Origin of the sequence: Chitinophaga sp. CF418 (genome assembly GCF_900142925.1) — a bacterium.
Classification (GTDB): domain Bacteria; phylum Bacteroidota; class Bacteroidia; order Chitinophagales; family Chitinophagaceae; genus Chitinophaga.
The window spans coordinates 1-115343 of record NZ_FRCN01000002.1; the positions used below are offsets into that span (position 1 = coordinate 1).

Sequence of the window (115343 nt, forward strand, 5' to 3'; positions counted from 1 at the left end):
CGGAGCCTATCGGCGTTTTGTTTCCCGGTTTATTGACGGCCCGGGGTTATCACCCCGCGCTACAAACACTGTGGCTCCTGACGGAGCCTATCGGCATTTTGTTTCCCGGTTTATTGCCATACAACAAAACACAATAGGACTCCGTCAGGAGTCCCGTGTTTGTAGCCCGGGGTTGCAAACCCCGGGGACGTGTGATATCCCCCCGGGGCCATGCGACAACCGGGGCACACGGAACGTGCAACACGGACATATTCACAAATATGCGGGCATGCGCAACACACGGAACGTGCAACACGGGGATATTCGCAAATATGCGGACACGGGCAACACAAGGAACGTCCGACACAACGATCCCCTTTCCATCCAACACGATAACAAAAAATATCCTTTATGGAATTTACTCCCTCCCGCATCTATATCCATGAAAGCGCTTTCAGTCATTTATTCTTATACACTCTAAACCTATTCACTATGGCTGAAATAAACACCGGCAGCTCCGATCGCGGCCACAAAAGAGGAACCCGTTCAAGGAAATTAAGTACGCGTGTAGATATGACACCTATGGTAGACCTGGGCTTTCTGCTCATTACTTTTTTCATGCTCACCACAGTATTGACAAACCCCAAAACGCTAGACCTGAAGATGCCCGCAGACGATAAGGAACATCCGCAATCACTGGCGGAAAGTAAGTCCCTCACTATTCTGCTCGGGGCTAATAACAGCGTCAGTTACTATGAAGGCATCGGTAATGATCCCCTGCATCCTCCGGTGGTAAAACATTCTTCCTTTGCCAATAACCATGGTATACGCGACGTCATTATCGACAAAAAGGAGCGGGTCATCAGACAACATAAGAAAGATGACCTGATGGTGCTGATCAAAGCAGATAAATCTGCCAATTATAAAAACGTGGTGGACATTATGGATGAGATGCTGATCAATCATGTGGGAAGCTATGCCATGGTTGATATTACGCCAGAAGATGAAGCTTACTTAAAATAAGTTAACTTAGTAAGGTAAAACTCATTACTATGGCACTAACTCAATCCATTCCTGTTGTGGACCTCGCCGCCTTTACTTCGGGCGACGCTGCCAGTAAAGCCGCTTTTGTGGAGCAGCTTGGTAAAGCTTACGAAGAAGTAGGTTTTGTAGCGGTAAAAAATCACGGTATTTCCGACGATCTCATTGCAAAGCTGTACAAGTACGTACAGCTGTTCTTCACGTTACCGTCGGACACCAAGCGTTCCTATGAGATCCCCGAACTGGCTGGCCAGCGCGGTTATACATCTTTCGGTAAAGAACATGCCAAAGGGTATGATGCACCTGACCTGAAGGAATTCTTCCAGTTTGGACAAACTGTTGAAGATGATGACCCGATCAGTAACGAATACCCGCCAAACGTTGTAGTAAAAGAGATCCCGGCTTTTTCACCGACCTTTTTTGATGCATACCGCGCATTCGAAAAATCAGGAAAGGCGCTGCTGCAGGCGATAGCTATCTACCTGGGACTGGATGAGCATTATTTTGACGAATATATACACAATGGTAATTCCATTCTGAGGGCCATCCACTATCCTCCTATTACGCAGGAACCTGCTTCCGCCATCCGTGCGGAACAACATGAGGACATTAACCTTATTACCCTGCTGGTGGGCGCTTCTGCTGATGGCCTACAGATACTGGACAAACAGGATAACTGGGTGCCTGTTACTTCGCTGCCTGAACAGATTGTAGTGAATGTGGGCGATATGTTGCAAAGGCTGACCAACAACCGTCTGAAATCAACCACACACCGTGTAGTGAACCCACCACGCGACATGTGGCATACCAGCCGCTTTTCCATTCCGTTCTTCCTGCATCCTAAATCAGAGATGCCATTGAATGCGCTGGAGAGCTGTGTAACGGATGATAATCCGCTGGTGTATGAACCCATCACCGCTGGTGAGTACCTGGATGAAAGATTGAGAGAAATAGGCCTGAAGAAATAATTGCCGCTCATAAATAACAACAGGGCTGAAAAGACAGATCATCTGCTTTTCAGCCCTGTTTATAGATACACACATTGTTTTAATTCACGCTTTCCTGCGCACCCGCCTGCTTTTTAGCCAATGTCTTTTCATCCTCCAGCACTGCGGTATTTCCGCCGAACAGTTGTGTAAAATAATCTTTCATCTCCTGCGTCATACGGTAATCATTCTGTGGGAAATTCAGGAAGTAACTATGTTGCCGGCCACCCTGGCCATGAAAGTTGACATAACTCGCATTGGCAGCCCGCTTGCGTTTCAGCTTTTCCCCCAGCTGCGGCGCAAGAGTAAGCAGGTGAGCCCCCTTCAACTGCCAGTCTGACCTGTTGTAATGGATGTAGATCTTATTCGCAAAGCGGATGCGCTCTACCCACTCCTTATGGCCTTTTGCTGGCACGCATGCTGCATTCAGTACAACATTGTCGATGAACGGATCTTTGTTCAACTGATCATAAGGCTGGTGTTTCATCATTTCCATGAAAATGATGTTTCCCATACTATGACAGAATGTAGTGACTTTTACATGCTCCACCCAGTCTTCCTTATCCCGGCGGGCCTGTTGGATGAGCTGGAGCAGCCGGAAATAATGCGGGGCTGACAGGCGGGCATTGCTACGGGCAAACTTAAAGTTCCGGGAGGGCTTGTAAGTGGTATTAATGCTGGCGTAATCAAACATCACCACATTCACATTATACTGTGAACGCATGAGTAATGCCCGTTCTACGTTGGTAGTAAAGATCTTTCCCATCCCTTCTGCATATACGACTATATCCCGTTTTTCCGGCATGAGGTCCATAGCATCTGTCAGGGTAGGCACCTGGAATACATTCCATTTCCAGGCCTGCTTTTGCAGAACGAAGTATTTTAGCCCTGCTGTATCCACAAATTCATCCACAAAGCGCAAACTATCCCTGTTCAGGTGCCTGTTGGTCACAAATACAAGACAGGTATCTGTAAGGGCAGGCTTTGTACAATTAGTCTGCAGGCAAAAGTTGGCCCAATAAGCATCACTGTTGTAATATGACAATTGTGCATGTGCGCTGACTGAAATCGTTATGCATAGGAGGATTAGGAATCTTCTCATAAACTACGTATATTATTAAACCATTCAATACCAACTCCTTAAACACTATCATACTAAGGTGGGAATATTGATTGACCCGAAAGTATTGCTTGTTTACAACAAGGATTATGCCTGTACGCTTTTGCTTAACAGAAGAAAATCAATAGTTTGTCGTTTTCCTGTTTGATATTGTCAGGAATTTATTGAAATTCGGGCAGCCGATTAATTGCCAAAACGTGTTTCTTCGTCACATTCCTTTCTTACGGGCTGTTTTTATGCACAGCATCACTGCGTACGGGGGGCCTCAGGGCCACCTGGCTATGATGTTGAAAACATTCGTACACCAGAGAAGGGATGTAACCGAGCAGGAGCTGATGGAATACAATGCATTCTGCCAGCTGTTACCAGGCGCATCTTCCTCCCAGACACTGACACTCATCGGTTACAAACGGGGCGGGGTAACACTGGCTGTAGCCACACTCCTGATATGGATAGCTCCCGCCTGCCTGTTAATGGGATCGCTCAGCTTCCTGTTGCAGTACTTCGATCAGAAGGCCCTCAATACCGATATCTTTAAGTACGTACAGCCAATGGCTGTTGGTTTTCTGATATATGGCAGCCTGCGGGCATTTAAGATCAGCATCCGCAACCTGGCTACTGCCATCATCATGGCTGTTTCCCTGCTGACGGCTTACTTTTTCAAATCTCCCTGGACCTTCCCGGCATTGATCATCCTGGGCGGGATCGTATCCAATTTCAGCGATAAGCGTATTCCTGACATTAAAGACAAGCCCAAAAAAATACAGTGGACGAACATCTGGCTGTTTGCCCTGCTGTTCATACTGGCGGGTTTCTTTTCCGAGCTGGCGCGTACGCACAACTGGATCACACGCCGTCCCTTCAACCTGTTTGAGAACTTCTACCGTTTCGGTAGCCTGGTGTTTGGCGGCGGGGATATCCTGATAGCGATGATGCTGGAACAGTATGTATCTCGTGCCAATACCCGCTTCATGAATGCTGAGGAGCTACTGACCGGAGCCGGTATTATGCGGGCTTTACCCGGCCCCACTTTTTCCATTACTGCGTATGTGGGCGGCATGGTGATGCGTAACCTGGGACCGGGTTATCAGTTACTGGGATGTATGTTGGCGCCTATTGCGGTTTTTCTACCCAGCCTGTTACTGGTCTTATTCTTCTTCCCCATCTGGCATAACCTGAAGAAATACGTGGTCATCTACCGGGCATTGGAAGGAATCAATGCCACTGTGGTGGGCATCATGTGGGCAGCCACGATCATATTGTTCCTGGCCATCCCACTTACCTGGTACAACGTTGCTATTACCATCGCTACCTTAATCATTCTCTCTGCATCACGTATACCATCCCCATTTATAGTACTGGCCTGCCTGCTCTTAGGCTGGCTGATGTAAGGTCTTATTCAGGTTTGGTCGTTGTCTGATTTTTCTTGAATGCCATTGCAGCCAGGGCCGCCGCCACCAAACCAACAATGCCATTGGTGAAAAACACATTACCGAACAGGTAGATCCAGAAGTTATCTTCTGTCTGCGCTCCTGAGATGAAGTGCAGGGCTATCGTACACAATGTGACAATAAACACCGCCCATATCGTAGTTCTGAATCCCATGGCAAATAATGCCATGGCGGAAGTTCTTTCATGATGCTGGCTATTATAGTGAATAACGGAGAACAATACGCCCAGGGCCATCAGCATATTCCCGAAATATCCCGTCCATAAGGCGCTTGCCATCTTGGTGAAGTAAAAGATAACAGTGAATACAAGGGACACAACTGCTATAATGATCCCGTAAACGGGAGCAAGATTGACATGATGACGATGATTTACTGTTTGCATAACGGTTCCGTTTTATGGTGAAAAAATCATTGTGCTGTTGCCTCAATATCCTGGATCACTTTACGCAGATCATTCTTTGTTTTATCAATATCTTTCCACAGATCGCCTACATCCCTGATCCTGTCTGCCATGTTCCCAATATTGAAATCGGCAATGGCAAGATCATCAGTCAGCTCATCCCAGTTCAAAGGTGCGGAAACGGTAGCTCCCGGCTTCGGACGTACGGAATATGGAGAAGCAATGGTCTGTCCGCGGCTGTTCTGCATATAGTCTATATATACTTTTTTATTTCGTTTGGATTTATTGCGGATCACGCTCGTAATGCGTGGTAGCTCCTGCTGTACCTGTTTCGCCACATACTCGGCAAATAAGCGGCAGGTTTCATAATTATATTTCGCCCCAGTAGGCACATAAATGTGCAGGCCTGAAGCGCCGGAAGTTTTACAAAATGCTGTTAGCCCCAGTTGATCCAGCAGTGCCTTAATGGCCAGGGCGGTTTCTACCACGTGTTTAAAGGCGATATTTTCAGGATCAAGGTCCAATACCAGGTAATCCGGATTATCCAGGTTCTTCACACGTGACAACCAGGGATTGATCTCTATACATCCCAGATTGACCATATATGCCAGTGTAGCTGCGTTGTTACACACCAGGTAATCCACATCGCGGGAAGCAGAAGCGGCATGCAGCTGTATTGTTTTCAGCCAGTCAGGAATCGTTGTAGTATCAACATCCTTCTGATAGAAGCCGGGGGCATTAATACCATTAGGAAAACGGTGCAGGCTTAAAGGGCGGTCTTTCAGGAAAGGCAGTACGTAATCGGCCATCTCCATGTAATAATCCAGCAGCATACCCTTTGTGATCTTTTCGTCCGGCCAGAATATCTTTTGCTGATTGGTCAATGTAACTTTTTTCCCATTCAGGGTTACCACACGTTCCTTTTCATGTGTACGCGCGGGAGCGGGAGCAGCATGCGCTGCAGCTTTCTTTGTGGCCATCTTTGTAGATTTTGCAGTCTCTTTGTAGACCTCTTTCGCCGGCTTGTCCTTTCTCAATCCCAGGAATATTGGCATACGCAGATGCCTGTCGCTCGTCCAGGCGGAAAACTTCACCTGGCATACCAGCTCGGGTTTTACCCAGGTGACGGGCGTATTCGTTTTCACCTTTTCTTTGAATGGAGAAGTCTTTTGCCGGTAAGGCTGCATCTTGTCATACAGCTCATTGATCAGCGCTCCATTCAATCCACCGCCACAGTTGCCGACATATTTCAGCTCATCATTATCATCATAAATTCCCAGCACCAACGAGCCTATTTTCTTCCTGCTTCCCTGTGGATCCGTATATCCACAGATGATGGCTTCCTGTTCGTCCACGATCTTAATCTTCAGCCAGGACATAGACCTGCGGCCTTCGGCGTACAGGCTTTCAGCCTCTTTGGCAATGATCCCCTCCCAGCCTTTCTGTTGCGCTGTTTCATACAACTTCTCACTATCATTCAATATATGTTCAGAATAGATCACCGTTTTGCTGCCTAGTTGTGCGATCACATCCTTCAGCAGCTCCTTCCGCTGAATAAGCGGCAATGCCTGTAGGTCCTGCCCGTCCAGCTGTAACATGTCAAAAACCACATATACCAGGTTGCCGGAGGCATCATTCTTATAGTTCTGCAGCGCTTGAAAATCGGAGGCACCATCCTTTTTCAGGATCACTACTTCACCATCCAGTACGGCATCATGCGACAATTCTTCCAGCGTTTTCACTACTTTCGGATAGTCCTTATTAAAGGACAAATGATTCCTTGAATACAATTCCACCTTTCCTTTCCGCACATCGGCAATGGCCCTGTAGCCATCCCATTTTGTTTCAAACAGCCAACCTTCCCTGCTAAAGGCTTTATCTACCAAAGTCGCCATCATTGGTGTAAAGAGCTCTCTCTTAGCTGACGCTGTTTTTACCTTTGCCGGTTGTACTTTTTTTTTAGCCGTCTTCATCTTTTCTTTCTCCTTCAGGCCTTTGTCCCTGACACGCTGCGGCGTATAGTTCTCACTATCGTAAGCTTCCTTTACCGCATAATTGTCTTTATGTTTCAGTAGCAGCCAGGCATTATCATCCGCGTTTTTCATTTTCACCAGGGCGAATTCACCTTTCACTTTCCTGCCCTTCAGACGTATTTTCAGATCGCCTCCCCGGATCTCTTTGTTCGCCTCTTTATCGAAATCCTTTCCGTCGTCATGCAGTAATTCATAATTCCCTTTGTCCCACACATAAACGTAGCCGGCGCCATAATTCCCTTCGGGGATGACACCTTCAAAATCTTTATAATCATAGGGGTGATCTTCCACCTGCATGGCCAGTCTTTTGTCGGACGGATTCATGGAAGGGCCTTTCGGCACTGCCCAGCTTTTCAGCACACCATCTACTTCCAGGCGGAAGTCGTAATGTAAACGGGAAGCATGATGCCGCTGGATCACGAAGATGTGCTGTTTCCCCGCATTCTTTTTCTTCGCGCCTTTAGGCTCGGAAGTGACCTTAAAATTGCGCTTCTCATCATATGTTCTCAGGCTCATGATGCACGTTTTTTATTACTGCGGCTACTGGTACCGCCGGTATTGCCAAGACTCGCCTTCAGCTGATCGAACAGATCAGTGCTTTTGGTGTGTACAATCTTCATCTTCTTTACTGTACGACGCTTGCCGCTTGCTTTGGCTTTGATGATATCAAGCAGTTGTTCATGATAAGTATCTTTAAACTGACTGATGTCAAATTCGGTAGTATAACTTTCCACGAGTTGCACTGCCATATCCAGTTCTTTCTTGCTGATCTTGCTATCGGAAGGCAGAGATAATTCCTCAGGCGAACGTATTTCCTGTTCAAACCTTAGTTGTTGCAACATCAGGTAATTATCACGTGGGCGTATAATGACCAGGTGTTCACTCGTTCTGAGTACAAAACGCCCCAGTCCGGCCCTTCCCGTTTTCTGCAATGTTTTCAACAACAGTTCGTATGCTTTCACACCTGCTTTGTCCGGCTCTATATAATACGGCGTTTCAAAATATATATCATCTATTTCTGCCTGATCTACAAAGGATTCGATCGAGATGATCTTACTTTTTTCGGGTGCTGCTTCCTGGAAATCTTCATCTTCCAGGATAACATATTCATCGTTTAATAAGTATCCTTTCACGATCTGTTCCCATGGCACTTCCTTTCCGGTGTCTTCATTCACACGTTTAAACCTTATATGGGCGTGATCTTTTTTATCCAGCATGTCCAGGTCCAGTCTGCTGTCCTGCACGGCGCTGTACAATTTGATGGGTATATTGACTAACCCAAAACCGATTGTTCCTGACCAAACAGCTCTCATAAAAAATAATTTAAGGGTGATATTGAATGAAAACCAAACTATATGCCATGGCACGCGATTTGGATTTTTATACTCTGTAACTAAAACCTTTGTTTATGGAAAAGCCAGGCGAAATGACCACCCTCAGCCGGGTGATGCAAAAATTGCATGAAAAAGGCCTTGATCATGAATTAAAGATGAGTGACCATGGCAGAATGCAGAATGTAGAAAAACAGAAAATATACAATCCGGAAGAATTGAAGATCATTAAAACCTACCGGTTTGAAGGGGAGTCAGATCCAGCCGATATGTCCGTGCTGTACCTCATAGAGGACGGGGAAGGTGAAATAGGCTATGTACTGGATGCTTATGGTGCTTATAGTACACATGAGGAATCCGGATTTGACGAATTTCTCCAGAAAATACCAGTGGAAGACAGGGAAGATCAGCTGATCTTCGCGTAACATAACTTATTAAAAGCAGGGACCAGGACAAGCAACAGGGTGATATTAGCTTAATTCCTGATCCCTGCTTTTGTTTTAACGGGTTTCTTCACCTGCACGAGTGATTTCATGAATTTCAACAGTACTTTTTCATCATTATGGAGACCTCCGGTGGATGCCTTATTCCTTCCTGCCCTCAATTCTTCCAGGTATAGCTCCAGATCGCATTGTTCATAGGCCTCGAGTATCTTCGGATGGATATAGTATTTCTTACAGACAGCCCTTGTATTGCCCAGTTTTCCGGCCACACTGTCGATAATATGCACCAGGTTCTGTTTACATTCTGTTGCCGAGGTAAAGGGGGCAAGATCTGCCAGCAGGTTGAGGGCATTTACGGTGCCCGACCACGTTCTGAAGTCCTTACAGGTATAGTCTTCTCCTGTCCATAGTTTCAGGTATTCGTTAATATCCCCCGAATCCAGGCTTTTATGTTCCTCCCCTTCGTAATATTGAAACAATTCCTGACCCGGGATATCCTTCACCCGCTGTAATAATTTGGCCAATTGGGCATGTTTTAGCGTAATTTTCTGCAGGACACCCTTTTTCCCCTTGAATTTAAAAAAGGCCGAATTTCCGTCTATTTTGACGTGTTGTGCGTGCAAAGTAGTGAGTCCGTAGGAACCATATAATTTTTCATAGGAAGCATTGCCCACACGGATCAGGGTTTCCTGCACAACGCTAAGTGCGATGGCTGTAACTTTCTCTTTATCAAGGCTTTTCTTCCGCAGTGCAGCTGCAATATGCCTGCGCAGTTGCGGTAGTTTCTCCCCAAAATGTAGCAGGCGGTCGTATTTGGTTTCATTACGCACTCTTGCCCAAGTGGAATGGTAGCGGTATTGCCTTCTTCCCAGGGCATCGGTACCGGTAGCCTGTAAATGCCCATTAGCATAGGAGCAGATCCATACGTTTTCCCAGGCAGGAGGCAGTACCAGGCCCCGGATCCTTGCCAGGACCTCTTCATCTGTAATAATCTCTCCATGCTGATCACGGTACTGAAAGCCGTCTTTCACTCTTTCCCGGCTATACCCTGTAGCACCAGACTTCACATATCGTAATTTCACCGCTTTGGCGGTAGCCATCGCTTCTGCAATCAGGTCTATCATCGTTCAGCATTTCTATGTGTTCACAATTTTTCTCTTTCCCAGGGCATGCCTGTCTGGTTCTACCACCAGCGTCACCTTATTTAAGAAAGGCCTCTTACATTGTCTTAATGCAGAGGCCCTTCGGGTTCCCATCTATAATTTTTCTTATTCGGCAGCAGCTTCTTCATTTATGGAAGATTCAGCCAGCTGAGTAAGCACAACGTCTGTTTCTTTTTCTTCGCTCAGGGTCTGGTCCAGCAGCCGCGCAGCATCTTCATGTCCCATTTTTTCTGCCAGTGTACGGAGGCTACCATAGGTGGCGATCTCATAATGTTCAATCTTCTGGCTACAGATGATCAGGCCAGCATCTCTTACGGCGCTGTGTTCTTCTGTATCATCCATCACGTCCTGGCCTTCCGCTATCAGGCCTTCCATGGCCGGGCATTTTTTTGCCTTCGGCGTCTGGCCAAGTGATTCGAATACCCTTTCAAGGCGGTTTACGTGTTCTCTTGTCTGGTCCTGGTGATGGGCGATGGCATCTACAAGTTCTTCTGAGGTGGCCGCCTTTTGCATTTTACCCAGGGCTTTCAGCAGATGTTTTTCTGCCCAGTAAATGTCCTTTAACTGATCCATGAACAGTTGATGAAACCTGGAGTTCATATCTCCATTCTTCCCCCTGCTGCTCATGGAACGGGATGAGTTGCTTGTTTTGGATGCTGTACGGGATGCAGACGTAGATTTGCTGCCCGCAGCGCTTCTACCGGTGGTCCGGGACTGGTTACCTGTTCGTGAAGTGGATTGGGTTCTTGTTGCCATATTATTTGGAGTTTAATAGTGATTGATTTATTCTTCCGGGATCACCCTGGAGTCTTCTTCATCGTAGCTATTGAAGCTTTCCATGATCGTTTTGTCGGGGAAAAGATCCGGCGATCTTTCCTGTACATCCTCCCTATCCTGTTCTGCTATGAGTTCCGCCCTTTCTTCTGTAGCCAGTTCCTTTTTCTTTGATTTCGGATTGGGAGGAGAACGTTTGATATCGTGATCCGGCACCTCGTTCGGCACAGGAGGTGGAGGTCCTGGCGGCGACGGAGGTGGTGTTATTTCCGGACCTGATGGTCTTGGCGGTTCCTCTTTGGGAGGGGGTTGCTTTTCAGGCACCCCACCCGGAGGAGGATCACCTGCTGACATATGATAATATTGCATAGTCTGATTTTTTACGTGAATGATTGTTTCTACAGTGCAGTAGTATCCGGATGTGTTTCAACCATGTGCTATTCTATATAAAAGACAAAGTTCATTCCATCATATATCAGCATACTTGCCAGGTACATATCAGACATAGCTCTATTATGTCACAATGCTTATCTGCAAAGCATTTCAGCAACACAATACTTACTGTAACGATTATATGAAGCTATTTAGCAGCCACGGCAGGAATGTCTGTAGAATATGCATTTCACTGTGTGGAAATTGTTGGATAGTTGTAAATTCGAAAACTTACTACAATCAGCGGGAAAAATGCACATACCAGTACAAAAGAAAATCAGATTAGGATTCTTCATCGCCTTTACTGTCATCATAGTCGCCTCCATATGTTCCTTTCTGGTAACAAAGAATCTGCTGGACAATGCCAGATGGCTGAATCACACCATTGAGATTTCCAAAAGTCTGGAGGTGATCACCAAACAGCTGAAGGATGCAGAATCCGCCATCCGGGGGTACAGCATTACCGGGGATACTGCCTTTCTGCGTCCTACCATGCAGCAACGCAGTATCAAGATAGAGGAGGAATATATGATGCTCCGCAGGATAACTGCAGATAACCGGCAGCAACAGCTGCATCTGGATACCCTGAAAAAACTGCTGGACAAGAAATATCAGCAACTTATGGCAGGAGAGGCAAAACTGACCTCTCCCCAGAAAGATACCTCGGCCGTATGGGAAGGAGAAAAGTCCATGGACAGGATAGACCACAAGGTCCAGGACATGTTAAACATAGAGAACATTAAGCTGCGGCAGAAATCGAGGTTACAGAGCTTCTTTTCAGCCATCTGGATACCGGTGATCTTTATTTCCTCGCTCATGGCGATCCTTATAGGTATTTACTCATACGTCACCCTTACACGGGAATTCCGGCTACAACTGCATATTGAATCCCGCCTGAAGTCTTATCAGCATGACCTGCAGCAGAACATCAAGCTGCTGAATAAATCCAACGAGGAGCTGGAGCAGTTTGCCTATGTGGCCTCGCACGACCTGCAGGAGCCTTTGCGGAAGATATCCACCTTCAGCGACCGTCTGCAGACTAAACACGGCGACCAGTTGCCCCCTGAGGCCACTGATCTGATAAACCGTATGGTGGGTGCCGTAGGAAGAATGCGGATATTAATCAATGATCTGCTACTGTTTTCAAGAGCGGGCCGTATTACCCCTGAGAATATCGTAAAAGTGGATATGACCCAGCTGATACAGGAGGTGGCCGGCGACCTGGAAGTAAGCCTGCAGGAAAAAAGGGCGGTGGTGAACATTGCTCCCATTCCAATGATAGAGGGGACGCCAACCTCCTTCCACCAGTTATTCCAGAACATTATTGCCAATGCGATCAAATTTGCCCATCCTGAGAGGCAGCTGGTCATCAACATCAGATCTGAGCAGGAAAATAACGAATGCAAGATCTATATAGAAGATAATGGTATAGGTTTTGACCCTGCATATGCCGAACGCATCTTTTTGTTATTTCAAAGGCTACATGGTATGAGCGAATATTCCGGCACTGGTATAGGACTGGCCATCTGTAAGAAAATAGTGGATAGTCATCATGGACATATTACCGCGTTGGGAACACCAGGCCGGGGCGCTACCTTTATTATTACATTACCACTAACACAGACCCTCTACAATGAAGAAAGTTAAAAATGCCAGAAAAGTTAGCATTCTTATTGCAGAGTTGAATTTACCCGTGTTGGGGAAGTATTGGTTCAAAATGACGGAACTGCCTAATGCTTAGAGAATGACAGATCAACCCGTACACATATTAATGATAGATGATGACGAGGACGACTTTTTCCTCGTCAACCAGTTATTGCAGGACATTTCCCCAGGACAATACCTGCTGGACTGGGCGCCTACTTATTCCAAAGCGGTAGAGGAAATAGACAGGAAGGTACATGACATTTACCTCGCCGACTATCGTCTTGGCCCATATACCGGTATAGACATCCTTCACCACTTTCAACAGCTGGACTACAAAGCGCCGGTGATTATGCTTACCGGTAAAGGTGACTACACTATTGATAAGGAAGCGATGCAGGCCGGGGCTTCTGACTACCTGGTAAAAGGGGAGATCAGTGCTGACCTGCTGGAACGCTCTATCCGTTATGCGCTGGATGAAGCACGCCATCTTCGTATCATAGAGGAAAATGAGAAGAAGTATTTCAGTGTGTTCGAAAAGGCGCATGACCTGATCATTCTTGCAGACTGCGAAAAGAATGTGATTGACGCCAATCCTGCTGCTATCAGGACATTACAATACAGCAAAGAGGAGATGTTAACACTGAACCTCAAACAGCTCTTCTTCCAGGAAGACCATTGCAAACATTTCTTCGAGCATATCTGCGGAGTAGAATCCAGTCTGCGCACAGAATATAACTTTGTCACCAAACATGGGAAGAAACTCGATGTGATGGTCAGTGCTGTAACGCTTGATGAACAGGAACAGATATTCCTGTGTGTAGTGCAGGATATTACAGAGAGGAAACGGGAGGAACTGGAGAAACAGCAACAACAGAAATTTGTTGTAACAGGCCGTATTGCCCGTGTGATAGCCCATGAAGTGCGCAATCCGCTGACCAATATCCTGCTGGCGGTCAGCCAGTTCAAGGGAGAACCTGTCAGTGTGGAGGACAGCCAGGTATATGTCGATATCATTGAACGAAATTGTACACGCATCAATCAGCTGATCACGGAACTACTGCATTCCACGAGAATGATAGAACTGAATATTCGTCTTCACGGCATCAATGAGCTAACAGACAAGGCGCTTGCGCTCGCACAGGACCGCTTGCAGCTCAATGAGATCAATGTGAAGAAAGAATACCTCAAGCAGGATATAATGATTCCTGCAGATGAAGACAAAGTGATCATTGCGTTGCTGAATATCATCATCAATGCAGTGGAAGCAATGACACCTGGAAAAGGATTGCTTACATTACAAACGGCTAAACAGCGGGATAAGGCAGTGATCATTATCAGTGACAATGGTCCCGGTATTCCGGAAGAAACCAGGTCCCGGTTGTTCGATCCATTCTTTACCAACAAGCCGAAAGGAACAGGTTTAGGATTGACGAGTACGCAGAATATCATCATGAATCATAAAGGCACCGTACATGTGGAGAGTGAGATCGGGGAAGGAAGTGTGTTTACAATTGTACTGCCGCTGAACTAAGAACATCAGTAGTCAGGAAATGACCATTGTATACATTTCAGTATTTGTATCCTGATTTCGTTATATCACAGGGCCTTCATCTTTTCATCCGTATTTTCAATCGCTTCTTCTACTGAGTGGGATTCCTTCATTGCCATTCTCTTCTTGGTCTCTTCTGCCAGCCTTGTGTAGTAGTTATGCAGCGTATCCAACTCCTCTTCTGTCAGATCTTCCACTACGATGAGGCGGTTGCTGGCTAGTTTATTGGCGGCGATCAACTCATTCAGTTTCAGTTGTACCGACTTTGAATCTTTATTCTGTGATTTCTGGATAATGAATACCATCAGGAAAGTGATAATTGTTGTACCGGTATTGATCACCAGCTGCCAGGTATCTGAATAGTCGAATAATGGGCCTGTAATACCCCATACAATAATAGCCGCCAGGGCAATAAAGAAGGCCCATTGCGATCCGGTAGCCTGCGCCACTTTCGAGGAATAACGCTCAAAGAAACCAGCGTTCTTCTTTTCCCCATTCTCCATTTGCTGCTGATTATTTTGCGGATCCATAAATGCAAGGTTTTATATTGTATAAAAGTGCAAATAGCATACCGGGCATAGAAAAGGCCCGTTGGATAACGGGCCTGTGTGTTGAGTATAAACAAACATTATATTGATATCGCTAATAATTAATATTGAGTAACCTTAGTTTATTGTATAAAGTTTTACGGTCTATGTTCAGCAGCTGCGCCGCCTTTGTCTTATTATATTTCACTTCTTTGAGTACATTAATGATCTTATTGTACTCTGCCTGCAGCGCCACTGTTTTGAGGTCATTCTCATTTGTGATGGAGATCAGTTCACCGGACATATTCACCTGGTGATCTTCCTCGAATGGTTGCTGTGCAAATGATTCTTTCATTTCCAGGGGCAATGTGGACAATGTGATATCTTCATGCTCGGGAGTGAGCAGGCATGCACGGCGTATCACGTTCTTCAGTTCACGGATATTACCTGGCCAGTTGTATCTGCTGAAACATTCCCATACTTCATTGGTGATCTTGCCACAGTTCTTTTGCAGTTCTCTTTCCACCTGGCGCATGAATGCATCTATAAACAGCGGGAGGTCTTCTACTCTTTCGCGCAATGGCGGAATATAGATGGTGAACTCATTGAACCTGTGGAAGAGGTCTTCACGGAAGCGTCCTTTTGCTACAGACTCAGAGAGTTTTTCATTGGATGCTACGATAATACGTACATCTATTGGTATCTCTTTCAGGCTGCCTACTCTGCGGATCACCTTTTCCTGGATCACGCGCAATAAGGCCACCTGTATGTCATAAGAGAGATTCGATACTTCGTCGAGGAACAGGGTACCACCGTGGGCCTGTTCGAAGGCGCCTATCTTGGTATTAATAGCGCCTGTGAAAGAGCCTTTCTCGTGACCGAACAGTTCACTTGCTGCGAGTTCTTTAGAAAGGCTACCGCAATCCAGCGCTACGAAAGGCTGGTTATGCCGTTTACTATGATGATGGATAAGATGTGCTACAGATTCCTTACCTGTACCAGTTTCTCCGAAGATGATCACGCTATAGTCGGTGGGCGCCACCAGTTTGATCTGGCGGAACAGTTCCTTTGCGCCATTGCTTTCACCATATACGTATTTATGGGTTTTATCCAGCATTTCACCGGCAGGCTCTCCATCCTGGGATTCCGCTGCAGATCCGTTACCGTTGGATGTACCATTCACTGCACGTATTGGCATAGATTCATCGCGTTCACGTTCTGCATCCATATGAGCAAATGCTTTGTGCACCAGGTTCAATATTTCGTCCGGATAAAGTGGTTTGGAAAGGTAGTCGTAGGCGCCGTTCTTCACCATATCCACAGCAACTCTGACATCGGTATACCCGGTAATGATGATCACGATAGTACGTGGGTTGATCTGAAGAATATCCTGCAGTAACTGCGCACCATCTGTATCTTTCAACCTGTAATCGCACAACACCAGGTCAAAAGTTTTTTCTTTCATCATTTTCAAAGCCGTTGCACCGCTCATGGTAGTATCCACCTTGAAGCCATGTTTACCTAGAAACTTGCTTAATAACGTACAAATATTGATCTCATCATCAATTATCAGAATATTTCTCATAATATTTATATGTGGTGTTTGACAACTGCTATTTAAATTTACAATTTAATCACCGATCTTATTTCCATCTTAACATATCGCTCATCAACTCATCCAGGTTTGTCACATTAAATGGTTTTGCCATAAAATAACTTGCTCCGGCATTTAATGCTTTCTGCTTTTCCATGCCGTTGTCGTACGCACTGATCGTTATCACAGGCAGGGCGGGGCATCTCTTTTTTATAGCTGGCAATGCTTCCAGGCCTGAGCCATCAGGTAAGTGTATATCCAGGAAAAGCAAATCCGGTTGTTGCTGCTGCAGATATTGCAGGCCTTCCGTCAGTGCGTGAACATATTTCACTTTATACCCATGTTTCACCAGGCTTAATTGCAATAGTCGACAGATATCAGGTTCATCGTCGATGATCAAAATAAATGACCCTTTTTTCCCCTCGGTAGTCAATACTTTATTGGACGGACAATCTACATCCGTTTTTATATGCTGTGCCATGCTTTCACTTGTTCCATTAAATTGGTTATCAAATGCTTGAAGATGTATTCGTACAAAAAACCGGTTCGATGTAATACTAGATCCACCCTGATCCGTCCAAAATACCCAGATACTATGCTTTCAAATATCAATCCATCACCAACCACATGATTTCCATAGGCTTTATATTTCACTTAACGATAAAATTGTAGAATTATTTCCACACTATTTGTAGAGACTCCACTAACTGCGATAAGATCTATATCAGTTCGCCCCAGGCATAGTTTGGTGGTATGGTAATTGAACCTTTTCTGTGAAATAGAGATTTTTCATTCATAGCTGTTGTTTTAGTTATTGTCCCGGGTAGTGATTCCCGGGACAATTTTTTTTCATTAACATCTCATTCACACTTTTCTTATTTCAAGCATCTACATTTGATCATCCAATGTTTAATCCAACGCATCTGCGGGGTGCAGATGTCAAATATTTAACAGGTTGTTTTCTTGTTTTAAGTGAAGAGCCAGGTTGTTTAGCCTGGCTCCTTTCATTTCTTAATAATTTCTTAACCTGTTTTATTTTGCTCTCCTTTTTATTACCGTTAATATTAATAGTCTATTAACCCGGATGTTGACCTAATGCTAAACTAGCTAAGATCCCTCAAAGTAAATTGTTACCTATATGAACGTGACTATCGAATATGGCATAGTCGGAATTCCAGAACACCATATTAAAATAACCCACCAGTTGCCACCACAGTATGCAGCTTACCGCTGTGATTTTGCGGACGCTGTACTTGTGACAAGTCCGCCTGTGGATATCATCTATCATACAACCATAGCTGATGGCTGCAGTCTGAGTAACAATATATTCATTGTGAGAGAACCGGTGCAGTTGCTACCGAAGGTCAAGGAAGGTTTGAGTCTTGTGTGCTGCATGATAGAAGGGAGTATCAACCTTTCTTATATAGATATGACCACTATTCCCCTCCTTCAGGGGCAGTATAATTGCTTCCACATCATCGGCCCGCAGCAACCAACGCTTTTTAGTCCCGGGATGTATGAAGTACAGTACTACGGCTTTAACCGGGAAATGCTGTCAGCATACACCCATCATTCCAAACTAGCTAAGAAATGGTTGTATAAAATAGACATGGGTATGCCGATGCTCCTCACTCCCACTCCGGGGATCATCTGGGAAGGCCTACATCATCTTAACCATGAACTGAAATTCTCTGTCGTAAATACAGGCCTGCGGAAGACGTGGCTGCTAGGAAAGCTACAGGAACTCTTGATCCTTATTCTTGAACAACAGGACAATAACACTGTCTCTTCTTCGCACGACGTTACCTTTAATACTATTAAAACATTCATCCGTAATAATATTGATAAGGAACTGACCATCTCTCAGCTTGCTTCCACGTACTTTGTCAGTGCATCTAAACTACGACAGAGTTTTGTCAAGTACTGCGGCATGTCGTTTAGTGAATACCAACTGAAAGTGCGCATGGATCGAGCGAGAGCACTGTGTATAGAGAATGAAGTGAGTATCGCACATATTGCGTATGTGCTTGGGTATAAGAACCCGTCAGCGTTGACAAAGGTGTACAAGAATTTTTTTGGAGAGACCCCGAGTGAGACGAGGAGGAACGGGGGGACATCAAACTAATTTCAATAATAAACGACTGCGAAAATCATTACTGAGGATAAGTAAATATGCCTCCACGGATAATTTATGAAACAATTATTAACCTAACTTTAATATTGCGACAGTAAAGAACTCAACCTATAGATGAATCCAGAGCCCAACTGAAGAGCATTTTAACCCTGTTATTACTACCATCGTATATTTCTAACCGGAATAAGTAACAGCTTATGACAATCATGCTAAGCCCACCGGGCGAGGAGTAGTATTTCCACCCGTTAGCCCACAACATAATCAGACGTTGTTACTTTTTGTTTAACCATACATTCTTTATATGGTAACCCAAATACCAGATCGCCTTTTAAGGAAGGACGATGCATTACAGCATGTGCATAATCATGTTCCAGCCAGCTATCCTATCACGTATGGGAATCTGCGTGAGGCGCTTTGTAATAATAAAAAAGAAGGAATAAAATTCATCGATTATCTGATACAGTTCGTAGAGGCAAATCGATATACTGATATCTCATTATTAGGGAGGTATATTCTTTATTCATGGACAGGAATATCTGCTGATAAATTCTCAGGCCAAACGGATACGAGAGTTTTTATTACTGATGATCATATAGCTCAGTTGATACAGTCTTGCCTTCATGCAGATGAAAATAGGCGGCCAGATGTTCAGATCATACTGAAAGCATTGTTATCATATAAACAAGATCTAATCAAAAGAACAAAAAGATTAAGCTCTACTCCTAATTTATTTACTAAAGATCATTTAGCCAGTTTCATTCAGGATGGCATTAATGAGCTGGCGAATCCGCCTATACAACTTCTTGCTGCGGCATGGAAAACGGGGATAACAATTTCTGATATTGAGATTAAAACAGTCAGTGCACTTTCTAATATAGAAAGTCAATTAGAAACAAGTTCGCCCGGTTTGTATGATGGCAGCCACGGTATTGCGCGCAATCTGGCAGAAGCTATAGAAATTGGATTTCTACCAGCTTATCCAATTTATACATCCTGGATAAATGAGCTACTCAGTAAAGAGTTGGACGACTATTCCCTCAGGCAAGGGCTAGCGGGTTATGGCATTGCCAATCTAACCTGTAGCAACTTTATATCTCCAGTGACTTTGGATGAAAGGCTTAAGAAATATACAACAAGACTCTCAGCAACAAGGCCTGACAATTCTGGATTTTCCACCGGCCTGGCCGGCATTACTTATTTTTTACTATCATATGCTCAGCATTCAGGCCACAAGAATGCGTTGCAAGCCGGTTTGAAAAATCTTATCAGTCTGACCGAAAGAGCTAGTCATAATGCCGGTACTACGTACTGGTTATCCCCAAATAATGAAATCACCAGCCCTTGGGATGAGAATAGTGCCGCTCACATAACATTAGTATTCATTAAAGCCTATGATCTAACAGGATCTATTGTATATAAGCGATATGTAGAGGCAGCACTTTATACGCATGACATATACGCTACTCATGACAACCTGAATCAGTACGCTGCGTTGGGCAACATTCTGCTCAATGCGCATCAATCGCTAAAAGAAAGAATGTGGCTGAGTCGAAGCAAATGGATCGCCCAGGTAATGTTACAACTAACAGGAAAAACGGAACTGGAAAAAGAGAACATGTTAGACTTTCTTCTGAATTACTACAACCGACTTTCATAAAAACCTATTCCATTATAATAATCTAATTAAGTATATGACAATCGACATTTTATATCGCCTTAAACATATAGATAATCTTATCCGCATTAAAGGAACAGGAACTCCTGATCAATTAGCGCACCGTTTGGGCATGTCAAGGAGGAGTCTGTTTGATTATCTGAATTTGATGAAGGAATACGGCGCCCCAATTAAATACTGCTCCCAACGACAGAGCTATTACTATGAAACGGAGGGCCGCTTTATGGCAATGTGTGTTTTTAAAGAAGAAGGAGAAGAAATCAACATTTAAAGCAAATAACATGCAGGAAGACAATAGCATTATTTCAAGCACCAATGGCTCTTCGGTAGAAAAGCATCATGGAAGAAAAGTTGTAAAAAAAAACGGGCAACGTATCGGATACTATTATATTATCACCAAAAGCCTGAAAGAGAGCCAGAAGAACGACGTAATGAAATGTATCTATATCAAAGGTCTGTTTAACTTTGGCACATGTGTGATCAAAGAAGGAACACGTGGTGATAGTAAAGATAAACATGGCAGAGACATTATTGACCGGCTGACATGGCAAAAGGAGTTACACAAATTATTGCAGAATAAAGTTAGGGTACCGCGCCTAATTGATACCTTTGAAGAAAACGGAAACTACTACCTCGTTATTGAGCGGATTAAGGGTCACTCTCTTATTGATCTGCAAAAAAAATACAGGAAGGACTTAAGGGAAGGACTAATTACACGCAATAAACTTGGCCTTAAATTCCTGGCTTACCTAACAAAGATTACCGCGCTGTTGAAAAATCTTCATACGGAACAGGTAGTGCACCGGGACGCGACTTCCAATAACTTTATGATCACACCAAGTGGTGATGTAGCACTTATTGACCTCGAGCTTAGTTATTCTTTAAGGCAGAAAGAACCTACACCACCATATCAGTTAGGCACGCATGGATTTATGTCGCCACAACAAATAACCACACAAGCGCCTACATTTGAAGAGGACATTTTTGCCTTGGGTGCTATTCTTTTCCAAATATGGACGAACATTTCACCCAGTAAAATCAGTGGTATCCAATTTGAAAAACTGGGCAACACGATAAACTTCTTCGTGCCGGACAAACAGATAGCAGAAATCATTACTCAGAGTTTACATCCTGAACCCGACAAAAGACCAGAGACAGACGAAATTCTTAAAGTCATACATCAATACAGGACCTCATTCAAATCAAAAGAGCAACGACTAACATCTCAGCCAATCAGTTATGAGAAGGCACACATAATAAATTTTATACAACAAGGGATCAACTCCCTAAGCAGCCCATTGCTCGCAGATCCAGAGAAGGGATGGTTTGCAGAAAAAAAAGAAAAAGGGAAGGTGGCGGAAAAGGGACAAATCGAAAAATCCTGGTATGCAAGCTATAGCAAAGGCGCTGCCGGCATCGTCTATATGCTAAGCCAGGCAAAGATCGCATCATTCGATATTAGCGCAACTATTCCCTATATACAAAAGGGATTAGACCTCATACATCAGAAATATATTGACAAAATTATAAGTTGTTCACCCGGACTTCACAACGGCTCAGCCGGCATTGCCGCTACACTGGCGCATGCCATAAATGCGGGGTTGATTCCCCTCAGTTATATAGACTACATTGACCCTCTTCTCGATAAGGGCAATGACCAATTTGATATCAGCCAGGGCACTGCGGGACAAGGTATTTCAAATTTGATTTGCCTCCCTTTAATCGATGCAGAAAAAGTGAAAGAACGCCTGTATAACTATGCGAAGAAACTACTGGATATCCAACAAAGGGACGGAAGCTGGCTTCGGAATAACGGAAAAGCGAGCGAGCGGGCGACGGTCGGTTTTGCCAATGGAGTGGCTGGAATCGTACACTTTCTTCTTGAATATGGAGAACGTTACAAAGATCAAGCAGCACTTGCCGGGGCCGAAGCAGGGTTAAACTGGCTTTTGAAAAAAGGTATACATAAAAACCGGGGAATCACCTGGCGATCGCCTACGGACAAAGAACTAGAACCCTGGTGGAGCCAGGGAGAAACAGGGATTGCACTAGCATTTATTAAAGCGCATACTGTGTTTTCGGATCCCAGGTATAAAGCCGGTGCAACCGGGGCGCTCCTTAGCAATCCTGTGAGGATAGTCAGCAACGCTCTCGGCCAGGAAGCCGGACTCAGCGGACTTGGAGAAGTATACCTGGAGGCCTATCGATCATTCAAAGAACCTATATGGCTTGAGCGAGCCGACTGGATCACTCAGCATATACTGCAACTTCACAATGAGCATCTCAGACATGGCATTTATTGGATCACTAATCATGAACGGCAACCTGTTCCCACCTTTATGAAAGGGATAAGCGGAATTCTCCATTTCCTGATCAGATACTGTCACCCAGATATGTTCAGCTTCCCCATGCTACCAAGGATGGCAATAAAAGCAAGATCCAACGAAACCCAATTTCCCATTCAACACACTCATTTTTCATGAAAATACTTAACGTCGTTGATTCGCTATCTACCCTTTTCCCTAAAAAAGTCAGGATACAGTTGATACATGCAGTATCCGGACTTAAGCTTTCCTTTCATACCTTTAACTCAGCAGAAATACCCCAGTTTTTTAACAAACCAACACTGCTGAATATCGATAATAAAATCTGGCGTGTAACTGAAATGCAGATTCTAAAAGAAGAAAGTTATTTCAGTTGCAAGAAAATAGTCCTTTATGTAGTAGAACCTGGCTCACATGACGTCGGCAATAAACATCTTGTTCCAACAAAGATGTCTGCACCACCTTTAACTCAAAGCCCGGCAATTCAAAGCGATATCACCCTAAACATTAGCAAGGACGAATGGCTGCAAATCGGGTTATTTCCAACGTCTGCCCTTCCCTTAATCCAGGCTATGACAGATTCGATCCTCTCTATTCTTGAGTCTTCAAATAACCAAAACATGCTACTTGGATATGCTGCTTGCTATGAACGGGAGTATACTACTATATGCAATCCTCAATTGGACTTTGCTCAGTTTACTCATTTTGTTGGCGCAAGTTCTATAGGCACTATTTCATTTGACGATGCAGGCTTTGTGAGGGACGGATTCTCATTTTCAGCGGGAAATCATACATACTATGGTCAAGTTGAAAACAACCAGATTACAACTCTAGCCTTGTACCAGTTTGAGTATATAGACGAAGAGTTATTCGACATAGTAAATCGTTACGATCTTCTCCTGGTAAACTGGTGCGGTGCAGCTATTCTTGCCTGATCACTTGTTTCCCATTCCAGACACCCGTTTGTTTGATCCTTACTAGTCGCCCTTCAAGGGTAAATCTGTAAAAGCGATCATATTTTACAAATAATGCTTCCGACCTATTGTCAACATGGTCGGCGCAAACATCAACAATCTTGTCATTATAGCGACTGTTTACACGCCGCGTATTTCCTCCCCCCGTTACAATCGTATGAACATTGAAATGCGCCAGCAGATTATCTGTTAATAACTCCTCCGATATTCCATTGTTGGACTTTTCAGATGTACATTGTACTTTCTCCTTATCCGACCACATAGTAATGAATGGCAAATCAGTAATTTTTCCCATTGAGCTATACTTATGTCGGGCAAGACTATTAATCTGCGATAATGACAATCCCGCCTGGACTACATGATGTGTAAGTTCAACATGCGTAAAAAGGCTATTGCCGATTTTTTCAACAATGTTTTTAGTTAGTAGCCAACGCTTAATCTCTCCATTTCCATCGAACAACACTGCTCTTTCATAAGACCGGTCATGCAATTTTGCATATCGCGGATGATCATAACACCAATCGCCATTCAAACAGGTCAGCTCATGATCACCTAATATAAGATGAACGTAGCCTCCGGCCTTCCTGGCTTTATTCTCCAATGAATAAATAAACCATAGCGATTCAACAGGATGGGCATTATGGGCTGTATAATCACCGAGAATTACCAAATGATTGTCCTGAAATATCCAACCTAGTGATGTATCCAGCACTTCACTTTTGATTAACAAATTGCAAAATGTCTGGAAGTTACCATTAATACCCGCTATGACGACCAACTTTTTAGGCTGTATATAATCGGTAGGCTCATTTGCCAAATGTTCATGTAATCTGAAAGAAAAATATTTCCCCCTATCATTGGGTATTCTTAGTGCTATTTTATATCTGGGTAACATAACTTATGCTATTTTTGATGAGACTGTAGGAATGCTTTTATACATCCGATAACTTCAGAAATGGAAGGCCGCAACGTTGATTGTTCATTCCTGCAATTCAGGATTATATTTATCAGGTCTTTTTCAATGCCCTTTTCCTTCAGGATGGAAACGGTTACCGTTGAAAACAGACCCGGGTGAACAGATGTCAGCAGATAGAGCAGCAATCCCCCGCAGGCATATATATCCTCTTTTATTGTAGGAATCGCATTATTTAGCTGTTCTGGTGGTTTATAACCTACATCCATAGCGACGAATGTGGGCTCCGGTTGTCTGTCTTTTGAGGACCAGGCTAATTCGAAATCCAGTAATACAGGACTTTCGTCAGCGGCGACCGTAAAATTCCCATGCTTAATATCCCTGTGCACGTATCCATTCTCATGTATCTTTTCGATAATGAACAACGCTCTCATATAGTATGTCAGTATCCTGAGTTTAGCTGAAACGGACAAGCCATTCCATACACTTTGCTGATATATTTTTTCCACCCACTTATCAAGCGGTACACCCTCCATGAATTCCATGACCAAGTAACAATCTCCATTTTCATCAACAAAATCAAGCACCATGGGCACAGGCAATATTTTATGGAGATCTGTCAGGACTTTTTTCTGCCACAGCAACCGGTCCCTAATAGTTCTTCCTGCATAGTCATCCACCATATTCAATCGACCCTGCTTGATTATACATCGTTCAAATCTAAATCCCTTTAAACTTATAGCCTTATAAATACTGCCTTTCGGAGAATTTTTTAATGTCTTAATCCTTACATAATATCCGCCAATTACCCATCGCGTCCTCGGCGAGAACTCAATTTCTTCACTCGCGCTAAATACCGGTAACTTGCGGCCTTTGTCCAACTGCCATAGCTTATGCCCATTCTTCCTCCTTACGACCTTGAAAAACGCAGTATATAATGACGGTCCAAGACAGTGAGTCCTCTCGACTCTCGGCCCCTTGTATTGAAGCAACAAAGGCTTCAATATAGTTATCAGCGTTGCTAACTGTTGCTCGGTGGCCGGATATAAAGTAAAAACACGGCCGATATAATCACGCCCATAACGCCCCATATTTAAATAATGATGCATCATTGGCTCACATACTACCCTGAATGGCACCTTCAAATTCACAAGTACCGGTAAAAGCTCCCGAAGCAGCCGCACTGTCTGAGCTTTAATGACACTTATGAACACCTGCCAACCACTAGTAACTGTACGTCGTCCAACCTCCAGCCATATGTCTCTCTTTACATATTGCAGGCCATGCTCCGCAAATATGTTTCGGTAACTCGCTGTAGTGGTATATATTGAATCAGACATGATCTATTATTGTAAATCACTGTTCCCGGAAAAAAACTGGTGTAAATCTTTTCTTACTGTTGCCGGCATACTTGATACCTTTTTATAGGCCTTTCCCCTATATGTGTAATACATCGTGGGTTTGTCTTCATATAGTTCATAGCGATGGGCCATGTTGGTACTATCCAGGAATAGCTTTCCTTCTATGACAGGTAACCGCTTATGCTCTTCTTTAAAAAAGCTATTGATTAGTTTACGGCCGCCATTTGCGGAGATAATAATAAAATGCTTATCCGGTAAATGATGCTGATATTTGACAATGCTATCCACAGTCTTTTCACGACAGCTAGGGCAAATAGCCTGGACAGGCAAGACCAGGAATGCCAGCGAATCCTGCAACATGCTCTCCGGAATCGAATTGAATGTCAATTTAACAAGCCCTTTAAACAAAGAATCTTTCTTCAGATCGGAAGTAATTAATTCAACGCTACTTATCCTCTCCTTATATTTGTCGCAGGCGAATAAGCTTACTAGCATTAACAAGACAAATGGTATTCTCATAATTGCAATTTCAAATGTTATTTACTTTGCCGCAGACTATCTTTGCTATCCTTATAAACCAGCCGCACAAAATGCAATGTATATTCGTCCTTGAAGTTGACCCGGCTATAAATACCTCCGTCAGGTGTAAAAAAAACAGATGAATAAGAGAGTGCTGCCGGGAACTTGCTTTCTCCTATTATCCGAAAGTTTTCGTCAAAAATTATGAAGCTGCTTTGACGTTCCCATTTATTCGTTTCGTATAACTTACTACTGATCTTTTGTCTGGCAACCCGCAGATATCTTTTTTTATAAGGATCATAATAAATCGGGCCATAGGAGTCGCGTAGGGCATATTGTTTAAATTTGTTCTGCTTCTTCGTTTCAGCCCCTTGAATAGCTGGTATAGCTTCTTGTTGAAACTTACTTTTGCCCAAATATGCCACATGGTATTTCTGTAAGTTAGTTTCATAGATGTTTGTGTCTGCAGGAAAACTAAATATAATGTTTCCTTTATCATTCTGACAATAACTCACATCTAGAAATTTGTCTCCAAAAATCTGTTTCATATATGTATCTGGCAACTGATAAACAAGTCGTTGTGAGTGCTCTTTCAAGTCAAATGAGTACATTGCTCTCCATTTTAAAAGCGACTTGAGTGACAAATAATCTACATTACACTTTACCCCGGTGTAAACTTTGTTACCTCTTACAATTAAGGGATTTGAATTGTCCACCACTGCAATTGCCTCTTTACCTCCTTCACACTCCACACTTTGCCTTATCGCACCCGAGCTGTCAAGCAAGTAAAGCCTTCCCATGTTTGAAATAAAAATACTGTCGAAATTTATTACATCTACAGATGTATATTTAATATGTGAGTCTGGCAACAATTTCTTCAGTTCCAGCCTTTTTATCAGCTGTCTAGAGCTAAAATTGTAGACGTTAACAGAATTTGATCTAACATCAAAAAAAGAGATAAAAGAGTTACTGTCCTGGTTAAAATAATTTATCGATCGAATTTGATTATATGAGTCCTCATCAAGCAAGAATTCGATACTGTCAACCAGAGGAATCAAGTTCACGCTATCATAGTCTGGCGGAATATAAGATCGTAAGCTCTGAACTATACTGATACGAGGAATGTCATGACAACCAAGAAAGAGGAGGTAATATATCACCAAGAACGATCGCTTGAGGCACAATTGTATTCTCATTGCAGTATCTTAAACTTTATCAATCGTAACATGAGCAGACCAGTCTACTAGACCAATGCCAACAGCGGCATCTAGTCTAGACTACAGAAAATTACTCATCTGCCAATATCTAAAACTTCAAACAAGTTATTAACACTTGAAGAAATGGCTTTTTCATTATCTAAATGAAAAAGTCATTTCTTCATGGTATTAACGTTTCTAACTGGATATTCAAAAAAACAGGAGATAGTCTGTTGATTATCCAATCAATTAAACAGTAGTTGTATTATTAACTGTTTGGAAACCTGAAACAAAGCTATTGGCAGCAGTACCAACTGTGGTTGCAGATCCGGAAGTAACAGTGCAAGGTGCTGTTATTACAGCAGTAATAGTACAAGAGAAAACAGCCACTCCGTCAAATGTACCGGCTAAAGTAAGTGAGCCTGTAACATCCAGGGGTTTGGAATCTGTTTTGTTCGGCAATACAGCTGCAGTTACAGCAGAAGCACCCATTAATACAATACCTAAAACCGAAAATCTACGCCATGATATATTTTTCATAATTAAATTAATTTAAATGTGAGTAATAATTGAACTTCGGCTATTACAATGGCCATTGGATAGCGATTCTAAGTTACCAGATCATAGTGCACTTTTCCTTCACCATACCGTCGAATTCTGCTACAGGCAAACAACAGTTTTCTTTTAGTCTTATTTCTCCATAAAATAAGTGAACACCTTTCAGGAATAGCGCAATTATTGTAAATCAAAAAGGCACACCTTCACAGATGTGCCTCCTTACTATCAAGAAAGAGAATATGATTGAAATGCTTTAATTGACCTTATTCGGTAAGATCCTGATTTATCATTCGCCGGCGATTATCAAATAACAAATATTTTAAGCCTGTCTTATCCACCCTAAAATAATTTCCATCTTCTATCAGTAATGCCTCACTTTTCCCTTTAGCGTGATCTGTATCGGTATTAAGAACTTTTCCATCATAGTGTACACTAACTGTATCCGCAACTATAGTATGCCCTGTTATTATTTTTCTAACACTCCACCTCTTTAAGATCTGATTGATTTGATCTCCTGATGGATGATGAACTACGAGTCTTATAGCAGTGTCTTTAGCACTAACCAAATACTCATCCTTGTCCTTATAGTACAAACGAAACCAGAAAGGAGAGTAAAATTGAGAAAACATAAAATCTGAATGGCCATTATCACTATCATAAACCTCATCAATGCGTCTTCTGAACATATTGTTTATCTCCGGAATAGATAGCTTAACAGAGTCAGAAAACTCTTTCCCAATACCACCATGAACGAATAATAAATCACCTATCTTCTCCATAATATTTTTTGTTCTTAACCATCTCCCCAGCTCACTATCTTCACCATATAGATCCTTGGTTGTCCTTTCAAGCAACCTGGCATTATAGATATACTTAGGCCTAACATACCCACTGTTTCCCTGCAAATTCATAACTTCATGATTACCGAGCACAAAATGCACATACCCCCCAGCCACTTTGGCTTTTTCTTCCAAAGAATAGATGAGCCACAGACACTCTGACACCTGGTCCCCCCGATCAAATATATCGCCATTAAGTACGAGATGACCATTTCCAAAAGCCCAGTTATAATCTTTATCAATAATGTGATTTGCCTGCAACAATTTTCTAAACGCATCGAAATTACCCTCAATATCAGATAACACAAGTAGCCGTTTCGCTTCTGCAAACACAGAAGGCTCAATTTTAAGTTCCCGTTTCAAAATTACATTGAAGTCGATGTTCTCATCTGTAGTAACAGGCAGAGGATTTTTATCTCTATCAATTATGTGCTCACTCAATACTGAGGCCCCATTTATAAAATAAGCTGTATAGACCTGACCATTTCGGAACACATATGGCCCATCTTTGGAGAACCGTTGCTGTTGCTCCAGAGCCGCTATAAACTTCCTTCCATCGTCTAGCCGGGGATCAAGCCTAGACAAAGAGTGAACCATAGTACCCCATGGATTCATCACCAAAACAAAAGGGAATCCCTTTATCCCGTACCTCTTTAGCATTTCATCGTCAGTGCCTCTACCGCCGGTATAGACATGCAAACCACCTCTACTAGTAAACTTATCCTCCTCAATGCTCTTTATCCATTTTCCTTTATTTTTATCCACGGAAACATTCACAAATATCATGTTAGTATCTGCCCTAAATCGTCCCCTTATTCGTTCCATAGCAGATTTCATTTGTATACAGCCAACACATCCAGTAAACCAGAAATCAAATATTACGACTTTCCCCCTTAATTGATCCTTAGTGAACGAATTACCATCAATATCGGTAAACTCAAAATTAAATGCGCTTTTTTCATTCAGGATATCTCTGCGCTGCAACTCAAATTCCTTTAACCATTGCTTATACTCAGGAAATCCCTTCTCAGCGTAATAACTCGCTAACAATTGCTCTGTTTCCGGAATAAACCCCACCTTTCGTATAAACTCCTTGGCTAATTGCTTTTGAATAAACAATTCCCTGATCCGGCCTTTATAAAAGGCTTTTCCCTCTTTATAATATAATATTTTCCTTTTTACAGCAGTATTTAAGGAATCTCTTGTATAGTCAAAAGAGAAACGCCTGTCGACCTGAAACAGGATAGGTTTCCATGTACCAAAAACATATCCAGAAGACATCGGAAAATACTTGCTTACAACCGGATAGTATGTTGTATCATAAATCGAACATAGATTTTCATTGGGCATGTTGTTTTGTTTGCTATAAACCCAAGCCAAAGAAGCAAATTTGTCCGATCTATCGTCTATGTTCTGATCTATAAATAATGCTCTTATTAAATTAAGTGCATAAGAAGACATGTTTTTCTTATAAGAGTCAATTAAAGGAAGAACAAGCTCTAGCTCCTTATTTAAATAGTCACACCAATCCAGATAATCTTGTAACGACAAAGTCAAATAGTCTTTGCGGTTTGATGGTAGAGCAATTGTTGCTATAACAGAGTCGATTGCCATTTGAAGCTCAGCCTTTTTACTGCATTTTCCTTTAAATGATAGGCGCCCCTGGTGATAAATTATTGTGATACTATCCCCGGGTTCTATAAGAAGAACTCTGGTTCTAAATTTGCCAAACGAAGGATTTATTGAAAGAAAGACTGGCATTTCTGCATATAACCTACATTGGCTCATGTTATTGTTAAACCCTTCCCGCTTAGACAACCATTCTCTTGATGACGCCGTAATAGATTCCACAGGTGAAAGTTTAAATTCTATCGCGTCCTTTTTCTCATCACTATTTAAATAGTTGATCAAAATATTAGGAGACTTATTATCAAATCGAAGCCCTTTAATGTCACCCTCGTCCTGTGCTGTCGCCAGTTTGTGCAACACAAACTGAGACATTAACAATAATAACAAATACTTACACTTCATATACTGTCTTTTTACCTCTTTTTACTTTAATATCCTTTGTTCTGTTCTATGCCCATCAAGTTGACGTCTTGCATCGGGATCGGTGCGATTGCTTTATCATTAGGGTACACCAGATCTCTGGCATAGGAAAAAATAAAATCATTCCGAACCACATTCTTTCTCCACCGTTGCAAATCGTACATCCTTAAACCTTCAAAGGCCAATTCCTTTCTCCGTTCCTTATAAATGGAATCAATTAGTGCATTTCCTGTAGCCGTCAATAGTTCAACAGTAGGATTGGCTCTTCTCCTGAGTTCATTTATATATCCTCTGGCTGTCTCCTCATCCCCCAGTTTTGCCGAAGCTTCCGCACTAATAAGAAACATTTCAGAAGATCTGATCTCAGCTGGATAGTATGCTCCAGCAAGGTCAGTTATCTGCGGAATTACTTCCGGAGCAGCATCCCGCGGAAATTTCGTCACATTCCACTGCCCCGGGCTTCCCTGCACCCACTTCGTCCGAACATCTGACGGATTTTCATTAAGCAACTCCGCAATATCATCTGTTGCCATAAATCCCCATGTTACCCCATTAAGTAATATTCCAAGAAACCCTGAATACGGATCATCACCGCCAGGCGGGCTTAATTGAAAAAGCGTCTCCGTTTCAGAGGCTACCACATGCTTAAATAATACCTCGGGATATCCTTTTGAAATACTCATCAGAGGAACCTTTGATGAAATTTCAACCGCTATTTCCTTTGCGCGTGAATAGTCATTTTTAAATAAGTATACTCTTGCTAATAGTGCTTTTGCAGCCATCTGGCTCATATATCGGATATCCAACCGTTCTTCGGGCATAAGTTGCGCTGCTCTTTGCAGATCATTTATCATTTCATCGTAAACTACCGCTACTGTCTGGCGCTGATAAGGAGCCAAGGCATCGGAAACCTTGATATATGGAATTCCCGGATGAGAAGCATTTGGTGTAAAGCCGTATGCTTGTGCAAATACATTCACCATTTTAAAATGCATCAAAGCCCTTATGGCATAAGCCTGTCCCTTTAAATCGTCCGCAAGGCCTGGGTTTTCTTCCCTATACCTATCTACATCCTCAATTACAAAACTGCAATTCCTGATAATCTGATACCCTATCCTCCAAAGCGGATTCATCGCTGTCCCACTAGGATCAACACCAACATAGTCCTGCTTATCTCCGATATCGGCTTGCTGCGTCCATGAATATTGTGATGTAAGAATAGCGCCGGCGCTTGAGAATGGTTTAAGATTATCAGCTACTAATTCAGGGTAAGCCTGGGTAGTGGCATATCCTATAGTCGCAGTATATTTCAGATAAATCCCATTTAAAAAATGCTTCATCGTCTCCAGATCGGATACATATCGTTGTCTGTAGAACTGCGTATTGTCATCAACGTCTAAAAAACTTTTTCTACAGGCCGTGGCGACCAGGAACAAAAGGACAATTAGGTAATAGTATCGTTGCTTCATAAGTAATAGTTTAGCTATTTTTGGCTTAAAAACTTACATTAATACCCGCAGTAAATGATCGTTGCAATGGATATATAGCACTTCCCAGTCCCGAAGCATTCGCATTTTCCGGATCCTGTCCCGAATACTTAGTCCAAGTGGCAAGATTATGTCCCTGCACGTACACTTTTAATGCACGTATAGACATCTTTTCCAAAAGTATTTTTGGTAAATTATAAGTCAATGAAATGTTAGAAAGCCGAATAAAATCACCATCATATAAGTAACGGGTCGAGATACTCGTACTTCTGTCTGAAATCCCATTAAGCCTACCAAATAATAATCTACGAGGATTAGCAGCTACATCTCCGGGCTTCGTCCAACGATCCAATGCAGCCGTGCTTTGATTTAAATAAGGATCAACTCCGTCATTAGCGACAAAACTGCCACCGTCGTTGTTATATATCTTAAATCCATACTGATAGTGTAACATCACTGATAAATCAAACCCACTGTAAGAAAAGGTATTGATAATTGTTCCGAAGCCATCAGGCTGAGGCTTTCCAACAAACCGATACTGTGATGCTTTGTATTCACTACTGATCTTTCCTGTTGTATCAATCCATTGAGGAGCACCGTTTTCTTTATTAACACCCGCCCAAACCGGCATATAAAATGAGTTGTAGTTTTTGCCCGTACCATTGGCAAGGAGGGTAGTAGTAACCTTCTCCACAGGATAGAATGAACGGACCAATAAATTGTCATTTTTGCTCCAATTCGCACTTAAATTCCAACTAAAACCGGTTGTTCTGACAACATCTGCTGAAATCGAAATCTCTATCCCTTTGTTTGTTAAATCTCCTATATTCCGTTGTATATCATAAAATCCGGTTGCATACGGTATTTGAACTAACGCAATTACCTGCGAAGTCTTCTTATTATAAATATCTGCAGTTACTGCAATTCGCTGCTTAAACAGTTGCAATTCCACACCAGCGTCCCAGCTAAAGGTTTTCTCCCATTGAATATCACGATTGCCGGGTCTGGAAGATGTAGGTGGTAGAACAGCAGGGCTATTAATATAGTGATACAATGCTAAAACATCATAACGCCAGGCATTTGAAATAGCGGATGAATTACCAGCCGAACCTATACTACCTCTCAGTTTAAAGTAATCAAGAAAACTTGCAGTTTTACTCATGAAGGGCTCGGCACTGACAATCCATCCGGCTGCAGCCGACCAATGATTTCCAAACCTTCTATTATCACCAAAAAGGGAAGATCCATCTGTTCTCAGACTTCCCGAAACAAAGTATTTATTCCTAAAATCATAATTGGCCTGGCTAAAGTAAGATAACAGTGTCTGCTTACTGCTCAATCCACCCGCATCTTTAATCGTTCCTATGTTTAGCTGGTCCGCCAGTGGATTCGAGGTTATCCCTTCTTTTATTGTATATAAGTTTCTGTTTGTTATCACCTGAGCCTCATGTCCCAACAGCAGGCGCAAATGATGATTTTGCCTTATTATTCGATCGTACCTTAAGATATTTGTATTAATGATGTTTGCGTTCCTGATATCTGTCTCGTTAATTCTACCGATACCAGGTTCAAGGTTGGACCCTGCCAATAATGGATGGATCTTTTCCTTAGCCTCCGTCAGCATAAAATTCACACCAAAGTTTGAACTGAAAGAAAAATACCTGAGAAAATTTGCGTTTATATAGAGATTGTTTAATCCCCTGTAAGAAGTATTTCTGTTGACATTCAAATCAGCGGCAACTAAAGGGTTCGCAAACTTCCTGGTGTTGGTCGCCAAGCTTGAAGAAGGCGCTAAACCCCAGGAATAATTATAAACAAAATTTCCATACTGGTCCCGCATTGCATTCAACGGTGAAATAGAAGAATACAGTCTCTCTGAAGCTCCGGAATAGCTATAATCCTGTATATTGTAAGAGAGTGTTGTATTGGCCCCAATCCTTAACCATTGTACGGGTGCATTCTCATAGTTAATACGAATAGACTTTCGGTTATACCCGGTATTCTTCTCTATTCCATTCTGTTTAGTGTACTCCAGATTGATATAGAAATTGCCTTTTTCATTGCCACCAGACATTGATAGTTCATGGCTAAGCGTTGTAGCAGCATTGTTATATAATTCGTTCAACCAGTCTGGTGCAGGATAGAAGCTTGTATCACCGGAAGCTTTTACATAATGGGGAAATTTATTAATCAAGTCTGTGTTTATGCGATTATCTGTCCAATATGCAGGGTCGGTATTCCTATACGTCTCATACAGCAGATCCATGTACTGCTGTTGGTTTAACAGTTTTGTTTGTGCTTTCAATCGTGAAGAGATATCTGTTTGATGACGAAAGTTAAATACAGTCTTTCCCTCTTTCCCCCGCTTAGTGGTTACAAGTATTACTCCATTACTTGCCTTTGAACCATACAACGCAATTGCACCTGCATCTTTCAATACAGATATAGATGCTATATCAGAGGGATTTAACTGAGCCATAGGATTATTAAAGGCAACAGAACTGGTAGTAGCCTGTGCCGGGTCCTGAAATACAGGTATTCCATCTATAACAATAAGCGGATTCCTGACAGCGGCTCCATTAATCGCATTTCCTCCCGTTGAAATTCCACGCAACACGAAATTTCCCAGGCCGCCACCTGGTTGTCCAGTACCCTGTGTCACTAGTAAACCTGGCACCAATCCCTGTAAATTTTTATCGAAACTTCTATTGGGCAGGTTTTGTATCTGCTCCCCTTTTACTACGGTAATGGCCCCCACAACAGCACGCTGCGTTGATGTTCCATACGCTGTAACAACTGTCTCGTTCAACCTATTATCACCTGGTACCAATTGTACTTTCAGATTACCGCTATTGCTATTAAATTTCACTTCCTGCATCTTATAACCCGTATAACTTACAAGCAATATATCATGAGCAGTCCCTTCTTTCATCGTAAGTCCGAACATTCCATTTGCCTTTGTCGCAGTTCCAAAAGATGTCCCTTTCACCCTGATACTCGCACCTGGTAATGGTTCCCCTTTATCATCAGTTACTATCCCATTGATAGTAATTACCATCACCGTATCCTTCTTTCTCTCTCCAACAATTGACCGGATAAATATCTTGTCCCTATTCCCATTCACATACTCATACGTCAGCCCCAACGGCGGCAACATCTCCGCCAGCGCCTCTTCTATTGGCGTCGCAACAAACTTAACCCCTACAAGCTGACTCGTATTCAACTCACCGAAAAAAAGCACCACTCCTGTCTGCTTCTCAATAACATTAAAAACATCTCTTAATGAAATATGGCCGCTCGTCAGCGTCACATTACGACCAGGTTGCGCACTCTTCTGTGCATGTAGATAAATACTTGGAAGCAATAGCCAAAGCAAGGCCATTAAGCTACGCCTCGCATAGCAGTGAGTAAATTTTTGTTGCATAAGGACAAGACTAAAAATGGTTAGTTAATTACAGTTACAGTCACCTGACATTTTGGATTAGTAATGAATTTAAGTAGGCAAAACATAGCTATCACCCTTTATGCACTTAACGAATAGGATATTAAGCATTGGGTGAACCCTTATGTCAAAAAATTTTCGCCCAAGGATTCACCCGTTCCCGTAACTCCCTGAAAATTGTGGGGTTCCAGGCTATGTTAACTGATTATTAAGAAAAAAAACCAAAGAAACCGTGTAACTTAAACCATCGTACATCAGGACTGGCAACAATAAATTAATGGGAAATGCTATGATTTTAACTTAAAGGGGACTAAGTTTACACGTGCTTTTACCATCATAAATTTCACACCTGAACTTTTCAGCCAGCATGCACACCGATGCGAACGAAGAACTGCTGTTAAAAGAGCTGAAATCCGGGGACACAAAGGCTTACAAAACGATATATATGCGTTTTGAGAAACCATTGCTGTTTGAAGCCAATCGGCTATTAGGCAATGTGGAAGAAGCCAAAGACGTCGTTCAGGATTTCTTTATCGACTTTTTCGAGAAACAGCGATATAAGAACATACATACCAACCTGAAAGGTTACCTGTTTATGTCTATACGATATAACTGTATGCTAATCTTGAAGCGGCAGAAGAGCCTGCATAAGACTCTACAGGAATACTGTAACACCCAGGAAGAGCCAACCGTACACCTGGAAGAAGAACAGGAACCAAGCATTTACGACTTGATAGACAAAAAAGTGAACGATATATTACAATGTATGCCAGCACAGAGAAGCAAAGCATTCCAACTTTACGTATTACAGGGACTAAAAAGGAAAGAAGTAGCCAATGTCATGGGGCTTAGCGACAACACAGTGAAAACACACCTTGCCACTGCTATTAAAACAATACGCGAAAAATTATCGTAATCTTATATCAATTGCTCTCACCCATTTTGAGAGCAAGATACTCTTATACTTGAATTAATAATCACTCGATGGAATTAGACAGGGATCATATTCATCAACTGATGAATGAAAAGGTGATGGGGGTTATTAGCGAAACCGACGAGCAGCACCTTCAAAATGCATTAAAAGAGTATCCGGAACTACGAGCCGAATTAGATGAGCTCCAGCTGGACTACACTAATTGGTTAGGGCTTCCCTCCATACAGCAGATAGACAGTGAAGCCGCTTTCGCTTTAATAGAGGATGAACTGAGACGAAGGAGACAGCTTCGTAAACGGAGATTGTTTACTTACACCGTCATCTCTGCAGCAGCTACCGCAGCACTACTTATATTCTTTATATATCCCCTCTTCATAAACCAGTCCAATAAAAAAACTGGTTCAAGCCCCAAACTGGCATTCAATAAAACGCTTCAATTACAATTGTCTAGTGGGGAAGTAATAGACCTTTCCTCCAGACAAGACAATATTACAGTTAATGGTGGTACTCAGCTCAACAATACCAACAATTCCCTGACATATTCCGTTAAAGACAATGCTGTCGCTAAAGAGCAGATAAATAACTTGTGGGTGCCTCCAGGCATGGATTATCACATTAAACTATCCGATGGCACCCTTGTCTTTCTAAATAGTGCGACCACTCTCAAGTTCCCTTTCCGCTTTGCTGGCAACACAAGAGAGATCACTGTTGACGGAGAAGCCTACCTGCAGGTCGCCAAAGATCAAAACCGGCCTTTTATCCTGCATACCCCAAGGGGCACTGTACAGGTACTCGGCACTACCTTTAATGTGAATACTTATGACTCCGGCAGAGTGAAAGTGTCACTGGTAGATGGCGCTGTTTCTTTTGCTACTGCCGATAAGAAGACCATTCTTAAACCAGGACAGGCTATTACTTATTTGGAAACAAAAGGAACTGATGTTACTCCTCTGAGCGAAAACGAGCTACTCTGGATCAAAGGAAGATATAAACTGGATAATACTCCTATGACGGAAATCACTAAGGTATTACCCCGCTGGTACGGAGTAAAGGTTGTAATAGATAATCAGAAAACAGCTGAAAAGAAATTCACAGGCACTATCCTGAAATCAGAACCTATTCAGGAATTTCTTGATGCAATTAAGCTAACTACGGGAGCAGAATCTTACTACAAAGACGGCATATTGCACATCCGCTAATGACATGCAAGCTTTCCTATTCTTTCTCTCCCCAAAGAAATCCGTACTTTTGCCCCAATGCAAAAATACGCTAACATACTCTCCGCCTTCAAAATCGACGCGCTCAATGAAATGCAGCTCGCGAGTATTGAAGCCAATCAACAGGCTGACAATGTAATCCTCCTCTCCAATACCGGCTCAGGAAAAACACTAGGTTTCCTCCTTCCCGTACTGGAGCTATTAGATAAAAACGCGCCTGGTACCCAGGCACTCGTCATCGCACCATCCCGTGAACTGGCCATGCAGATTGAAAAAGTCTGGAAGACCATGAGCACGGGCTTCAAAGTGACCTGTTGTTACGGCGGACACCTAAGAGAAACAGAAGAAAACAACCTGCTGGAAGCCCCGGCATTGATAATCGGCACTCCTGGCCGACTGGGCGACCACATCCGCAGGGAGAATATCAAAACAGAAGGGATCAAAACCTTAATACTGGATGAATTTGATAAGTCACTCGAACTGGGCTTCCAGGAAGAGATTGAATTTATTCTCGAATCCCTCCCTAACCTGAAAAAACGTATCCTAACCTCGGCTACTGAAACCGTAGACATCCCTGATTTCGTCGGACTACAAGACCCGGTAAAACTGAACTTCCTGACCGAAGAAAAGTCTGAAGCCCTGGCTATTCAATACGTTGAAAGCGAGGACAAGGATAAAATAGACACCCTCTTCAGGCTGATCTGCTACCTGGGAAACCGGTCAACGATCGTATTCTGCAACCACAGAGAAGCAGTAGAGCGGACGAATGGCTTGCTGAAAGACAAAGGCCTGACTACCGTATTCTACCACGGCGCCATGGAACAACAGGAAAGGGACGCTGCATTGTGCAAGTTCCGGAATGGCACATCGAATATCCTGGTGACAACAGACCTGGCCGCCCGCGGACTGGACATTCCCAATATCAGGTACATCATTCACTACCACCTGCCACATACCGCCGACACATATACCCATCGTAACGGCCGTACTGCCAGGATGGACAAAAGTGGCACCGCTATCCTGATCATAGGACCAGACGAAAAGATGCCGGCCTATGTAGAGGAAGAAGTTACTCAGATCACGCTGGAAGATAATTACGAACTACCAGAGAAACCCAAATGGACCACCTTCTTTATCGGCGCAGGTAAAAAAGATAAAGTGAACAAGGTGGATATCGTCGGTTTCCTTACCAACAAAGGACAGTTAAAGAAAGAAGATGTGGGGCTGATAGAAGTAAAGGACTTCTTCTCTTTTGTAGGCATCCGTAAAAGCAAAGCTGCTCACACGCTGGCACTCATCCAGAAAGAAAAGATTAAGAATAAAAAAGTAAAGATCGACGTAGCGAAATAAAAAATCCGGCCGTTCACCAAGGGGCGAACGGCCGGACAATGCAAAAAAGAAATCATTTCGCAATCCAGGGACGCGTATTCAGGTCATCCGCACCCTGCCGGTCAACGGCTTTAGTACGGTTAGCACCGTTCAATGATTGCTCTTTCTGAGGGTAAATAAATCTTACAGGTACCTTGCCGTCATTCAGGTTAGAAGGTCCGGGAACAATCTCCGGCATGCCTGTCCTTTTCCAGTCAAACCAGGCTTCCAATCCATTAAAGTAATAAGCGATCCATTTCTGTAATGCGATCTTTGCCAGTTTCTCCGCCTGAGTACCGGTATAGGCTACTGCTGTCTGCGTCAGGTAGTTAGCAGGCATAGCTACATCAATGCCATATTGAGACGGCACGATGCTCTTCCAGTAATTGAAGTTGGCGGTGATACCATTGGCGTAATAAGTAGCCGCATCACCGGCAGTGATCATGTTACGCTCTCTTGCTTCCGCCAGGGAGAATTGTAGCTCAGCATAGGTCATGAGTAAGGCTCTTGGAGCAGCAGGATCTGGCGGTGCCTGGCCAATATCATTACATACCAGGCAGGCGAAAGTATAACCTATCCTGGATACACTTTGTACGCCACCGTTATATTTCAACGCATCAGCGTCGCTCAGTCCGTTAGGAATACCAGCTATTGCCGGCGTACCATCAGCTACAGACTTCTGCGTCGGACGACCAAACACTTTCAGACGGGTATCGCCTAGTGCGGTCAGACGGTCAACCAGTGTCTTACTTACCCTGAACTCATCAAATGAACCTACACGGGCAGTATACATCGGCCATTGGTTAGGCGCAGCGGATAGATATTTCAGTTCCGCATTGTCGTCATTACCGGTGAATACCGGATAAGTAGCAGGATCAGCAAGGATGCCAGCCATTTCCACACTTACATCTTTCTGCTTTGACAGACGCAGCAGATAACGAAGACGCAGCGAGTTGGCCAGCTTACGCCATTTTGTGATAGCCGTAGCGCCGCCACCATACAGGATATCCCCATCCAGATTAGGCGTCGCCTTAGCCAGAACAGTATTGGCTAACTTAAGATCCTTCAGGATACCGGTATAGATGTCCTCCTGCTTGTCATACTCAGGCTGATAAACACCTTCCAGCTTCGCCCTTCCTGCCTGTGAATATGGAACATCACCATAAGCATCCGTCGCCTGGGCAAACATCCAGGACTTCAGCACCAGGGCAACGCCGAGGTAAGGATTAGTAGAGTCAGTACCAACAGCCGTGAAAATATTCTGCAGATTACGGTAGTTATTATATACCGCATCCCATGTACCGTTCTGCTCTCCCCACAGATAACGGTCTTCGTTCACGAACTGGATCTTCGCATGATGCTGTACAACGATGTTGCCAATGCCCCAGGCGGAGTTCACCTGTTGGTTCATCATATTCCTGATCACACCGCTCAGTAACAGATCAGGGGTTACATTGGTGGGACTGTTCTCATTCGTGTTCGTTTCACTAAAGTCATGCGTGCAGGCGGATAAAAGACCGGCTAATAAAAATATCTTTAAGAATTTCATGATTGCTTTTTTTGGATGATCATAATTTGAAGCTCAGGTTCACACCGTAACTACGGCTGCTCGGTAAACTCATGTATTCAATACCTGGCAATGCAGTACCTCCGGAATAGGACATTACCTCAGGATCCACGTGTGGTACATTATCCCACACGAAGAGGTTACGACCTACCAGCGATACGTTCATACCTTTAATGATCCCCTTTTTGAATGAACCCGGGAAAGAATAGCCGATCTGCAGTTCACGCAGCTTCACAAAAGAAGCATCATACATCACCCCCTCTGCTATATTACGACCTCCGGTCCAGGCGCTGTGCCACTCACGCACACCCACCTTGGTAGTATTCTGAATGAAAGTGCCGTCTGCAGTCTGTACCACACCATTACCAATTACACCATTACCCGGTTTGCTCATATCATAACCATCTGCACGACCTTCCAGTGTTTCCTTGATGATACCACCTTCACGACCCACAGTCTGGGTATGGGAATACAGTTTACCACCATGACGGATATCGAACAACGCGCTCAGTCTTACACCTTTATAAGTAAAACTGTTACCAACACCCATCAGCCAATCCGGGTTATAGTTACCCAGCCTGATCCTTTCTGTAGTTGCTACCGGACGGCCATTCGCTGCGAATACCATCTGACCAGTGAACTTACCGCTCGGGTCATAGTATGCCCCCTTTGGATCTGAGCTCTGTACCCTCGCGAAACCGATACCGTACAGATCTCCCATACGCTCTCCTACCCTCGCCTCCACAGATACGCTTCTGTTAGCCATCACATAGTTCTTCAGACCATCAGTCAGCTCAATTACCTTACTGCGGTTAGTAGAGAAGTTCACGTAAGCATCCCAGGCGAAGCTTTGGGTTTTCACCGGAGTGACATTCAGCATCACTTCCCATCCATTGTTACGGATAGAACCTGCATTGATCACACGTGTTTCATAACCACTGGTGTTGGATAAAGGAATATTCAGGATCTGGTTCTTGGTATTACTCTGATAATAAGTCACATCCAGTCCGATCCTGTTCTGCAGGAAACGAATGTCTGTACCAAATTCAAACGCAGAGCTGATTTCAGGTTTCAGGTTCAGGTTGGATAAACGGTTGGTCTCTTCATATACCTGCCATGCGCCATAAGGATCGCTACGGTTGAATGTCTGTGTAAATGCAAAAGGATCGGTATCATTACCCACCTGCGCGAAGCTGGCTCTTAATTTAGCGAAGCTGATCACTGCAGGTAGTTTTATCATATCACTGATAATACCGCTCAGCGCAACGGAAGAATAGAAATAAGAGTTCTGTTCACTACCGAAAGCTTTCAGATCTTCCGGCAAGGTCAACGCACTGCTCCAGTCATTACGACCGGTTACATCCAGGAACAGTTTATTCTTGTAGGAAACCCCTGCTGAACCGTAGAAACTGTTGATGCGTTTACCAACATTGTTCTGGTTATTTACCAGCGCTATCCTGGAGTTGGTCAGGCGATAAATGCCCGGCAGATTCAATTGTCCGGCGATATCTTCATTGAAACGGGAAGTCTGGCGCATCTGGTTACCACCCAGGGTAGCGTTCACAGAGAAGTTACTGTTGATTTCTTTATCCGCAGTAAACAGAAAGTCTGTATTACGCTCCTGGTTGATGATATTCACCTCACGGTACTCACCAAATGGGAAACGCTGGGTACTGAATGCCCTGCGGTATTCCCTGCGCTCACTACTCCAGTCGGTAGCAGTACGCACCTGCAGGTTCAGCCATTTGGTCAGATCATATCTTAAGATGATATTTCCGATGATGCGGTCATAGTACTGACCATTGGTATTCTGGTAAACAGTAAAATAAGGATTATCATGATAGTTGTAGTTCCAGTTATACTGCTGCTTGCCTTCCAGGCCACGCATCCAGAGACGTTTCAGGTCGCTTACACGCACAGAAGCCGGTAACCAGCAGTTGAACAGGTACATAATACTTTCTGTACCATAACTGATAGAAGGACGGTTGTCACTTTCCCCCTTGATATAACTTACAAAAGCCCTTGCTGTGAACTTAGGCGTAAGGTGATACCCCGCAGAGAAACTGGTAGTATGCCTGTCGAGGCCTGTATTAGGCACGATACCCTTCTGATGCAGGTTGGTATAACTCAGACGGAAATCGCCGTTGTCGTTACCACCTACCAGGGCTACGTTGTTGGTAATAGTATTCCCGGTTTGCAGGAAGTTCTTCAGATTATCGTTATCAGGCAACCATGCAGATGGAGTGATCACACTACCTGCCGGTGCGTTCATGTCACCACCGGTATAAGGAATGGGCTGGCCATTCAGGGCACGGGGAGAGTTGAACTGCGGGAAGAGCTGTCCTTTGAAAGCAGGCCCCCAGCCCTCATCAGTACCGTCGGATAAGCCGGCGCCACCACCGTTTACAAAGGCGAAATCACCACCACTGGCATTACCCTGGCCATATGTTTTCTGGTATTCAGGCAGCTTCAGCGCTGATTCGAAAGTAACATTGCTATTCACTTCCACACCCAGACCTTTCTGTTTACGGCCTGATTTGGTTTTGATCATTACTACGCCATTCGCTGCGCGGGAACCATACAATGCCGCAGCAGCAGGACCTTTCAATACGCTCATGCTTTCAACATCATCAGGATTGATAAAGCTGGCGCCATTGCCGAAATCCACTTCCAGGTTGTTACTTCCTGATCCACCGTTGATGGCATTGCTGATAGGCACCCCATCCACCACATACAGCGGCTGGTTCTTGTTCAGATCTACTGAACGTTCCCCGCGGATAGATACCCTGGCGGAACCGCCCACTCCTGAAGAACTACCGATCACGGTCACACCGGCCACTTTACCGGCCAGCTGGTTCACAATATTGGATTCCCTGGCCACAGTAAGGTCTTCGCCTTTTACTTCCTGTAAAGCATATCCCAGCTTCTTACGTTCTTTTTTAATACCCAGGGCGGTTACTACTACTTCCCCCAGTCCCCTGGTATCTGTGGCCAGTACGATATTGGCGGCAGCAGCCCCCTTTACTTCCTGGGTAGTGAAGCCTATACTGCTGATAATAAGGATGTCGTTATTGCCGGCGGAGAGGCTGAAATTGCCGGCGTTGTCTGTAATGGTCTTTCTGGCAGCTCCTTTTACTTGTACGGTAGCTCCAGGTAATGGTTGCCGGTCGTCTCCGGATATTACTTTCCCGGTGATGACCTGCTGGGCCATCGTTCCAAAGGAAAATAAAAGGAGGAAAATACCTGCAAGAAATGTCTTCAGGCGCAGACTGGTTGCGGTCATAGCAGAATATCGGTTTTAGTAAGTTGATGAATCTGCTACGAAGGTTACAAACCAATCTTATCGCGGCTTTAACAAACCGTTAACAATCAGTTAAATAAATCCTTTCTCTAATGAGAGGAAGACTTCCCGGGGATTTAAATGCTGCCATAACATGGTGTAAACCGCCTGAGCCACAGGCATATAGGCGCCTACTTCCATGTTCATTTCGAACAGACACTTGCTGGCATAATACCCCTCGGCCACCATATTCAGTTCCAGTTGGGCCGCTTTTACAGAATAGCCCTTACCGATCATATTGCCAAAAGTACGGTTACGGCTGTGGAGGGAATAACAGGTTACCAGCAGATCGCCCAAATAGGCGCTGGCGTTATAATTGTGTGTGCCTGCTTCCGCATGGTCTTTTCCATAGGCATCCAGGAATTGCTGCATTTCCCTGAAGCAGTTAGTAATATATACACTGAGGAAGTTATCTCCGTATTCCAGGCCATGGGCAATACCTGCCCCCATTGCATAGATGTTCTTCAACACCGCCGCCAGCTGTACGCCAATCACATCGCGGTTCACGATCGTTTGCAGATAGCTGTTAGTGAACATATCTGCTATGGCTTGTGCAGATTTTTCCTGCAACCCCGAAAAGGTCAGGTAAGACAGTTTTTCACCCGCCACCTCTTCCGCATGACAAGGCCCGGTAATAGCAAAATACTGTTCGAGAGGAAAATCAAACATCTCAGACAGGTAATCATTGATCAACAGGTTGCTACCTGGTACTAGTCCTTTCACAGCAGAAACAATCTTTTTGCCTTTCAGCGCCTCCGGCGGTAACTGCAACATTACTTCTTCCAGGAATGCAGAAGGCACTGCCAGCACCAGCACATCACTGGCGGCAACTACCTGTTCCAGGTTGCTGCTCAGATCCACTAAAGTTGTGTCAAAATAAACTGAGGTGAGATAATGCCTGTTGTGATGACGCAGCTGCATATAACGGATCGTGTCTTCATTCCTGATCCACCAGGAGATCCTGTTCCCATTGTCCGTTAAAATCTTGGCCAAAGCTGTCGCCCAACTGCCGCTGCCGATAATACCTGCTTTCACTTATCTTTCTTTTTCCGCAAAGTAAGGAATTTACAGGCTAATATTACTATATCGTTAAGCCCGCCCCTACCCATGGTTAAAAAGCCCGCTCTGTGAAACTTATTCCCGTAGTACCTCATTATCCCGGCACTATTTATTAAAAGACACAATTGCGAACCTATGAAGACACTTCTCCACAAACTGAGCCTGCCAGCGCTCCTATTCGTGCTGGCATCCATGATCCTCGTTTCCTGTAGCAAAGAAGATGCACAAAAATTAAAACCGGAAACACTTGGCGCCACTCAGGCCGCTGCTGTAAACTTCAATGAGGAACTGGCGTATCGCTGGGCTCCTGTTCACTACCAGGATGTTGACCAAACCGGCGATTATGCTGTTGGCGGTAAGGCTGACTACATCACCGCTATCAATTTCGATGGTGACTGGGTTGGTACCAACAACTGGAACAACATTGCAGGTAACTACGCCGCAGCAGCCCATGTATATTATTCAGTAGCTGAAACCAATACACACTGGTTCATCAACTACGCATTCTTCCACCCACGTGACTGGACAGATAACCCTTTCGGTTACTACCTGGACCAGCATGAGAATGACTTCGAAGGTATCGAGGTTATAGTAAGAAAAGATGGTTCTACCTATGGTGCCCTGCAGGCAATGATAACCACTTTCCACAAAGATTTCTATAGCTATACCGTTTCCGGCAGCTCATGGCAGAACAACCACGAGACCAACGACGGTACCATCACTATGGAAACTTACAACAACGAATCTCACCCTACTACCGGTCAGGAAGCTAAAGGCCACGGTCTGAAGGCTTATCCTTATGTAAACATCGTTGGCGATGGTATCCGTTATGTGCCAGGCCGCACGGCCAGTGTTCCAACCAATCCGGATGACCGTAACGTATCCTACAAACTGGTTGACGTATTCGCTGCCGGTGGTTTATGGGAACAGCGTAACAACACCCAGCTGTTTAACAGCCCTTCCGGCGGCCTGGTTAGCAGCTACGGTGATGGTGGTGCTAATGCTCCGTGGGCATGGAATGACGGTGATGATGGAGATGTTCAGAGCGGTGAGGTCGCAACTGATCCCGCCAAGATGATCAACATCTACTACAAGAACCTGGGTACGTTCGATCTGACCTATATCTACAACCAATATAAAGGGATTAACTGATTCTAAACCGGCCGGTTTTTTAGGACTACTCATATATAAACTGTAGATAACCTACATATAACCCATATATAACCCATATCTTTTAAATATGGGTTATATATGGGTCATATATGGCTTATATATGGGTTATATATGGGTTATCTCCGGGAAAGCACTATAGTAGCGCACTTACAAAGACTGTATGAAAAGCTACAAATGTACCTTATTTGTTATCAGAGGACTTTACAACTGTAAAATGTACTATATCTATTGTCGGCTACCTATTTCTGCGATCCATTTGTTACTCAGCCCCTGTTTCTCATCCGGCTTATCGCCAGCCACAATTTCCAGCTTTCCTCCATTCGTGATCTCTGAATGAGTGATCCAGTTACGGTCCAGTTTCTTCCCGTTCAACCATACTTCATGGATATATACATTGCGGTCGCTGAAGTTCTTTACGTGAACAGAGAAGGGTTTGCCACCCGGCCATTGCCACTCTACCGACTCGAACAAAGGAACATTCAGGTAGTATACCGGCGATCCTATACAGGCAGGAAAGATGCCAGTGGATACCAGCACGAACCAGGAAGACATCGTACCGGCATCATCGTCCATCGTTCTGACATAGGCTGCGGGCTGGTTTTTGTAAATAAGATCTATCTCAGAGCCGATACCACGGCTGTTATCGTTGAAATAATGCTGTATCATGGTGTCCACGGCTATTTTGTGTATCACGGCCTGTGATTTCCACGGCTGGTTGGTTACATTGTACATGAAGGGTACCTGCAGGTCCGGCTGATTGGCATGGCAGTAATAATCGTTCCCGAAGAATTCATCCAGCTGTGAGATGTAAGCCTGCTCACCGCCACATAACTCCATCAGACCTTTCAGGTCAAAAGGCACGAACCAGCGGTACTGCCAGATGGTCCCCTGGTACAATCCTCTGGCCTGCATACGGTCTACATCCCTGCGGGTGAGGTCCTGGAAGTCTTTCTCCCAGTACTTTTTATACCCGGCCGCCTGCTGTCTGTATTGGTCGCCACGGGTCTTGTCTTTTAATGTGTAATAGATCTCTGACAATGCCCAGGCATCGTAAGAGGACTCCAATGCCTTATCAGGATGGGCATAGTCCAGGTTTTTTATCTCCGTCTCTACTGAATCAGCGATCGCTTTAAAATCCAGCTTATAGCCTTTTTTCATAGCATCGAGCAGTACCACGATGGCGTGTTCTGTTCTTACGGTAATAGAAGGCTCATGCAGGGTGGCATAGTCTTTCTTACCATGCTGATACAATCCGGCGATGGAGGTGGTCATATCCTGGTACTCCTGTGGGAAGGCGATGGACAATAAAGGCAGCTGTGCACGATAGTTGTCCCAGATGGCCCAGCCGTTGTAAATCTTACCGCTGGTATGCTGTAAGGAGCCATCGGTGGCTGTGTAAGTGCCATCGGGTTCTGATACTATATAAGGAGACTGTATAGACCTGTAAAACAGGGAATAGAATAACTTTTCCCTTGCAGGATCACCTTTCACTTTGATGTGGCCCAGCGCATTGTTCCAGTCCAGCTCACTTTTGCGTTTTACCACATCAAAAGCATCCCGGGTGATGGCGGCTTTTGCATAGGAAGTACCTACGGAAGACAATCCTACCCGTACGTCAAGGTCATCTTCTGTAGTAGCCGCTACCAGTTCATGCGCCTGGGTAGCCGTCCATTTTACGGGGTGGTCTGTTTCCAGGTAATAATAGATCCTGTATACACCCGCGCTACAGGTAGTTTTTGACTCGATCCAGCCGCTAACTGCATTCCCGTCGATAGTATGTTCCTCTGCAACAAAGCGGCCCACATGGGCATGTCCCAGGTCAAGCAACAGGCCTTTTTTACCTGTGGGGAAATGATACTGGTGCTGACCGCCATTTTTGTATACCGTGAAGGAGGCTTTAATGCCATTGGTAAATCCTACGTGATAGTGCCCCGGAGACGCCTGTTCCTCATACTTGATCAGATCTGCCTTTACAGGACCATCACCGAGAAAAGGACGCACCAGCAGGTTACCACCACATCCCTGGCAGCCTACACCCTCCATACGGTTGTGGGTAAAACCAAGGAACTCTTTGGCTAGGTATTCATAACCCGTATGGGTATCGGGATAGGTTTCCGGGCCAATGCTTAACATGCTGAAAGGATAAGAAGCGGACGGAGACATTTGTCCGTGATCCCCGGAAGAACCCAGGAACACATTCACCTGACCTGTTTGCTGAGCGACTGCTGAAAGCGATAACAGGCTCAGTAAGTATATAAGACTCTTTTTCATACAAAAGCAAAAGCCCTAAATATATAGCACACAGCCCGCATATAACAGTTAACTGTTACAGGCGGGCTGTTAAATATATATTACCAGTATTTGCTCCTGATGAAATGTATTATTCGGCTGCTTTTGTAGTTGCAGATTCTACCTTAGCAGGTTTTGCTGGTTTTGTAGCTTTTTTGGCTACCTTTTTCTTCGCAAGCGCTTTCTTCTTAGGCTTGTCCAGACCTTTACTCAACAGTTTTGCAGCTTTTCTGATCCTGTTTTTGAACTTTGTATCCCCCAGTTCATTTTTCAGGTCTACTAATAAGAGGTCCAATTTCTTTTCTATGGTGGTGCGTGCTTCTTTGCGGGATGCCTTGGCCGGCTTTGCGGTCTTCGCAGTATCTGTACTTGACATAACTTATGAAACGTTGGTTAAATATGATAACATAAATTTAATCTTAAATTAACATAGGCCAATGTTAAGTTTTCGCAGGCCAGTGCTACGGACAACAATTTCCCGGTTGTATATAATGCTAACGCGCCCTCCAATGTTAAGTCTTCATGATAATTTGGCATAGCACTTTCTTCAGCTCGCTCCTTCACCTATTTTTAGCGGCCGCCTGGAAATTATGACAACAGATCAACCTGAGAGACGATCAGACATCCCTCATACCGGAGAGTCGCCCGCCTTTGAAATCCTCTTTAACACTTACTGGGAATCCCTATACCAGTATACAGCCCGTGTATTATCCAGCGAGGCCGATGCACAGGACCTTATCCAGGACCTCTTTACAGATCTCTGGGAAAGACGGCATACCCTGCACATTACTTCCCACATCCGTTATTACCTGTTCAGTGCTGCACGTAAAATGATACTCCGTAAGTTCAGGGACGATGGGTTGAAGAAGAAACACCTGGAAAAGTTCGGACAGTATGGCGAACAGGGTTCTGAACTTACTACAAGCATGATCATACACAAAGACATCATTGCCCGGTTACAGGATGATCTGCGGGCGCTTCCTGAAAAGGAACGCCAGGTATTCACCTGGTCACACTTTGATGAACTAAGCATCCGCGAGATAGCATCAAAGACAGGGACGGCAGAACAAACCGTACGGAATCAGTTAAACAGCGCCTACCGGAAAGCGCGGGCATTGATGAATAAACTACTTATCCTTCTATAAGTCTTATACTCCCATCTAACCATTACGTAACAGACAAAAAAAAGCGGCCCCGTTTCTACGAGGCCGCGCTTCTTTATGCTGGAATATCTTTATTTACCTTTGTTTTCGAACAACTCTTTCTTCTGTACCACTCTCACCTTTTTCCCCTGATCAAGATCTTTGGATACAGCGGAATAAGGAGCGCTGATCACTTTGTCTCCCGCTTTCAGACCTGACAACACTTCTATATTGGTATCATCCTGTACACCTGTAGTAACTATTACCTGCTTTACGGTTTTATCCGCCTGCAGCACAAAAACAACCTCTTTCTGATCTTTACCGCTTTCCTTTGCGGCCGCCAGGTCTTCCTTCTTAGCACCTACTGCTTTAGAGCTATCAACAATATCGCGGGTAGTCACTGCATTGATTGGCACTGCCAATACATTCTTCTTTGTGCGGGTCTGGATATCTACGCTGGCACTCATACCCGGACGGAAAGGGAAGTTCTTCGGATGTGCAGGATCGATCAGGTCCTTATAGCTATCCGGCAGAATGCGGATATGTACGATATAACTGGTTACCTGTTCAGCAGAAGAAGTTGATGTGGCCGTGCTGGTAGCCGCACCTTTGCTGGAGCTGGCTATCTGGGTCACAATCCCTTTGAATTTACGATCACTGTAAGCGTCTACTTCTACGATGGCCGTATCATTATATTTTACGCGGGGAATATCATTTTCTCCTACATCTACCTGCACTTCCATTATGTTAAGATCAGCGATACGCATGATCTCCGTACCGCTCATCTGGCCGGTACCCACTACGCGTTCGCCTTTTTTAACAGGCAGCAGGGATACCACACCACTCATAGGCGCCACGATAGTAGTACGTTTCAGGTTAGTGTTGGCTTCTGTCAGTCCTGCCTTTGCACTCTGTACGGCATAACGGTTGCTGTTCACCTGCTCGGCGGCAGCATTGTAATCTGCCAGGGCGGAACGGTAAGTAGCTTCTGCTGTTTCGAATTCACTGCGGGACACTACTTTTTGTGCCAGCAGCTCCTTGTTACGGTCGTAAGCAGATTTGCTCTGTTCCAGCTTGGCTTTGAATGCATTCAATGAAGCGGCGTAATTAGCCAGCTGGGCCTGTGCCTGGCTGAGGGAAGCAGTTGCCTTATCGCGTACAGAGCCGTATACATCGGCATAGATGCGTACCAGCACCTGTCCTTTTTGTACGGAGTCTCCCTCCAGTACCGGAAGGTCTACGATTTCACCGGATACGTCAGAGCTGACCTTTACTTCTGTTTCAGGGTAGATCTTACCGCTGGCAGAAACCACCTCTATAATAGTTTTTTGAGCGGCATCATCTACCGCCACTTTAATGCTGTCGTCTTTGCCAGCTTTGCTTACAGCCACAATGACAACGGGCAAAATAATGATCCCCAAGATCCAGAAAAGTGTCTTTCTCTTCATATAAAACGGCGTATTTCAAAAGGAAGGGAGCTGCTACAGAGAGACTTTTTGATCCCTGTAAAACTCCAGTAGTTTCATTCTAAATATATATTCGTATTGGGCTGATACCTTATCGATCTGAGCTCGGAACAGGTTGTTTTGGGTAGTAATATAGTCAATTGTATTCATTAAACCCAGATCGAACCTCTTGGTAGCAAAATCGTAAGCACGCTGAGAAGACGCTACTCCTTTGGAGGAGGCGGAAAACTTCTGAATAGCGGCCATTGCGTTGGCATGCGCGGTATAAATATCCCTGCGTAATTGCTGAAGGTCCTGATCCAATGTCAGCTTTTGTGTTTCAATGTTTAGTCTGGCCTGTTTTACTGCCGTTCTCTGTTGCCATCCGTTCAGAATGGGAATATTCAGTGAAAGTCCTATGGACTGACGGAAGTTGTTGTTGATCTGATCGCTGAATGGGATGGTAACCAGCTTATAACTAGGCGTCTGGCCGGTAGCCTTTACTGTATAAGTGTTCCCGGCTATTGCTACCTCACCGATATCCTGTGTATAAGGAGTATAGCCTGTAATCACCTGGTTTTTCGCACTGTTGGCATAACTGGTGTTCAGGTTACCGGATGCAGAGAGGCTTGGATATAACAGGCCTTTCTGAGAAGCATAAGTACGTTGCAGGGATTTTATCCTTAACACATCTCCTTTTATTCCTGGGTTGTTTGTCTGCGCTGCACTGAAAACCATTTCCGGATCTACTTCATCCAGGCGGGGAATCGGTATTTCAGTAATATTTGCCGGCGCCTGCGCCACGTAAGGCACGTCAAATCCCAGGTTCAGATAGGCTTTCATCTCTAATGTAGACATGATCACATTGTTCTGTGCTGTGATCAGGTTTACACTATCATTCGCCAGTTTGGTTTCCAGGTCAGCCTGATCACTTTCCGGTTTGGAACCGGCAATCACCAGTTTCTTAGTGTTCTCCAGCTGGGATGCGGTCAGCTTTACCTGCAACTCACTGATATGTACCTGTTCCATATTGAGCAGGATCTGTAAGAACGCTGCAGCAATATTGAACGCTACATTATTCTTAGCCCTCTCCAGGAAACGGTCCTGCGCCTGCGCCTCATAACTATTGGCAGCTATCAGGTTACGGCGGTAGAACCAGCTGAAGATATTAGCACTGGCACTCACCCCTGCACCGAGGTTAAAGTAAGACTGGGTAATGATCGTATTGGTATACGGGTCAATGTTACGGCCGGAACCATAAGTACCCTGCACGCCTGTGCTGAGGGTAGGGATCTGCGCCAATTTGCTCTGCTGATACGTCAATGCCGCAAAACGTTTCTGCACGTCTTGTTGCTTGATCGATATGTTGTTTGCCAGCGCATAATCAACAGAACGTTGCAGTGTCCAGGTATCCTGCGCCTTTAAGGTCGCAGAGTTAGCAAACAAAATGCACAGTGCCAGGATACATCCCGGGATTTTGGATATTTTCATGACCTTCCAAAAATATAATAATTGTGATGATAACATAAATAAATTCTTTATGAATGGCGTAAAATATTCGTAAACAAACAATTCCCGACACCGGGATCCTCATCAGACCCAGTGCCTGCGCACAACAGCTTGATAAGATTACCTGACGTCGGGAATTACCTGTAAGAAATTATGCGATTTTCCCGTCACGGATCTGTATGATCCTGTGACCATAAGTTGCATTAAGTTCGGAGTGTGTTACCTGTACTATCGTAATCTTATCCTTTTCATTTAACTGTTTGAACAGTTCCATGATCTCTTTAGCCTGATCTGAATGAAGGTTACCTGTTGGTTCATCCGCGAGGATCACCTTAGGCTCTCCTACCAATGCACGGGCAATGCCCACCAGTTGTTGCTGTCCGCCTGATAACTGACTGGGAAACAAGTCCTTCTTGGCCACAATATTGAAGCGGTCCAGGATATCGGCTACACGGCTTTTCCGTTCAGCTCCCGGCATATTTTTATACAATAAAGGCGTTTCTATATTTTCATACACGGTCAGCTCATCTATCAGGTGGTATGCCTGGAAAACAAATCCTATTGCTCCCCGGTGCAACTGTGTACGTTTCTTTTCATTCATTTTATGCACCGGCTCCCCGTCAAACAGGTATTCGCCCTGGGAGGGTTCTTCCAGCAATCCTAAAATATGTAAGAGGGTGGATTTACCGGAACCCGAAGGTCCCATAATGGATACAAACTCTCCTTCAAAAATTCTGAGATCAATATCTTTTAATATTTCATTCTTACCAAATCCTACGGGATAATACTTGGAGATATGTCTTAACTGTATCATTAGTATATACTGTTTTAGTAGTTTAGCCGGCCCAGTCCTCCCCGGTTGCCGGTGGTTTATCTTTCAATATAATCTATTCTGATCTTAACGCCTTTACCGGATTCATGGATGCTGCCTTTACCGACTGGATACTAACGGTAAGCAGCGCTATCACAATAGCAATCATACCTGCCAGCAGATAGATCCACCATTCCAGTGATATTCTGTAAGTATAATGCTGTAACCATTTCATCATAACGTATGAGGCTATCGGGCTTGCCACCAGGATAGCCACCAGCACCGGCTTCAGGAACTCTTTTGACAGCAGCACCGTCACCTGGGTTATACCAGCGCCCAGCACCTTGCGGATACCGATCTCTTTCTTTCTGCGGGCGGCTGCAAATACAGACAATCCCAGCAGGCCAAGACAACTGATCATGATGGCCAGTGTAGCAAATACGTTGATCAGCACTCCCAGTACCTGTTCGTAGGCGTATTTACGTTTGTACGTCTCGTCGACGAAAGTATATTGAAATGGATAGTCAGGATTAAAAGAACGGTATATTTTTTCCATCCGCCGCAGGCATTCGCTTACAGATAACTGCGGATTGAGCTTCATTGTTATGAAGCCTCTCCAGCCCGGATTGTAAGGGATAACCACAGGGGTAGCGGGCATATAAGACTTCATCCATACAAAATCTTTCACAACACCAGTGATGGTCCTGTCCTGACCATTCACCCGCACCTGTTGTCCCACCACGGGCTCTTTCAGGTGCATCGTTTTCACGGCCGTTTCATTCAGCATCATCGACAGTGAATCGCCGGCAGAAAGGAAGTCGCGTCCTTCCTTTAAGGTAATGCCAAACGTTGATACAAAATTCTCTGTTGCCGTGAGCACACCAAAGTTGATATTTTCTTCACCCGGCAACTGTCCCGGCCATTTCAATGCCCACATACTGGCCCCCGCCTGCGCGATGGAACTTAACGTAGCACTCCCGTTCACAGCAGCACCAGCGCCGATAACTTCCTGCCTGAATGCATCATAGTCGTCATAAACATTCCCTTCCAGCTGTATGTCTACCAGTCCTTTAGGATCATAACCAATAGGCAGGTTACGTATATAGTTGATCTGCCGGTATATTACGATTGTTACAAAGATCAATACAATAGCCAGGGTGAACTGGAACATTACCAGCACCTGCCTTGGACGGAAATTACCCTTCACCTCTACTATCCCACCTTTCAATACCTTGACTGGCTTGAACGCGGATAATACAAAAGCGGGATAACTGCCTGAGACGATGGCCGTGAACAACGCAAGCAGTACAATGGCCAGCCAGAAAGAGGCAGGCGCCTGCGATAGTTGCAGCGAGCTATTGGTAAGCATATTAAACGTTGGCAGAATACCCCACATCAGCGCCAGCGCCAATAAAAGAGAGATACCCACCAGCAATAGCGACTCGTTCATAAACTGCCAGATCAGCGCCCTTCTGTTGGCTCCCACAGATTTCCTTACGCCGACCTCCTTAGCACGGCGCTCGCTCTGTGCAGTGCTGAGATTCATAAAGTTGACACAGGCTATCAAAAGGATTCCCAATGCCAATAATGCAAACAAACGGACAGCAGCAATTTCACCTCCTGCGATCTTGCCATTCTTTATCTCACCATATAACTTCCATTTACTCATTGAATGCAGCAACAGGTAACTGGTAGCAGGAATAATGGCTTTTTGTTCATGCAATACATTCCTGATCTTATGCGCTACTATTGCAGGATCAGCTTTAGGCACCAACTGTACAAATGTATTGATACCAAAATTCCCCCATTCTTCCTCCCTTACCCATGGCTCTGCGCTCCTGAACAAGGCCCAGCTCAGTAAGTATGAGAATTGCAGGGTGGAATTTGAAGGCGGATCTTTTATTACAGCGGTTACAACAAGCGGATGCTGTATGTCAAAATTTACTATCTGACCTATCGGATCTGCGTTCCCAAATAATTTGCTGGCAGTGCTTTCTGTAAGGATGATCGTATTCTCATCTTTCAGCAACCCCTGCCCCTTTATAACCGGGAACGTAAATACATCCAGGAATTTCGGATCAGTATAAAAACCTGACAATTTCAGGGACTTGTCTCCGGCCTTCAATAAATGAGGCGCGGGATAGGACGCCCGTATCACCTCTTTGATCTCCGGTGTGCTCTTTTGCAATAAGGGCCCTAGAGGCACCGGTGTATTGCTCCCTCCATCATCACCCACCTTCACATGATAGACATAGCTGTTATTTTTATGAAAATCATCATAACTGAACTGGAACAATACGTACAGGATCAGTGTGAAACTGACGGCCATCCCGATGCCAAGACCTGCAATATTGATGGATGAGAATACGCGGTTCCTCCATAAATTTCTCCAGGCTATTTTCAGATAATTCTTTATCATAAAATTTCTTTTTAGTAAGTAATTAAAAGCTATGGGCGGGTAGATACCTGCCCATGACACATTTCACTTGTCATATTTAAACGTAACTACTAAAGAAACTTCATTATTTTATTCTGTCCGTAATGCCTTCACCGGGTTAGTCATTGCAGCCTTCATGGTCTGTATACTTACTGTAGTCAGCGCAATGACCACCGCCACACTGCCAGCCGCCAGGAATACCCACCACGGTACATTAATACGGTATGCAAAATCCTGCAGCCACTGGTACATCAGGTACCAGGCCAATGGTGTGGCCACCAGCAAAGCAATAGCTATCAGTTTGATGAAATCTGTGGACAGCAACAAAAGGATATTACTTACGGAAGCTCCCAATACCTTCCGGATACCGATCTCTTTTGTACGCTGGATCACGATATAAGAGATCAATCCAAGTAACCCTAAGGTGGCCAGGAAAATAGCCAGGAGGGCGAATGTCAGCACCAGCTGACCAAAACGGAAGTCGCCCCGGTACTGGCGGTCAAAATCATCATCTACAAAGAAATAATTAAACCTTCCTTCCGGTATATACCTGTTGTATATAGCTTCTACACTGGCAATGACCTTTTTGATATCTTTTAGCTCAACAGTAATCGTCATCGGGGCAAACGCTTCCGGTTCAATACGTAATGTCAGTGGCGAAACTGCCTCTTTCAGTGAGCGGTAGTTAAAATTTTTAATCACACCAATGATGGTACCCCTTCTTCCCCACTGGTCGAATTTCTTTCCAATGATCTCTTCCGGTTTGTTATATCCCAGGGAGGACACAACCGCTTCATTTACGAGCATAGCCTGCGTGCTGTCTGTCGCCATTTGAGGAGAGAATGCGCGTCCTGCCAGTAATTTAATCTGGTATTGTTTGATGAAGTCATAGTCTATAAAGTACAGGTTAATATTGCTGGCCTGCATTTCTCCATTCTTCATCTCGATATTACTATATGCTGAGTTCTGGGACCTGCCCGGTATGGCAGATGAGAATGTGGCGCCGGATACGCCGGGTACATTCAATACCTGTTGCCTGATATCAAACCATTTCTCTTTCATATTATTGACGCCACCAAACTCCACCACCAGCTGCTGGTCTTTCTTAAATCCCAGATCACGGCCCTGCAGGTATAATAACTGATAATAAACGATCATTACGCCTGCTATCAATACAATAGTGATAACGAACTGGAAAACTACCAATCCTCTTCTGAGGAACAATCCTTTGTTACTGCTGCTGAAAGCGCCTTTCAGAACGACCACGGGTTTGTAAGAAGACAGTACAACAGCAGGATAAACACCTGCCAGTAAGCCCACGCCTATTGCAATGAAAAGAAACCATATGATAGTGCCGGTACTGAATATATTGTATGCTATTTCCTTTCCGGCAAGCAGATTAAAAGATGGCAGCAACAGCTGGCTCAGGGCCACTGACAATACAAAAGCGAATAAGCTGAGTAACAGGGTCTCACACAGGAACTGGAATGTGAGCTGCGACTCATAAGCTCCTACCGACTTCCGTACCCCTACCTCTCTTGCTCTCTCTGTTGCCCTGGCTGTAGCCAGGTTCACAAAGTTGATAACGGCTATCAGGAGGATGAAAATAGCTATGATGGAGAATATGTATATATTGGTAATGCTTCCCTTTACAGCAGCAGGCCTTTTCGAAGTCATATACACATCTTTCAGAGGCTCCAGGTGTAATGTGTAATACATGTTGTTCTTCTTCATCGTGCTTCCTACATGTCTTTCCATAAAGGCAGGCAGCTTCTTCTCCAGTTTAGCTGCATCAGCACCCGGCGTTAGCAACAGGTATGTCAGCATACCAAAATTCCCCCATGATTCCGTAAGGTTCTGTCCCATCTTTTCGACGGTAGCCATAGAGATCACCATGTCAAAGGGCAGATGGGAATTCTCAGGCACATCCTTCATCAGTCCTGTTACCTTGATGGTAACTTTTCCTCCGTCCATCTGAAAGGTTTTACCCATAGGATCTGCTGATCCGAAATATTTCTTTGCCTTGCGTTCAGTCAATACAGCTGTGAAAGGCTCCGTCAATGCATCCTTTGCGGTGCCCCTTATCAACTGGAACGAGAATATGTCAAATAAGGCAGAATCAGCCATCGCCACTTTATCCTCATCATATTTATTACTGCCAATAGTGACCAGTGCATTTTGTAAATTTATCCTGACAGATGAAACTACTTCAGGGAAATCAGCCTTGATATTCGGCCCCATGGGCGCAGATGTGATATCTGCTTCTATCAGCTCAGTAGGCGTCTTCACATCTGTCACTACCCTGTAGATCCTGTCTTTATTCTTGTGGAAGGAGTCATAACTCAACTCAAAGCGCACGTACATAAATATCAGGAAGCAGCAGGTCATGCCTATTGTCAGCCCCAGTATATTGATAAAGGAATAGAATTTCTGCTTTCTGATATTCCTCCACGCTATCTTCAGATAGTTCTTGATCATACAGTTCTTTTTATGGTTGGCTATTCAGTTCTTAAAGAGCGTACAGGATTGGCCAGTGCTGCTTTCACTGCCTGGAAACTTACCGTCAGTAGCGCTACTGCTACCGCCAGGCCGCCGGCCATGATAAATACGCCCCAATTGATAGTGACGCGATAAGCATAATCTTCCAGCCATCTGTTCATAATATACCAGGCAACAGGAACAGACAGTGCTATTGATATCATCACGATCTTCAGGAAATCGCTGGTAAGTAATGCAACAATGTTGGTGACAGATGCACCTAGTACTTTTCTCACACCTATTTCTTTTACACGTTGTCCGGTGGCAAACGTGGCCAGTCCGAACAGGCCCAGACAGCTGATGAAGATGGCGATGCCTGCGAAATAGTTAAACAGTTTGCCTGTACGTTGGTCCAGTTTGTACAGCTTGTTCAGATTATCGTCGATGAAGGTATACCTGAAGGGGAATCCGGCATTGTAGCGTTTATATAGCCGCTCTGCCGATGCGACAGCCTTGTCCATTTCCCCCGGTTTTGTTTTCACATACACTCTGTAATTAACCGGACGGTAATAGACCACCAGGGGACCGATCTTTTCATGTAGGGATGCGTAATGAAAGTCTTTTATGACGCCAGTGATGGTACCGTCAATGTCCCAGAGTCTGAATTTCTTTCCTATGGGGTCTTTCATTCTCATCATTTTTGCAGCTGTTTCATTAATGATGAAATGTGTAGAATCAGCCTTTGAATTGGTAAAGTTTTGTCCTTCGGCAAAGCCGAACTTCATCATTTCCATGAAGCTCTTATCTGCGGAAAATACGTGCGCGATCAGCGTTTCATTCTTCTCTTTACCATCCCAGTAAGTATCGCCGGTACTGTTGTCAATACCCGTCATATTATGATTGGCCATTGCCGCTGTTGCTACACCGGGAGCGGTTGATAACTCCTGCACTGCGGCTTCCAGGTGATCGTACATCTGGTCAGAATTGAAGGAAAAAACATTCTCCTTATCGTAACCCAGCGCTTTTGATTTTATGTACCGCAACTGCTGACCTACCACCAGCGTACTGACAATCAGCACTGTGGCAATAAGGAACTGCACTACTACCAGGGCGCGACGGAAGAAGACGTTACTGCCCGAAAGGCTCAGTCCTCCTTTTAATGTTTTCAGGGGGTTAAAAGAGGATAAAATAATTGCAGGATATATACCGGCCACTATCAGCGTCACCAGCATGGACAAGCCGATGGCAAGTACCATTTGCAGGTTCTTCAGGCCGAAAGAAAGATGTTTATCAGTGAGATTGTTATAGAATGGGATCAATATCAGGATGATCGCAATAGCCAGCACCAATGCCAGCATAAATACCAGCACCGATTCCCATACAAACTGGGCGAACAGCTGTCTTCTGCTGGCGCCTACTATTTTACGGACGCCCACCTCCGCAGCCCTTTGCATGGCCCTGGCGGTGGAAAGGTTCACATAGTTCACACAAGCGATCAGTAGTATTACAACAGCGATGATCAGGAATATCCGTACTATTTTGATCCCACCCTCACTCAGGTCCGGATTATACAGATGGACGTCAAATAAGGGCTGCACATTATATTTTGTGCCCGGTTCCTGTTGGCCGTCCGGACGTAATCTGGCCAGGGCGGCAGCCACTTTTGCTGTGGAGGTATTGGGCGCCAGTTGTAGGTAGGTGGTGAAATAAAAGTCTCCCCAGTCAGCATCCAGAGATGGCCAGGACTCACTTTTCACAAATTTCGCCTGGAGTATGCTGAAGGGCAGCATAAATTCATACCTGATACTGGACTGCTCAGGAAAATCTTCCATCAGGCCGGTAACGACATAATTCTTTCCGTCTCCCGCTATGACCTTTCCCATTACATCAGTGGTGCCAAAATATTTGAGGGCGGCGCTCCGTGTTACAATGAGAGAGGTATTGTCAGGGAAAGGATGCTGTGCATCACCTTTCAGTAGTGGGAATGTGAACAATGTAAAGAAGGAAGGCTCTACAAAGCCCGTCTTGATATCAAAGAAGTCATTGTTGTTGTAAGTGAACTTCGAGACGTCCCCCCAGTTATCCCTGGTGCGTACAGCCTTTTGTACACCGGGAATATCTTTCACGGCGTGTACCGCAATCGGTCCCGGCATACCATCCCAGGTCTGTACATCAGAGCCGGAGGTAAAGCTGACACTCAGTTTATACAGGCTATCTCCTTTCTCATGGAACTTATCATAACTTAACTCATCCTGTACCCATACAAGTATCAGGATACCCACTGCGAGGCCAATAGCCAGGCCGCCTATATTGATACTGCTGTACATTTTATAGCGGCGCAGGTTACGCCAGCCAATCCGCAGATAGTTGTTAAGCATACGAGTACGTTTGAATAATGATTGATATCTATACCAGGGGATCAGACATGAAATTGTTCCTTGATATTCTCTGTCACTACACGACCATCGAACAGGTTGATGACACGATGCGCAAAACCTGCGTCATAAGGGCTGTGTGTTACCATGATCATGGTGGTGCCGGCTTCATTCAGCTCCTGCAACAGTTTCATCACTTCTTCACCATTGGTTGAGTCCAGGTTACCGGTAGGCTCATCCGCGAGGATCATTTTAGGATTAGCTACTACAGCGCGGGCAATAGCCACACGTTGCTGCTGACCACCAGATAACTGTTGCGGGAAGTGGTTACGGCGGTGCATGATATTCATACGTTCCAACACTTTTTCCACTTTGTCCTTCCTTTCGCTGGCAGGTACTTTGAGGTACAACAGCGGCAGTTCCACATTTTCGAATACGGTCAGCTCATCTATCAGGTTAAAACTCTGGAATACGAAACCAATGGATCCTTTTCTGAGCTGTGCACGCTGACGCTCGCTCATCTTGGCCACTTCGTGGTCCCAGAAGTGGTATTCCCCGCCACTGGGATTGTCCAGCAGCCCCAGGATATTCAGTAAGGTAGATTTGCCGCAACCTGAGGGGCCCATAATAGCAACAAACTCTCCGTCTTTCACTTCCATATTGATCCCATTCAGGGCAGAAGTTTCTATTTCTTCTGTTGTAAAAATCTTTTGCAGATTGACTGTACGTATCATCGACTACGGTTTAATAATTTTTAAATTGAACGTATATTATTCACTTCTCAACAGCCCTGTAGGGTTTGCACTGGCAGTACGGAAGCATTGTAAAGCAATCAGAATATAGGTTAAACTGAAGGTAATCATACCTGCAATTATAAATGGCATTACACTCATACTGGTGCGGTAGGCATAATCATCCAGCCAGTGATCGGCTATTACATACGCTACCGGCCAGGCAATGATATTGGCGATCAGTATGACGGAGGTGTATTCTTTCAGGAACAGGTAAATGATATTGCGGGTATCGGCCCCCAATACTTTTCTTACGCCGATCTCTTTGGTACGGCGGGTGAGGCTGAATGCCACCACGCCGGCAGCCCCCAGCAATATAATGATAAAGTTCAGTGCAGTAGCCACATTAGCCGCCTGCTTCAGACGGGTTTCATTGCTATACATTGACTGAAACTTGTCGTCCATAAAGAAATATTCAAACGGGGCATCAGGTAAGCGGGCTTTCCACAAAGATTCAATGCCGGCTACGGTCTTCCTGGCATCAGCAGTTTGCAGTTTGATACTGAGGAAACGGTAGAAAGCGCCGGTATTCTGGGAAAGGAATATCATAGGTGCGATCTTCTGCTGCATACTTGTGAAGTGAAAATCCTTCACGATGCCCTTTACCCTGAATGTTCCCCCCTGGGGGCCAACAGCCACTATCTGCTCTCCTACTCCTGTTTCCAGGTGTAAAAGCTTCACAGCGGCCTCGTTGAGTACTACATCTCCAGGGCTGTCCTGGTCTGTAAAGAATGCGCCTGCCAGTACCTTCAGTCCGAAAGTAGCTGCATAATTTCCGTCAGTTACCAACATATCTACGTTCACAGCTGCATCATCGGTACCACCCCGGGGTACGATGCGTAAACCTCCTCCATTCATACCGTCAGGTACCTCATAGGAAACAGTCGCGCTCTTTACACCGGTATTGCTCATCATTTCATCCCTTATCAGCTCTATACGTTTTAACCCTGCGGTATCCCACTGGCGTGGTACGGAAGAGATGACCAGCACCTGTTCCTTGTTATATCCCAGTTCTTTTTTGAAGAAATAATCGATCTGCCGGGAGATATACAATGTGCATACAAATACCAGCACCGCCAGGGAAAACTGTATTACCAGCGAGCCTTTTCTGAACAATAATTCCCCTTTACCCACGGAGATCTTCCCTTTCAGTACTTTCAGCAGATGGCTGGCCGTCAGCACGAAAGCAGGGTAGACACCGGCAATCAATCCGACGACAGCCACCAGCAATACATAAAACAACACCATCATTCCTGAGAATGACCATACATGAGGTAAGGTTTTGTTCAGCACCTGTCCGAACAGTGGGCGTAACAGTTCAAAGAAAGCAATGGAAAGAAAGGCCGCTATAGCAGTCAATACAAGTGATTCTGCCAGAAATTGTGCAATCAGCTGCTGGCGTTTGCCGCCAAATACTTTCCGCAAACCGATCTCTTTTAACCTGTATACAGAGGTTCCTATACTGATATTCACATAGTTGATCACAGCCATCAGCAGGACGAAGAAAGCAATGACTCCCAGGATGTAGCTCATCTTTCTTACCAGTCCGTTATTCGTATCCAGGTAGAAGGTATCCATCCCCACCAGCTTAATACTCATGTTGTCTTTCAACTGCTGGTTGCAATGCATGGCCACCAACTTTCTGATGGGCGCTGCCAGTTGTTCCGGCTTTACCCCTGGTTGCAGCTTTATATAGGAAGCCATGCTCACACTGTTCCAATCCTTGTCGGCATCCGGTGCAAGGAAGTATGCAACGTTCTGCATGGGCAGGAAAATATCAGTCTTAAAACCGTTGATGGTCGTCACCGTATTGAGGCGCGTTTCACGTTTCAGTACACCGGTGACAGCATAGTTCTTTTTACCATCCCTGCGGGTATCGATAGTCAGGACTTCATCCAGTACATCTGTTCTGCCGAAAAATTTCATAGCCGTTTCGGCTGTGATCACAATAGAATTGTCATCCCTGAAAGGATGGGCAGGGTCTCCCTGTATGAGGGGTAATCCAAAAGCGCTTATCGCTGTTGTATCGCCTGGCTGCAGCGACATCCGGAAATGGCGGTCCTTATAGGAGGCGTTCGCGCTACAGGGAAAAGTCCTGTAGTAATTGGCCACCAGGGATGGGTAATTATCCTTTAGTGTTTTAGCCAGTGGCGCAGGCGTGATCAGCGGCATGTACATATTATCTGCCTTCCAGGCAGATTGCAGGTAATATTGTTGGGATAGATCCTTCAGGTTACCGTTCACCTGGCGCTCCTCCCAGATGTATACTGCTATCAGCAGGGAGAAAGTAATGCCAATGGCGAGTCCGGCAATGTTGATGAAGGAAAATAGTTTCCGTTTAGCGAGATGCCTTAGTGCGATAGTAATGTACATGCCTATCATGCTGCATATGATTTTTCAGGTGAGTGTCCATGGCGCCACCCCTGCCTGCTTGCAGAGGTTGGCACCGGAACTAAAACAACTGTAACTAACTGCCGGATTAAAATACTAAAACCTCTTTGTCTCCGAAATTCTCATACGAAGAGGTAATCACCTGTTCGCCCTCCTGCAAACCTTCCAACACTTCGAAATACTGCGGGTTTTTCTGTCCAAGGGAAATATTACGTTTCACAGCCCTCTTACCGCCCTTGTCTACCACATACACCCAGTTACCACCAGTATCGGAGAAGAAGCCGCCTACCGGCAGTAAGATAGCCGAAGAGGACTTGCCCAGCTCCAGGCGGATAGGAGAAGATTGTCCGCGGCGTATACCTTCCGGTGTTTCCTTTTCAAACTTCATGTCCACATTAAAACGTGCGTTCTTTATTTCCGGATATACTTTGATGATGGACAGGGAATAACTTTTATTGTTGAATTCAAAAGTAGCTTTCAGTCCGGGGAATACCCTGGCAACATAGTGCTCATCTACTTCGGCACGCATCTTAAACCCGTCCAGGTCATCAATCTGGCCTATGTTCTGACCAGCGGTGATGCTACCTCCTACTTCTGCATCCACGGAAGACAGCTGCCCGTCAATGGGCGCTTTCAATACCAGGTTGTTGAGGTTCTCCTTCATCATCTGCAGGTTACGCTGCGTACGTGCGATGGTAGACTCCAGACGGTCTATCTGTATGAGGGCATTCTCTTCCTGGAAGCGCTGACTTTCTATTTCTATCTGCCGCTTCTTCACAAGGCGTTCATAATCAATCTTGTTCTTATTGAATTCCTGGCGGGATACGATCTTGTCGTCCACCAGCTGTTTGGTACGGTCGTACAGATCTTTGGCCTGCTCTATCTGGTAATCCAGGTCAGCAACCGTCTGCTGCATGGTGTAGCGGTTCTGTTTCAGGGATTGCCTGGTATTCTGTAACTCGTTGATCAGGCGGTAAATCTCTGTCTCATGGTTCACGAAGTCCATCATCAGGTTCTGGTTTTCGAGACGCAGGATGCTGTCTCCTTTTTTGACCATATTACCACCTTCGAGATATTTCTGGCTCACATATCCTCCAACGATGGCATCCAGCCGGATGGTTTTCAGTGGCAATACCACTGCCGTTACGGCTATATATTGATCAAAGGTCCCTTTCGTAACGGTAGACACGGTGATTTTATCCTTCTCGACATTCAGTTTCGAGCGGTGATCAGCAAATATCAGATTATACAGAAGTAACATCGCGACAACGGCCCCCCCGCTGATAAGGGAGATCCTCTTTTTTGACCAGTACTTCTTTTCTATTTTTCTGTCCATAGGTTAAACTAAATTCCTGTTCCAGGTAAGACAACCGGCATGCCAAAGCAGGAAACTCAATACCACAAAGGGATTTCGGCAGTACTCCCTATTTTTATCGTCCTGTAGCGCACACGGGACGTTCATTTCCGGACAATTTCCATGAAGCCCTCCATGGGCCGCAGGAAAACCGAAATCTTTTTATAATATTGCCAGTGGCCGCATCCGCCAGGGCTGTCATTCCACTCCTCCTGTCAGGAACACTGTTTGCGGATCATTTGCAAAAACAACAGACAAGATCTTATTATGACTACACCGTTGCCCGGTAAAATTCTTATTGTAGATGATGACATGGACGTGCTCAGAGCTGCCCGGTTGTTATTGAAACGTCACTTCGAACAGGTTGACTTTGAACGTAATCCACAGAAGATACCTTACCTCGTGTCCAATTTCGAGTATGATGTGATACTGCTGGATATGAACTTCACCCGCGACCTGAGTAGCGGCAAAGAAGGTTTTGAGTGGCTGGACCGCATCCTGGACATCCGTCCTGAGGTGGCAGTAGTGCTTTTTACGGCTTACGGGGACGTAGAGATGGCAGTAAGGGCTATCAAGGCCGGTGCGGTAGATTTTGTACTCAAGCCCTGGGAGAATGAGAAGTTGCTGGCTACCATGCAGGGGGCTTACAATAAAAAACATGGCAACAAGGATAAAATGAACGCTGCGCCGGCAAGCCCACAGTCGGATGTACATATTATCGGCAACAGCCCCGCCATGTTACAGGTGCTGGACACCGTAAACAGGGTAGCGGCTACAGACGCCAATGTGCTGATACTGGGGGAGAACGGCACGGGAAAGGATCTGCTGGCCCGGCATATCCACCAGCTGTCCCTGCGGAATAAAAAGCCCTTCGTAAGTGTGGATCTGGGCGCTATCAGCGAAACATTGTTTGAAAGTGAGCTGTTCGGGCATGTAAAGGGCGCCTTCACCGATGCCCGGGAAGACCGGAACGGCCGTTTTGAAGAGGCGAACGGAGGCAGCATTTTCCTGGATGAACTGGGGAATATTTCCCTGCCCATTCAGGCCAAATTGCTCACCGTACTCCAGAACAGGGCCGTGACCAAGGTAGGAAGTAACAAGACCATACCGATAGACGTTCGCCTGATCACTGCCACAAACAGGAACATACAACGTATGGCTGCCGAGTATCAATTCCGGCAGGACCTTCTCTATCGTATCAATACCATTGAGATTCAACTGCCCCCTCTGAGGGAACGTCAGGAAGACATCGTTCCGCTGGCAGAATACTTTCTGCAGTTATATGCCGGGAAGTATAAACGCTCGGTAAATTCCCTGCATGAATCGCTTGTGCAGCAGTTACGCCAGTATGAGTGGCCGGGCAACATCCGTGAACTGCAGCATGCCATGGAAAGAGCCGTCATCCTTTCACAGGGTAAAACCCTCCTGCCAAAAGATGTATTCGTGAAGAATGCCGTACAGGACCAATCCCTTAATACCGGCTACAACCTGGAGGAAATGGAACGCAACATCATTACCCAGGCCATGAGAAAATGTAATGGCAATATCACTGAAGCCGCCAGGGAATTAGGCTTAAGCAGGGCAGCCCTCTACAGAAGACTGGAAAAGTATAACATTTAGCGCTTACAATGAACAAGTTCAGTGTCAATATATTACTGCGTATCATCTTACTCACGCTCAGCACTATCACCAGTGTGTGGGTATGGACGGCACTTGGCGCCTTTCCGGGAGTAGCCATGGGTATCCTTATCTCTATGCAGATATATGGCATGTACTATTACATCAACCGGGTGAACAGGAAGCTGACCTTATTCCTGGAATCTATCCGGTATGAAGACTTCTCTATCCGCTTCAGCGCTGACAATAAGCTGGGGAAGAGTTTCCAGGCACTGAACCATCAGTTCAATGAAGTACTGGAAGCTTTCCGCCAGACCAGGGCGGAGAAAGAGGCGAACCTGAAATATATAGATACTATCGTACAACATATCAGTATCGGCGTGTTGTCATTCGATGCCGAAGGACGAATAGAACTGATCAATCCGGCCGCCTTCCGCTTGCTGGGTATCTACCGCCTGCGTAATATTTCAGAGCTAAAGAACAGCCATCCTGCCCTGCCCGAATACCTGATGGAAATACGGTCGGGCAATAAACTGCTATACCGTACCCGGCAGGAACAGCAACTATCTATTCATGCCGCCAGCGTACGCCTGCAGGGGCGCCTGGTCAAGCTCATATCTATCCAGAACATCCATGCGGAGTTACAACAGAAAGAGCTGGAAGCCTGGCAGAATCTAACCAAGATACTCCGCCACGAGATCATGAACTCTGTCACCCCTATTGTGTCCCTGATCGGTACCATGCAGGATATTGTGGAACAGGACATCTCACCTGAGGCCGCGCAGAAAGAGGCCATCGCCGATCTGCAGGAAGCGCTGGAAACGATCAAGAGCCGCAGTAAGGGTATCATGAATTTTGTGAACGCATACCGCGACTATACCACCCTACCCAAGCCGCAGTTCACCCATGTCAACATCAAAGAACTGCTGACCGGGGTAAGTAGCCTGCTACTTCCGGAGCTGAAACAGGCAGGCATCTACTATCACTACGAGATAGAATCTGCCAGCGCAGAAATACATGCAGACGTAGCACAGCTGCAGATGGTACTGATCAACCTCATCAAGAATGCCATGGATGCACTGGAACAGACGCAGACGCCATCCATACAGGTAAAGGCCAGCATGAACAATCCCAACCAGGTGCATATCGAGATCACCGACAATGGCCCGGGTATAGACGCTGAAGCCATGAATAAGATCTTCATCCCGTTCTATACCACCAAGAAAAAAGGCAGCGGCATCGGCCTAAGCCTGTCACAGCAGATCATACAGTCCCACGGCGGACAACTGAAAGTGAGCCGCTCCGGCCATAATGGTACCACCTTTTCGGTTTTATTGCCTGTTGCCTGAAACCATTCAGACATAGAAATCGTACTTTAAGTACCTTAATGCTAGTCTATGCGCAAAGCAAGCTCTTTCCACCTGCTCTATGCTGCCACCTTATCAGTTCACCTGTCTGCCATCTTTTTCCACCTGGATATTCTTACTTATGTTTCCAAGTTCCTGCTGCCATTTATATTAGCAGCCAGTTTCATTACCGGAACGGAGGGCATTCCCGCTATTTTCCGTGTATCACTGCTGGCGGCTCTGTTCTTTTCGGGCTTTGGCGACATGTTCCTGTTATTTTCTGAACAAAGTCCGCTCTTCTTCATCTGCGGGCTGTTCACCTTCATGCTCTCATTGCTTTCCTATATTGGCTTTTTCCTGAAGATCAGGTATACGAATTACCCGCTTCCATTATGTAAGTGGCCCTTCATCCTCGGGATGGCGGCAGGCATCATTGCATTCATTTTCCTTATGCTGCCTTATCTGGGCCAGATGACGCTGCCGATACTCTTTTTTTCCGTTATCGCCTATATCATGTTACAGTCTGTGATGCATGCCTTTCGGCTCAAAGATCAGCCATCGGGCTGGTATTCACTGGCAGGCGCCTGCATCTATATCGTTTCCTGCATGCTCATTGCCATTCATTATTTCTATCTCCCCCTTGAGATGGGCACTTTCTTTATCATGCTGACCTACGGGATAGCACAATGGGGAATGGTGACCGGCGGGCTCCGTTACCTGCAGATGCGCCGGGGCTATGCCACCCCACAATGAATGGGAACAAATTAAACCGTACATTTGGTGTTCGCTTGAGTACTTATGCAACAGACAGATTTCTTAGTGATTGGTTCTGGTATTGCCGGACTTACTTATGCCCTTAAAGTGGCGGCAGCGTGTCCTGATAAAAAAATTACCATCATCACGAAAACACGTGAAGACGAGACCAATACAAAATACGCACAGGGTGGAGTAGCCGTAGTGAATGATCTTGAGAATGACAGCTTTGAAAAGCATATTGAAGACACGTTGATTGCCGGCGATGGTCTGTGCAATGAGCAGATTGTGGAGATTGTAGTGAAAGAAGGGCCGGAACGTGTCAATGAGATCATAGAATGGGGCGCCAACTTTGACAAGAATGCCGCCGGAGACTTCTCCCTCGGTAAAGAAGGAGGCCATTCTGAATTCAGGGTGATCCACTATAAAGACGTTACCGGAAAGGAAATAGAGCGCGCCCTGCTGGATGCAGTACATAAGAATCCGAATATAGAGCTGGTCACCCATTGCTTCGTGGTAGACCTTATTACCCAGCACCATTTAGGTTATCTTGTTACCAAAGCCATGCCTGATATAGCATGTTATGGCGTATATGTGCTAAACCTCCTTACCAATAAGATTGAAAAGATTCTCAGCCGCATTACCGTACTGGCAACAGGTGGGAATGGCCAGGTGTACCGCAGTACCACCAATCCGACCATTGCAACCGGCGATGGTGTTGCCATGGTGTACCGCGCCAAGGGAAGGATAGAGAACATGGAGTTCATCCAGTTCCATCCCACCGCTTTGTATCAGCCAGGGGTGAACAATGCCTTCCTGATCACAGAAGCAGTACGTGGCGACGGAGGTATTCTCCGTAATATCCATGGAGAAGATTTCATGCATAAGTATGACCCGCGTCTTTCCCTCGCTCCGCGCGATATCGTAGCAAGGGCGATAGATAGTGAAATGAAGATCACGGGTACAGAGTATGTGTACCTTGACTGCCGGCATATGGACCAGGAAAAGTTCGTTCATCATTTTCCGAACATCTATGAGAAATGCCTTTCTGTAGGTATTGACGTGAAGAAGGATATGATACCGGTAGCCCCGGCTGCACACTACAGCTGCGGAGGCATCAAGGTGAATGAATTTGGCCGTACTTCCATCAATAATCTGTACGCCTGCGGAGAATGTTCCAGCACAGGTCTGCATGGCGCCAACAGGCTTGCCTCCAACTCCCTGCTGGAAGCAATGGTATTTGCACACCGTTGCTACCTGGATGGTGTAAACAAAATTGACAGCACTTCCCACAAGACCAATGTACCGGACTGGAATGCGGCAGGTACCACTGCACCGAAAGAGATGATCCTCATCACCCAGAGCCTCAAGGAGCTGAAACAGATCATGAGCGATTACCTGGGTATAGTGCGTACCAACGAGCGTATGCAACGCGCCAGTCGCAGACTGGACATCCTGCATGAAGAAACTGAATCATTATACGAAAGAACAGAGGTATCACCACAATTGTGTGAACTGAGAAACCTGATCACCGTTGGTTACCTCATTGTAAAAGGCGCTGCCTTCCGTAAAGAAAGCCGTGGCCTGCATTTTAATACTGACTATCCTGAAAAGAGTTCCCTGGTACAGAATATTGTGTTATAGAAATTGATGACATGTATTATTTGTTACTGGTATTTATGTACGGCATTTCAATACTGCCGTTATGGTTATTATATCGCATAAGTGATGTTTTATACCTGATCGTTTATCACATTGTTGGTTACCGCAAAGCGGTAGTGTTTGACAACCTGCGCCAGGCATTTCCGGAAAAGACACCAGAAGAGATCACCCGGCTGGCGAAGAAATACTATCTCAATATGACAGATATGATGGTGGAAACCATCAAACTGCTCACCATGCGCCCAACGGAACTACAGCGCCGCTTTACCTGCGATCTCACCGTGCTACATGACTTGTATGCCAAAGGCAAAAGCTGCCAGATGCACCTGGGGCATAACTTCAACTGGGAATGGGCCAACCTGTTCTGCATGCAGGGCGTTAAATATCCATTTCTTGTCGTCTATATGCCGCTGACCAATAAAGCGGGCGACCGTATGTTCAGGCACTTCCGTGAAAAATCAGGCAGTATATTATTGCCGGCCAACGACATTAAGGAGAGCATGCAACCCTGGATTAACAGGCAATATCTTATAGCACTGGTAGCAGATCAGAACCCCGGCAATCCACGCCGCAGTTACTGGTTTCCCTTTCTGAACAGAATGACAGCTTTTTATAAGGGGCCGGAAATGACGGCCAGGAGAAGTGATATTCCTGTGGTATTTGTGGATATCAGAAAGACAAAGAGGGGGTATTATCATGCCACGCTAAAACTGGCATTTGAGGAACCCTCAGCGGTGCCGGAGGGAACAATTACCGAATCGTTCGTAAAATACCTGGAACATAATATCCGCGAACAACCTGAAGTATGGGTATGGAGCCACAGAAGGTGGAAACATGAATACAAAGGAGACTAAGTGAGCTGAATTGACCAGCAAGCCGGTGGAAGGCATTCCTGATCAATTCAGCCGGGAATCTATTTCGTCGCAGCACTGTCTTTCTTCATCATGGTATCAACAGCTGCTGGTGGGGGCGGTGGAGGAACTGCTGCCTGCACCATAATGTTATTCGTAACGGCTTTTACACCGCTCACGCCTTTAACGGCATCTTCTGCAGCCATTTTAGCCGCTTCATCAGGCACTTCACCACTAAGGGTCACTACCCCTTCCTTCACTTCAGCGCTTACACCCGGAGTAGCCGTCAGTTTTTCATTTACTGCCTGCTGAACATTACTATCGCTAGGTTGACAGGCGAACAAGCATACGGCCAGGAACATCATTCCCGCCATCAGGAAATTTTTACATTTCATGGTTAAAAGTTTAACAATTTAAAACAAATAACATGCTAGACTGTGGGATTGTTCGGCCACAAATAATTGTTAATCAACCATTATCTGCAAAACCGGGGTATAGGGTCATTCCTCCATCCACGAAAAGGGTGGTTCCCGTTACATAATCGCTCTCATCACTGGCCAGCCATACAGCGGCTTTGGCCACATCTTCAGGCACTCCTACCCTGCCGTATGGGATCAGTTCCAGCAGTTTCTTCTCATCTTCAGGCGTATCCCACGCATCTTCATTGATACGCGTTTTGATGGCGCCGGGGGCAATGCTGTTGACCCTTATTTTATGCGGGGCCAGTTCCTGCGCCATGGATTGCATCAGGAGCTTCACTCCACCCTTGCTGGCAGCATAATTCACATGCCCTGCCCAGGGTATCACTTCATGTACGCTACTCATACAGATGATCTTTCCGGCAGCCCTGGAGCGGCCTTCCACCACACCTCTCCGTTTAAATTCACGGGCGGCTTCCCTTGCACAGATAAACTGACCGGTAAGGTTTGTATTGATCACCTTATTCCATTGCTCCATGGTCATATCCAGCAGGGAAGCATCCTGTTGAATACCGGCATTGGTGACTACTATATCCACCGTACCAAAGCGGGAAAATATTTCCGCAAACATGGCCATTACTTCTTCCTCCTTACTGATGTCACATTGCCAGATAAAGCCGTCGCTACCGGCCGCTTTGATCTTTTCCAGCACTGCTTCCGCGCCTTTGAGGCTTTTATTACTGTGATGGTTTACTACCACGTTAGCCCCGGCTTCTCCGAGCGCCCAGGCTATGGCAGCGCCAATACCGCTGCTGCTACCGGTAACAAGTGCTATTTGTCCGTCTAAAAGTTTTCCCATTGCAAGGTTTTTCTGGTAAAGGGTCAAAAAGCATACCTGCAAAAACAGCAAAGGCCCCGCGGCAAAACCACGGAGCCTTCATTTTCATTATCTGTAACCTTAGTTTAGTACGTTCTTTTCCTTTACGACATTCAGGCCTTTCTGTGCTTTCATGGCGTTGAAACCACCTTCTACGTTACGCAGGTTGTGGATGCCTTCCCGTTTCATGATAGAACATGCAATGATGCTACGGTAACCACCCTGGCAGTGTACATACAGATTGTGAGTATCGTCAAAATCAGCCAGTTTTCCGGGGTCTGTCATGTCGCTGAGGGTAATGTTCATCGCACCTTCAATATGACCGTCTGCATACTCCGCAGGCTTACGTACGTCTACAATTATGAGGTTGTCATCATGCGGCAGATCCATCGCCAGTTCATCAGCTTCCACGGTGATAATAAGGTCGCGTTCTTCACCGGCAGCTACCCAGGCCTCGTAACCACCTGCCAGGTAACCGGCTACATGGTCAAAGCCAACGCGGGCAAGACGTACGATGGTTTCTTCTTCTTTTCCGGGACTGGTCACCAGTATGATCTCTTCACCGAAAGGCAGCAGACTGCCTGCCCATTCAGCAAAACGTCCTTCCAGACCAATGCTGAGAGAGCTGGGTACAAATCCTTCTGCAAATTCATTTGCGGGACGCGTATCCAGGATCAGGACTTCCTCCTTCATTTTCTGTTTGACTTCAGCTATAGATAAGGGACGGTTGCTTTTTTCCATCACAGCCTGCAAAGCGTCATACCCTTCTTTGTTGATGCGGGCATTGATGGGGAAGTAAGAAGGTGGTGTGTTAAGACCGGAAGTGACTTCTTTGATAAATTCTTCTTTACTGTCGGCCTTCAGTGCATAGTTGGTGCTCTTCTCATCACCCAGTGTGCTGTAGGTATGAGGCCCCAGGTTTTTACCACAGGAAGAGCCAGGACCATGCGCCGGATATACGATCACATTGTCGGGTAATACTTTGATCTTGTTATTGAGAGAATCGTACAGGTATCCTGCCAGTTCTTCTTTGGTAAGGTTGCCACTGAACAGGTCAGGACGTCCTACGTCGCCTACAAAGAGGGTATCGCCTGTGAACAGACTATGCGGTTGTCCTGTTTCATCACTCAACAGGTAGCAGGTTGACTCCAATGTGTGACCTGGTGTATGAAGTACTTCAAGTGTCAGCTTACCGATAGTAAATTTCTCTTTGTCTTTAGCAAGATATATCGGGAAGTTGGTAACAGCTTCAGGACCGTACACAATAGGAGCATTGGTAGCAGCAGCGAGGTCGAGGTGACCAGACACAAAGTCAGCATGAAAGTGTGTCTCGAAAATATACTTAATGGTTGCGTTGCGCTCTTTGGCCAGATCGAGGTAAGCGTCTATATCCCTCAGGGGATCTATCACAACGGCTTCACCCTCGGACTCAATAAAGTAGGCAGCTTCTGATAAGCAATTGGTATAAAGTTGCTTGACGAACATGGTTTTTGATTTCTGCAAATTTACGGATTTATCCGCAGGCGAAACGTCTGACAAATAGCCATATATATACAGCGTTAAAATGTCTTCTGTAGCCTGTTATTTGCATAACCAGTATCAGTGCGCGCGGAACTTTGTGTACGTTACAGCAACGTACACACAAATACATCTGAAAAAATCAGGGCCTAACTAAAAGTTTCTTCATTATACTCTTAGTTAGGCCCGAATATTTTTTGTACTCTGTTCGACCAGTACTCCAAAACCAGATTAGCCTACCAGCTCCTCCACGAATTTGGCAACTTCTGCTATACGTTGTTTATTGATCGTATAGTGGATGAATTTACCATCTCTTTCTGTAATCACAATGCCGGCACGGCGTAGAATAGCCAGGTGCTGTGAAGCCACTGACTGCTCAAGACGCAGCTTAACGTAGATTTCAGTTACTGTCATTTTCTTATGATCTTCCAGCAACTTAATCATTTGCTGGCGCAGCTTATGGTTTATTGCACGCAAAACCATAGCAGCCTTCTTAACGGCAATGTAATCCAATTTAATTTGGTCTTTTTCATTGGTACCTCTAGAAATAATAAGAGTATTAGAAGAGGTCGTTAATAATGTTTTTTCCATCGCATAATAGTTTTAAAAAATGATGAAATGAAAGGGATCAACGGACAGTAAACCCATAACTTGTTAGAAAACAATAACCGGGTATCGATTTATACAAAAATATAATATTAGTCGTAATAAAAAAAACTTCTATACCTTATTTTTTAATATATGGATGGCGTTTACTTGCCAAATAAACATAATTTGACAGTTCTATGACACAAATTGACATAAGTGTAGGGATTACGCTTCTTAATAAGACATAAAAAGCCTGTTATCATGGGGATGGAGGTCATTTTTCACATTACAAACGACCTATTTCTTCATTGTAGAATGGAAAGGTTTGAGGTAAAATGGGCTGAAATAAGCTACATCTTCGAATGCTTTACGTTCATAAGCAGCCGTAGCTAAGGGCACCATATCCGCAGCGTTTAATATATATGGAACAAATAAGGCGTTAGGATTAGACGGCATTAATTGCTGCCATTTATCGCTGCCATTACCGAAAAAGTATGTCTTCTTTGCAGCTACCTGTTCACTGAATGCTTCAGGTGTGAGTACTAACGCGTGCGGAGCTACTACGATATTCAAAGAGGTATCATACACTGCTGTATACACTTCCATTCTTCGCGCATCCAGCATAGGGCAATACTGGGCATCCATATCATTTACACGGGACAATACGCCCTGCGCCATCATCTGTAAGGTAGATATGGCTATCAATGGTTTCTCCCAGGTATAACACAATCCTTTCGCGGTGGCCACACCTACACGTAATCCTGTATATGAACCAGGTCCTGCACTAACGGCGATAGCGTCGAGATCTTTGGGAGTCACCTGCTGCTTCCGCATGATCTCCTGTACAAACAATACCATACTTGCGGCATGGTCCTGTTGTTTATCATTCACCAATGTCTGTAAAGGCTGTCCGTCTTTCGACAGACAAACAGACCCGATCGTAGTAGCAGTATCGATATGCAGTATCAGAGACAATGTATACAGTTTAATTATTTCACACAGCGGTCATATTCATGCCTGCTTCCTGTGCCAGCAGCGCACTTATCTTATACCGTTCATTTCCCGTAGCCTTGTACACAGCGTCCAGCACGCTATATACCTGCCTGACGCCAATTTCATTACACCATTCAAAAGGCCCTTTCGGATAGTTGGTCCCCAGCCGCATCGCAATATTAATATCTTCGCGCGATGCTGTTCCGTCTTCTGCAGCCATATAAGCTTCGTTAATGATCATGCAAACAACTCTCGGCGTGACCAGTCCTACCCTGTCTTCCACTATTTCATACTCCCAGCCCAACTCTTTCATGATCTGTGCCAGCATAGGCTTTTGTTCTTCTTCCATCACGGATACTTCCGTAACAGGCATCGCCACAAATCCCGGCAGCCAGTTGCAACCTACCAGGTTAAATCCCTGTTCAAAAGCGTAATTGTTCATCACATCTGCGAGGGAAGTCCTTACGATAGCTGCCAGCACAGGCACCTGCGGATATTTTGCATAAATGCGTGCCCGCTCAGTATGTTCATCAAAATCCAGGTCTATTACCAGCCCGTAATCTTCCAGCGTCCCTATGCGCTCTGCTGTTGTAACCTGCTGCACCCGGTGCCCACTTAAACCACCCTTTTTAAGGAAAGCAGCATAATGTTGCGCTTCTCCTATAACGAGGATATTCATGTGCAAAATTTTCGCAAACCTATTAATTAATAACTAATAATAAGACCCTATTTTTACGGTCATGGAAAAACAGATCGTCAACACAAAGAATGCACCTGCTCCTATCGGCCCGTACAATCAGGCTATAAAGTCAGGCAACCTGCTGTTTGTATCCGGGCAAATAGCATTGAATCCAGACACCAACCAACTGGTACTGGATGATATCAAAACCGAAACCCACCAGGTAATGAAAAACCTGAAAGGTATTCTTTCCGAGGCGGGCCTGGACTTCGATAATGTACTGAAGACGACCATTTTCATTATGAATATGAACGATTTCGCACAGATCAACGAAGTATACGGTTCTTATTTCACCGGCGACTATCCTGCCCGGGAAACCGTTCAGGTAGCTGCGCTGCCTAAGGGTGTGAATGTGGAGATCTCAGTAATTGCGAGCAAATAATTCCAAAAACAGATGGCTGGTATACCAGCCATCTGTTTTCTTATATCATACTAAGCGGCTATTTTGTACCAAATAAGGTAGCCGCCAGTCTGGCGTCATGTCCATACACATCGTCCCGGAAATTCAGCCGCCCATCAGCGTCTATAAACGCTGTAAAATACCCTATATATACAGGTACTTTCTCTTTCAATGTGATAAACTTCTCCTTATTCCCGTTCATGGCTGCTACAATCTTCTGCTCTGTCCAGGCAGAATCCTTACGCAGGAGCCATTCCGCCAGACGCTGAGGTTCTGACACGCGTATACAGCCATGGCTGAAAGTACGTTTGCTCTCTCCGAAAAGCCCTTTGGAAGGTGTATCATGCAGGTAAATGTTGTACTCGTTCGGGAACAGGAACTTTACCTTACCCAGCGCATTTTTACCACCGGGCTTCTGACGAATGATATAAGGGAAGTTACCTCCTGAATATTTAGCCCAGTTCAGTGAGCCCGGATTAACAGGGCCGCCACTACCTGTCACCACTTCCATGTTCTGACGGTCAAGGTAACCGGTACTCCTTTTCATGGCCGGCAGAACCTCGTGCACCAGGATGCCGGGAGGCACATTCCAGTAAGGGCTGAATACGACATACTTCATTTCGTTGCTGAAAATAACCGTGTTGGTACCCGGTTTTCCCACCACTACATTACAGCTCCAGTCCAGTTTATTATTGTCGTAGACATACAGCTTAAAGGCAGGAATATTCACGAGCAGGTATTCAGCAGGTGGCTCTGCCGGCACCCAGCGAAGACGCTCCATATTGATCAGGATTTGCTGGATACGTTTCCGGGGAGTCACATTCAGTGCATTTAGCAGCGGTAACTGGATAGTTCCATCCCTCTTTAGTCCCATACGATCCTGGAAGTTGCGTATAGCCGTATCGAGCACTGGTGTAAAGAGTTGGGAGGTGTCAGCCGCTGTCAGGTCGCCCAGTATATGCAGGCGCTGTTTTACAGCGGCAACAATGGTATCGCGTTCGCCTTGTTTATAGAGTTTGCGTGATGCTTCCAGCGAATCCCAGGGCGTCTTGTCCAGTACTGCCAGCTTCTTCAACTCATTTCGCAGCAATTTATATTGTTTGTTCACCGGCTCTTCAAAAGCGCTGGCCGGCCTGTTCACCATAGAGTCGAGGAGGCTTTGTATGTTGATCTTCTTCCGGGGAATGAACCACTCCAGCGACTTGGCGCTGTCTGAGGTCAGGCCGCTCCATACTTTATTGCCATATGCAAAAAACTGGGTGGTCAGCAACAGTTCTGCCCTGGGCATGGCTTTGTCGTTCCGGCGGAACCTCTCTCCTTCCATCAGCAGTGTATCATACAATAAACGGAGCGGCTTACTGATGATGGTACTGTCGTTCAGCCCATAGTCAGTATCCGCTTTCATCATATTGATAAAGTTACCTGCCTGTTCTGTGAGCCGGCCATCGTTCCCGATCCAGGCGTAGTGGAAATCACGTTGCCGGTAGAAGTCCCGGATATATTCTGCATAGGCGGTATCACGTTGCAGGAAGCCATTTACCTGATTACTGTCCAGTTTAAGATCGATATATTCCTGTCTGGTGTAATGACTGGTATCCCTGTCCCGTCCTTTCCTTCTTCCCCGGCCCTCACCACAGGAGGAAAGTACTACAGTAGTTAACAACAAAAAATGGCACATGTAACGTAAAGACATAAACGCAATGGAGTTTAGTAATGAGTCAGATTGTCCCCTGTGGATCGCCGTTTTTGTAAAACAACAGCTATTCCGGTAAAATGTTTGAAGCCGCAAATGTAAAACGCTTAACACGATATTGTGTTAAGCGTTTTAGATAAAGCTTTAGGCTGGAATTATAATTTGATCTCTTCTTCGTTGGCGTCAAAGAATCGATATTCTGTGAGATGGTAGTTAGAGTCAGCTTTGATCTTGACCCATTTCTTATACTGGAAGTACCACTTCCACCGGCGGGAGGTCAGGAAACCTTTAGCCAGGTAAGCATAAAATATAGGGTGTACCCTGATAGTAAGCCCTTTATGCTGATGATTAATGAGATATTGCAGGTTCTTTTCGATTTCGTCAATGATCAGTACGGAGGCTCCGATCTTGCCTGTACCATGACAGGTAGGGCAATCTTCCGCCACTGAAATAGTGACTTCGGGTTTCACTCTCTGTCGGGTGATCTGCATCAGGCCGAATTTAGAGATAGGCAGGATGGTATGTTTAGCCCTATCCTGCGACATGAATTTCTCCATGGCTTCGTAGACTACCTTCTTATTCTCCGGCAACTTCATATCAATGAAGTCGATGATGATGATACCTCCCAGGTCACGAAGCCTCAACTGACGGGCTATTTCTGCAGCAGCTTCCAGGTTGGATGCGAGAGCATTCTGTTCCTGATTATTGCTGGAGCTTTTATAACCACTGTTGACGTCTATGACATGCAATGCTTCTGTCGCTTCTATGATCAGGTATACGCCGCTGTCCAGGTTGACGGTCTTCCCGAAGGAAGCTTTCACCTGACGGGTAACGCCATAGTGATCAAAGATAGGAGCGCCGTTATGATAATGCTGAACGATGTCCTGTTTTTCAGGGGCTATTTTCTGAATATAGGCCCTGGTATCAGTGAACATGTTCCTGTCATTGATAACGATCTTGTTGAAGCTCTCGTTAAGAAGGTCACGTAATATGCTGGTTGTTTTAGCCTGTTCACTCAGTATTTTCTGCGGCGGTTGTGCCGCGCGCAGGTTCGCCTGTATATTTTTCCAGGTTTCTACGAGTGTGGTCAGGTCCTCATGCAGTTCTGCCGTTTTCTTTCCTTCAGCCGCCGTGCGGACAATAACACCGAAATTGGGTGTTTTGATGGCCTCTACGATCTTCTGCAACCTTTTTCTCTCTTCGGAAGAATGTATCTTTTTAGATACAGCAACAATGTCATTAAAGGGTGTTAACACGATAAACCTTCCGGGTAGAGAAATTTCGCAACTAAGACGGGGACCTTTAGAAGAAATAGGCTCTTTTAGTATCTGCACCAGGATGTTGGGCTTTCCGCCCAGCACATCTGTGATTTTGCCGGTTTTTACTATTTCCGGCTCATTCTTAAACTTTGTAAAGTCAAACCCCTCTGGGGTTTTATCTGAAATAGCCTGCTGGGTAAATTTTAGTATAGAACGTATATATGGGCTAAGATCTGTGTAATGTAAGAAGGCATCTTTTTCAAATCCTACATCGACAAAAGCCGCATTAAGGCCGGGGATCAACTTTTTCACCCGCCCCAGGTATAAATCCCCTACAGAAAAGTTGGGATTGCCGCTTTCGTGATGCAATTCCACCAATTTCTTATCTTCCAGCAACGCTATTTCCACACCGGTAGGTGCCGCATTTATAATAAGTTCCTTGTTCAAGCGTCCAAAATTTTAACCATTATAACTTCACCTTGAGTTATGCACGGCTATTTAATAACAGCTTACTGCATACCAGATTACAGCCGGCGAAACGCCAGCATACGTGATGATGGATTGCTTAAGGGTTTAGCGATCAGCAGGTAATATCCGGAATTCTAAGCGGGATTTGTGGAAAAACCTGCATGACTCCAGCAATTTAATAATAATCGCCAAAATCATGCAGGATATATAAAAATTTTTGTCCGATCACCGCGCCGCAAATAAAACCTGGTTAGTATAAATGGCGGGAAACAGGAGAAAATTATTTCTTATTCTTCTTATGCCGGTTCTTTCTCAGTCTTTTTTTACGTTTGTGAGTAGCAATCTTATGTCTTTTTCTTTTCTTACCGCAAGGCATACGCTAATAAGTTTTTAAATGTTTAAAAAATGAATATTATTTAATACTCTTGATATAATCGTCTATTTCGGCCTTCAGTGAAGGATCCTTCACCAACGTCTTACATTTCTCTGCCAGTTCAATTGCTTTTTTGAAATCGCCTTTGCCCTTGTAAGCTTCTGCTAATACAAATAGCGCTTTAGCCTCTTCAGGATGTTTCTGAGTGAACGACTCCATCCTGTCTATGGCTTTATCAAACTGGTTTGACTGAATAGCAAGACTTGCCAATGTGATCTGAGCTTCTGCATTATCAGGATTGGCAGCTACCACATCCCTGAGTTTCTGGACACCTACCATAGGCTCTGTATTCATATACAAAAGCGCCTGTTTTATCTTAAGGGAATCATTACCCGGACTAAGCGTTATCGCCTGGCCCAATAGGGTAATGGCCTGTTTGGTCTCCCAGTTCATTACAGCAGGGTCCTCTGCGTGTTCCAGATGTTCTAAAAATAAATTGGCTGCAAAGGTGAGGCTTTTTTCGGAATTTTCCAACTTGGCGGATTCGCCAAGATAATACGCAGCTATGGGTAGTTGGTTAAGGCTATCCCAGGAGGCATATAATTGTTTGTAAGCGGCTATCTGCTGGTTCTTAACATCACCCCGGACAATATTCTCCTGGCGGGCAATAGAAATTAATTTATCAGCTGGGACTTTTTGCTTGGCGGAAGCCAGCAATTCGTCGAAGGCAATAGTTTTTCCCTCCTGACCCTCATGCATATGAGTGGCAGTTGGCATCGCTTTTTTATCCGAATGAGGCACGGTGCGGCCAAAAGCTACCAATACTATAAGTATTGTCGCCGCGGCACCGACCAGGAGAATTTGTGATTTTTGCACGCCTTAAATATTAGGCTGCAAAATTACGAACTTTTAAGCTTCTTTACTTCTGCAACGAATTCTTTAGAAGGCTTAAAGGCAGGAATGAAATGCTCCGGAATCTCAACGGCAACATTCTTCTTGATGTTACGGCCAATTTTAGCAGCTCTCTTTTTTGTAATGAAGCTACCAAAGCCCCTTATATAGATATGCTCGCCATTAGCCAACGCTTCCTTGACCTCCTTAAACATGGCCTCTAGTGTTACTAACACATCTACTTTAGGTATGCCGGTTTTTTCAGCAATATTGTTAATTAAGTCAGCTTTTCTCATAATTGAAGCGAAGGATTACTTGTCCCAAAATTATTTATTTTTTTTTAATTGCTGAATTTTAAGCAAATAAATTTTATCTTTTTTTCTTATACCAAGGTTTTGTATAATATATCTATCTGTAAATCACCTAGTAATAGTCTCATAAACTCTAATAACGGGCAACCGGAAAAAGAGAGGGACACCATGCTCTAACCCAGTACAAGTACACTTTCATCAGGGTAATCACAAAATTTCACTAAACCACTCATTAACGAATATACAAAAAATAATATTCATTTTGTCTTTTTTTTCTTGACTTAATGAAAAAAGATCTATCCAGATCAGGCAGTAACAGATAAAAGGTCTTTGTCTATTATAACGCATTTTTTGGCATATTCGTCTATCGATCAACAAGTTCTGTTAATAGTCGCTGCAAAACCGCTACAGTTAAATATTATCAAAAATAAATCTAATACAATCCGGTTATTTTTCCAATAGTGTCGTTTCCACAAATATTCCGTTTTCGATCCCTCTTTAAGATGTGCAGCGCCTCCCCTATGCGCCCTTTTTCACTGATCCGATTATATTTGCAGAGATGAAGCAGTTTTTTACGAACACCCTGCTGGAGTGGAACAAACATGAGAACACCCGCTCCATGCCGTGGAAAGGTGAGAAAGACCCCTACCGGATATGGCTGTCTGAAATTATTCTCCAACAAACACGTGTAGAACAGGGATGGGCTTATTATGAGCGGTTCATACTGAACTATCCAACAGTAAAGGAACTGGCGGCCGCGCCGGAAGAAGCGGTATTCCGTCTGTGGCAGGGACTGGGCTATTATGCACGCTGCAAGAATATGCTGGCTGCTGCAAAACAGATCGTATCAGGCTATCACGGCCACTTTCCGAATACATACGAAACCATACAATCACTCAAGGGCATAGGCCCCTACACAGCCGCGGCCATTGCCTCTTTTGCATTCAATCTGCCACATGCCGTTCTGGACGGCAACGTATTCCGTGTACTGTCCCGTTTCTTTGATATAGATACTCCTATAGACAGTACGGCAGGTAAGAAGCAATTTTCCGAACTGGCTCAGGAGTTGTTACCTCATGGTCAGTCTGCTTCGTATAACCAATCCATTATGGACTTTGGCGCTGTAGTATGTAAGCCTCAGCAACCGGCCTGCAGCACCTGTCCCCTGGCAGGTAAATGTAAGGCCTTTCACCTGGGACTGACCGGCCTGTTGCCTGTTAAGGCAAAGAAGCTGGTCATTAGAAAGCGCTACTTCTATTATCTTGTATTACAGTATAAAGACCAGGTCTTCATCCGCAAACGCACGGAAAGCGACATATGGCAGAACCTCCACGAATTCATTCTGATAGAAACTCCCGGTCCGGAAGACGTAACAGCGTTACGGGCTACAGCCGCCTTTAAAAATATTGTAAAAGATATACGTTACAACATGGATGCGGTTTCCGGGATATTCAAACAGCAGCTTACGCACCAGACAATCCATAGCCAGTTCCTGATGCTATCGGCAGGCAAAAAGCCCGAAATGCCCGGCTATATGGCCATTCCACGGGATCAACTGGATCATTACGCCTTTCCGAAAACCATCACAGACTTCCTCAGCAACAGGGAACTTACCCTATTCTGATACAAAAACTTACTGTGTACCAACAGCGCCCAACTTGCTGCGGCAAGGTATTTGAGCTAAACTATACGTTAAATTTTTCACTGTCGATTTGAAAAAAACATTAACTTTAGAAAGGTTGTTCATTTATAAGAAGCGTATATTTTCAATAGTTTAAAATCAATAGATTAAAACCTGCAACAATGAGAGGTGTTAATAAAGTAATTCTGATTGGCAACTTGGGTAGAGATCCAGACGTACAGTTCCTAGAAGGTAATATTGCTGTAGCCAAATTCTCTCTGGCAACGACAGAAACATTCAAAGACCGGGCTGGCAAACTTATATCCCAAACAGAATGGCATACAGTAGTATTATGGCGCGGACTGGCTGAACTGGCCCAAAAGTACCTGCACAAAGGAAGCCTTGTTTATATAGAAGGACGCCTCCGTACCCGCAGCTGGGAAGACAAAGAGGGTAATAAGAAATTTGCCACTGAGGTAGTGGGCGACAATCTGGTTATGCTGGACAAACGTATGGACCTGAACAACTCCGAACACGCCATACATCATAGCAATACAGGGAGTAACACTGGTGACAATTTCCCCAATATGGAAATCCCCCCCCAATTAAACGATACTGCGGACGATCTTCCTTTTTAACTATCCGGTAAAAAATACTAATTCTTTTTTGATTGATAATCCCTTTATGGGACATTACTTATATTTGCATATAGGGAAAGCGATTCAATTTAAGACCTGAATTACTTTCCCATTTTTTTGGAACTTACTTTGCTATAAGCTGGGAGTTCTAATATTTCTCACGTCAAAGTTGAACAATTTGTACACCTATCCGGCAAGCATTCTACCTGGTAAGCTTACCCTGTTGCAAGCAGCGGCGCCAATCGCCACTCCGAACGTGGTTATTTATCTGCTTGTAATATTCATACTCCTACTCATGGCTTTTATTGTTTCCGGTGCCGAAGTGGCTTTCTTCTCCCTGAACTATAAAGACCTGAACGCCCTGAAAACGAGGCAAAATACCAGTGGTAAGCTGATTACCAAACTCCTGGAAAAGCCCCGCTCCCTGCTGGCCTCCCTCCAGATAGCTGGCATCCTCCTTTCCCTGGCGTTTATTATGGTAACCAGCTACCTCATCACCCAGATGGAAGATCTTCAGACCTTCCCTGTTGTATCTCTGGTAGTACGTATAGCCATTATCATTTTTGTGCTTCTTTTCTTCGGCCAGGTGCTTCCCCGCGTATGGGCCGCCCAGAACAATATCCGGTTTGCTACTTACTTTGCCTGGTTTATCAGCATTGTACATGCCACCCTGGAACCTGTAAGCGACTTTTACGTAAGCCTCAGCGAAAGCATAGAAGCCCGCTTCTTTCACAGAGGAGCTGTAAACTACCAGGAGATAGACGAGGCCATTGAAATGAGTGTAGACCCCACCGCTTCCCAGGAAGAAAAGAATATCCTGAAAGGCATCCTCAAATTCGGCAATATCACCGTTAAACAGATCATGCATACCCGCCTGGATGTATCAGGCATTGAGTATGAAGACCCTTTTGAAACTGTTGTAAAGAGAGTGGCAGACCTCCATTATTCCCGCCTTCCGGTGTACAAAGGTAACCTCGATAACATCGTGGGCGTGATCCATACCAAAGACCTCCTGCCCCACCTTGATAAAGGCAAAAGTTTTGACTGGCATACCGTTATGCGGCAGCCTTTTTTTGTACATGGCCATAAACTGATTGAAGACCTGCTGTCTGAATTCCAGACCAGGCGTATGCATTTTGCGGTTGTCGTGGACGAATTTGGCGGCACCTCCGGTATTGTGACCCTGGAAGATATTGTGGAAGAGGTAATCGGCGACATCAAAGACGAATTTGATGAAGAAGAGTTCAACTACAGCAAAGTAGACAACTATACCTACGTTTTTGAAGGCAAGACCATGCTCAATGACGTCTGCCGTATCATGAACATCCCTCCCGATACCTTCGAGGTAGTAAAGGGCGAAAGCGACTCTATCGGGGGCCTCATACTGGAATTGGCAGGTAAATTCCCTGAAGAGAACAGTGTAATATCCCATGAAGACTATGATTTTACCGTACTGGAAGTAAGCAAGATGCGTATCCAGAAGGTACAGGTGACTATCAGGCAGAATGTGGAAGACGAGAACTAGTGCAGGACTTTTAATTACAAGAAGCTATTATGAAATTAACCGGGAATACTCTTTGTCTGCTGTTGCTGCTGGCTTTTTCCGCCTGTCAGCAAAACTATACACCCAAGCCGCGCGGCTACTTCCAGATCAACTTCCCAAAGCGGGAATACCGCCTGTTTGACGTTCCCGGCTATCCATACACCTTCGAGTATCCTGTATATGCCAATATCGTGAAGGATAGCCTCTTTTTCGGCGAAAAAACCGAGAATCCCTACTGGATCAATGTGGAGTTCCCGTCCCTGAATGGCAAGATCTATATGAGCTATAAAGAGATCGGTCAGGGAGGGAAGAACAACTTCCAGCAGCTGGTGAACGACGCGTTCAAAATGACCTATAAACACACCTATAAGGCGGAATACATAGAAGAAAAGGCCATCAATACTCCTTCCCATGTAACAGGCCAGTTCTATGACGTAGGCGGTAATGCTGCCTCTGCCAAGCAATTTTATGCCACCGACTCTACCCGGCACTTCCTCAGGGGCGCCCTTTACTTTGACGCCGCCCCCAATGCAGACTCCCTTGCTCCGGTACAACAGTTCCTGCAGCAGGATATGTGGCACCTGGTGGAAACATTGAAGTGGAGATAGGCCATCTACTATTTTTGTACCTTTGCGTCTTTAAAAGAATACCCGACCGGAAAGCTTACGCCAACAGTCCCGGCCGGCCATGGTTTTTTATATGATCATCATTGACGACAAGTACATCAGCGACGAATTAATTGAGGAAAAGTTCGTCTGCAATCTGGGGGCCTGTAAAGGCGCCTGTTGTGTTGCAGGTGATTGCGGCGCGCCGCTGGATAAGGAGGAAGTAAAGATCCTGAAGAAGATCTATCCGAAGATCAAGTCTTACCTACGTCCCGATGGCATCGCTGAAATAGAGCAAACAGGCACCAATACCATAGACGACGAATATGGTTATGTTACGCCTATTGTCAATAAAGGCATCTGCGCCTATGCCACTATCGACTCCCATGGTATTGTAGGCTGTGGTATTGAAAAGGCATTTAACGACGGCGTAATTGACTATAAGAAGCCGATCTCCTGCCACCTCTACCCCATCAGGGTAAAGAAATACGAATCTTTTGAGGCATTGAACTATGACCGCTGGGATGTGTGCAAACCTGCCTGCAAAAATGGTAGAAGTCTGCGTGTGCCTGTATACCGCTTCCTGCGCGATGCACTTATCCGGAAATATGGAGAGGAGTTCTACCAGGTGCTGGACAAGATTGCCACCAAGCAGTATAAGGCAGAATAAGAGTCCTTGCTGATGCTATCCCTTCATTTCCCTATCTTTACCAGTACTAATTGTTGTTTAATCATTCCGGCGTATAGCAACGCCGGCATGGGTTTTGTAATTCCGAATCAGCAATCCGACAATTTATGCATCAGAATGCCTCCACTTTTCTTGAAAATAGTGAGAAGAAAGCGACAAACCTCAGTCATCGCCAGACGATCAATTATAACATTGGTAAGTATAATACGGCCGTCAAAGCCGGAAAACAACAGTTTTCCGATCTGAATACTGCGCGGGAAAGAGCGAAAAACATCAAGTGGAGGGCGCTGGAGAATCTCGACAAACACCTGGAAGAATTTGAGACCCACTTCACCCGCCGCGGCGGTAAAGTGATCTGGGCGGAGAATGCACAACAGGTACTGGATGAGATCCTGGCCATCTGTGAGGCCAAACAATGCAAAAGTATTGTAAAGAGTAAATCCATGGCCACGGAAGAAGTACACCTGAACCACTTCCTGGCACAACACAACGTAGAATGTGTAGAAACGGATCTTGGTGAATATATCCAGCAGCTGGACGACGAGCCGCCTTATCACATTGTTACGCCCGCCATGCATAAAAGCAAGGAAGACGTAGCTAAATTATTCGCCGAAAAACTGGGCACCCCTCCTAATCTGACTCCCCAGGAACTGACCATGGTAGCAAGGGAAAAACTGCGGCAGAAGTACCTGGATGCTGAAATAGGTATTACAGGCGCCAACTTTATCATCGCAGATATCGGCGGTATAGCGGTGACGGAAAATGAGGGGAATGCGCGCCTAAGTACTGCTTTTCCCAAGACGCATATCGTGCTGGTGGGCATCGAAAAGATGCTGCCCTCCATCAATGATCTGGCGCTGTTCTGGCCTTTACTGGCTACCTATGGCACCGGTCAGCAGGTAACGGTATACAACTCAATTTTTAGTGGTCCCCGCCAGGAAAATGAAATAGACGGTCCGGAAGAGATGTATGTGATACTGATGGACAACGGCCGTACCAACATACTGGAGGACACGGAAGCCCGGGAAAGTCTCTATTGCATCCGCTGCGGCTCCTGTCTGAATGCCTGCCCTGTTTACAAAAACATAGGCGGTCATAGCTACGGCACTACCTACAGCGGCCCCATTGGTTCTGTTATCACCCCCCATCTGCAGGGAATGGACTCTTTTATGCACCTCAGCTATGCCTCTTCTCTCTGCGGTAATTGTACGGAGGTATGTCCCGTAAGGATCAATATTCACGAATTGCTGCTCCATAATCGCCACAAAGCTGTTGAGGAGAACTATACCTCCGGCGGCGAAAAAATGTCCTGGTTTGGCTGGAAACAGGCCAGTCTGAGCCGCCGGATGATGAACCTCCTGGGAGGCAATGCCAAAAACTTCTTCATGAAAAAGTTCTTCGCCAAAGCATGGGGAGACAACAGGGAGTTGCCTGTTTTTGCGCCAAAATCTTTTAACCAGTTATGGAAAGAAAGAAAAAAATAGTATCTTTTTAATATGACACTTATTGCTATACTGTTACCCTGGCTTTCTTTTCTACTAAGAGGAAGGATACTTACAGGCATTTTATGCCTGATATTACAGATCACGCTCATTGGCTGGATACCTGCAGCTGTCTGGGCCTGTATATCATTACAGAATTCCCGGGAAGACAAAAGGACCAGGAGGCTGATCAAGGCGATGAAAGAAAGCAAATAATTATTGGGGGGCAAAATGCACGTCTATCTGAACGCGGGTTGCCTTTCCATCGGAAGCGGGTTTCCATTCCGGACCTTCTTTTACAACTCTCAATGCTTCCGCATCGCAGTCCGGCTGTAATCTTCTTGTTATTTTGATGTCTTCCAGTGTGCCGTCAGGCATAACGCGCACGGACACTCTCACCCTTCCGGTGATATTTGCGGCTGCCGCCGATGCCGGATAATGTACGTTTTTAGCCAGGTATTCCTTGTACTGTTCATATCCGTTTACGGGCGTTGGGCGCTGGTAAACTTCCTCTTTTTGACTCCTGTAACCGACTTTCTTGTTGTAACCAGTCGTAACCACTTCTGATAATGCTTTTGCCTGTTCATTCAGTGTGATATTTAGGTTATTATCCGTCTGGTTCAGGTCCAGCTTCTTCTGATTGAAGCCTACAGCGGCTACCACCAGTTTTATATCTTTTGTGGTATCGGCTACGCGGATAGAAAAATTCCCCTGATTATCCGTCAGTACTCCTCTACCGGTGCCTTCAACACTAACGGCTACGCCCGGCATTCCTTCCGCATTACTTGTTTTTACTCTTCCCTGGATCAGGCGGGTTGTCATTCCCAAAGCTACAGGAGCTGGGGCAGCGGCAACCGGACTTCTGCTGGCCATTTCGTCCGCTGTCACTTTATACGTCGGAGCAGTGGCTACTTCTGCGTCTCTTCTCTCCAGGCTGTCGGCCAATGAAGGCGCTGCGGCGAGCGGTCTGATGGAATCTTCCCTCTTCATCATCACACTGCCCAAAGGAGATTCAACCGCAAATGCACCTGTTCTGACATCTTTAGCGGCCAGTAACCCGGTATCTGCCGGTATTGATATGGCAAGTGGTTTCTCAGGAGTAGCTTTCCCCCACGCTACGGGTTCTTCCCGGTTGTAATATTGTAGTGTATCTGTAATAGAGCTGTCAGAAATATTAGCGCGCTGAGATGCAATAGAACTATCTCTCATGGTTCTCACCTGCAGGAGCCAAAGCAATCCGGTACAAACCAGTAACAGTACACCTGCAGCAGCCAGCCAGCGGTAATTGAGTGCAAATATTCCTCCTTTCTTTTCCTCCCGGCCCTGTACTCTCCTTTCAAGACGCCTGTTCAGATCGGCCAGATGAACACGCTGATCCGGCTTACGCTCAGCAAAGCCCTCCAGCGCATCAGCCAGGAACGGATCGTCCATGGCCTGCTTTTCCAGGGCATGCATCGCCTTGTTATCCAGCTCTCCTGCCAGATAGCGGCGGATCAGCTCCGGATCCACATTATGGTTCATATGACTGTGCTTATCAGGCATCTTGTTGTTCCATACAAATTTTCAGGTTTCGCTTACCGTTCTGAATATAGCTCTTCACTTTCTTCATATCATATCCCGTAATATCGGCTACTTCGCGATAGCTTTTTTCCTTGAGGTAAAACAGGTCCACACTGCGCTTTTGCTCTTCAGGCAAAGTTTCAAGGCATTTTTCCATACCCTGCAGATGCATCTCTATGCTTACTCCGTTCTCATGATGTGCAAAAGAGTCATTTTCCATAACGGGGAGTGCTTCGAGGGAAATTTCCCTTCCCTCCCTGTTCTTCATGGAGCGCAGTTTCATCAGGCAATGATTCCTGGTTAGCACATGTAACCAGCTCTTAAAGTTTTGGACCTCATGCTGATGCAACTTTACGATCAACTCCTCAAAGATCTGCATGACGGCATCTTTGCTGGCTTCTTCATCAAAATAACGCAGACATACACCATACACCAGGTTCATGTAACGCTGGTATAAAGCAGCCAGATAATCCAGCTGACCGGAGCTTTTGAACTCCTGTATCAACACTGCATCATCTGCATCCTTCATGATATTATGGTGTAAAAATGCCATAGCTTAGATGACAATAGTAAAGAATTTTTAGCAAAAAAGCACTGGCGTTTGCCAGTGCTTTTTTATATGCTTTTATAGCCGAAAGACTTAGTGTCTGAAGTGACGGGTACCCGTCATCACCATTACCATACCGTTCTGCTTACAGAATTCTATTGAATCATTATCTCTTACGGAACCACCCGGCTGGATCACAGATGTAATACCTTCCTCATGAGCAATGCGTACACAGTCATCGAATGGGAAGAATGCATCAGAAGCCATAGCAGCACCTTTCAGATCGAAGCTGAACTGGGCAGCCTTGGCGATGGCATGACGTAATGAGTCGATACGGGAGGTCTGACCACAGCCTTTACCGATCAGTTGTTTATCTTTTACCAAAGCAATAGCGTTGGATTTCAGATGCTTACATACGATGTTGGCAAATTCGAGGTCTGCCTTCTCAGCAGCGGTGGCTGGTCTTGCGCCGGCTTCGTTCCACTCCTGGAAGTTACCCTTATCATTTTCCTGCAGCAATACGCCATTCAGGACATTCTTGTATACATAAGGCGCTTTCACCGGCTGCAATTGCTGCAACAGGATACGGTTCTTTTTGGCCTGCAGTACAGTCAGTGCATCGGCATCAAAGCCCGGAGCGATCAATATTTCGAAGAAGATCTCGCTGATGGATTCGGCAGTAGTTTTATCAATTACCGCATTGGTTACCAATACGCCACCAAACGCGCTTTCTTTATCGCCCGCCAGTGCAGCATCCCATGCAGCCTTTAATGTAGGACGGCTGGCAATACCACATACGTTGGTATGTTTGATCACTGCAAAAGTGGTTTCTGTAAACTCCTGGATCAGCTGGCAGGCAGCATCCACATCCACGAGGTTGTTGTAAGACAGTTCCTTACCGTGCAGTTTGTTGAAGATCTCAGACAGGTTACCGTAGAATACACCTTTCTGATGAGGGTTTTCTCCATAACGCATTACCTGGCCCTGCGGAGCAGATACCTGGAAATATGCAGCCGGCTCATTGTTCAGGAAGTACTGTGCAATTGCCACATCGTAGTTAGCACATACTTCAAATGCTTTTGCTGCAAACGCTCTACGTTCTTCCACACTGGTAGCGCCGCCATTGTCTGTCAGTACTTTTTCCAGGTCAGCATACTGATCTTTGGAAGCAACGATCACTACATCTTTGTAGTTCTTGCCTGCCGCCCTGATCAGAGATACACCACCGATGTCTATTTTCTCAATAATTGTTTGTTCTTCTTTGGTGCTCTTCACTGTTTCCTCAAATGGATACAGGTCTACGATCACCAGGTCCAGCTCAGGAATAGCATACTGTTGCAGCTGCTCAAGATCCTGTGGATTCTCACGACGAGCCAGAATGCCTCCGAATACTTTTGGATGCAGGGTCTTTACACGTCCGCCCAGAATAGATGGATACGCTGTCAACTCTTCCACCGCTACACACTTCACTCCCAGGTCCTCAATGAACTTCTGGGTACCGCCAGTCGAATAAATAGTTACTCCCTGTTCACCTAACTTTTTTACAATGTTCTCCAGGTTATCTTTATAGAAAACGGAGATCAACGCTGATTTAATTTGCTTTTGCATGTATGGAAATCATTAGAAATTTACAACATAGGCTCCCTGATCCGGAACCGAAAAGAAGCGCAAAGTTAGCACGTAGCAATCACTTTTCCATTGTTGAATGTTCCGCAGCGTGCTGGAAGCATCAAAAATATAACATCCCACATCAAACATCCGCTCCAATTGTCTGATATCCACATGTGGATTATGTGATAGTAAAAGATAATCTGTCCGGAATTTTTTCTGCGGATCAACCCGTGGAAGGGCGCCATCTACAATAACAAGCCGTTTTTGCCCCAGCGTTAGGATATGTAAACCGGCAAATGCAGCACCGGCACTATCGCCGCCTGTATTCAAGCGCCGTTTCAGGCCATACAAAATATGTGCAGGTCTTAAATAGCGATTGTATAAAGAGTCATTCCTTATCACCTCCATATCGCCGGCGGCTGTTATCCGGTGTCCACGAATGGCATCTACCAGGGTATGTCCGGGTATATTATAAACAACCATTTTATACTGATACTGTTCATTTATCCGCGATAACATTAAGCAAATACCCCAAACAGCGCCGCCTGTCAGGGCCATCAGTAGTCCCTGCCGCCACTGATACAACCACCAGATGAGCAAGCCGGCTATGCAGACATACAGGCAAATCACGCTACCTGGAGGCATATTGATATCTGTGATCAATGCACCGGGCAAATGCCCTATCCAGCTAACTGCATTGTTCATCCATTTCATCAATATTTGCAAAGCCAGTCCTGTACCATGCGCCAGTATGGGCACGCCTCCCAGTATCAGCAGCAGGATCTCACCATAGAGCACAATAGTCGATAAGGGCACGGCCAGCATATTTGCGGGAAGAAAGAAAACCGGGAACTGATGGAAGTAATAGAGACAGACCGGTAATGTCAATACCTGCGCGGCTACTGTCAGTGCCATCATATCCCATAACTTATCCAGCCATTTATTACTGCGCTGGAATAAATAGTATATGCGCCTGTAGCAAATTACGATACTCAACACGGCCAGATAGGATAGTTGAAACCCCGCATCTATCAGCAAGCGCGGATCATAGCACAGCAAGAGAAAAGCTGATGCTGCCAGCGTGTTGTATATGTTCGTATAGCGGTCCAGCATAAATTTTCCTACAGTGATGAAGGTAAACATCACGGTTGCACGTAATACAGAGGCAGCGCCTCCTGTCAATAAAGTAAACGCCCATAATAACAGGATGATAAGGACTCCTTTGATACCCTCTGAAAAGCGGTGCTTTGGCCACCAGCGCAATATCCATAGTAGTCCACCGTAGATAAGAGCCAGGTGCATGCCGGAAATAGCGATAATATGCACAATACCCGTATTGGTATATTCCTGCACCATTTCCCTGTCCAGATCATATCGGTAGCCTATCAGTAAGGCTGCTGCCAGTCCGGCTTCCCGGCCGCCAATGTATTGCTGCAGTGTATATAAACAGTATTCGCGGCATTGCTGTATCCATTGCATGATGAGGTTTTCCTCCCTTTCTGGCAGGCGTCTCCAGCCACCTGATCTCAGGAAAACCTGATGGTATATCTGCTGGCTTGCGCAATAACGACGGTAATCAAAAGCGCCTGGATTACCACTGTATTGCACGGGTATCGTCTGCGAGGGCATCAGTAATCGGTCGCCGTATTGCAAACGTCCTGCGGCGCTGTCTTTTGTTAGGTATACTAACAATTTTCCTTTTGCCGGTATGCTGATGTTATCACGTATGATATTATGTATGCTGACGACAGTTTTATACGAACGTACCTTTTGCTGTAATGGCTCACTTATGGTCGCCAGCAGCAAGTCTCCCGGTCTTATCAACGTATCAAAATAATAGTTGCTATGACGGATGTCTGATTGATATACCAGCAAACTCCCACTGCAGACAATCAGCAGTTGCAAGGCAGTACCACGTAGCCAATCATACTGAAAGCGGATACGAAAAGACAATTTTCTGAAAACAAATAATACCACTCCTTGCAAACCCGCTGCAGTAATAAGTATTAGCAGATTAAACGGCATATATAACTGTACTGATATACCGGCGGATAAGGATAAAATCAGGCGCAGAAATGGCGCACGCTTCAAAAAGGCTACAAACATGACAACTTAATATGGTTAACGAATTCAAGTAGTGAAAGTAAAGCTTTCACACATGAAATATGTTTTTAAGGTATGATAAATATCCACCCCCTTGATAAGTTCAAAGAGTAAAAAATATTTTTAAAATAGGATCCTTTTTACATATTCATAAAATTCGATGTTTGTTAATTAACTGTTTTACAGCATATTAATAAATTATACATTTCCACATCTGTTATTGATTAGTTAACATCTTTTTAATATTTAATATTTATAGTAAACTGCATTACCGGTCACGCTATTTATACACATAAATAGTCGTGTCTTTAATGGTTATTTTGAGGGAAAAGAAAGAGCCTGATCTTCATCAGGCTCTGATTATTTTAAGACCTTCCTATACTTCTTCAAGGCAATTATTACTTATTATGAAAAAGCCTGAGGGCTTTAGGTTCACCCGCCTTTAACCCGGTCTGACTTCGCTCCAACTATACTTCGACGTCCTACCTATCGGCTCTCTAGTCCTGCATTACAATAGCTTTTGTATAGCGTTGGCTATAGAACAGTGCCTGTAATGCTATAGTAGAGCGCCTATAGGATATAGACTCCACCGGATATACACCGAATACATCCCCTCCGGGAGACATTTTGGTGGGCGATCAACATGTTCCCCGGGGATAAATCCCCGGGCTACAAACACGGGGCTCCTGACGGAGCTTATTGCGTTATGTTGAATGCGTTGTTGCCCCCGGGGCTGCACCGCGCGCTACATACACGGAGCCTCCTAAAGGAGCCTATTGCGTTTTGTTAAATACATCATTTAGATGGGGATATTAATTTTTCCTTCAAGGTTCACACAGCCTAACAGAAAACAGATATTGCTCTGCAACTGCCTCCGCGCTATTTGCCATCCCTTATTCCCGGGGAAAAAGTATAAATTAGTACATACACATCAACTGCTTAACACCAACAAAATGCGTAGAAAACCTATTACCCTGCTTATGTTGACAGGTATTGCCTGTCTCACGGCGAGGGCACAGTCAGCAGAGACCCAGTTACTGCGTTCCCCATCTATCAGCCAACATCAGATCGCTTTCAACTATGCCGGCGACATATGGACAACAGATGAAAACGGGCAGCACCCTCAGCGTATTACTGTCAATCCCGATGTAGAACTGGATCCTATGATATCGCCTGATGGCAAATGGATCGCCTTCAGCGGCAACTATGAAGGCAACCTTGACATCTATGTCGTGTCTGCAAATGGCGGCATTCCCCGTCGTATTACATACCATCCCGATGCTGATATCATACGTGGATGGCATGGTAATGATAAGATCCTTTTCGCATCCACACGTCAGTCAATCTCGCCCCGCTTTCAGCAACTGTATGAAATAAGCTTAGATGGAGGCATGCCGGTAAAGCTGAAAATGCCGGAAGCACACCAGGGCAACATCTCACCTGACGGACTATATACCGCCTATATTAAACTTCCCGATCCAACGGAAAGAGGTGGTACTTATCATCCGTTTAAGCACTACAGGGGCGGTAATATGCCACGGGTCTGGATATTTAATAACCAGACAAATGCCGTAACGGAGATCCCTGACGCAGGCTCCAATAATGTTCATCCTGTATGGCTAGGCAATGATGTATACTTTTTGAGTGACCGTAACGGCACCATGAACGTCTTCCGATATTCCCTATCTGCCCGGACGGTTACACAGGTAACGAACCACAAAGACTTTGACGTAAAGACACTTTTCTCTGACGGCAAAACACTTGTATATGAACAAGAGGGCCGCATTAACAAATGGGATGCTGCATCAGGCAAGAGCACTGCACTCAGTATCAGCCTGCAGGCAGATCTGCCTTATAAACGCCCTCACTATGTCAATGCGTCTCTCAATACACTCGGCAGCATCAGCCTCTCTCCTACTGGTGTGAGGGCTGTGGTACAGTTCAGAGGCGATGTATTGACCTTGCCTCTTGACAAAGGCGATGTACGCAATCTTACCGCTACCACCGACATTCATGAACGTACCCCGGCATGGTCTGCAGATGGTAAATCCATAGCCTATTTCTCTGATGCCAGTGGCGAATACGCGCTGCATATCCGCGATCAGAAAGGCGAGAAACCTGCTGTTATTATACCATTGGAACCTGGCTTTTATTATAACCCTGTCTGGTCGCCGGATAGCAAAAAGATCGTGTTCAGGGATAAACGTCTGCGCCTGCAATACGTAGATCTTGACAGCAAGAAGATCAGCCAGATAGATGAAGACACTTACGATCGTCCTGACCAGAACTTCAACCCTAACTGGAGCCCTGACTCCCGCTGGATCACATATAACAAAAGGCTTCCTAACAACCTGCAGGCAGTCTTCCTGTATAACCTTGCAGACAAAAAGAGCTCTCAACTCACTGATGGCCGCAGCGAGGCGAATGAGCCGGTATTCAGCAAAGACGGTAAATACCTGTTCTTCTATGCGAGCACCAACTATGCGCAGAATACTGGCTGGCTGGATATGACCTCTTTTGAGCGTAATACCCTTAGCAGCATTTATGCCGTAGTACTGGCCAACAATGTTCCTTCACCGCTTGCACCTGAGAGTGACGATGAACAGGAGAAAAAAGAGGCAGGTGCTAAAGATACCTCCAAACAAACACGCATAGACCTGGAGAATATTGACCAGCGCATAGTGGCGCTTCCCCTGCCGGCGCAAAGCTATAGACAACTGAATGGCCTGGTGAATGGCAAGTTGTTATACCAGTCAGATAATACCCTTTATAGTTACGATATCGCGAAACGCAAAAGTGATGTGCTCCTGAATGGGATTAATGGCTATGCCGTGAGCCAGAATGGAGAGAAACTATTGTATGTCACCTCTACGGCAGCCGGTATTGTGGGTACCGCCAGCAAATCAAATGTGGGTGAAGGCACGCTGAACATAGCCAACATCCGTACCCTGGTGGATCCTGCGGCAGAATGGAAGCAGATGTTTGATGAACTATGGCGCATAGAGCGCGACTTCTTTTATGTAGACAATATGCATGGCGCTGACTGGAAAGCTGTGAAAAAGAAATACGAACGTTTTCTGCCTTATGTGGGCCACAGGGACGACCTCAACTACCTCTTCAACGAAATGATGAGTGAACTGGTTGTAGGTCATAGCTACGTTAGCCAGGGAGATTTTCCTAAACCGATCACTGAATCTGTAGGCCTGCTCGGCGCCGATTACAGCATTGAAAATGGTCGTTTCCGCTTTGCGAAGATCTATTCCGGATTGAACTGGAATCCACAGTTCCAGTCGCCGCTTACAAAGCCAGGCATCAATGTTAAAGAAGGAGATTATCTACTGGCCGTGAATGGTGTTCCCCTGGATGCAAAGACCAATCTTTACAGCCTGTTCCAGGCCACCGCCGGCAAGCAGGTACGCATACTGGTGAATCAGCGGCCGGATACAAGCGGCGCAAAGGAATATATCGTGGTGCCTGTCACCAATGAGGTAATGCTGCGCCATATGAACTGGGTGGAGGATAACCGTAAAAAGGTGGACCAGCTCAGTAATGGTAAACTGGCATATGTCTACATGCCTAATACCGGCGGCGATGGTTATAACTATTTCAACCGTTACTACTTCTCCCAATTGGACAAGAAAGGCGTGATTATAGACGAACGTTTTAATGGCGGTGGATCGGCGGCAGACTATGTAATAGACCTGCTGAACCGTGACCTGCTGAACTATTGGGGTACCCGTGAAGGCCAACCGATGACCACTCCGGGCAACGCCATATTCGGCCCGAAAGCCATGATCATAAATAGCTATGCAGGTTCCGGTGGTGACCTGATGCCATTCATGTTCCACGAAAAGAAGCTGGGGCCACTGGTAGGTACCACTACTATGGGTATCCTGGTTGGTATCTACAATTATCCGCAGCTAATGGATGGTGGTTTTGTGACGGCGCCACGACTAGGCATCTTCAGTAAAGACGGCAAATGGATTATTGAAAATAAAGGCGTAGCGCCCGATGTTCAGGTGGAAATGACCCCGGCTGATGTTATTGCAGGTAAGGATCCACAGCTGGAGAAAACAGTGGAATTACTGATGAAGGAAATCAAAGATGCTCCTGCGGTGAAGAAGCCAAACGGGCCCGTAAGGGCGGAATAGGCAACTGTAGCCTATCGTTGAACCAAACATCGGAAGTGATGTTATTTTAACAAAGGAGACATCAAGTGAACATTCCCCGGGGAGACACCCGCTCTTCCCCTGTATTATAGAGGGCTTTAGGGTGCTTTTGATATGGATTTGAGGTGGACTTGAGCTGGACTTAATACAAACAGGAGCAAGTTAAGATTATATGAGAAGAGGGCGAACCAGGTACCTGGTCCGCCCTCTTTAGTATGATAAATGGTTACCCTTATTTGTTACTCAAATACATGCTCTTCTCTTTATACAGGGTCCTGAAGTAAGGGTCCCTGAGATCTTTGATGAAACGGATAGCTTCACCGGTAGATTTCATTTCAGGGCCGAGTTCTTTATTTACACCCGGGAACTTGTTAAAGGAGAACACTGGTTCTTTGATGGCAAAACCGTTCAGTTTCTTTTCTATCTTGAAATCTGTCAGTTTCTTCACACCCAGCATTATTTTGGTAGCAATGTTCAGGTAAGGTACCTGGTATGCTTTTGCAATGAACGGCGTAGTACGGGAAGCACGTGGATTAGCCTCGATCACATATACCTGTCCGCCTTTAACAGCAAACTGGATATTGATCAGACCACGGATATCAAGTGCACGGGCGATCTTCTCTGCGTAGTATTCCATGGTGGTTACTTCCAGTGGGCTCAGGTTGAACGCTGGTAATACCGCGTTACTATCACCACTGTGGATACCGGCAGGTTCGATATGCTCCATTACTCCCATTACGTGGAAGTTCTCTCCGTCAAAGATACCGTCGATCTCTGCCTCCTGGCAACGATCCAGGAAGTGGTCGATCAGGATCTTATTACCCGGCAGGTGTCTCAGCAGGCTGAGTACAGATGCTTCCAGTTCTTCTTCGTTGATCACGATACGCATACGCTGACCACCCAGTACATAAGAAGGACGCACCAGCACAGGGTAACCTACTTCTTTGGCTACTTCTATTGCATCGTCAGTAGTATATGCTGTACCATAGTTCGGATAAGGTATTTTCAGTTCTTTCAGCAGGTCGGAGAAACGGCCACGGTCTTCCGCGATATCCATGTTGTCGAAAGAGGTACCAATGATCTTAACACCTTTTTCTTCCAGGCGTTTAGCCAGCTTCAGGGCTGTCTGTCCGCCCAGCTGAACGATCACCCCTTCTGGTTTTTCCAGCTCGATGATCTCCCAGAGGTGTTCCCAGAATACCGGTTCGAAGTACAGCTTGTTGGCCATATCGAAGTCGGTTGATACTGTTTCAGGGTTACAGTTCACCATGATAGCGTCGAATCCTGCTTCCTGGATCGCTTGTAAGCCGTGCGTACAGCAGTAGTCGAACTCAATACCCTGACCAATACGGTTAGGACCGGAGCCCAGTACTATTATTTTCTTCTTATCTGAAGGTTTGCTTTCATTTACAGTATCAAAGGCAGAATAGAAGTATGGCGTGATAGCCTCAAACTCAGCGCTGCAGGTATCTACCATTTTATAGGTACGGGAGATGCCGAGTGCTTTACGTTTCTGATATACTTCGTCTTCTTCGCAGTTACCGAACAGGTGTACCAGCTGCATGTCGGAGAAGCCCATTTTCTTGGCGTCGCTCAGCAGTTCTTTTGGTACAGTATCCAGATCATGTTCCTTCAGCTGCTTTTCCATGTTCACGATATCGTTGATCTGGTTGAGGAACCACTTATCGATATAGGTCATCTGGTGGATGTGTTTCACAGAAACACCTTCCATCAGGGCGTCCTTGATACGGAAGATACGGTCCCAGGTAGGCGTCTTCAGTCTTTCCAGCAGCTGCTCACTCTTCATGGCAGATTTCCCGTAGTAACCGAGGCCCAGTGCATCGTTTTCCAGGCTCTGGCAGGCTTTCTGCAAAGCTTCAGGGAAAGTACGGCCGATAGCCATTACCTCACCTACAGACTTCATCTGAAGCCCCAGGGTCTGGTCAGCACCTTTAAATTTATCGAAGTTCCAGCGTGGCATTTTTACGATCACGTAGTCCAGCGCAGGTTCAAAGAAAGCGGAAGTAGTTTGGGTGATCTGGTTTTCCAGTTCATCCAGTGTATAACCGATAGCCAGTTTCGCAGCGATCTTAGCGATAGGGTAACCGGTGGCTTTGGATGCCAGTGCGGAAGAGCGGCTTACACGAGGGTTGATCTCGATAGCGATCAGTTCTTCGTTTTCCGGGTTCAAGGAGAACTGTACGTTACAACCGCCGGCGAAGTTACCGAGGTCACGCATCATCATCATGGCCTTGTTACGCATGTCCTGGAAAGCAGTATCGCTCAGGGTCATGGCAGGCGCCACAGTGATGGAGTCACCGGTATGGATACCCATTGGGTCCAGGTTCTCTACAGTACAGATGATCACCACGTTGTCCTTGCTGTCACGCAGCAGTTCAAGTTCGAACTCTTTCCATCCCAGTACTGCTTTTTCTACCAGTACCTCATGGATGGGGGATGCCTGCAAACCGCGTTGCAGTGCTTCGTCCAGTTCATCTTTACTATGTACGAAACCACCTCCGGTACCACCCAGGGTAAAGGATGGACGGATTACCAGGGGGAATCCTATTTCCTGCGCAAACTCTTTTCCTTCCAGGAAGGAGTTGGCAGTTCTGGCCGGCGCAACCGGTACTCCCAGTTGAATCATCCACTGACGGAACTGTTCGCGGTCTTCAGCCTTGTCGATGGCCTTGATGTCCACACCGATGAGGCGAACATTATATTTCTGCCATATTCCCAGCTCATCCACTTCTTTACAAAGGTTCAGCGCTGTCTGTCCACCCATGGTAGGCAGTACGGCATCAATCTGCTGTTCTTCCAGTATCTGTTCTATACTTTCTACCGTTAACGGCAACAGGTATACCTTATCGGCCATCATAGGGTCAGTCATGATAGTAGCCGGATTGGAATTGATCAACACTACCCTGATACCTTCCTCACGCAGCGAACGGGCTGCCTGGGAGCCGGAATAGTCAAATTCACAAGCCTGGCCAATAATAATAGGACCAGAACCAATAATAAGAACAGATTTGATAGAAGAATCTTTCGGCATTTGCGTATTCTATTGAAAAATTTAAAACCTAACTGATTTTAATACCATTCACCAGACAAAAAAATCGTGCAAAATTAAGGGTTTCAAAGTTTAAAGTTGCAATTAAATTTAACGCCTTCTGATTGCCAGACCTGCAAATCCTTTACTGACAAGCCCTTAGCCTGATGAATAATATTAATACACATATTTTCCCGCCACTTCCCATGTTTCTGTAGTGAGACCTCCCACATATCCGGAAAAACACATATATTTATAGCGAAACTGTTATTGCGCTTTTTCCACCCGGTATGAAAAAACTTAATTCCTTAGCACCGTAGCGAATCCCGGAGAAGGATATAGCCGTATATTAATATGATTTAATGATCATATTATACTTATGAAGTAAATGGGGTGGCAATACTTTAGAGACTAAAAGAAACTTGTAAACGAACGATGAGCATTAGATCGCAGTATTTTTAAATAACAGTAATTATATATCTGATCTTTAATTCAAACCCTGATACCTGATGAAAAAAATTCTATTTTTCGGAATACTGGCATGCAGTCTTGCATTTAACGCCTGTAAAAAAAGCTCGGACGACCAGGGCGGCGACACTGAGCAACCGACAAAAATCGACACTGTTTATCTGAACGACAGAGTTGCGCTGGCCTCCAAAGTAAAAGTTGCTTTTGGTATCTCCACCCCAGGAAGCATCCCTGCGGCGACAACCGCCAGCGGTACTCCTGTTCTGGTTGAAAACAAAAATATTGTAGACGCCATTAGCGGCCGTTACATAGTTATTAAGCCTACCTTCAGCTATTATGAGTCAACGATCAAGGGCTATTATGTGTCCATCGTTGGAAGCAGTGTGCATTTTGAAGTGGATTATTCTACCAACCGTGGCTTTTACAGGCAGGCGCCCCAGGTGCAGAACTCCCTGTTCCGTGAGGGTGACTACGTAGACTCTTCCATTATCGTCAAACTACCCAAATACATAATAGGCGACACACTATCCCTTTCCTACGCCGCTTACGATTCATTGGGCCATGTCAGCAACAAGGTATTGGCGCATGTACGTATTCACAGCCAGAATGGTATTGCAGACTATCAGGATTTTGTGGGCAGCTGGAAAGTGAATAGAAAAACTGATGCAAATGGCGTATGGCAGAACTATTATATTCCGGATACATCCCGTACCAATTTTGCCTGTGTGAATGGCAAGGTGCAATACTGTCTGAATAATCAGCAGAGCTGTTTTGAGGGCATTGCGGCTATAACAGCGGTTACGAAATATGACCTGATGTTTACAGACCAGAATGAATACAGTGAATTGTTCTCCGCTACCCTCTCCCGTGTAGTCATGGATAATTCTACGTGTGATAAACTGAACTATGGCACACAAATAGTGAGCAAACTGGAAAAAGGCGGATGGTCATTCAATCCGGAAACAAAGATCATGACCATAGTGGTAGACAACAATGGTATTGAGTACAATAACTTTTATTCCTACCAGGTGAAGATACTGGAAATGACGCCTCAGCTGGTTACTTTAGTAAGGCTCGATAACACCTCTTATACGGTGGAAATTGTTAAAAAATAATCATCTCTTTATTTCACAATATCAGAGGGGGCTAATCACTGCGATCAGCCCCCTCTATTTTTCTCCCCCTGGTTGCACCGGGGGCTACAAACATGCGACCTTTCCCAAAGTTTTCACTTTGATACTAAACTTACGCTTTTACTTTCTTGCTCATTACCGCTATAAACATCCCCATCAGGGCAATAATTGTAAACGAAATACGCAGACTGGTAGCCTGTGCAACAAATCCGATCAACGGAGGACCAGCCAGGAAGCCCAGGTAACCGATAGTGGATACAGCTGCCAGGGCCATACCGGGAGATGACGGCTTACTACGGCCTGCCGCACTATATACCAGCGGTACCACAGAAGATACACCAGCTCCTACCAGCAGGAAGCCAAATATAGCCGTGCTGAAGTATGGCAACGTTACAGCTATCAGCAATCCGCCTGCTGTCAGCGCCCCACTCAGCTGCAACATCCGTTTAGTACCGAAACGTACGGTCAGCCAGTCGGCCACAAAGCGGAAAGCGGCCATCGTACTCATAAATGCGGTATAACCCAGACCGGCAGTTCTCTCCGAAGCGCCTACCACTTTTTTGAAATATACCCCGCTCCAGTCGAACATCGTCCCTTCACAGATCATAGAACAAAAAGCGATGATCCCCAGCGTCAGCAGCACCTTATCGGGCCAGGCGAGCAGAGGGGTCTTTTCTGTTCCGGCTGGCGCATCGTGTGTCACTGCATATCTGATAGCAACACCTACAATGGCGATACCCAGCACCATGATGAGCAGGAAGTGCTGGTAAGGCACTATTGCCAGCGCGGCCATACCTGAACCGATGGATGCACCGGCAAATCCTCCCAGGCTCCAAAGTCCGTGAAAGGAGGCCATTATAGAGCGGCCATACATCGCCTCCACAAGCACTGCCTGTGTATTTACAGCAATATTGGCCAGGTTGCCACAAAAGCCGAACAATACCAGGCAACCGAATAACTGCCAGCTTGCTTCGGTTAAGCCCAGCGTAGGCAATACCCCTGCATATAATAAACCGGCTATCATCAGTACCTGACGACTACCATACTTACTTACCATTACACCCGCCACCGGCATGGATAACATAGAGCCGATGGGGAGCGCCAATAACATACTACCCAGTGCACCTTCGGAAAGGTGCAGCTTTTCCTGGATAGCCGGAATCCTGGAGGCCCAGCTCGAAAAGCATAGTCCAGTCAGAAAAAACAAGGCGCTTACGGCAATGCGTGTCGTTCTTTTTTGCGAATGACTGATTGTCAATTCCATATTGTTGATACTTTGAAATTCTAAAAGTTGGCTGTTTTGTCAGATAACATTTATTCCCAGCTGGCGATAAGGCGCCGCCAGGGCTAAACCGGCTTCGTCGGTTATGATGGTATCCATTGCTGTTATATTACATACCTTATAGGGCTCCGCAGTCCCCATCTTATCACTGGTCACCAGGGCGATCACCTTATTGGCCGACTGTACCATTACGTTCTTCACCGCCGCTTCGTCCATATCCGGCCCTGTTACCCCTACTTCGGTGTGCAGGCTGCATACTCCCATAAAACAGATATCAGCCCGCAGCTTTTCCAGCATCCTGATAGTATCCAGCCCGGAAGTGACCTGAGAGCTTTTGAAGATCCTTCCACCGGTGAGTATCACATCTACTCCCGGGTGCTCCATTAATTGCATAGCGATGGGAACACTAGGTGTTACAACGGTGAGCTGAAGATCAGGAGGGAACAGTTTTACCAGGGCATAGGTGGAAGTTCCTCCGTCCATAATAATGGTCTGCCCATTATGCAGAAAGGATAATGCTTTGTTAGCAATAGCCCTCTTATCGTCCTCATGGAGCAGGATGCGTTCATTAAAAGCGAAAGGATTGGGAGAATGCGGAATAGCGCCTCCCCTGACCTTGATAAGCAGACCGTTCTGGGCCAGTACTTCCAGGTCGCGCCGCACGGTATCTTCAGATACCTGCAGATCATTACTCAGCTCTGTGTGCAATACCTTATGGTCTGTCTGCAACTTCTTGAGTATATAATCAAACCGCTCTTCTTTCAGCATAATCTTGCAATTTCCTGCAAAAATATGAAACATTCTGCAATAACATGCTATGTATTTTCAGTAAAATGGGTAACTTTGCAAAAAACAGCAGAATATGGCAAGAATTGCAATAGACATGGATGGCGTTATGGCAGATACTACCCAGCAATATATTAACTGGTATGCCGAACGCTATGGCGTGCAGGTAGATAAAGCAGCATTATACGGACACCCGGAAACGTCCGGATTTCCCCATGGTAAGGAAGTGATACGCGGGTTCTTATATGAGCCGGGGTTCTTCAGGAACAAACCTGTCATTAAAGACAGCCAGGAAGTGATCAAAGCATTATATGATAAACATGAAGTGTTCATCGTATCTGCCGCAATGGAGTTCCCCAATTCATTACCCGAGAAGCTGGAATGGCTGGCAGAGTTCTATCCGTTTATAAGCTGGCAGAATATTGTATTCTGTGGATCCAAAACAATTGTGCAGGCAGACTATATGATAGACGACCATGTAAAGAATCTGCAGCCCTTTAAAGGAGAAGCGCTGATGTTCACTGCTCCGCATAATATCAATGTAACTGGTTTTAAAAGGGTCAACAGCTGGGAGGAAGTTGGCAGCCTGTTATTATAATTTACAGGTCAATCTTAGCCCTGTTGTTCACGCTATTGTAGGCATAACCTTCAGGGTCGGTAGCCAGTCCTTTCCATACGGGCAGGTACAACAACTCATAGGCCCGGTGCTCAAATGCTTCAGCATCCGCAATACGTTCGGAGGTATAATCGCACCATGACAAACTTCCCCCGGGCCACTTTTTATTCAGCTCCTCCAGGATAGCCTCCATAAATGCGGGCCACCACATGTCAAGGGAAAGAGCGACCTCCCGTATCATCAGGTGTACGGCGGAGGGCATAAAAGTATAGTCTTCCACTTTTATCAGTGCATGCTGCTGGTCATTATTCAACCTGGCGGCCAGGATATCAGCATACCGCTTCTCTGTAAATACCGGGTCTGCAACACCGCATACAGGCATTACCAGATACCACACAGGAGGATCAAATGCATTGGGCAGATAGTTCATCAAAGCTGGTTTGATAATACCATTATCATTATAGTACTTCACGTAAAACTATAATAATTTCATTACACCATAAAAACCTGGGAATCCCTTTCTGAACACTGAGAATTGAAAATGAAAAGAATATGGTTATTGCGTGTGTATAGTGTCTTTCAAACAGATATGCCTTTTCCTGACTACCCTTTTTTTGAACGGGCCTGCTTACGTAACTGTAAAATATCTTTTTTAGCGGTCTCAAGCCCTTCTTTCAGGGAGGAGTAACTTTTCAATAGCTGGTTATGCTCTTCCAGCAGTTTGTAATATTTCTCCCGGAGTGCGAGCATTTCGTCGTTCTCCGCCTGCCGCGAGTCCTCCATTGAACCAGGATGCAGAAAAGCGTTGGTCGTCATCTCCAGGGCCCTGACCACCCTATCCAGCTCCTCAGCCCCGAAAACTTCCTTTTCAAAAAGGTTATACATCGTCCGCCGGCTCATACCAAGGCGTTTCGCCAGTCTTGTTTTATTCAGGCCCCGCTCTCCGATGAGTTCCATCAGCCGGTCTCCGTGATGCACTACTGTGCTCTCGCCTCCTTTTTCACCATTGGAAGAAGGAACGCTGTTCCATTCATAAAATTCTTCGGGGGTAATGTTGATAATCTCACAAAATTTTTCGAGTGTGCTCCGCTTCATATCACTTTTACGCAAATGATAATGCGCAATCTGGTTGGTGAAGCCTGCCATGTCGGCAAAGTCGACTATCTTAATCTTCTTCTGCTTTAATATTTGTTTAAGGCGTTGGCCCATGTGGATTAACCTGGACATTATGCTATATTTTACTAACAGTGGATTGCATTGGTGTGCAATTCATACAATATAATAATAATTTCCATTTCATTATCACAATTGGAAATTCATATAGACAATATAGTTATCTCCTTAATATTGCCAGTTCGCTATCATTTTCAGACAACAATTCCGTTTACGATCCTCTCCGGATAAAAATGTTTACAATATTTTTCACGATACAAAAAACAATGTATATAAATACATATAAAACAACTATTTATAAACGTGATAATATTTTTAAAATATAGTTGTGCAATTTTTCTCAGGATAAGAGGTTTATAAATATATTTGCTTATATCGCAATAATAATTAGTACAGTGATGAAAAACTCTCAATTAATCGTTAACACATTTAATCAAAATCAATCAAAATGAAAAAAACAATGCCTTCGACGACACATCCCATCAATTTATTACAGGATGTGCATTCAAGGATGATCAATCTGCCAATCTACTTTCGTGAGCGCGTATGTGAAGAATGCGCCTGGAGCATTCCAACATTCTATCGTAAGATGCGTAGCGCACTGAAGCCCGGTAGCGACAAAGAAAGGATTACTCCTAATCTTAGCAACGCGGAAAAAGAAAAGATCATGGCGATTCTTGACGAGGTGTACGAGAGCTTCTGGCAGTACTGTGAGAAATACAGGAAAAAACCAACCAGAAAGTAATTAAGTCTCCGACATTCATGCCTATGACCTTCTTTAGAGTTTCCTAACCCCGCCTCCTGCCCCATAGCAGAAAACCCCTTACCAAGCCTCTTCTTACACTTTTTGCACATATAGAGGATTGTTATTGACTATTGGCCATTTTTACTAAATTTAAGCTGCAGATTCATAACACGTTACTTATAATGACCAACAAAAACTGATTGCAGCTATGGCGTATCCGTACCAGATAAAGAGCTTAGAAGAATATCAAGAGAATTACAAGCAAAGCGTAATGGACCCGGAAGGCTTCTGGGCGAATGTAGCTGATCACTTTTATTGGCGGCGCAAATGGGACAAGGTGCTCGAATGGAACTTTAAAGACCCCGATGTAAAATGGTTTACCGGCGGTAAACTGAATATTACAGAAAACTGCCTCGACCGTCACCTTGGTACCCTGGGTAACAGACCTGCAATTATCTGGGAACCCAATGACCCCGAAGAACGCCATCGTGTCATCACCTACCGCGATCTCTATAACAAGGTATGCCAATTCGCTAATGTGCTGAAGAACAACGGTGTTAAAAAAGGAGACCGTATCTGCATTTATATGGGTATGATACCCGAACTGGCAATTGCCGTACTGGCCTGCGCCCGTATAGGTGCTATCCACTCGGTAGTATTCGGCGGTTTCAGCGCCCAGTCTATTGCCGACAGGATCCAGGATGCTCAGGCCAGCCTCGTTATCACCTGCGACGGTGCCTTCCGCGGCAATAAAGACATTCCGTTGAAGTCAGTTATTGACGACGCGCTCATGGGCTGCCCTTCCGTTAAAAAAGTAATTGTATGCACCCGCACACGTACGCCTGTCAGCATGATAAAAGGCCGTGACCTCTGGTGGGAAGACGAGATCAAACAGGTGGAAACCATGGGTAATCCTCCTTGTTCTGCTGAAGAAATGGACGCAGAAGACATGCTGTTCATCCTTTACACGTCCGGTTCTACCGGCAAACCTAAAGGCGTTGTACATACCTGTGGCGGTTACATGGTGTATGCCAACTATACCTTTGTCAATACTTTCCAGTACCAGCCGGGCGAGGTTTACTTCTGTACAGCAGACGTAGGCTGGATCACCGGTCATAGCTACATCATATACGGCCCTCTCAGCGCCGGCGCTACCACGCTGATGTTTGAAGGGGTGCCTACCTATCCCGATGCCGGCCGTTTATGGTCTATCGTTGATAAATACCGTGTTAATATCCTGTATACTGCCCCTACTGCTATACGCAGCCTGATGGGTTATGGTCTGGGTCCGGTAAATCATAAAGATCTGAGCTCCCTGAAGAAACTTGGAAGTGTGGGTGAACCCATTAACGAAGAGGCATGGCATTGGTTCAAAGACCATATTGGCAAAGGACGCTGTCCGATCGTTGATACCTGGTGGCAAACTGAAACCGGTGGTATTATGATCACACCAATCGCCGGTGTTACCAAAGAAAAACCTGGTTACGCTACGCTGCCCCTGCCAGGTATACAACCTATTCTCGTTGACGAGAACGGAAAAGAAGTGACTGGCAATAACGTGAATGGCAACCTCTGTATCAAATTCCCATGGCCAGGCATGTTACGTACCACCTATGGAGATCATGAACGTTGCCGTACCACCTACTTTGCCACTTACGAGAACCTCTATTTCACCGGAGATGGCTGCCTTCGTGACGAGGATGGCTACTACCGTATCACCGGCCGTGTAGACGATGTACTCAACGTAAGCGGACACCGTATCGGTACCGCTGAAGTGGAAAACGCTATTAATATGCACGCCGGAGTAGTGGAAAGTGCTGTTGTAGGTTACCCGCACGATATCAAGGGCCAGGGTATCTATGCTTATGTCATTACAGAAAGACAGACGCACGATCCTGAACTCACCAAGAAAGATATTCTTCAGACAGTATCCCGTATCATCGGCCCGATTGCCAAACCAGATAAGATCCAGTTTGTAAGCGGCCTGCCGAAAACACGTTCCGGCAAGATCATGCGCCGCATCCTGCGTAAAATAGCGGAAGGAGAACTGGACAACCTGGGAGATACTTCCACCCTACTCGATCCAGTAGTGGTAGATGAAATCAAGAAAGGAAGACTTTAAGAGAAAATAACATTCATATTACAAAAAGGGCTGACGTGTTCAGCCCTTTTTTTGTATCTTTGCGTACCCGAATTAAGAAAAACCTATACCTAAAATATATAACAGGACAATTCTCACAAAAACCTCTTGAATTAACGTTTCCCATTACCAACAAGATCTCTATGAAGAAATTATTATTCCTTGCCTTGTCATGCAGTCTGTGGGCATGCAAAGATGACGAAGTAGCACCAGAAGTTAAGCCGCAACAACCAACAGCAACTGTTACTGTATGGGACGCCACCCAATGGAGTCCTGAGCAACCTAAAGGGACACTTGCAGATGGCGCAACTGTAGAATTATTTACATCGCGGCAGGACTACCTGAGCAAGAAACCCGCGTATACTGCTACTACCAACAGTAGTGGTGTAGCTTCCTTCAAGGATATTCCCGAAGGTGTGTATTTTATGGTGGCCACCAAAGGTGGTAAGACCAATACCTGGCGTGACGCCCAGGGCATGACCAGAGTTTCTGATACACTGTTCCAGACAGAGGCAGAGATCAAGGATCCAACGCAACCTGTACAAGACAATGTACTCCCGGGCGATTTCAAATGCAGAGATCTGAACGGCGATTTCGTCATCAACAACAACGATGTAGCAGAAGCCCCGTTCTTCACGATCACTGTCAGGAAAGACTCCGTGAATACAGCCAGAGCCCTGATCGGAACCACTATTAATCACGCGTATACAACGCTTGCTGCAGTAGAAGAAGCATTCTCGACCGAATATCTAAAGATCAGCGCTGCCCACCAACAGGTGGTCATGCTGGACGGTGTGCTCAGTGATGATGCAGATTGCCAGATCACCAACCTGCCCTCCGGCTGGTGTGAACTGGACCAGTTTAAATATACAGCGGCCAACAGCATTGTTGAAAATGTCTGGAAGACCCATTATGCCAGCATTTTCCAGTTAAACAGAATGTTAGCCAGCCTGAATGGAATACAGGGAGATAAAGCTGCTCTTATTGCTCAACTCAAGGCTTTCCGCGCATATTTATATCTTGAACTGCAAACTTATTTCGGAACATTACCGATGACAGAGCAACTGCTGATGCCCACAGCCATTTCTGCCGGTAGCATATACCTGACAAGGTACAATATCAAAAAAGACCTGACCGCTGCGATACCAGCACTGCCGGATGCTGCCCCTGGAACCAAACCATGGTACATAACCTCTTCTGCTGCCAATATGCTGATGGCAAGGGTCGCACTGTTCGAAATAAATGGTGATACTGCTATCAGCTATACAGATAAAGTCATTGCAACCAAGAGGTATGCACTGGCCGATTCTGCGAAGGTCTTCACCGCTCCTGCAAGCAATGAGATCATTTGGGATATTACAGCCAATATGAATTCTCCTTTTAAGGATTACTTTGTTCGCGGAGGACTGACGGTCAATTTCTGCCCGGCTATCCGTTATACCGAAACCTATCTGATCAAAGCAATGGGCAAGATCCTAAAAGAAGACCTTCCTGGTGCGAATGAGGCGATCAACATTGTGCGCACAAGAGGTAAAAAACCTGCTATCACATTAACAAATCTTGACGATGCAAGGCTGGAATTAGAGACCTTGTATAAAGAAGAATTGTATAGAGAAGGATTCCGCTTCGCTCGTCTGGTTCTTTACAATAAAGCCCAGACAGTACTGGGCAGCAAAGGATATCAGGCAAAAAATGCGCTACTGCCTATACCTCAGTCAGTGCTTAGCGCTTATCCAAATCTTTTTCAGAACGTAGGGTATTAAAACTTGCTGATAGTCAACAGCAGCCGTTATCTTTACGATAATACAATCTGTTAAAAAGCGGGTGGATCATTACTGATCCATCCGCTTTTTTTACTTTTACCCTATGAAGCTACTGAAGCGTACCTTTCGCGTACTCCTGCTATTATTCCTCCTATTGAATATCATTGCCGCTTTCCATGCCTGGAAGTTCACCCATTTCTATGCCCCGGGTAGCTTCAGGAATAGACTCCCTGAACAAATGAGCGTCCTTGAAAAGGCGCAGATGTTATTGCTTGGCGTACGTATTTCAAAATCCGTCGTAAGACATACTCCTGAGGTGAGCTATGAAATCGTTCATCTGACCACCAGCAACGGTCTACAATTGGAAGGATGGTGGATGCCCATTCCTTCGGCCAAAGGAACCGTTATTCTCTTCCATGGTTATGGCGGCAGCAAAGACGGACCTATTCCTGAAGCGGAGTATTTCCGGACACTTGGCTATAACGCACTGCTGGTCGACTTTCGCGCGCATGGCAACAGTGAAGGTAATGTATGCACAGTCGGTTATAAGGAAGCGGAAGATGTGATGCTTGCTTACAACTTTGTGCAGCAAAAAGGGGAAAAACATGTCATGTTGTGGGGCGTTAGTATGGGAGCCGCGGCCATTCTCAGAGCTGTACCAACCTATCACCTGCACCCCGATAAGGTGATCCTCGAATGTTCTTTTGCTACACTTACTGATGCTGTCAAAGGCAGGATGCGGGCAGTAGGGTTACCCGGCACTCCTTTTTCACAGCTGCTTACTTTCTGGGGAGGTATTGAGAATGGCTTCTGGGGCTTCAACTACAATCCGGCCGACTATGCGCAAAGCATTACCATGCCTGCATTAGTGTGCTGGGGCGTACATGATACCCGCGTTACCAGGCAGGAGACCATCAGCATTTACAAGCATCTCGGTACGAAGAAAAAAGAGCTGGTCATTTTTGAAGATTGCGGGCATCAATCGTTCTGCAGGAGAGAAGGAAAAAAATGGAAACAACATGTCCGGGAGTTTCTGATAGCCAGGTAGTAGCCGCTGGCCAATAAAAAAAGCACGCTCCACCCGAATGAAGCGTGCTTCACAAGACCAACATCCGCCTTTATGATAATCATGATACCAGGCGGTACCCGGTATCACTACAATGCTCCTGGCCAGGCCATAGTGGCACCGTTCTTAATCATGAATAGCATGTAAGATCTTACAAATGCGTTTCTTAGTGTAAAGGTAAAGATGCACACTGCTATGTGCATTACAGCATCAACGTCTTATTACAACAGGTGTCCCAACCTTGATAATATCATACAGTTCACTCACGTCACTGTTCTTCATGCTTACACAACCCAGCGTCCAGTTAATGCGGCCCTCTACATAATTATCCCGTATTCCGGAATTCCATTCCACACCATGAATGCCAATACCACCACCAGGTGTAGCGCCAGCAGAGATCTCTCCATTTTCCTGCATCTCATGGAACTTGTTCCAGGATGCTTCATTGGGATAATCCAACAGCATAAAACGATTCCAGAGCTTATCCACTCTCTTGCTTAATACGTGGAAAGTTCCCTCGGGCGTCAGGCGGTCTCCCTCCTGTCTTTTAGCCGATTGGTCTTTGTTTCCAAAAACTACCTTGTAGATCTTCTTCAAAGTGACATCTTCATAAAGATATAACCGATAGTCACTTTTGTCGATCAGTAAAAATACTTTGTCAGGATTAATGCTGCCGGGAAGTATTTTCACTTTGTACAGGTAATCCTCGTCACCTTTATTAGTAGTAAATCCGGATACACTCAGTGTCAGCACCAGGAGTATCAACAAGCAATAACGATTCATTTTCACAGGGATTTTGCATAATATTAACGTTGAGCGTCAACTGATTATTGCAAATGGTTAAAAAATTCAGATGGCAAAAATAAAGAACCATCCGGAATTTCCGTCAGATGATCTCTGTACGGAACCGGATGGTTCATGAATATATACGGCTATGCCGCTATGTATCTTGCATTATTGCTGTTCTGCTTAGTAACCGAAGATCTCCTCCAGTGACACTTTCTTCACATCTCCATACTTCTTCAGATCGTCCAGGCTCACCTTCTTTTCTGAAGCTACGATGCAATAAGTGTAAGGTTTCTTTGCAATGTTCTGTTCATGGAATTGCTTCACATTTTCAAATGTGATACCGTCAATCTGTGAATACACTGTTTTACGGTAATCGGTATCCAGTCCCAGTTTCTTTGCTGCCAGGTAGGTGAAGATAATACCATCCTGGGTAATACGCTCTGTTTCGATGTCCTGTTTCAGACTTTGTCTGGCAGTCTCGAAGAGTTTATCAGAACGAGGAATGTCATTCAACAGTTCATTCATGCCGTTGATGGCTTCGTTCATTTTATCTGCCTGACTCCCCACGTATGCCACCACAGAATAACGGGCATCCTTCCTGTCGGGAGTAGCATAATAAGCGTAGGTAGAGTAAGCCAGCGCCTTAGACTCACGAATGGTCTGGAATACGATAGAACCCATGTTGCCACCAAAGTAGCCGTTGAACATATCTACCAGCGCGGTGTTCTCAGCTTTGTATGTGTCTGTGTTTCTTACCCAGTTCACTTCAGACTGTACCATGTCATAGTCTGTAAACAATACCTGGTTGTTACCCTGATCTATCTTGTCAAACTTCACAGCGGCAGGTACAGGCTTAAGAGCAGCAGGCACAGTATGTTCTTTCTGTACAGCAGCAATAGCAGCGTCCAGTGTCTGCGGACCATAGTAAATAACTGTATGCTGATATTCCGGCAAGGTATGCAGGATATCTACCAGCTGCTGCGCGGTAATTCCGTCTAGCTCCGCCTGGCTCAGCTGATTGTTGAAAGGATTCTTTGAACCATACATTGCATAGCTCGCCAAGCCTTTCAGGATGTTGCCTTTATTCAGTTTACTATCTGAGCGGCTTTTGGTCATACGGCCTTTGAACGCTGTCAGCGCCTGCTCATTCGGCTGGCAGTTCTTCATCAGATGCTCAAACAGGGATACTGCCTTATCAAAATTCTCCTGTAAACCAGTGATGCTGATGGTAGTGACATCAGTATTTGCGGATACGCTGAAGTTACAGGCGATGTTATAGAATTCTTTACTGATCTGCTCAGTAGTGTATTTATCTGTTCCCAGGTATTGGAGATACTGAGCCGCCAATGGGAACAGCTTATTGTTCCAGCTACCCATTTCGAAACGGT

Annotated in this window: 89 protein-coding genes (1 of these 89 running past the window's edge); 36 read left to right on the forward strand and 53 right to left on the reverse strand. The window is 45.2% G+C overall.

Going from position 1 to position 115343, the window contains the following annotated elements:
* Positions 1–471: 471 nt before the first annotated feature.
* Positions 472–1002 carry a biopolymer transporter ExbD gene (locus F3I09_RS04550; RefSeq protein ID WP_149693870.1) on the forward strand — a complete coding sequence of 177 codons (531 nt, stop codon included), beginning with the start codon at positions 472–474 and terminating at the stop codon, positions 1000–1002.
* 29 nt (positions 1003–1031) lie between these two features.
* The gene (locus F3I09_RS04555) at positions 1032–1988 is read left to right on the forward strand and encodes an isopenicillin N synthase family oxygenase (protein WP_149693871.1); all 957 of its coding nucleotides are present in this window, start codon (positions 1032–1034) and stop codon (positions 1986–1988) included.
* A gap of 79 nt (positions 1989–2067) precedes the next feature.
* Here F3I09_RS04555 and F3I09_RS04560 read toward each other — a convergent pair whose 3' ends face one another.
* Positions 2068–3108 carry an alpha/beta hydrolase gene (locus F3I09_RS04560; RefSeq protein WP_149693872.1) on the reverse strand — a complete coding sequence of 347 codons (1041 nt, stop codon included), beginning with the start codon at positions 3106–3108 and terminating at the stop codon, positions 2068–2070.
* 254 nt (positions 3109–3362) lie between these two features.
* On the opposite strand from F3I09_RS04560, the gene chrA reads away from it, so the two are divergent.
* Entirely contained in the window at positions 3363–4517 is a 1155-nt protein-coding gene (gene chrA, locus F3I09_RS04565; protein ID WP_223233131.1) for a chromate efflux transporter, read from the forward strand.
* Between the two features lie 4 nt (positions 4518–4521).
* Here the strand turns inward: chrA and F3I09_RS04570 are convergent, their stop codons facing one another.
* From F3I09_RS04570 to F3I09_RS04580, 3 genes are read right to left on the reverse strand one after another with little or no spacing between them, the layout of a single operon-like run.
* Positions 4522–4959: a hypothetical protein gene (locus F3I09_RS04570; RefSeq protein WP_149693874.1), complete on the reverse strand. Its 438-nt coding sequence runs from the start codon at positions 4957–4959 to the stop codon at positions 4522–4524.
* A 26-nt stretch (positions 4960–4985) separates the two neighbouring features.
* Positions 4986–7526, reverse strand: coding sequence for a DNA ligase D (gene ligD, locus F3I09_RS04575; RefSeq protein WP_223233132.1), 2541 nt, complete (start codon positions 7524–7526; stop codon positions 4986–4988).
* Entirely contained in the window at positions 7523–8323 is an 801-nt protein-coding gene (locus F3I09_RS04580; protein WP_149693876.1) for a Ku protein, read from the reverse strand. Before F3I09_RS04580 ends, ligD begins: the two co-directional genes overlap by 4 nt.
* A gap of 95 nt (positions 8324–8418) precedes the next feature.
* Between F3I09_RS04580 and F3I09_RS04585 the strand changes: the two genes are divergently transcribed.
* Positions 8419–8766, forward strand: a complete 348-nt coding sequence (locus F3I09_RS04585) for a hypothetical protein (RefSeq protein ID WP_149693877.1) — start codon at positions 8419–8421, stop codon at positions 8764–8766.
* Between the two features lie 50 nt (positions 8767–8816).
* Here F3I09_RS04585 and F3I09_RS04590 read toward each other — a convergent pair whose 3' ends face one another.
* The 3 genes from F3I09_RS04590 to F3I09_RS04600 all read right to left on the reverse strand — a co-directional run bounded on the left by F3I09_RS04590 (position 8817) and on the right by F3I09_RS04600 (position 11090).
* Positions 8817–9908, reverse strand: coding sequence for a DNA topoisomerase IB (locus tag F3I09_RS04590; RefSeq protein ID WP_223233133.1), 1092 nt, complete (start codon positions 9906–9908; stop codon positions 8817–8819).
* 144 nt (positions 9909–10052) lie between these two features.
* Positions 10053–10703 carry a ferritin-like domain-containing protein gene (locus F3I09_RS04595; RefSeq protein ID WP_149693878.1) on the reverse strand — a complete coding sequence of 217 codons (651 nt, stop codon included), beginning with the start codon at positions 10701–10703 and terminating at the stop codon, positions 10053–10055.
* A gap of 27 nt (positions 10704–10730) precedes the next feature.
* The gene (locus F3I09_RS04600) at positions 10731–11090 is read right to left on the reverse strand and encodes a hypothetical protein (protein ID WP_149693879.1); all 360 of its coding nucleotides are present in this window, start codon (positions 11088–11090) and stop codon (positions 10731–10733) included.
* A gap of 315 nt (positions 11091–11405) precedes the next feature.
* Between F3I09_RS04600 and F3I09_RS04605 the strand changes: the two genes are divergently transcribed.
* The gene (locus F3I09_RS04605) at positions 11406–12800 is read left to right on the forward strand and encodes an ATP-binding protein (protein ID WP_188133688.1); all 1395 of its coding nucleotides are present in this window, start codon (positions 11406–11408) and stop codon (positions 12798–12800) included.
* A gap of 97 nt (positions 12801–12897) precedes the next feature.
* The gene (locus F3I09_RS04610) at positions 12898–14331 is read left to right on the forward strand and encodes a hybrid sensor histidine kinase/response regulator (RefSeq protein ID WP_149693881.1); all 1434 of its coding nucleotides are present in this window, start codon (positions 12898–12900) and stop codon (positions 14329–14331) included.
* A 65-nt stretch (positions 14332–14396) separates the two neighbouring features.
* Here the strand turns inward: F3I09_RS04610 and F3I09_RS04615 are convergent, their stop codons facing one another.
* The 3 genes from F3I09_RS04615 to F3I09_RS04625 all read right to left on the reverse strand — a co-directional run bounded on the left by F3I09_RS04615 (position 14397) and on the right by F3I09_RS04625 (position 16951).
* The gene (locus tag F3I09_RS04615) at positions 14397–14879 is read right to left on the reverse strand and encodes a low affinity iron permease family protein (RefSeq protein WP_149693882.1); all 483 of its coding nucleotides are present in this window, start codon (positions 14877–14879) and stop codon (positions 14397–14399) included.
* Between the two features lie 112 nt (positions 14880–14991).
* A complete protein-coding gene (locus tag F3I09_RS04620; protein ID WP_149693883.1) occupies positions 14992–16461 on the reverse strand; it encodes a sigma-54 dependent transcriptional regulator in 1470 nt (489 codons plus the stop codon).
* 58 nt (positions 16462–16519) lie between these two features.
* Entirely contained in the window at positions 16520–16951 is a 432-nt protein-coding gene (locus tag F3I09_RS04625; protein ID WP_149693884.1) for a response regulator transcription factor, read from the reverse strand.
* Between the two features lie 657 nt (positions 16952–17608).
* Here F3I09_RS04625 and F3I09_RS04630 point away from each other — a divergent pair.
* From F3I09_RS04630 to F3I09_RS04650, 5 genes are all read left to right on the forward strand, one after another.
* Positions 17609–18595 (forward strand): helix-turn-helix transcriptional regulator, encoded by a 987-nt coding sequence (locus F3I09_RS04630; protein WP_149693885.1) that lies wholly within the window; start codon positions 17609–17611, stop codon positions 18593–18595.
* A gap of 310 nt (positions 18596–18905) precedes the next feature.
* The gene (locus tag F3I09_RS04635) at positions 18906–20261 is read left to right on the forward strand and encodes a lanthionine synthetase LanC family protein (RefSeq protein WP_149693886.1); all 1356 of its coding nucleotides are present in this window, start codon (positions 18906–18908) and stop codon (positions 20259–20261) included.
* A 34-nt stretch (positions 20262–20295) separates the two neighbouring features.
* Positions 20296–20550, forward strand: a complete 255-nt coding sequence (locus F3I09_RS04640) for a helix-turn-helix domain-containing protein (RefSeq protein WP_149693887.1) — start codon at positions 20296–20298, stop codon at positions 20548–20550.
* Positions 20551–20560: 10 nt separating this feature from the next.
* Positions 20561–22762, forward strand: coding sequence for a protein kinase/lanthionine synthetase C family protein (locus tag F3I09_RS04645; protein WP_188133689.1), 2202 nt, complete (start codon positions 20561–20563; stop codon positions 22760–22762).
* Entirely contained in the window at positions 22759–23538 is a 780-nt protein-coding gene (locus F3I09_RS04650) for a hypothetical protein (RefSeq protein WP_149693889.1), read from the forward strand. The genes F3I09_RS04645 and F3I09_RS04650 overlap by 4 nt, the downstream gene beginning before the upstream one ends.
* Here F3I09_RS04650 and F3I09_RS04655 read toward each other — a convergent pair.
* The 8 genes from F3I09_RS04655 to F3I09_RS04690 all read right to left on the reverse strand — a co-directional run bounded on the left by F3I09_RS04655 (position 23525) and on the right by F3I09_RS04690 (position 35923).
* Entirely contained in the window at positions 23525–24472 is a 948-nt protein-coding gene (locus tag F3I09_RS04655; protein ID WP_149693890.1) for a hypothetical protein, read from the reverse strand. The two genes, F3I09_RS04650 and F3I09_RS04655, sit on opposite strands and share 14 nt — an antisense overlap.
* Positions 24473–24480: 8 nt before the next feature.
* Complete coding sequence (locus tag F3I09_RS04660; RefSeq protein WP_149693891.1) at positions 24481–25830, reverse strand: serine/threonine-protein kinase; 1350 nt, start codon at positions 25828–25830, stop codon at positions 24481–24483.
* A 6-nt stretch (positions 25831–25836) separates the two neighbouring features.
* Positions 25837–26370, reverse strand: coding sequence for a hypothetical protein (locus F3I09_RS04665; protein ID WP_149693892.1), 534 nt, complete (start codon positions 26368–26370; stop codon positions 25837–25839).
* Positions 26371–26387: 17 nt separating this feature from the next.
* Positions 26388–27566: a DUF4221 family protein gene (locus tag F3I09_RS04670; protein ID WP_149693893.1), complete on the reverse strand. Its 1179-nt coding sequence runs from the start codon at positions 27564–27566 to the stop codon at positions 26388–26390.
* Positions 27567–27815: 249 nt separating this feature from the next.
* Positions 27816–28106 carry a hypothetical protein gene (locus tag F3I09_RS04675; RefSeq protein ID WP_149693894.1) on the reverse strand — a complete coding sequence of 97 codons (291 nt, stop codon included), beginning with the start codon at positions 28104–28106 and terminating at the stop codon, positions 27816–27818.
* Between the two features lie 281 nt (positions 28107–28387).
* Entirely contained in the window at positions 28388–30994 is a 2607-nt protein-coding gene (locus F3I09_RS04680) for a metallophosphoesterase (RefSeq protein ID WP_149693895.1), read from the reverse strand.
* A gap of 26 nt (positions 30995–31020) precedes the next feature.
* Positions 31021–32481, reverse strand: coding sequence for a RagB/SusD family nutrient uptake outer membrane protein (locus tag F3I09_RS04685; protein WP_149693896.1), 1461 nt, complete (start codon positions 32479–32481; stop codon positions 31021–31023).
* A 25-nt stretch (positions 32482–32506) separates the two neighbouring features.
* Positions 32507–35923, reverse strand: coding sequence for a SusC/RagA family TonB-linked outer membrane protein (locus F3I09_RS04690; protein WP_149693897.1), 3417 nt, complete (start codon positions 35921–35923; stop codon positions 32507–32509).
* Positions 35924–36308: 385 nt separating this feature from the next.
* On the opposite strand from F3I09_RS04690, the gene F3I09_RS04695 reads away from it, so the two are divergent.
* The 3 genes from F3I09_RS04695 (at position 36309) to F3I09_RS04705 (ending at position 39442) form a co-directional block, all read left to right on the forward strand.
* The gene (locus F3I09_RS04695) at positions 36309–36857 is read left to right on the forward strand and encodes an RNA polymerase sigma factor (RefSeq protein ID WP_149693898.1); all 549 of its coding nucleotides are present in this window, start codon (positions 36309–36311) and stop codon (positions 36855–36857) included.
* 68 nt (positions 36858–36925) lie between these two features.
* The gene (locus tag F3I09_RS04700; protein WP_149693899.1) at positions 36926–38074 is read left to right on the forward strand and encodes a FecR family protein; all 1149 of its coding nucleotides are present in this window, start codon (positions 36926–36928) and stop codon (positions 38072–38074) included.
* 57 nt (positions 38075–38131) lie between these two features.
* Positions 38132–39442 carry a DEAD/DEAH box helicase gene (locus F3I09_RS04705; protein WP_149693900.1) on the forward strand — a complete coding sequence of 437 codons (1311 nt, stop codon included), beginning with the start codon at positions 38132–38134 and terminating at the stop codon, positions 39440–39442.
* Between the two features lie 52 nt (positions 39443–39494).
* Here the strand turns inward: F3I09_RS04705 and F3I09_RS04710 are convergent, their stop codons facing one another.
* The 3 genes from F3I09_RS04710 to F3I09_RS04720 form a co-directional block, all read right to left on the reverse strand.
* Complete coding sequence (locus F3I09_RS04710; protein ID WP_188133691.1) at positions 39495–41009, reverse strand: SusD/RagB family nutrient-binding outer membrane lipoprotein; 1515 nt, start codon at positions 41007–41009, stop codon at positions 39495–39497.
* Positions 41010–41028: 19 nt separating this feature from the next.
* Positions 41029–44310, reverse strand: coding sequence for a SusC/RagA family TonB-linked outer membrane protein (locus F3I09_RS04715; protein ID WP_149693902.1), 3282 nt, complete (start codon positions 44308–44310; stop codon positions 41029–41031).
* Between the two features lie 90 nt (positions 44311–44400).
* The gene (locus F3I09_RS04720) at positions 44401–45402 is read right to left on the reverse strand and encodes an NAD(P)H-dependent glycerol-3-phosphate dehydrogenase (protein WP_149693903.1); all 1002 of its coding nucleotides are present in this window, start codon (positions 45400–45402) and stop codon (positions 44401–44403) included.
* 159 nt (positions 45403–45561) lie between these two features.
* Between F3I09_RS04720 and F3I09_RS04725 the strand changes: the two genes are divergently transcribed.
* A complete protein-coding gene (locus F3I09_RS04725) occupies positions 45562–46578 on the forward strand; it encodes a hypothetical protein (RefSeq protein ID WP_149693904.1) in 1017 nt (338 codons plus the stop codon).
* 246 nt (positions 46579–46824) lie between these two features.
* Here F3I09_RS04725 and F3I09_RS04730 read toward each other — a convergent pair whose 3' ends face one another.
* Entirely contained in the window at positions 46825–48870 is a 2046-nt protein-coding gene (locus F3I09_RS04730; RefSeq protein ID WP_149693905.1) for a glycoside hydrolase domain-containing protein, read from the reverse strand.
* 109 nt (positions 48871–48979) lie between these two features.
* The gene (locus F3I09_RS04735; protein ID WP_149693906.1) at positions 48980–49264 is read right to left on the reverse strand and encodes a hypothetical protein; all 285 of its coding nucleotides are present in this window, start codon (positions 49262–49264) and stop codon (positions 48980–48982) included.
* Between the two features lie 214 nt (positions 49265–49478).
* Here F3I09_RS04735 and F3I09_RS04740 point away from each other — a divergent pair, with 214 nt between their 5' ends.
* Positions 49479–50033: an RNA polymerase sigma factor gene (locus tag F3I09_RS04740; protein ID WP_149693907.1), complete on the forward strand. Its 555-nt coding sequence runs from the start codon at positions 49479–49481 to the stop codon at positions 50031–50033.
* A gap of 89 nt (positions 50034–50122) precedes the next feature.
* Here F3I09_RS04740 and F3I09_RS04745 read toward each other — a convergent pair whose 3' ends face one another.
* The 9 genes from F3I09_RS04745 to F3I09_RS04785 all read right to left on the reverse strand — a co-directional run bounded on the left by F3I09_RS04745 (position 50123) and on the right by F3I09_RS04785 (position 65603).
* Positions 50123–51478: an efflux RND transporter periplasmic adaptor subunit gene (locus F3I09_RS04745; RefSeq protein WP_149693908.1), complete on the reverse strand. Its 1356-nt coding sequence runs from the start codon at positions 51476–51478 to the stop codon at positions 50123–50125.
* A gap of 33 nt (positions 51479–51511) precedes the next feature.
* On the reverse strand, positions 51512–52966 hold the full coding sequence (locus tag F3I09_RS04750; RefSeq protein WP_188133692.1) for a TolC family protein: 1455 nt from the start codon (positions 52964–52966) through the stop codon (positions 51512–51514).
* A gap of 169 nt (positions 52967–53135) precedes the next feature.
* Complete coding sequence (locus tag F3I09_RS04755; RefSeq protein ID WP_149693910.1) at positions 53136–53798, reverse strand: ABC transporter ATP-binding protein; 663 nt, start codon at positions 53796–53798, stop codon at positions 53136–53138.
* 73 nt (positions 53799–53871) lie between these two features.
* Complete coding sequence (locus tag F3I09_RS04760) at positions 53872–56214, reverse strand: ABC transporter permease (RefSeq protein ID WP_149693911.1); 2343 nt, start codon at positions 56212–56214, stop codon at positions 53872–53874.
* 108 nt (positions 56215–56322) lie between these two features.
* Positions 56323–58710 carry an ABC transporter permease gene (locus tag F3I09_RS04765; RefSeq protein ID WP_149693912.1) on the reverse strand — a complete coding sequence of 796 codons (2388 nt, stop codon included), beginning with the start codon at positions 58708–58710 and terminating at the stop codon, positions 56323–56325.
* A gap of 20 nt (positions 58711–58730) precedes the next feature.
* Positions 58731–61088, reverse strand: a complete 2358-nt coding sequence (locus F3I09_RS04770; protein WP_149693913.1) for an ABC transporter permease — start codon at positions 61086–61088, stop codon at positions 58731–58733.
* A 41-nt stretch (positions 61089–61129) separates the two neighbouring features.
* The gene (locus F3I09_RS04775; RefSeq protein WP_149693914.1) at positions 61130–61819 is read right to left on the reverse strand and encodes an ABC transporter ATP-binding protein; all 690 of its coding nucleotides are present in this window, start codon (positions 61817–61819) and stop codon (positions 61130–61132) included.
* 36 nt (positions 61820–61855) lie between these two features.
* A complete protein-coding gene (locus F3I09_RS04780) occupies positions 61856–64258 on the reverse strand; it encodes an ABC transporter permease (protein WP_149693915.1) in 2403 nt (800 codons plus the stop codon).
* Positions 64259–64355: 97 nt separating this feature from the next.
* Positions 64356–65603, reverse strand: a complete 1248-nt coding sequence (locus tag F3I09_RS04785; protein ID WP_149693916.1) for an efflux RND transporter periplasmic adaptor subunit — start codon at positions 65601–65603, stop codon at positions 64356–64358.
* Between the two features lie 285 nt (positions 65604–65888).
* On the opposite strand from F3I09_RS04785, the gene F3I09_RS04790 reads away from it, so the two are divergent.
* From F3I09_RS04790 to F3I09_RS04810, 5 genes are read left to right on the forward strand one after another with little or no spacing between them, the layout of a single operon-like run.
* The gene (locus F3I09_RS04790) at positions 65889–67241 is read left to right on the forward strand and encodes a sigma-54 dependent transcriptional regulator (protein ID WP_149693917.1); all 1353 of its coding nucleotides are present in this window, start codon (positions 65889–65891) and stop codon (positions 67239–67241) included.
* An 8-nt stretch (positions 67242–67249) separates the two neighbouring features.
* Positions 67250–68587 carry a PAS domain-containing sensor histidine kinase gene (locus tag F3I09_RS04795; protein ID WP_149693918.1) on the forward strand — a complete coding sequence of 446 codons (1338 nt, stop codon included), beginning with the start codon at positions 67250–67252 and terminating at the stop codon, positions 68585–68587.
* Between the two features lie 48 nt (positions 68588–68635).
* The gene (locus F3I09_RS04800; RefSeq protein ID WP_149693919.1) at positions 68636–69337 is read left to right on the forward strand and encodes a lysoplasmalogenase; all 702 of its coding nucleotides are present in this window, start codon (positions 68636–68638) and stop codon (positions 69335–69337) included.
* A gap of 45 nt (positions 69338–69382) precedes the next feature.
* A complete protein-coding gene (nadB, locus tag F3I09_RS04805) occupies positions 69383–70981 on the forward strand; it encodes an L-aspartate oxidase (RefSeq protein WP_149693920.1) in 1599 nt (532 codons plus the stop codon).
* 11 nt (positions 70982–70992) lie between these two features.
* Positions 70993–71853 carry a lysophospholipid acyltransferase family protein gene (locus F3I09_RS04810; protein WP_149693921.1) on the forward strand — a complete coding sequence of 287 codons (861 nt, stop codon included), beginning with the start codon at positions 70993–70995 and terminating at the stop codon, positions 71851–71853.
* Between the two features lie 59 nt (positions 71854–71912).
* Here the strand turns inward: F3I09_RS04810 and F3I09_RS04815 are convergent, their stop codons facing one another.
* From F3I09_RS04815 to F3I09_RS04840, 6 genes are all read right to left on the reverse strand, one after another.
* The gene (locus tag F3I09_RS04815; protein ID WP_149693922.1) at positions 71913–72245 is read right to left on the reverse strand and encodes a BON domain-containing protein; all 333 of its coding nucleotides are present in this window, start codon (positions 72243–72245) and stop codon (positions 71913–71915) included.
* 73 nt (positions 72246–72318) lie between these two features.
* Positions 72319–73128, reverse strand: coding sequence for an SDR family oxidoreductase (locus F3I09_RS04820; protein WP_149693923.1), 810 nt, complete (start codon positions 73126–73128; stop codon positions 72319–72321).
* Between the two features lie 99 nt (positions 73129–73227).
* On the reverse strand, positions 73228–74631 hold the full coding sequence (locus F3I09_RS04825; RefSeq protein WP_149693924.1) for a rhodanese-like domain-containing protein: 1404 nt from the start codon (positions 74629–74631) through the stop codon (positions 73228–73230).
* A gap of 264 nt (positions 74632–74895) precedes the next feature.
* A complete protein-coding gene (locus F3I09_RS04830) occupies positions 74896–75255 on the reverse strand; it encodes a helix-turn-helix transcriptional regulator (RefSeq protein ID WP_012788619.1) in 360 nt (119 codons plus the stop codon).
* A 294-nt stretch (positions 75256–75549) separates the two neighbouring features.
* Positions 75550–76227, reverse strand: a complete 678-nt coding sequence (tsaB, locus tag F3I09_RS04835) for a tRNA (adenosine(37)-N6)-threonylcarbamoyltransferase complex dimerization subunit type 1 TsaB (RefSeq protein ID WP_188133693.1) — start codon at positions 76225–76227, stop codon at positions 75550–75552.
* Between the two features lie 19 nt (positions 76228–76246).
* Positions 76247–76924, reverse strand: a complete 678-nt coding sequence (locus F3I09_RS04840; RefSeq protein WP_149693926.1) for a 3-hydroxyacyl-CoA dehydrogenase family protein — start codon at positions 76922–76924, stop codon at positions 76247–76249.
* A 61-nt stretch (positions 76925–76985) separates the two neighbouring features.
* Here F3I09_RS04840 and F3I09_RS04845 point away from each other — a divergent pair, with 61 nt between their 5' ends.
* Complete coding sequence (locus tag F3I09_RS04845; protein ID WP_149693927.1) at positions 76986–77366, forward strand: RidA family protein; 381 nt, start codon at positions 76986–76988, stop codon at positions 77364–77366.
* Between the two features lie 58 nt (positions 77367–77424).
* On the opposite strand, the gene F3I09_RS04850 is transcribed toward F3I09_RS04845, so the two are convergent.
* The 4 genes from F3I09_RS04850 to F3I09_RS04865 all read right to left on the reverse strand — a co-directional run bounded on the left by F3I09_RS04850 (position 77425) and on the right by F3I09_RS04865 (position 82364).
* Positions 77425–79077, reverse strand: coding sequence for a murein L,D-transpeptidase (locus F3I09_RS04850; RefSeq protein WP_149693928.1), 1653 nt, complete (start codon positions 79075–79077; stop codon positions 77425–77427).
* Between the two features lie 155 nt (positions 79078–79232).
* The gene (locus F3I09_RS04855) at positions 79233–80783 is read right to left on the reverse strand and encodes an Rne/Rng family ribonuclease (protein WP_149693929.1); all 1551 of its coding nucleotides are present in this window, start codon (positions 80781–80783) and stop codon (positions 79233–79235) included.
* Positions 80784–81216: 433 nt separating this feature from the next.
* Positions 81217–82053, reverse strand: coding sequence for a tetratricopeptide repeat protein (locus F3I09_RS04860; protein WP_149693930.1), 837 nt, complete (start codon positions 82051–82053; stop codon positions 81217–81219).
* A gap of 23 nt (positions 82054–82076) precedes the next feature.
* On the reverse strand, positions 82077–82364 hold the full coding sequence (locus F3I09_RS04865; protein WP_073084475.1) for an HU family DNA-binding protein: 288 nt from the start codon (positions 82362–82364) through the stop codon (positions 82077–82079).
* 574 nt (positions 82365–82938) lie between these two features.
* Between F3I09_RS04865 and mutY the strand changes: the two genes are divergently transcribed.
* The 7 genes from mutY to F3I09_RS04900 all read left to right on the forward strand — a co-directional run bounded on the left by mutY (position 82939) and on the right by F3I09_RS04900 (position 89171).
* Positions 82939–84003 carry an A/G-specific adenine glycosylase gene (gene mutY, locus F3I09_RS04870; RefSeq protein ID WP_149693931.1) on the forward strand — a complete coding sequence of 355 codons (1065 nt, stop codon included), beginning with the start codon at positions 82939–82941 and terminating at the stop codon, positions 84001–84003.
* A 179-nt stretch (positions 84004–84182) separates the two neighbouring features.
* Positions 84183–84638, forward strand: coding sequence for a single-stranded DNA-binding protein (locus F3I09_RS04875; RefSeq protein ID WP_089834641.1), 456 nt, complete (start codon positions 84183–84185; stop codon positions 84636–84638).
* Positions 84639–84807: 169 nt separating this feature from the next.
* Positions 84808–86163 (forward strand): gliding motility-associated protein GldE, encoded by a 1356-nt coding sequence (gene gldE, locus F3I09_RS04880; RefSeq protein ID WP_223233135.1) that lies wholly within the window; start codon positions 84808–84810, stop codon positions 86161–86163.
* Between the two features lie 29 nt (positions 86164–86192).
* Positions 86193–86789 (forward strand): gliding motility lipoprotein GldD, encoded by a 597-nt coding sequence (gene gldD / locus F3I09_RS04885; protein ID WP_149693933.1) that lies wholly within the window; start codon positions 86193–86195, stop codon positions 86787–86789.
* Positions 86790–86868: 79 nt separating this feature from the next.
* Positions 86869–87456: a DUF3109 family protein gene (locus F3I09_RS04890; RefSeq protein WP_223233136.1), complete on the forward strand. Its 588-nt coding sequence runs from the start codon at positions 86869–86871 to the stop codon at positions 87454–87456.
* 125 nt (positions 87457–87581) lie between these two features.
* Entirely contained in the window at positions 87582–88958 is a 1377-nt protein-coding gene (locus F3I09_RS04895; RefSeq protein ID WP_149693934.1) for a LutB/LldF family L-lactate oxidation iron-sulfur protein, read from the forward strand.
* Between the two features lie 12 nt (positions 88959–88970).
* Positions 88971–89171, forward strand: coding sequence for a YqaE/Pmp3 family membrane protein (locus F3I09_RS04900; protein WP_149693935.1), 201 nt, complete (start codon positions 88971–88973; stop codon positions 89169–89171).
* On the opposite strand, the gene F3I09_RS04905 is transcribed toward F3I09_RS04900, so the two are convergent.
* The 4 genes from F3I09_RS04905 to F3I09_RS04920 form a co-directional block, all read right to left on the reverse strand.
* Complete coding sequence (locus F3I09_RS04905) at positions 89172–90476, reverse strand: energy transducer TonB (RefSeq protein WP_188133694.1); 1305 nt, start codon at positions 90474–90476, stop codon at positions 89172–89174.
* A 13-nt stretch (positions 90477–90489) separates the two neighbouring features.
* Positions 90490–91044: an RNA polymerase sigma factor gene (locus tag F3I09_RS04910; protein WP_223233137.1), complete on the reverse strand. Its 555-nt coding sequence runs from the start codon at positions 91042–91044 to the stop codon at positions 90490–90492.
* 111 nt (positions 91045–91155) lie between these two features.
* Positions 91156–92670, reverse strand: a complete 1515-nt coding sequence (gene purH, locus F3I09_RS04915; protein ID WP_149693938.1) for a bifunctional phosphoribosylaminoimidazolecarboxamide formyltransferase/IMP cyclohydrolase — start codon at positions 92668–92670, stop codon at positions 91156–91158.
* Between the two features lie 12 nt (positions 92671–92682).
* Positions 92683–94779 carry a ComEC/Rec2 family competence protein gene (locus F3I09_RS04920; protein WP_149693939.1) on the reverse strand — a complete coding sequence of 699 codons (2097 nt, stop codon included), beginning with the start codon at positions 94777–94779 and terminating at the stop codon, positions 92683–92685.
* Between the two features lie 950 nt (positions 94780–95729).
* On the opposite strand from F3I09_RS04920, the gene F3I09_RS04925 reads away from it, so the two are divergent.
* The gene (locus F3I09_RS04925) at positions 95730–98927 is read left to right on the forward strand and encodes a S41 family peptidase (protein ID WP_149693940.1); all 3198 of its coding nucleotides are present in this window, start codon (positions 95730–95732) and stop codon (positions 98925–98927) included.
* 250 nt (positions 98928–99177) lie between these two features.
* Here the strand turns inward: F3I09_RS04925 and carB are convergent, their stop codons facing one another.
* Complete coding sequence (gene carB, locus F3I09_RS04930; protein ID WP_149693941.1) at positions 99178–101997, reverse strand: carbamoyl-phosphate synthase large subunit; 2820 nt, start codon at positions 101995–101997, stop codon at positions 99178–99180.
* Between the two features lie 506 nt (positions 101998–102503).
* Here carB and F3I09_RS04935 point away from each other — a divergent pair.
* Positions 102504–103577 carry a hypothetical protein gene (locus tag F3I09_RS04935; protein WP_149693942.1) on the forward strand — a complete coding sequence of 358 codons (1074 nt, stop codon included), beginning with the start codon at positions 102504–102506 and terminating at the stop codon, positions 103575–103577.
* Positions 103578–103707: 130 nt separating this feature from the next.
* On the opposite strand, the gene F3I09_RS04940 is transcribed toward F3I09_RS04935, so the two are convergent.
* Complete coding sequence (locus F3I09_RS04940) at positions 103708–104859, reverse strand: MFS transporter (RefSeq protein WP_149693943.1); 1152 nt, start codon at positions 104857–104859, stop codon at positions 103708–103710.
* A 39-nt stretch (positions 104860–104898) separates the two neighbouring features.
* A complete protein-coding gene (locus F3I09_RS04945) occupies positions 104899–105645 on the reverse strand; it encodes a DeoR/GlpR family DNA-binding transcription regulator (RefSeq protein ID WP_149693944.1) in 747 nt (248 codons plus the stop codon).
* Positions 105646–105739: 94 nt separating this feature from the next.
* On the opposite strand from F3I09_RS04945, the gene F3I09_RS04950 reads away from it, so the two are divergent.
* The gene (locus F3I09_RS04950; protein ID WP_149693945.1) at positions 105740–106261 is read left to right on the forward strand and encodes a 5'(3')-deoxyribonucleotidase; all 522 of its coding nucleotides are present in this window, start codon (positions 105740–105742) and stop codon (positions 106259–106261) included.
* 1 nt (position 106262) lies between these two features.
* On the opposite strand, the gene F3I09_RS04955 is transcribed toward F3I09_RS04950, so the two are convergent.
* Together F3I09_RS04955 and F3I09_RS04960 are read right to left on the reverse strand one after the other, a co-directional pair.
* Positions 106263–106751 (reverse strand): hypothetical protein, encoded by a 489-nt coding sequence (locus F3I09_RS04955; protein ID WP_149693946.1) that lies wholly within the window; start codon positions 106749–106751, stop codon positions 106263–106265.
* Between the two features lie 131 nt (positions 106752–106882).
* Positions 106883–107506, reverse strand: a complete 624-nt coding sequence (locus tag F3I09_RS04960) for a helix-turn-helix transcriptional regulator (protein ID WP_149693947.1) — start codon at positions 107504–107506, stop codon at positions 106883–106885.
* Positions 107507–107900: 394 nt separating this feature from the next.
* Here F3I09_RS04960 and F3I09_RS04965 point away from each other — a divergent pair, with 394 nt between their 5' ends.
* The 4 genes from F3I09_RS04965 to F3I09_RS04980 all read left to right on the forward strand — a co-directional run bounded on the left by F3I09_RS04965 (position 107901) and on the right by F3I09_RS04980 (position 113148).
* Positions 107901–108197 (forward strand): hypothetical protein, encoded by a 297-nt coding sequence (locus F3I09_RS04965; RefSeq protein WP_149693948.1) that lies wholly within the window; start codon positions 107901–107903, stop codon positions 108195–108197.
* Between the two features lie 208 nt (positions 108198–108405).
* Positions 108406–110319, forward strand: coding sequence for an acetate--CoA ligase (gene acs, locus F3I09_RS04970; RefSeq protein WP_149693949.1), 1914 nt, complete (start codon positions 108406–108408; stop codon positions 110317–110319).
* Positions 110320–110480: 161 nt separating this feature from the next.
* Positions 110481–112100, forward strand: a complete 1620-nt coding sequence (locus F3I09_RS04975) for a RagB/SusD family nutrient uptake outer membrane protein (RefSeq protein ID WP_149693950.1) — start codon at positions 110481–110483, stop codon at positions 112098–112100.
* Between the two features lie 103 nt (positions 112101–112203).
* Positions 112204–113148 (forward strand): alpha/beta hydrolase, encoded by a 945-nt coding sequence (locus tag F3I09_RS04980; protein ID WP_149693951.1) that lies wholly within the window; start codon positions 112204–112206, stop codon positions 113146–113148.
* 228 nt (positions 113149–113376) lie between these two features.
* On the opposite strand, the gene F3I09_RS04985 is transcribed toward F3I09_RS04980, so the two are convergent.
* Both F3I09_RS04985 and F3I09_RS04990 read right to left on the reverse strand, forming a co-directional pair.
* Entirely contained in the window at positions 113377–113949 is a 573-nt protein-coding gene (locus F3I09_RS04985; RefSeq protein WP_149693952.1) for a murein L,D-transpeptidase family protein, read from the reverse strand.
* Between the two features lie 186 nt (positions 113950–114135).
* Positions 114136–115343: the 3' portion of a pitrilysin family protein gene (locus F3I09_RS04990; RefSeq protein ID WP_149693953.1), read on the reverse strand. The gene runs 1738 nt beyond the window's last position; only the last 1208 of its 2946 coding nucleotides appear in the window; the start codon falls outside the window, past its right edge; the stop codon is at positions 114136–114138.

Coding starts and splice junctions, on each gene's coding strand:
- F3I09_RS04550 (WP_149693870.1), top strand. CDS start 472: ATGGCTGAAATAAACACCGGCAGCTCCGATCGCGGCCACAAAAGAGGA.
- F3I09_RS04555 (WP_149693871.1), top strand. CDS start 1,032: ATGGCACTAACTCAATCCATTCCTGTTGTGGACCTCGCCGCCTTTACT.
- F3I09_RS04560 (WP_149693872.1), bottom strand. CDS start 3,108: ATGAGAAGATTCCTAATCCTCCTATGCATAACGATTTCAGTCAGCGCA.
- chrA (WP_223233131.1), top strand. CDS start 3,363: ATGCACAGCATCACTGCGTACGGGGGGCCTCAGGGCCACCTGGCTATG.
- F3I09_RS04570 (WP_149693874.1), bottom strand. CDS start 4,959: ATGCAAACAGTAAATCATCGTCATCATGTCAATCTTGCTCCCGTTTAC.
- ligD (WP_223233132.1), bottom strand. CDS start 7,526: ATGAGCCTGAGAACATATGATGAGAAGCGCAATTTTAAGGTCACTTCC.
- F3I09_RS04580 (WP_149693876.1), bottom strand. CDS start 8,323: ATGAGAGCTGTTTGGTCAGGAACAATCGGTTTTGGGTTAGTCAATATA.
- F3I09_RS04585 (WP_149693877.1), top strand. CDS start 8,419: ATGGAAAAGCCAGGCGAAATGACCACCCTCAGCCGGGTGATGCAAAAA.
- F3I09_RS04590 (WP_223233133.1), bottom strand. CDS start 9,908: ATGATAGACCTGATTGCAGAAGCGATGGCTACCGCCAAAGCGGTGAAA.
- F3I09_RS04595 (WP_149693878.1), bottom strand. CDS start 10,703: ATGGCAACAAGAACCCAATCCACTTCACGAACAGGTAACCAGTCCCGG.
- F3I09_RS04600 (WP_149693879.1), bottom strand. CDS start 11,090: ATGCAATATTATCATATGTCAGCAGGTGATCCTCCTCCGGGTGGGGTG.
- F3I09_RS04605 (WP_188133688.1), top strand. CDS start 11,406: ATGCACATACCAGTACAAAAGAAAATCAGATTAGGATTCTTCATCGCC.
- F3I09_RS04610 (WP_149693881.1), top strand. CDS start 12,898: ATGACAGATCAACCCGTACACATATTAATGATAGATGATGACGAGGAC.
- F3I09_RS04615 (WP_149693882.1), bottom strand. CDS start 14,879: ATGGATCCGCAAAATAATCAGCAGCAAATGGAGAATGGGGAAAAGAAG.
- F3I09_RS04620 (WP_149693883.1), bottom strand. CDS start 16,461: ATGAGAAATATTCTGATAATTGATGATGAGATCAATATTTGTACGTTA.
- F3I09_RS04625 (WP_149693884.1), bottom strand. CDS start 16,951: ATGGCACAGCATATAAAAACGGATGTAGATTGTCCGTCCAATAAAGTA.
- F3I09_RS04630 (WP_149693885.1), top strand. CDS start 17,609: ATGAACGTGACTATCGAATATGGCATAGTCGGAATTCCAGAACACCAT.
- F3I09_RS04635 (WP_149693886.1), top strand. CDS start 18,906: ATGGTAACCCAAATACCAGATCGCCTTTTAAGGAAGGACGATGCATTA.
- F3I09_RS04640 (WP_149693887.1), top strand. CDS start 20,296: ATGACAATCGACATTTTATATCGCCTTAAACATATAGATAATCTTATC.
- F3I09_RS04645 (WP_188133689.1), top strand. CDS start 20,561: ATGCAGGAAGACAATAGCATTATTTCAAGCACCAATGGCTCTTCGGTA.
- F3I09_RS04650 (WP_149693889.1), top strand. CDS start 22,759: ATGAAAATACTTAACGTCGTTGATTCGCTATCTACCCTTTTCCCTAAA.
- F3I09_RS04655 (WP_149693890.1), bottom strand. CDS start 24,472: ATGTTACCCAGATATAAAATAGCACTAAGAATACCCAATGATAGGGGG.
- F3I09_RS04660 (WP_149693891.1), bottom strand. CDS start 25,830: ATGTCTGATTCAATATATACCACTACAGCGAGTTACCGAAACATATTT.
- F3I09_RS04665 (WP_149693892.1), bottom strand. CDS start 26,370: ATGAGAATACCATTTGTCTTGTTAATGCTAGTAAGCTTATTCGCCTGC.
- F3I09_RS04670 (WP_149693893.1), bottom strand. CDS start 27,566: ATGAGAATACAATTGTGCCTCAAGCGATCGTTCTTGGTGATATATTAC.
- F3I09_RS04675 (WP_149693894.1), bottom strand. CDS start 28,106: ATGAAAAATATATCATGGCGTAGATTTTCGGTTTTAGGTATTGTATTA.
- F3I09_RS04680 (WP_149693895.1), bottom strand. CDS start 30,994: ATGAAGTGTAAGTATTTGTTATTATTGTTAATGTCTCAGTTTGTGTTG.
- F3I09_RS04685 (WP_149693896.1), bottom strand. CDS start 32,481: ATGAAGCAACGATACTATTACCTAATTGTCCTTTTGTTCCTGGTCGCC.
- F3I09_RS04690 (WP_149693897.1), bottom strand. CDS start 35,923: ATGCAACAAAAATTTACTCACTGCTATGCGAGGCGTAGCTTAATGGCC.
- F3I09_RS04695 (WP_149693898.1), top strand. CDS start 36,309: ATGCACACCGATGCGAACGAAGAACTGCTGTTAAAAGAGCTGAAATCC.
- F3I09_RS04700 (WP_149693899.1), top strand. CDS start 36,926: ATGGAATTAGACAGGGATCATATTCATCAACTGATGAATGAAAAGGTG.
- F3I09_RS04705 (WP_149693900.1), top strand. CDS start 38,132: ATGCAAAAATACGCTAACATACTCTCCGCCTTCAAAATCGACGCGCTC.
- F3I09_RS04710 (WP_188133691.1), bottom strand. CDS start 41,009: ATGAAATTCTTAAAGATATTTTTATTAGCCGGTCTTTTATCCGCCTGC.
- F3I09_RS04715 (WP_149693902.1), bottom strand. CDS start 44,310: ATGACCGCAACCAGTCTGCGCCTGAAGACATTTCTTGCAGGTATTTTC.
- F3I09_RS04725 (WP_149693904.1), top strand. CDS start 45,562: ATGAAGACACTTCTCCACAAACTGAGCCTGCCAGCGCTCCTATTCGTG.
- F3I09_RS04730 (WP_149693905.1), bottom strand. CDS start 48,870: ATGAAAAAGAGTCTTATATACTTACTGAGCCTGTTATCGCTTTCAGCA.
- F3I09_RS04735 (WP_149693906.1), bottom strand. CDS start 49,264: ATGTCAAGTACAGATACTGCGAAGACCGCAAAGCCGGCCAAGGCATCC.
- F3I09_RS04740 (WP_149693907.1), top strand. CDS start 49,479: ATGACAACAGATCAACCTGAGAGACGATCAGACATCCCTCATACCGGA.
- F3I09_RS04745 (WP_149693908.1), bottom strand. CDS start 51,478: ATGAAGAGAAAGACACTTTTCTGGATCTTGGGGATCATTATTTTGCCC.
- F3I09_RS04750 (WP_188133692.1), bottom strand. CDS start 52,966: ATGAAAATATCCAAAATCCCGGGATGTATCCTGGCACTGTGCATTTTG.
- F3I09_RS04755 (WP_149693910.1), bottom strand. CDS start 53,798: ATGATACAGTTAAGACATATCTCCAAGTATTATCCCGTAGGATTTGGT.
- F3I09_RS04760 (WP_149693911.1), bottom strand. CDS start 56,214: ATGATAAAGAATTATCTGAAAATAGCCTGGAGAAATTTATGGAGGAAC.
- F3I09_RS04765 (WP_149693912.1), bottom strand. CDS start 58,710: ATGATCAAGAACTATCTGAAGATAGCGTGGAGGAATATCAGAAAGCAG.
- F3I09_RS04770 (WP_149693913.1), bottom strand. CDS start 61,088: ATGCTTAACAACTATCTGCGGATTGGCTGGCGTAACCTGCGCCGCTAT.
- F3I09_RS04775 (WP_149693914.1), bottom strand. CDS start 61,819: ATGATACGTACAGTCAATCTGCAAAAGATTTTTACAACAGAAGAAATA.
- F3I09_RS04780 (WP_149693915.1), bottom strand. CDS start 64,258: ATGATAGGCATGTACATTACTATCGCACTAAGGCATCTCGCTAAACGG.
- F3I09_RS04785 (WP_149693916.1), bottom strand. CDS start 65,603: ATGGACAGAAAAATAGAAAAGAAGTACTGGTCAAAAAAGAGGATCTCC.
- F3I09_RS04790 (WP_149693917.1), top strand. CDS start 65,889: ATGACTACACCGTTGCCCGGTAAAATTCTTATTGTAGATGATGACATG.
- F3I09_RS04795 (WP_149693918.1), top strand. CDS start 67,250: ATGAACAAGTTCAGTGTCAATATATTACTGCGTATCATCTTACTCACG.
- F3I09_RS04800 (WP_149693919.1), top strand. CDS start 68,636: ATGCGCAAAGCAAGCTCTTTCCACCTGCTCTATGCTGCCACCTTATCA.
- nadB (WP_149693920.1), top strand. CDS start 69,383: ATGCAACAGACAGATTTCTTAGTGATTGGTTCTGGTATTGCCGGACTT.
- F3I09_RS04810 (WP_149693921.1), top strand. CDS start 70,993: ATGTATTATTTGTTACTGGTATTTATGTACGGCATTTCAATACTGCCG.
- F3I09_RS04815 (WP_149693922.1), bottom strand. CDS start 72,245: ATGAAATGTAAAAATTTCCTGATGGCGGGAATGATGTTCCTGGCCGTA.
- F3I09_RS04820 (WP_149693923.1), bottom strand. CDS start 73,128: ATGGGAAAACTTTTAGACGGACAAATAGCACTTGTTACCGGTAGCAGC.
- F3I09_RS04825 (WP_149693924.1), bottom strand. CDS start 74,631: ATGTTCGTCAAGCAACTTTATACCAATTGCTTATCAGAAGCTGCCTAC.
- F3I09_RS04830 (WP_012788619.1), bottom strand. CDS start 75,255: ATGGAAAAAACATTATTAACGACCTCTTCTAATACTCTTATTATTTCT.
- F3I09_RS04840 (WP_149693926.1), bottom strand. CDS start 76,924: ATGAATATCCTCGTTATAGGAGAAGCGCAACATTATGCTGCTTTCCTT.
- F3I09_RS04845 (WP_149693927.1), top strand. CDS start 76,986: ATGGAAAAACAGATCGTCAACACAAAGAATGCACCTGCTCCTATCGGC.
- F3I09_RS04850 (WP_149693928.1), bottom strand. CDS start 79,077: ATGTCTTTACGTTACATGTGCCATTTTTTGTTGTTAACTACTGTAGTA.
- F3I09_RS04865 (WP_073084475.1), bottom strand. CDS start 82,364: ATGAGAAAAGCTGACTTAATTAACAATATTGCTGAAAAAACCGGCATA.
- mutY (WP_149693931.1), top strand. CDS start 82,939: ATGAAGCAGTTTTTTACGAACACCCTGCTGGAGTGGAACAAACATGAG.
- F3I09_RS04875 (WP_089834641.1), top strand. CDS start 84,183: ATGAGAGGTGTTAATAAAGTAATTCTGATTGGCAACTTGGGTAGAGAT.
- gldD (WP_149693933.1), top strand. CDS start 86,193: ATGAAATTAACCGGGAATACTCTTTGTCTGCTGTTGCTGCTGGCTTTT.
- F3I09_RS04890 (WP_223233136.1), top strand. CDS start 86,869: ATGGTTTTTTATATGATCATCATTGACGACAAGTACATCAGCGACGAA.
- F3I09_RS04895 (WP_149693934.1), top strand. CDS start 87,582: ATGCATCAGAATGCCTCCACTTTTCTTGAAAATAGTGAGAAGAAAGCG.
- F3I09_RS04900 (WP_149693935.1), top strand. CDS start 88,971: ATGACACTTATTGCTATACTGTTACCCTGGCTTTCTTTTCTACTAAGA.
- F3I09_RS04905 (WP_188133694.1), bottom strand. CDS start 90,476: ATGAACCATAATGTGGATCCGGAGCTGATCCGCCGCTATCTGGCAGGA.
- F3I09_RS04910 (WP_223233137.1), bottom strand. CDS start 91,044: ATGAAGGATGCAGATGATGCAGTGTTGATACAGGAGTTCAAAAGCTCC.
- purH (WP_149693938.1), bottom strand. CDS start 92,670: ATGCAAAAGCAAATTAAATCAGCGTTGATCTCCGTTTTCTATAAAGAT.
- F3I09_RS04920 (WP_149693939.1), bottom strand. CDS start 94,779: ATGTTTGTAGCCTTTTTGAAGCGTGCGCCATTTCTGCGCCTGATTTTA.
- F3I09_RS04925 (WP_149693940.1), top strand. CDS start 95,730: ATGCGTAGAAAACCTATTACCCTGCTTATGTTGACAGGTATTGCCTGT.
- carB (WP_149693941.1), bottom strand. CDS start 101,997: ATGCCGAAAGATTCTTCTATCAAATCTGTTCTTATTATTGGTTCTGGT.
- F3I09_RS04935 (WP_149693942.1), top strand. CDS start 102,504: ATGAAAAAAATTCTATTTTTCGGAATACTGGCATGCAGTCTTGCATTT.
- F3I09_RS04940 (WP_149693943.1), bottom strand. CDS start 104,859: ATGGAATTGACAATCAGTCATTCGCAAAAAAGAACGACACGCATTGCC.
- F3I09_RS04945 (WP_149693944.1), bottom strand. CDS start 105,645: ATGCTGAAAGAAGAGCGGTTTGATTATATACTCAAGAAGTTGCAGACA.
- F3I09_RS04950 (WP_149693945.1), top strand. CDS start 105,740: ATGGCAAGAATTGCAATAGACATGGATGGCGTTATGGCAGATACTACC.
- F3I09_RS04960 (WP_149693947.1), bottom strand. CDS start 107,506: ATGTCCAGGTTAATCCACATGGGCCAACGCCTTAAACAAATATTAAAG.
- F3I09_RS04965 (WP_149693948.1), top strand. CDS start 107,901: ATGAAAAAAACAATGCCTTCGACGACACATCCCATCAATTTATTACAG.
- acs (WP_149693949.1), top strand. CDS start 108,406: ATGGCGTATCCGTACCAGATAAAGAGCTTAGAAGAATATCAAGAGAAT.
- F3I09_RS04975 (WP_149693950.1), top strand. CDS start 110,481: ATGAAGAAATTATTATTCCTTGCCTTGTCATGCAGTCTGTGGGCATGC.
- F3I09_RS04980 (WP_149693951.1), top strand. CDS start 112,204: ATGAAGCTACTGAAGCGTACCTTTCGCGTACTCCTGCTATTATTCCTC.
- F3I09_RS04985 (WP_149693952.1), bottom strand. CDS start 113,949: ATGAATCGTTATTGCTTGTTGATACTCCTGGTGCTGACACTGAGTGTA.